The 114,638-nt window shown below is 45.6% G+C and carries 115 protein-coding genes (2 of these 115 only partly in view); 56 read left to right on the top strand and 59 right to left on the bottom strand.

The genetic code is table 11. The features are described from left to right. Positions 1–268: the 5' end (the start) of a LysR family transcriptional regulator gene (locus tag ITG12_RS23365; RefSeq protein ID WP_061035321.1), read on the bottom strand. It extends 650 nt beyond the left edge of the window; only the first 268 of its 918 coding nucleotides appear in the window; the start codon lies at positions 266–268; its stop codon lies off the left edge, out of view. Positions 269–415: 147 nt separating this feature from the next. Between ITG12_RS23365 and ITG12_RS23360 the strand changes: the two genes are divergently transcribed. The 4 genes from ITG12_RS23360 (at position 416) to ITG12_RS23345 (ending at position 3,524) form a co-directional block, all read left to right on the top strand. Beyond that, complete coding sequence (locus tag ITG12_RS23360) at positions 416–1,312, top strand: alpha/beta hydrolase (protein WP_061035322.1); 897 nt, start codon at positions 416–418, stop codon at positions 1,310–1,312. 288 nt (positions 1,313–1,600) lie between these two features. Further along, complete coding sequence (locus tag ITG12_RS23355; protein ID WP_061035323.1) at positions 1,601–2,536, top strand: permease; 936 nt, start codon at positions 1,601–1,603, stop codon at positions 2,534–2,536. Between the two features lie 76 nt (positions 2,537–2,612). Further along, positions 2,613–3,005, top strand: coding sequence for a metalloregulator ArsR/SmtB family transcription factor (locus tag ITG12_RS23350; RefSeq protein WP_008221742.1), 393 nt, complete (start codon positions 2,613–2,615; stop codon positions 3,003–3,005). Positions 3,006–3,083: 78 nt separating this feature from the next. After that, positions 3,084–3,524 (top strand): pentapeptide repeat-containing protein, encoded by a 441-nt coding sequence (locus ITG12_RS23345; RefSeq protein WP_061035324.1) that lies wholly within the window; start codon positions 3,084–3,086, stop codon positions 3,522–3,524. Positions 3,525–3,581: 57 nt separating this feature from the next. Here the strand turns inward: ITG12_RS23345 and yidZ are convergent, their stop codons facing one another. Both yidZ and ITG12_RS23335 read right to left on the bottom strand, forming a co-directional pair. After that, positions 3,582–4,544: an HTH-type transcriptional regulator YidZ gene (gene yidZ / locus ITG12_RS23340; RefSeq protein WP_061035325.1), complete on the bottom strand. Its 963-nt coding sequence runs from the start codon at positions 4,542–4,544 to the stop codon at positions 3,582–3,584. Beyond that, a complete protein-coding gene (locus ITG12_RS23335; RefSeq protein ID WP_061035326.1) occupies positions 4,519–5,709 on the bottom strand; it encodes an MFS transporter in 1,191 nt (396 codons plus the stop codon). Before ITG12_RS23335 ends, yidZ begins: the two co-directional genes overlap by 26 nt. 132 nt (positions 5,710–5,841) lie before the next feature. Between ITG12_RS23335 and ITG12_RS23330 the strand changes: the two genes are divergently transcribed. Further along, positions 5,842–6,312 (top strand): GNAT family N-acetyltransferase, encoded by a 471-nt coding sequence (locus tag ITG12_RS23330; protein ID WP_042601960.1) that lies wholly within the window; start codon positions 5,842–5,844, stop codon positions 6,310–6,312. A 70-nt stretch (positions 6,313–6,382) separates the two neighbouring features. Here ITG12_RS23330 and eno read toward each other — a convergent pair whose 3' ends face one another. Continuing rightward, positions 6,383–7,666, bottom strand: coding sequence for a phosphopyruvate hydratase (gene eno / locus ITG12_RS23325; protein ID WP_038879500.1), 1,284 nt, complete (start codon positions 7,664–7,666; stop codon positions 6,383–6,385). 162 nt (positions 7,667–7,828) lie between these two features. Here eno and ITG12_RS23320 point away from each other — a divergent pair, with 162 nt between their 5' ends. Continuing rightward, entirely contained in the window at positions 7,829–8,287 is a 459-nt protein-coding gene (locus tag ITG12_RS23320) for a GNAT family N-acetyltransferase (RefSeq protein WP_061035327.1), read from the top strand. 33 nt (positions 8,288–8,320) lie between these two features. Here the strand turns inward: ITG12_RS23320 and ITG12_RS23315 are convergent, their stop codons facing one another. Next, positions 8,321–8,833 (bottom strand): DUF2799 domain-containing protein, encoded by a 513-nt coding sequence (locus tag ITG12_RS23315; protein ID WP_061035328.1) that lies wholly within the window; start codon positions 8,831–8,833, stop codon positions 8,321–8,323. A 260-nt stretch (positions 8,834–9,093) separates the two neighbouring features. Here ITG12_RS23315 and ITG12_RS23310 point away from each other — a divergent pair, with 260 nt between their 5' ends. The 5 genes from ITG12_RS23310 (at position 9,094) to ITG12_RS27745 (ending at position 13,208) form a co-directional block, all read left to right on the top strand. Continuing rightward, positions 9,094–9,804 carry a response regulator gene (locus tag ITG12_RS23310; protein WP_061035329.1) on the top strand — a complete coding sequence of 237 codons (711 nt, stop codon included), beginning with the start codon at positions 9,094–9,096 and terminating at the stop codon, positions 9,802–9,804. Further along, positions 9,804–11,246, top strand: coding sequence for a two-component system sensor histidine kinase CreC (gene creC, locus ITG12_RS23305; RefSeq protein ID WP_061035330.1), 1,443 nt, complete (start codon positions 9,804–9,806; stop codon positions 11,244–11,246). Before ITG12_RS23310 ends, creC begins: the two co-directional genes overlap by 1 nt. A gap of 75 nt (positions 11,247–11,321) precedes the next feature. After that, entirely contained in the window at positions 11,322–12,662 is a 1,341-nt protein-coding gene (gene creD / locus ITG12_RS23300) for a cell envelope integrity protein CreD (protein ID WP_061035331.1), read from the top strand. Next, a complete protein-coding gene (locus ITG12_RS23295; RefSeq protein WP_061035332.1) occupies positions 12,649–13,077 on the top strand; it encodes a DUF2809 domain-containing protein in 429 nt (142 codons plus the stop codon). The genes creD and ITG12_RS23295 overlap by 14 nt, the downstream gene beginning before the upstream one ends. Beyond that, positions 13,074–13,208 carry a hypothetical protein gene (locus ITG12_RS27745; protein ID WP_258071120.1) on the top strand — a complete coding sequence of 45 codons (135 nt, stop codon included), beginning with the start codon at positions 13,074–13,076 and terminating at the stop codon, positions 13,206–13,208. Before ITG12_RS23295 ends, ITG12_RS27745 begins: the two co-directional genes overlap by 4 nt. Positions 13,209–13,317: 109 nt before the next feature. On the opposite strand, the gene ITG12_RS23290 is transcribed toward ITG12_RS27745, so the two are convergent. Next, positions 13,318–13,992 (bottom strand): fructose-6-phosphate aldolase, encoded by a 675-nt coding sequence (locus tag ITG12_RS23290; RefSeq protein ID WP_061035452.1) that lies wholly within the window; start codon positions 13,990–13,992, stop codon positions 13,318–13,320. A gap of 258 nt (positions 13,993–14,250) precedes the next feature. Between ITG12_RS23290 and ITG12_RS23285 the strand changes: the two genes are divergently transcribed. The 5 genes from ITG12_RS23285 to ITG12_RS23265 all read left to right on the top strand — a co-directional run bounded on the left by ITG12_RS23285 (position 14,251) and on the right by ITG12_RS23265 (position 19,443). Then, positions 14,251–15,192, top strand: coding sequence for a glycyl-radical enzyme activating protein (locus ITG12_RS23285; protein ID WP_061035333.1), 942 nt, complete (start codon positions 14,251–14,253; stop codon positions 15,190–15,192). Between the two features lie 2 nt (positions 15,193–15,194). Then, complete coding sequence (locus ITG12_RS23280; RefSeq protein ID WP_061035334.1) at positions 15,195–17,618, top strand: formate C-acetyltransferase/glycerol dehydratase family glycyl radical enzyme; 2,424 nt, start codon at positions 15,195–15,197, stop codon at positions 17,616–17,618. A 238-nt stretch (positions 17,619–17,856) separates the two neighbouring features. Further along, positions 17,857–18,186, top strand: a complete 330-nt coding sequence (locus tag ITG12_RS23275) for a hypothetical protein (protein WP_061035335.1) — start codon at positions 17,857–17,859, stop codon at positions 18,184–18,186. A gap of 167 nt (positions 18,187–18,353) precedes the next feature. Next, positions 18,354–18,821: an Sbal_3080 family lipoprotein gene (locus ITG12_RS23270; RefSeq protein WP_039977538.1), complete on the top strand. Its 468-nt coding sequence runs from the start codon at positions 18,354–18,356 to the stop codon at positions 18,819–18,821. Between the two features lie 127 nt (positions 18,822–18,948). Then, on the top strand, positions 18,949–19,443 hold the full coding sequence (locus ITG12_RS23265) for a GNAT family N-acetyltransferase (protein ID WP_042601982.1): 495 nt from the start codon (positions 18,949–18,951) through the stop codon (positions 19,441–19,443). A gap of 75 nt (positions 19,444–19,518) precedes the next feature. Here the strand turns inward: ITG12_RS23265 and cydX are convergent, their stop codons facing one another. The 8 genes from cydX to ITG12_RS23225 form a co-directional block, all read right to left on the bottom strand. Next, complete coding sequence (gene cydX, locus ITG12_RS23260) at positions 19,519–19,626, bottom strand: cytochrome bd-I oxidase subunit CydX (protein WP_010453186.1); 108 nt, start codon at positions 19,624–19,626, stop codon at positions 19,519–19,521. A 10-nt stretch (positions 19,627–19,636) separates the two neighbouring features. Then, the gene (cydB, locus tag ITG12_RS23255; RefSeq protein WP_038869084.1) at positions 19,637–20,773 is read right to left on the bottom strand and encodes a cytochrome d ubiquinol oxidase subunit II; all 1,137 of its coding nucleotides are present in this window, start codon (positions 20,771–20,773) and stop codon (positions 19,637–19,639) included. A gap of 9 nt (positions 20,774–20,782) precedes the next feature. Continuing rightward, positions 20,783–22,378: a cytochrome ubiquinol oxidase subunit I gene (locus ITG12_RS23250; protein ID WP_045421717.1), complete on the bottom strand. Its 1,596-nt coding sequence runs from the start codon at positions 22,376–22,378 to the stop codon at positions 20,783–20,785. Positions 22,379–22,466: 88 nt separating this feature from the next. Continuing rightward, entirely contained in the window at positions 22,467–23,066 is a 600-nt protein-coding gene (locus ITG12_RS23245) for a DoxX family protein (RefSeq protein ID WP_005429408.1), read from the bottom strand. Then, positions 23,063–23,794, bottom strand: coding sequence for a putative DNA-binding domain-containing protein (locus ITG12_RS23240; RefSeq protein ID WP_104048726.1), 732 nt, complete (start codon positions 23,792–23,794; stop codon positions 23,063–23,065). The genes ITG12_RS23245 and ITG12_RS23240 overlap by 4 nt, the downstream gene beginning before the upstream one ends. Further along, a complete protein-coding gene (locus ITG12_RS23235; protein WP_248874213.1) occupies positions 23,787–24,653 on the bottom strand; it encodes a DUF692 domain-containing protein in 867 nt (288 codons plus the stop codon). The genes ITG12_RS23240 and ITG12_RS23235 overlap by 8 nt, the downstream gene beginning before the upstream one ends. Beyond that, positions 24,641–24,955: a hypothetical protein gene (locus ITG12_RS23230; protein ID WP_005436274.1), complete on the bottom strand. Its 315-nt coding sequence runs from the start codon at positions 24,953–24,955 to the stop codon at positions 24,641–24,643. The genes ITG12_RS23235 and ITG12_RS23230 overlap by 13 nt, the downstream gene beginning before the upstream one ends. Beyond that, positions 24,945–25,901, bottom strand: coding sequence for an MBL fold metallo-hydrolase (locus ITG12_RS23225; protein ID WP_248874211.1), 957 nt, complete (start codon positions 25,899–25,901; stop codon positions 24,945–24,947). Before ITG12_RS23225 ends, ITG12_RS23230 begins: the two co-directional genes overlap by 11 nt. 346 nt (positions 25,902–26,247) lie before the next feature. On the opposite strand from ITG12_RS23225, the gene ITG12_RS23220 reads away from it, so the two are divergent. The 6 genes from ITG12_RS23220 to ITG12_RS23195 all read left to right on the top strand — a co-directional run bounded on the left by ITG12_RS23220 (position 26,248) and on the right by ITG12_RS23195 (position 32,269). Further along, positions 26,248–27,048: a PhzF family phenazine biosynthesis protein gene (locus ITG12_RS23220; RefSeq protein ID WP_248874209.1), complete on the top strand. Its 801-nt coding sequence runs from the start codon at positions 26,248–26,250 to the stop codon at positions 27,046–27,048. A 4-nt stretch (positions 27,049–27,052) separates the two neighbouring features. Continuing rightward, positions 27,053–27,472 (top strand): VOC family protein, encoded by a 420-nt coding sequence (locus tag ITG12_RS23215; RefSeq protein WP_009706429.1) that lies wholly within the window; start codon positions 27,053–27,055, stop codon positions 27,470–27,472. A 237-nt stretch (positions 27,473–27,709) separates the two neighbouring features. Further along, positions 27,710–29,383 (top strand): LruC domain-containing protein, encoded by a 1,674-nt coding sequence (locus ITG12_RS23210; RefSeq protein ID WP_248874207.1) that lies wholly within the window; start codon positions 27,710–27,712, stop codon positions 29,381–29,383. 13 nt (positions 29,384–29,396) lie between these two features. Then, positions 29,397–29,855 carry a hypothetical protein gene (locus ITG12_RS23205; protein WP_248874205.1) on the top strand — a complete coding sequence of 153 codons (459 nt, stop codon included), beginning with the start codon at positions 29,397–29,399 and terminating at the stop codon, positions 29,853–29,855. 206 nt (positions 29,856–30,061) lie between these two features. Continuing rightward, positions 30,062–31,666, top strand: a complete 1,605-nt coding sequence (locus ITG12_RS23200; RefSeq protein WP_080774342.1) for an ABC-F family ATPase — start codon at positions 30,062–30,064, stop codon at positions 31,664–31,666. A 171-nt stretch (positions 31,667–31,837) separates the two neighbouring features. Next, positions 31,838–32,269 carry a VF530 family DNA-binding protein gene (locus ITG12_RS23195; protein WP_038869186.1) on the top strand — a complete coding sequence of 144 codons (432 nt, stop codon included), beginning with the start codon at positions 31,838–31,840 and terminating at the stop codon, positions 32,267–32,269. A 110-nt stretch (positions 32,270–32,379) separates the two neighbouring features. Here ITG12_RS23195 and ITG12_RS23190 read toward each other — a convergent pair whose 3' ends face one another. Beyond that, a complete protein-coding gene (locus tag ITG12_RS23190) occupies positions 32,380–33,330 on the bottom strand; it encodes a LysR family transcriptional regulator (RefSeq protein ID WP_248874203.1) in 951 nt (316 codons plus the stop codon). 149 nt (positions 33,331–33,479) lie between these two features. Here ITG12_RS23190 and ITG12_RS23185 point away from each other — a divergent pair, with 149 nt between their 5' ends. Both ITG12_RS23185 and ITG12_RS23180 read left to right on the top strand, forming a co-directional pair. Beyond that, positions 33,480–34,022 carry an NADPH-dependent FMN reductase gene (locus ITG12_RS23185; RefSeq protein WP_248874201.1) on the top strand — a complete coding sequence of 181 codons (543 nt, stop codon included), beginning with the start codon at positions 33,480–33,482 and terminating at the stop codon, positions 34,020–34,022. Positions 34,023–34,204: 182 nt separating this feature from the next. Continuing rightward, positions 34,205–34,990 (top strand): hypothetical protein, encoded by a 786-nt coding sequence (locus ITG12_RS23180; protein WP_248874199.1) that lies wholly within the window; start codon positions 34,205–34,207, stop codon positions 34,988–34,990. A gap of 86 nt (positions 34,991–35,076) precedes the next feature. Here the strand turns inward: ITG12_RS23180 and ITG12_RS23175 are convergent, their stop codons facing one another. Then, positions 35,077–35,952 carry a LysR family transcriptional regulator gene (locus tag ITG12_RS23175; RefSeq protein WP_248874197.1) on the bottom strand — a complete coding sequence of 292 codons (876 nt, stop codon included), beginning with the start codon at positions 35,950–35,952 and terminating at the stop codon, positions 35,077–35,079. Positions 35,953–36,050: 98 nt separating this feature from the next. Here ITG12_RS23175 and ITG12_RS23170 point away from each other — a divergent pair, with 98 nt between their 5' ends. Next, positions 36,051–36,221, top strand: a complete 171-nt coding sequence (locus tag ITG12_RS23170) for a hypothetical protein (protein WP_167391665.1) — start codon at positions 36,051–36,053, stop codon at positions 36,219–36,221. A gap of 76 nt (positions 36,222–36,297) precedes the next feature. Here the strand turns inward: ITG12_RS23170 and ITG12_RS23165 are convergent, their stop codons facing one another. The 3 genes from ITG12_RS23165 to ITG12_RS23155 all read right to left on the bottom strand — a co-directional run bounded on the left by ITG12_RS23165 (position 36,298) and on the right by ITG12_RS23155 (position 39,839). Then, on the bottom strand, positions 36,298–38,034 hold the full coding sequence (locus tag ITG12_RS23165; protein WP_248874195.1) for an ABC-F family ATP-binding cassette domain-containing protein: 1,737 nt from the start codon (positions 38,032–38,034) through the stop codon (positions 36,298–36,300). Positions 38,035–38,374: 340 nt separating this feature from the next. Continuing rightward, positions 38,375–38,806 (bottom strand): DUF2000 domain-containing protein, encoded by a 432-nt coding sequence (locus ITG12_RS23160; protein WP_038879557.1) that lies wholly within the window; start codon positions 38,804–38,806, stop codon positions 38,375–38,377. Between the two features lie 217 nt (positions 38,807–39,023). Continuing rightward, positions 39,024–39,839 carry an enoyl-CoA hydratase/isomerase family protein gene (locus ITG12_RS23155; RefSeq protein WP_248874192.1) on the bottom strand — a complete coding sequence of 272 codons (816 nt, stop codon included), beginning with the start codon at positions 39,837–39,839 and terminating at the stop codon, positions 39,024–39,026. A 189-nt stretch (positions 39,840–40,028) separates the two neighbouring features. On the opposite strand from ITG12_RS23155, the gene ITG12_RS23150 reads away from it, so the two are divergent. After that, positions 40,029–40,979, top strand: coding sequence for a LysR family transcriptional regulator (locus ITG12_RS23150; RefSeq protein WP_248874190.1), 951 nt, complete (start codon positions 40,029–40,031; stop codon positions 40,977–40,979). Positions 40,980–41,037: 58 nt separating this feature from the next. On the opposite strand, the gene ITG12_RS23145 is transcribed toward ITG12_RS23150, so the two are convergent. Both ITG12_RS23145 and ITG12_RS23140 read right to left on the bottom strand, forming a co-directional pair. Continuing rightward, positions 41,038–41,523 (bottom strand): hypothetical protein, encoded by a 486-nt coding sequence (locus tag ITG12_RS23145; protein WP_248874188.1) that lies wholly within the window; start codon positions 41,521–41,523, stop codon positions 41,038–41,040. A 257-nt stretch (positions 41,524–41,780) separates the two neighbouring features. Then, positions 41,781–42,326 (bottom strand): TetR/AcrR family transcriptional regulator, encoded by a 546-nt coding sequence (locus tag ITG12_RS23140; RefSeq protein WP_248874186.1) that lies wholly within the window; start codon positions 42,324–42,326, stop codon positions 41,781–41,783. Positions 42,327–42,472: 146 nt separating this feature from the next. On the opposite strand from ITG12_RS23140, the gene ITG12_RS23135 reads away from it, so the two are divergent. Continuing rightward, entirely contained in the window at positions 42,473–43,066 is a 594-nt protein-coding gene (locus tag ITG12_RS23135; protein WP_248874184.1) for a hypothetical protein, read from the top strand. A gap of 11 nt (positions 43,067–43,077) precedes the next feature. After that, positions 43,078–43,947, top strand: a complete 870-nt coding sequence (locus tag ITG12_RS23130; RefSeq protein ID WP_248874182.1) for an SDR family oxidoreductase — start codon at positions 43,078–43,080, stop codon at positions 43,945–43,947. A gap of 71 nt (positions 43,948–44,018) precedes the next feature. On the opposite strand, the gene ITG12_RS23125 is transcribed toward ITG12_RS23130, so the two are convergent. After that, a complete protein-coding gene (locus ITG12_RS23125) occupies positions 44,019–44,369 on the bottom strand; it encodes a rhodanese-like domain-containing protein (protein WP_038869124.1) in 351 nt (116 codons plus the stop codon). A gap of 108 nt (positions 44,370–44,477) precedes the next feature. After that, the gene (locus ITG12_RS23120) at positions 44,478–45,089 is read right to left on the bottom strand and encodes a LysE family translocator (protein ID WP_038869126.1); all 612 of its coding nucleotides are present in this window, start codon (positions 45,087–45,089) and stop codon (positions 44,478–44,480) included. A gap of 103 nt (positions 45,090–45,192) precedes the next feature. On the opposite strand from ITG12_RS23120, the gene ITG12_RS23115 reads away from it, so the two are divergent. Then, positions 45,193–46,059: a LysR family transcriptional regulator gene (locus ITG12_RS23115; RefSeq protein ID WP_248874180.1), complete on the top strand. Its 867-nt coding sequence runs from the start codon at positions 45,193–45,195 to the stop codon at positions 46,057–46,059. An 81-nt stretch (positions 46,060–46,140) separates the two neighbouring features. Further along, entirely contained in the window at positions 46,141–46,506 is a 366-nt protein-coding gene (locus ITG12_RS23110; RefSeq protein ID WP_248874179.1) for a VOC family protein, read from the top strand. 53 nt (positions 46,507–46,559) lie between these two features. Here the strand turns inward: ITG12_RS23110 and ITG12_RS23105 are convergent, their stop codons facing one another. From ITG12_RS23105 to ITG12_RS23045, 13 genes are all read right to left on the bottom strand, one after another. Next, the gene (locus ITG12_RS23105) at positions 46,560–47,063 is read right to left on the bottom strand and encodes an ankyrin repeat domain-containing protein (protein WP_050567178.1); all 504 of its coding nucleotides are present in this window, start codon (positions 47,061–47,063) and stop codon (positions 46,560–46,562) included. A 108-nt stretch (positions 47,064–47,171) separates the two neighbouring features. After that, a complete protein-coding gene (locus ITG12_RS23100; protein WP_038869131.1) occupies positions 47,172–47,351 on the bottom strand; it encodes a hypothetical protein in 180 nt (59 codons plus the stop codon). 129 nt (positions 47,352–47,480) lie between these two features. Continuing rightward, positions 47,481–47,882: a hypothetical protein gene (locus ITG12_RS23095; protein ID WP_248874177.1), complete on the bottom strand. Its 402-nt coding sequence runs from the start codon at positions 47,880–47,882 to the stop codon at positions 47,481–47,483. Between the two features lie 226 nt (positions 47,883–48,108). Further along, complete coding sequence (locus tag ITG12_RS23090) at positions 48,109–49,356, bottom strand: hypothetical protein (RefSeq protein ID WP_248874175.1); 1,248 nt, start codon at positions 49,354–49,356, stop codon at positions 48,109–48,111. Continuing rightward, positions 49,349–50,518 (bottom strand): hypothetical protein, encoded by a 1,170-nt coding sequence (locus ITG12_RS23085; RefSeq protein ID WP_248874173.1) that lies wholly within the window; start codon positions 50,516–50,518, stop codon positions 49,349–49,351. Before ITG12_RS23085 ends, ITG12_RS23090 begins: the two co-directional genes overlap by 8 nt. Before the next feature lie 363 nt (positions 50,519–50,881). Further along, positions 50,882–53,362 (bottom strand): GH92 family glycosyl hydrolase, encoded by a 2,481-nt coding sequence (locus ITG12_RS23080; protein ID WP_248874171.1) that lies wholly within the window; start codon positions 53,360–53,362, stop codon positions 50,882–50,884. Positions 53,363–53,451: 89 nt separating this feature from the next. After that, on the bottom strand, positions 53,452–55,908 hold the full coding sequence (locus ITG12_RS23075) for a GH92 family glycosyl hydrolase (protein ID WP_140155102.1): 2,457 nt from the start codon (positions 55,906–55,908) through the stop codon (positions 53,452–53,454). Positions 55,909–55,979: 71 nt separating this feature from the next. Continuing rightward, positions 55,980–58,685 carry a GH92 family glycosyl hydrolase gene (locus ITG12_RS23070; RefSeq protein WP_248874169.1) on the bottom strand — a complete coding sequence of 902 codons (2,706 nt, stop codon included), beginning with the start codon at positions 58,683–58,685 and terminating at the stop codon, positions 55,980–55,982. A gap of 47 nt (positions 58,686–58,732) precedes the next feature. Then, a complete protein-coding gene (locus tag ITG12_RS23065; protein ID WP_248874167.1) occupies positions 58,733–61,153 on the bottom strand; it encodes a GH92 family glycosyl hydrolase in 2,421 nt (806 codons plus the stop codon). Positions 61,154–61,286: 133 nt separating this feature from the next. After that, positions 61,287–64,118, bottom strand: a complete 2,832-nt coding sequence (locus tag ITG12_RS23060) for a GH92 family glycosyl hydrolase (RefSeq protein ID WP_248874165.1) — start codon at positions 64,116–64,118, stop codon at positions 61,287–61,289. A 121-nt stretch (positions 64,119–64,239) separates the two neighbouring features. Beyond that, a complete protein-coding gene (locus tag ITG12_RS23055; protein ID WP_017189627.1) occupies positions 64,240–65,640 on the bottom strand; it encodes a fructose-specific PTS transporter subunit EIIC in 1,401 nt (466 codons plus the stop codon). A gap of 11 nt (positions 65,641–65,651) precedes the next feature. Further along, complete coding sequence (locus tag ITG12_RS23050) at positions 65,652–66,092, bottom strand: PTS sugar transporter subunit IIA (RefSeq protein ID WP_248874163.1); 441 nt, start codon at positions 66,090–66,092, stop codon at positions 65,652–65,654. A 450-nt stretch (positions 66,093–66,542) separates the two neighbouring features. After that, positions 66,543–67,022, bottom strand: a complete 480-nt coding sequence (locus tag ITG12_RS23045; protein ID WP_248875078.1) for a peptide-methionine (S)-S-oxide reductase — start codon at positions 67,020–67,022, stop codon at positions 66,543–66,545. 158 nt (positions 67,023–67,180) lie between these two features. Between ITG12_RS23045 and ITG12_RS23040 the strand changes: the two genes are divergently transcribed. After that, on the top strand, positions 67,181–67,570 hold the full coding sequence (locus ITG12_RS23040) for a VOC family protein (RefSeq protein WP_248874161.1): 390 nt from the start codon (positions 67,181–67,183) through the stop codon (positions 67,568–67,570). A gap of 91 nt (positions 67,571–67,661) precedes the next feature. Beyond that, positions 67,662–68,402 (top strand): DNA-binding transcriptional regulator YciT, encoded by a 741-nt coding sequence (locus ITG12_RS23035; RefSeq protein WP_005436345.1) that lies wholly within the window; start codon positions 67,662–67,664, stop codon positions 68,400–68,402. Here ITG12_RS23035 and malI read toward each other — a convergent pair. Next, positions 68,399–69,421: a Mal regulon transcriptional regulator MalI gene (malI, locus tag ITG12_RS23030; RefSeq protein WP_005453001.1), complete on the bottom strand. Its 1,023-nt coding sequence runs from the start codon at positions 69,419–69,421 to the stop codon at positions 68,399–68,401. The genes ITG12_RS23035 and malI overlap by 4 nt on opposite strands. A gap of 237 nt (positions 69,422–69,658) precedes the next feature. Between malI and malX the strand changes: the two genes are divergently transcribed. The 3 genes from malX to manA all read left to right on the top strand — a co-directional run bounded on the left by malX (position 69,659) and on the right by manA (position 73,710). After that, on the top strand, positions 69,659–71,230 hold the full coding sequence (gene malX / locus ITG12_RS23025; protein WP_248874159.1) for a maltose/glucose-specific PTS transporter subunit IIBC: 1,572 nt from the start codon (positions 69,659–69,661) through the stop codon (positions 71,228–71,230). Positions 71,231–71,322: 92 nt separating this feature from the next. After that, the gene (locus ITG12_RS23020) at positions 71,323–72,501 is read left to right on the top strand and encodes a MalY/PatB family protein (RefSeq protein ID WP_248874157.1); all 1,179 of its coding nucleotides are present in this window, start codon (positions 71,323–71,325) and stop codon (positions 72,499–72,501) included. A 21-nt stretch (positions 72,502–72,522) separates the two neighbouring features. Then, entirely contained in the window at positions 72,523–73,710 is a 1,188-nt protein-coding gene (gene manA, locus ITG12_RS23015; protein WP_038879635.1) for a mannose-6-phosphate isomerase, class I, read from the top strand. 61 nt (positions 73,711–73,771) lie between these two features. Here the strand turns inward: manA and ITG12_RS23010 are convergent, their stop codons facing one another. The 3 genes from ITG12_RS23010 to ITG12_RS23000 form a co-directional block, all read right to left on the bottom strand. Beyond that, positions 73,772–74,674, bottom strand: coding sequence for a DMT family transporter (locus ITG12_RS23010; RefSeq protein WP_248874155.1), 903 nt, complete (start codon positions 74,672–74,674; stop codon positions 73,772–73,774). Positions 74,675–74,808: 134 nt separating this feature from the next. Continuing rightward, positions 74,809–75,612 (bottom strand): alpha/beta hydrolase-fold protein, encoded by an 804-nt coding sequence (locus ITG12_RS23005; RefSeq protein WP_063344417.1) that lies wholly within the window; start codon positions 75,610–75,612, stop codon positions 74,809–74,811. Positions 75,613–75,799: 187 nt separating this feature from the next. Next, entirely contained in the window at positions 75,800–76,156 is a 357-nt protein-coding gene (locus ITG12_RS23000; protein WP_063344418.1) for a VOC family protein, read from the bottom strand. A gap of 259 nt (positions 76,157–76,415) precedes the next feature. On the opposite strand from ITG12_RS23000, the gene ITG12_RS22995 reads away from it, so the two are divergent. The 3 genes from ITG12_RS22995 (at position 76,416) to sodC (ending at position 79,035) form a co-directional block, all read left to right on the top strand. Continuing rightward, the gene (locus ITG12_RS22995) at positions 76,416–77,930 is read left to right on the top strand and encodes a catalase (protein ID WP_063344419.1); all 1,515 of its coding nucleotides are present in this window, start codon (positions 76,416–76,418) and stop codon (positions 77,928–77,930) included. Between the two features lie 100 nt (positions 77,931–78,030). Beyond that, positions 78,031–78,495, top strand: coding sequence for an ankyrin repeat domain-containing protein (locus ITG12_RS22990; RefSeq protein WP_038869159.1), 465 nt, complete (start codon positions 78,031–78,033; stop codon positions 78,493–78,495). Between the two features lie 27 nt (positions 78,496–78,522). After that, complete coding sequence (sodC, locus tag ITG12_RS22985) at positions 78,523–79,035, top strand: superoxide dismutase family protein (RefSeq protein ID WP_038869160.1); 513 nt, start codon at positions 78,523–78,525, stop codon at positions 79,033–79,035. A 99-nt stretch (positions 79,036–79,134) separates the two neighbouring features. On the opposite strand, the gene ITG12_RS22980 is transcribed toward sodC, so the two are convergent. Together ITG12_RS22980 and ITG12_RS22975 are read right to left on the bottom strand one after the other, a co-directional pair. Then, positions 79,135–79,788 carry a nicotinamidase gene (locus tag ITG12_RS22980; RefSeq protein ID WP_063344420.1) on the bottom strand — a complete coding sequence of 218 codons (654 nt, stop codon included), beginning with the start codon at positions 79,786–79,788 and terminating at the stop codon, positions 79,135–79,137. A 32-nt stretch (positions 79,789–79,820) separates the two neighbouring features. Next, positions 79,821–80,546 carry an NUDIX domain-containing protein gene (locus tag ITG12_RS22975; protein ID WP_005436370.1) on the bottom strand — a complete coding sequence of 242 codons (726 nt, stop codon included), beginning with the start codon at positions 80,544–80,546 and terminating at the stop codon, positions 79,821–79,823. Positions 80,547–80,936: 390 nt separating this feature from the next. On the opposite strand from ITG12_RS22975, the gene pncB reads away from it, so the two are divergent. Further along, a complete protein-coding gene (pncB, locus tag ITG12_RS22970) occupies positions 80,937–82,247 on the top strand; it encodes a nicotinate phosphoribosyltransferase (RefSeq protein WP_038869162.1) in 1,311 nt (436 codons plus the stop codon). A gap of 31 nt (positions 82,248–82,278) precedes the next feature. Here pncB and ITG12_RS27815 read toward each other — a convergent pair whose 3' ends face one another. Then, positions 82,279–82,461, bottom strand: coding sequence for a hypothetical protein (locus tag ITG12_RS27815; RefSeq protein ID WP_038869163.1), 183 nt, complete (start codon positions 82,459–82,461; stop codon positions 82,279–82,281). 231 nt (positions 82,462–82,692) lie between these two features. Here ITG12_RS27815 and ITG12_RS22965 point away from each other — a divergent pair, with 231 nt between their 5' ends. From ITG12_RS22965 to ITG12_RS22955, 3 genes are all read left to right on the top strand, one after another. Continuing rightward, the gene (locus ITG12_RS22965) at positions 82,693–83,052 is read left to right on the top strand and encodes a hypothetical protein (protein WP_038869165.1); all 360 of its coding nucleotides are present in this window, start codon (positions 82,693–82,695) and stop codon (positions 83,050–83,052) included. 19 nt (positions 83,053–83,071) lie between these two features. Beyond that, positions 83,072–83,419 (top strand): GlpM family protein, encoded by a 348-nt coding sequence (locus ITG12_RS22960; protein ID WP_038869166.1) that lies wholly within the window; start codon positions 83,072–83,074, stop codon positions 83,417–83,419. A 220-nt stretch (positions 83,420–83,639) separates the two neighbouring features. Beyond that, positions 83,640–84,158: a glycine zipper 2TM domain-containing protein gene (locus ITG12_RS22955; RefSeq protein WP_038869168.1), complete on the top strand. Its 519-nt coding sequence runs from the start codon at positions 83,640–83,642 to the stop codon at positions 84,156–84,158. An 87-nt stretch (positions 84,159–84,245) separates the two neighbouring features. On the opposite strand, the gene ITG12_RS22950 is transcribed toward ITG12_RS22955, so the two are convergent. Next, positions 84,246–85,337, bottom strand: a complete 1,092-nt coding sequence (locus tag ITG12_RS22950) for a transporter substrate-binding domain-containing protein (protein WP_061035374.1) — start codon at positions 85,335–85,337, stop codon at positions 84,246–84,248. A gap of 327 nt (positions 85,338–85,664) precedes the next feature. Between ITG12_RS22950 and ITG12_RS22945 the strand changes: the two genes are divergently transcribed. The 3 genes from ITG12_RS22945 to ITG12_RS22935 all read left to right on the top strand — a co-directional run bounded on the left by ITG12_RS22945 (position 85,665) and on the right by ITG12_RS22935 (position 88,578). Continuing rightward, positions 85,665–87,347 carry a hypothetical protein gene (locus ITG12_RS22945; RefSeq protein WP_248874153.1) on the top strand — a complete coding sequence of 561 codons (1,683 nt, stop codon included), beginning with the start codon at positions 85,665–85,667 and terminating at the stop codon, positions 87,345–87,347. 108 nt (positions 87,348–87,455) lie between these two features. Next, positions 87,456–87,965 (top strand): helix-turn-helix domain-containing protein, encoded by a 510-nt coding sequence (locus ITG12_RS22940; RefSeq protein ID WP_038873058.1) that lies wholly within the window; start codon positions 87,456–87,458, stop codon positions 87,963–87,965. Positions 87,966–88,173: 208 nt separating this feature from the next. After that, on the top strand, positions 88,174–88,578 hold the full coding sequence (locus ITG12_RS22935) for a DDE-type integrase/transposase/recombinase (protein ID WP_248874151.1): 405 nt from the start codon (positions 88,174–88,176) through the stop codon (positions 88,576–88,578). 283 nt (positions 88,579–88,861) lie between these two features. Here ITG12_RS22935 and ITG12_RS22930 read toward each other — a convergent pair whose 3' ends face one another. Next, the gene (locus tag ITG12_RS22930; RefSeq protein WP_038876578.1) at positions 88,862–89,770 is read right to left on the bottom strand and encodes a DMT family transporter; all 909 of its coding nucleotides are present in this window, start codon (positions 89,768–89,770) and stop codon (positions 88,862–88,864) included. A 94-nt stretch (positions 89,771–89,864) separates the two neighbouring features. On the opposite strand from ITG12_RS22930, the gene ITG12_RS22925 reads away from it, so the two are divergent. Beyond that, positions 89,865–90,749: a LysR family transcriptional regulator gene (locus ITG12_RS22925; RefSeq protein ID WP_248874149.1), complete on the top strand. Its 885-nt coding sequence runs from the start codon at positions 89,865–89,867 to the stop codon at positions 90,747–90,749. A gap of 46 nt (positions 90,750–90,795) precedes the next feature. Here the strand turns inward: ITG12_RS22925 and ITG12_RS22920 are convergent, their stop codons facing one another. Next, positions 90,796–91,608 (bottom strand): 5'-methylthioadenosine/S-adenosylhomocysteine nucleosidase, encoded by an 813-nt coding sequence (locus ITG12_RS22920; protein WP_248874147.1) that lies wholly within the window; start codon positions 91,606–91,608, stop codon positions 90,796–90,798. Positions 91,609–91,800: 192 nt separating this feature from the next. After that, on the bottom strand, positions 91,801–92,310 hold the full coding sequence (locus tag ITG12_RS22915; RefSeq protein WP_248874145.1) for a copper resistance protein NlpE N-terminal domain-containing protein: 510 nt from the start codon (positions 92,308–92,310) through the stop codon (positions 91,801–91,803). A 198-nt stretch (positions 92,311–92,508) separates the two neighbouring features. Between ITG12_RS22915 and ITG12_RS22910 the strand changes: the two genes are divergently transcribed. Further along, positions 92,509–92,745, top strand: coding sequence for a hypothetical protein (locus ITG12_RS22910; RefSeq protein WP_104029782.1), 237 nt, complete (start codon positions 92,509–92,511; stop codon positions 92,743–92,745). Positions 92,746–92,821: 76 nt separating this feature from the next. Here the strand turns inward: ITG12_RS22910 and ITG12_RS22905 are convergent, their stop codons facing one another. The 3 genes from ITG12_RS22905 to ITG12_RS22895 all read right to left on the bottom strand — a co-directional run bounded on the left by ITG12_RS22905 (position 92,822) and on the right by ITG12_RS22895 (position 96,036). Then, positions 92,822–94,063 carry a glycine betaine/L-proline ABC transporter ATP-binding protein gene (locus tag ITG12_RS22905; RefSeq protein ID WP_248874143.1) on the bottom strand — a complete coding sequence of 414 codons (1,242 nt, stop codon included), beginning with the start codon at positions 94,061–94,063 and terminating at the stop codon, positions 92,822–92,824. Continuing rightward, positions 94,056–94,955 carry a proline/glycine betaine ABC transporter permease gene (locus ITG12_RS22900; RefSeq protein ID WP_038876590.1) on the bottom strand — a complete coding sequence of 300 codons (900 nt, stop codon included), beginning with the start codon at positions 94,953–94,955 and terminating at the stop codon, positions 94,056–94,058. Before ITG12_RS22900 ends, ITG12_RS22905 begins: the two co-directional genes overlap by 8 nt. 88 nt (positions 94,956–95,043) lie before the next feature. Further along, positions 95,044–96,036 carry an ABC transporter substrate-binding protein gene (locus ITG12_RS22895; RefSeq protein ID WP_038864971.1) on the bottom strand — a complete coding sequence of 331 codons (993 nt, stop codon included), beginning with the start codon at positions 96,034–96,036 and terminating at the stop codon, positions 95,044–95,046. Between the two features lie 341 nt (positions 96,037–96,377). On the opposite strand from ITG12_RS22895, the gene ITG12_RS22890 reads away from it, so the two are divergent. The 4 genes from ITG12_RS22890 (at position 96,378) to ITG12_RS22875 (ending at position 97,787) form a co-directional block, all read left to right on the top strand. Further along, positions 96,378–96,668, top strand: a complete 291-nt coding sequence (locus ITG12_RS22890; protein WP_038876592.1) for a DUF134 domain-containing protein — start codon at positions 96,378–96,380, stop codon at positions 96,666–96,668. Then, entirely contained in the window at positions 96,665–97,168 is a 504-nt protein-coding gene (locus ITG12_RS22885) for a NifB/NifX family molybdenum-iron cluster-binding protein (protein ID WP_038876594.1), read from the top strand. Before ITG12_RS22890 ends, ITG12_RS22885 begins: the two co-directional genes overlap by 4 nt. Beyond that, complete coding sequence (gene nqrM / locus ITG12_RS22880) at positions 97,168–97,371, top strand: (Na+)-NQR maturation NqrM (protein ID WP_038876596.1); 204 nt, start codon at positions 97,168–97,170, stop codon at positions 97,369–97,371. The genes ITG12_RS22885 and nqrM overlap by 1 nt, the downstream gene beginning before the upstream one ends. A gap of 221 nt (positions 97,372–97,592) precedes the next feature. After that, positions 97,593–97,787: a hypothetical protein gene (locus ITG12_RS22875; protein WP_038876598.1), complete on the top strand. Its 195-nt coding sequence runs from the start codon at positions 97,593–97,595 to the stop codon at positions 97,785–97,787. A 67-nt stretch (positions 97,788–97,854) separates the two neighbouring features. Here ITG12_RS22875 and fusA read toward each other — a convergent pair whose 3' ends face one another. The 4 genes from fusA to ITG12_RS22855 all read right to left on the bottom strand — a co-directional run bounded on the left by fusA (position 97,855) and on the right by ITG12_RS22855 (position 103,236). After that, entirely contained in the window at positions 97,855–99,873 is a 2,019-nt protein-coding gene (gene fusA, locus ITG12_RS22870; RefSeq protein ID WP_248874141.1) for an elongation factor G, read from the bottom strand. A 309-nt stretch (positions 99,874–100,182) separates the two neighbouring features. Next, positions 100,183–101,169, bottom strand: a complete 987-nt coding sequence (dgcA, locus tag ITG12_RS22865; RefSeq protein WP_248874139.1) for an N-acetyl-D-Glu racemase DgcA — start codon at positions 101,167–101,169, stop codon at positions 100,183–100,185. 26 nt (positions 101,170–101,195) lie between these two features. Further along, a complete protein-coding gene (dgcN, locus tag ITG12_RS22860) occupies positions 101,196–102,200 on the bottom strand; it encodes an N-acetyltransferase DgcN (protein ID WP_104039999.1) in 1,005 nt (334 codons plus the stop codon). A 151-nt stretch (positions 102,201–102,351) separates the two neighbouring features. Beyond that, a complete protein-coding gene (locus ITG12_RS22855; RefSeq protein WP_248874137.1) occupies positions 102,352–103,236 on the bottom strand; it encodes a LysR family transcriptional regulator in 885 nt (294 codons plus the stop codon). A 234-nt stretch (positions 103,237–103,470) separates the two neighbouring features. On the opposite strand from ITG12_RS22855, the gene soxR reads away from it, so the two are divergent. Then, entirely contained in the window at positions 103,471–103,908 is a 438-nt protein-coding gene (gene soxR, locus ITG12_RS22850; protein ID WP_038864987.1) for a redox-sensitive transcriptional activator SoxR, read from the top strand. A gap of 40 nt (positions 103,909–103,948) precedes the next feature. Here soxR and ITG12_RS22845 read toward each other — a convergent pair whose 3' ends face one another. Next, a complete protein-coding gene (locus tag ITG12_RS22845; RefSeq protein WP_038864988.1) occupies positions 103,949–104,797 on the bottom strand; it encodes a hypothetical protein in 849 nt (282 codons plus the stop codon). Between the two features lie 195 nt (positions 104,798–104,992). On the opposite strand from ITG12_RS22845, the gene ITG12_RS22840 reads away from it, so the two are divergent. After that, positions 104,993–105,466 carry an ASCH domain-containing protein gene (locus tag ITG12_RS22840; protein ID WP_248874135.1) on the top strand — a complete coding sequence of 158 codons (474 nt, stop codon included), beginning with the start codon at positions 104,993–104,995 and terminating at the stop codon, positions 105,464–105,466. A 53-nt stretch (positions 105,467–105,519) separates the two neighbouring features. On the opposite strand, the gene ITG12_RS22835 is transcribed toward ITG12_RS22840, so the two are convergent. The 3 genes from ITG12_RS22835 to ITG12_RS22825 form a co-directional block, all read right to left on the bottom strand. After that, on the bottom strand, positions 105,520–106,083 hold the full coding sequence (locus ITG12_RS22835) for a GNAT family protein (RefSeq protein ID WP_038876617.1): 564 nt from the start codon (positions 106,081–106,083) through the stop codon (positions 105,520–105,522). Positions 106,084–106,116: 33 nt separating this feature from the next. After that, positions 106,117–106,704, bottom strand: a complete 588-nt coding sequence (locus tag ITG12_RS22830) for a class I SAM-dependent methyltransferase (protein ID WP_054755512.1) — start codon at positions 106,702–106,704, stop codon at positions 106,117–106,119. An 88-nt stretch (positions 106,705–106,792) separates the two neighbouring features. Continuing rightward, positions 106,793–108,310 (bottom strand): phospholipase D family protein, encoded by a 1,518-nt coding sequence (locus ITG12_RS22825; RefSeq protein ID WP_248874134.1) that lies wholly within the window; start codon positions 108,308–108,310, stop codon positions 106,793–106,795. A 589-nt stretch (positions 108,311–108,899) separates the two neighbouring features. Between ITG12_RS22825 and ITG12_RS22820 the strand changes: the two genes are divergently transcribed. From ITG12_RS22820 to ITG12_RS22810, 3 genes are all read left to right on the top strand, one after another. Beyond that, entirely contained in the window at positions 108,900–110,057 is a 1,158-nt protein-coding gene (locus tag ITG12_RS22820) for an efflux RND transporter periplasmic adaptor subunit (RefSeq protein ID WP_248874132.1), read from the top strand. A 13-nt stretch (positions 110,058–110,070) separates the two neighbouring features. Beyond that, positions 110,071–113,229 carry an efflux RND transporter permease subunit gene (locus tag ITG12_RS22815; protein ID WP_038864995.1) on the top strand — a complete coding sequence of 1,053 codons (3,159 nt, stop codon included), beginning with the start codon at positions 110,071–110,073 and terminating at the stop codon, positions 113,227–113,229. 279 nt (positions 113,230–113,508) lie between these two features. Further along, on the top strand, positions 113,509–113,775 hold the full coding sequence (locus tag ITG12_RS22810; RefSeq protein ID WP_005429553.1) for a hypothetical protein: 267 nt from the start codon (positions 113,509–113,511) through the stop codon (positions 113,773–113,775). Positions 113,776–114,462: 687 nt separating this feature from the next. Here ITG12_RS22810 and ITG12_RS22805 read toward each other — a convergent pair. Beyond that, positions 114,463–114,638, bottom strand: the final stretch of a protein-coding gene (locus ITG12_RS22805) for an efflux RND transporter permease subunit (RefSeq protein ID WP_248874130.1). The gene runs 2,926 nt beyond the window's last position; 176 of the gene's 3,102 nt are visible here — the last part of the coding sequence; its start codon lies off the right edge, out of view; the stop codon is at positions 114,463–114,465.

Raw genomic sequence — 114,638 nt, 5'->3', positions numbered from 1 at the left:
TGGTGGCTTGCTGTGCCCATTCTGCGGCGGCATCCAGTTGTAGCATCGCTTCTTTGCATTTACGAAAGTAACCATCGCCAATCTCAGTAAGACGGAGCTGACGTGTGGTTCTATAGAGTAACTGAACACCTAGCGAGGACTCTAATTCACTCACGAGCTGACTTACGTTTGCCTTTGATGCGCCCATCGTTTCGGCTGCGGAGGTGAAGCTTCCACATTCCGCTACATAAATAAACGCTCGAATACCGCGCCAAGATAGATTGTTCATATAAACCTAACAGTGTTTTCATAATGGCTATATATATCCGAATAATAGCGCTCCTTATACTTGTTTAAAAGAGAGGAGCAGAGTGCAAATGTTTGTGAATGCTCGTCTTTATCATCTAAAAACCGTTAAACATAGAGAGTGAATCGAGTGACAGTAACAAGATATGAGGCTTCATTTTTCAGCAATGGCAACCGACTTGCAGCGGAAATTCATCGTCCATCCGTAGTGGAAAACCCTTTACCAGCGGTTTTGATTGCTGCGCCACAGGCGGGTGTGAAAGAGCAGACGGTAAGAATCTACGCCGAGAAAATTGCTGCCAAGGGATTTGTGGTATTAACGTTTGACCATGCCAGTTTTGGCGCGAGTGAAGGTTCGCCAAGATTTCATGAGAACCCATACAATAAAGCGGAAGATTGCCGCAACGGGGTGACATATTTACGTTCCTTAGCATACGTGAACAGTGAGCAAATCCATGGGTTAGGTGTTTGTTCTGGCGGTGGGTATTTAGCTCACGCCATTGCGACAGATCGACGCGTAAAATCACTTGCGACCGTGAGTGCTTACTTTGATCACCGAGGTTTTTACCACAACGTCATTGGTCGAGAGGGTTTGTTAGATTTACTGCTTAAAGGCAATGAAGCGAGAGAGCGTTATCTTGCTACTGGGCAGATTGATTTTCTACCTCACGCGCCAGCTGAAGACAGTGAGGAAATGCCACGTCTGTTTCGAGAATTCTACCAGTACTACATGACAGAGCGCGGAGCAAAAGGCTTATACGAGAGCAAGTTTTTGCTTTGGTCTTATGAGACGTTGGCTAACTTTTCAGCTTTGGATATTGCTGCAAACTTGACGCCGACACCACTACTGATGATTGTCGGTTCAGAAGCGGACTCTGCATACGAAAGCGAGCAAATGTTTGATGCAGCTTCGCAGCCTAAACAGCTGATTAGAATTGAAGGAGCGAATCACATCGCGCTGTATGATGAAGACGAATATGTTGATCAAGCTGTAGATAAGGTCATTCATTTTTTCGAACAACATTAACACTAGCAAATGAGCTCCTGCGTATTATCGAAAATATGAGAAACACTATGATACATGACAGCTAGTGTTTAAACCAAAACATGAACTGAGAAAAGGGACGAGAGAATCGTCCTTTTTTGTACCTGTAGGAACGACATCGTCAGTGGGAGAGAACCAAGCCAGAGTTTAATCGTGTTTGACTCCTCTCGGTCATTTTAAAAGCACTTGTAAATCTACGCGTGCATACTTGCACAATTGTGCATGTGTGTATATTATCCAGCCTCTTTTCATTTGCTAGAGATTCCAATTGTGGATGCTAAATTAGTTATTGCGTTAAATGAGTTCTTTTATGTGGCCAAAGGTCTGATCGTTATCATCGCTATTGTGTCGGTACTGACTGGCATCATGCGAGAGTATATCCCTCAAGATAAACTCCAAGCGACGCTGACCAAACACGATAAATGGGGAACCTTGTTGGGCGCATTGTTCGGGATGCTGACTCCATTTTGTAGCGCAGCTGTGGTTCCGGTGACCATGGCAATGGCGTCGATGGGCGCATCATTAGGTACTGTGATGAGCTTCATCATCTCGGCGCCACTGTGTAACTTCATCGTATTGGCGATGGTGTACGCCGCGTTCGGATTGAAGATCACCGTGGTGTACTTCTTAGTGACCTTTACCGCAGCGGTTCTTGGTGGTTACTTGATATCCAAATCACCTTGGAGAAACGAGATCAAACGTGGTGCTGAGCTTGAAGAAACCAAAGGCAAAGGCTGTTCAGGTTCGAGCAATACCAAAAACACAGGCAACACCTGTGGCGCGGCTCCTTCTTCAGCATCAAGAATGCGTAATGCAGTGGGCGGAGCTTGGGCTTTGTTCAAGCGAATCATCCCGTATGTATTATTGGGTGCGGCGATCAGTGGGTTCTCGGCAGCTTACTTACCAGCAGACTTAGTAGAGAAGTACGTAGGTGGTGATAGCTTCCAATCTATCGTGGTCGCTTCATTGATTGGTATCCCGCTTTACCTGCGTATCGAGATGGCAATTCCGCTGCTTAACGTGTTAATTGCTAAAGGAATGGGCTTAGGCGCGGCATTGGCGTTAATTATTGGCGGTACAGGTGCCAGTTTGCCTGAAATCGCGCTAGTATCTGCAGTTCTAAAAAGAAAAGCCGTAATCGCGTTTGTAGGAATCGTCTTAACGACAGCCATCATTGGTGGTGCTATCTTCCAATACGTTGTGTAAAATCGGTTACTCAGAAAAAAATAAAACTTCGCGCCGCTCATAAAGAGTGGCGCTACTCAGTTGGAAGGGTAAAACCATGATGGATGAAAAATACATTGATTCGCTAAAAGCCTTATCAGAACCCAATCGACTGCGATTGTTCTGGTTGTTCCTGCATGTGGATGAATGCATGGCAGTGGCTGAAGCAATGGACATCATTGGTGAAACTCAATACAACGTGTCTCGTAATCTTAAAATGCTCTACAAAGCTGGCCTGCTCAACCATGAGAAGAAAGGCAAGTGGGTGTTCTACACCTTAAAAGAGCAAACCGCTCCGCACTGCAAAGCCTTGGTCGATTCAGTAAGACACTTGCCTGAAGACGATTTCAAAGAAGTGGTTAAACGCTGCCTGATTCGTTTATCAATGCGAGTTGATGGCGAATGCGTTGTCGGCCCAGACAGCGAGATTTGGCACAGCAAGATTAGCTAGCTCTCACAAATAGAAGAGAGACACACAACAAAAGGATGCCCAATATAAGCGTCCCTGTTGAAAATGGTGGTGTGAACTATGAATACCTACACTCAGCAAGAGCTTGATTCTATTCTAGAGCAACACAAACTGTGGCTAGAAAGCCAAGGCGGCGAAAGAGCGAAATTACGTAATGCCGACCTAAGCCACTTAGCACTTCAAAACCTAGACCTGCGTTGTGCCAACCTAATCCGAGCCAACTTTAGTGGCGCCGATTTATCAGGCACAAACATGAATGAGGCTGACATCACCTACGCCAATTTCAGCCACGCGAATCTGAACAACGCGACGTTTCGCGATGCAGATTTACGAAACGCAGACATGAGCCACGCACAAATGCTAGACGTTGATTTGTATCGTGCGGATTTATTTCGCACAAACTTTGCTAACACAAACGTAAGTGATGATGCCTTTTATCAAGCCGCCTCACAAGGCACGCTTATCACGTTGAATAAGCCGAATGGTGCTCTCTGTGCTTAAAAATGTAGTCTTCACATAATCGGTGAACATTAAGTTGGTTAAGTGTTTGAATGGTATCTATTTATTTTCTGAACGATATAACACCTTAATAGTTTCCCTCAACCACACCAGTTTTGGGTTGTACGCATTACGTTTGTGCCAAATCATGGTGAACGGGATCAGCAGTTTATCTTGTTGAGTTTGTTCCAATGGAATGGGTAGGCACACCAAATCTGGATGCAGCTTCTTGGTATAACTCTCGCAGTATTGCGGTGCTGTGGTCAGCATATTGTGGTGTGGTTGCGCGGCCATAAATAGAGACTGTTCGAAGCTCGACATGGTTAAGCCAATGGAGCGCTGTAAGCCAAGTTCACTCAATACTTCATCCAGTGCCCACGTCTCACTCTTTTCCCAAACAATATTGATGTGTTGGTAACTCAAAAAGGTCTCAAGGTTCCATTCCTGCTCCAAAGCGGGGTGATCTTTGTGTAGGTACACCATAGGTAAATCTGAGAACAGCACTTCGAAATCAAGAAAGTAGGGAAGCAGGTCGAGTGACTCTTTTGAGCGGGGATGGCTCTCTCTGCCGGTAAAACCGATGTCTGCCTCTCCACGCACAATTGCGTCGAGTGAATCGTAATCCCAGTTACTGGTTTTGACTTTCGCATCTGGGTAGCGCTGGTGGATTGCAACAAGAAGATCATCAAGAATCGTCAGCACTAAAGGTGACTCAATGGTCAGATCAAAGCGCACGCCTTTGGGGGCTATATCGCTGCGCTTCTCTGCAATTTGGCTACCAATTTGTAGCCACTCCGCCAGATCTTGCTCCATGCTTTGTGCTAATGGAGTGGGTGCTAATCCTTTTGGTGTTTTCACAAACAGAGGATCATCAAACCAGTCACGAAGCTTATTGAGCGATTTACTTACCGTTGACGGCGTGACGTTCAATTTCTTCGATGCTTTGGAAACACTCTGCTCTTGCAGCAGCAATTGCAGAGTGAACAGCAGGTTGAGATCAAGACGGGCTAGTGATTTCTTCATAGTGGCTTTCATGAGCAGGCTTAGGAATAAATAGTATTAGAGCCAAGCTGATTGCGCCACCTATAGCTAACACAAACACCAGCATATTCAGCGCATTAACGCCGATGACCCCCATAAACCAGATGTAGAGGGCAGAGCAACACACTTGAGCGATGCCCAACAGTGAGCTTGCTACACCAGCACGCAGAGAGAAAGGGCTGAGCGCTTGACTCATGGCCACGCCAAAGCCAATCGAGAAGCCAGCGCAAATCAGCCCAAATCCGAATAAGTAAAATGGGATTCCCCATTGGTTTAGATGAGCAAAACCAATCACCATCGCTGCACTGACAAGCAAGGTTTGCGAAGTCAGCATCAGAGTACGTTGCTTAAAGTAAGACAAAGCCAATGGCGCAGAGAAAGAAGTGATCATACTGACTAATGCAGTGCCTGCCATGACAGAAGAATAGCCACCACGATCAAAACCAAGTTCGCCCATCACCAGCATTGGAGAGACATTCACGTAGGTAAGAATGGTGGTCACGCCGATGGCCGTAATGATGAGTCGGCTGATGAAAAAGCGCTCCGCGAACGTTTCTTGGGTAGAAGCTGAAGTGGTGTTTTGTTGTGGCAATGCACTAGGCTTTGATTCTTTCAGCACCAAGGTCGAAAGCAAACAAACCACCACACCCATGCCTGCCATTGTGGTGAATAGGCTTGGCCAAGGGAATTTGAGCATAATGAGATGGCCGACAACGGGGGCGATGACAGGAATGATGCAGGTAATGCCGTTTAGCATCGACAGCACCTTAGCGCGGCGTTTGTCATCCAATGTGTCGCGCAAAATAGCAAAAGCAACCACATAGCAAGAGCCAGCCCCAATACCTTGGGCAAAACGTGCGATTAAAAATGTATTGGATTGTTCTGCCATTCCGCCAAGTAATGATGCTGCAATAAAAATGGCTGCACCTACCATCGCCACCGGTTTACGCCCAACGGAGTCGGCGATTTTTCCTGCAAACAGCATGGTGGTTGCCATACCAGCAAGGTAAATAGAAAACGCGATGTGTAATTGTGATTCACTGGCGTTTAAATCCGCGGCAATTTGAGGCAACCCTACAAGATAAAGATCAATGGCGGTAGGATAGAGTAAAACAAGAGAGAAACTACAAAGCAGAAAACGAAACATGACAACCTCACTGACAGTTGATGAGGATAATAGTGTGCTAAACGTTTGCCTGCGAGTGGGAAATACGACAGCAGGTTTTTCCATTTACGACATACCCTGTATGAAATGGGTATAAAAACAGCAAGGATGATTATGATTACCATTGAAAAGTACACGCCATGCCGTCATGAGCAAACCCTTGAGCTGCAAGTCTTAGAGGATCAAGTCCAATACACAGTAGCGAACATTCCAGAGTTATTGGGAAGTCTTAAACCGACAGAGCTAGCGCATTTGATCTTATTGGATGATCAAGTGGTTGGCTTTTTTGTCTTCGATGCGGGATACAGTGAGAATTACGACTTCTGTCCGGAAAAGAGCTTAGGCGTGCGTTGGTTGTTGTTGGATCATCGTCATCAAGGTAAAGGCATTGCCAAGCGAGCCATCAGCCAGTTTGCTGATTACGCTAAATTGCGTTTTCCGAGCTTTGATTTTCTCTACTTGACGGTTAATTGCCGCAATGTACCGGCTTATCAGTGCTATTTGAAAGCAGGTTTTGAAGATACTAATGAGCTGTATCATGGTGGTCCGGTTGGGCCTCAGCACATCATGCGACAAGCCTTGTAATTAGTTTTCCAGACACTAAAAAGCCGCCCAGTTCTGCACTGGGCGGCTTTCTTTTAGATGTATTGAGAAATTAGCGAACGAAGGCTTTGCGACCAGCGAACACCGCCATTGAGCCTAACTCGTCTTCAATGCGCATTAGCTGATTGTATTTTTCGACACGTTCACCGCGACATGGCGCACCTGTTTTAAGGTGACCTGTGCGAAGTGCAACGGTCATATCGGCAATAAAGCTGTCTGTGGTTTCACCCGAACGGTGAGAAACAAACGCGCCCCATGCAGCGTGATGACACATTTGAATCGCTTCAATGGTCTCGGTTAGCGAGCCAATCTGATTCAGTTTGATCAATGCTGAGTTAGCAGCATTCATGTCGATCGCTTTTTGGATGTATTTGGTGTTAGTAACCAGAAGATCATCACCAACGATTTCGATCTTACCGCCAAGCTTCTCATTCAATAGCGGCCAGTTATCCCAGTCGTCTTCAGCAAGTCCATCTTCGAGAAGAACCACAGGGAAGTCTTCTACCAACTTCTCGTAGTATTCAATCATCTCTGCAGAGGTCAGTTCACGGTTCTCTGAGCGTAGCTTGTATTTACCATTCTCATAGAACTCACTAGAGGCTGGGTCCATACAGATACCGACATCGACTCCAGGTTTTAATCCAGCTCTCTCAATGCCTTTGACAATCAACTCTAATGGTTCGCGGTTGGACTTCACAGCTGGCGCAAAGCCACCTTCATCACCGACGCCAACCGAGTGATTAGACTCCAACAGAACTTGGCGCAATGCATGATACACCTCGCTACCCCATTGCACCGCTTGTCTAAAGTTCTCAGCACCGTATGGCGCAATCATGTATTCCTGAAAATCCGGACCTTGCCAGCGAGCATGCACACCGCCGTTGAGGATGTTCATACAAGGCACAGGTAATAGGTTAGCGCCCACACCGCCAAGATACTGATACAGAGGTACGTCAGCGGTTAGTGCGGCTGCGCGGGCAACGGCGAGGGAGACACCAAGAATGCCATTCGCGCCGAGACGGGATTTGTTTTCGGTGCCATCTAACTCGATCATAATGCGGTCAATTAACGCTTGATCGCGCGAGTCTAAACCAACAATGGCTTCAAGCACTTCGGTGTTGATCAGTTGAACGGCATTGAGCACACCTTTGCCACCAAAGCGGGTGTCGTCACCATCTCGCAGTTCAACCGCTTCTCGTGAACCAGTACTGGCACCCGAGGGCACCGATGCTCTTGCTGCAATGCCACAGCCGAGTGTGACTTCGACTTCCACAGTCGGATTTCCGCGTGAATCCAAAATTTCGCGCGCCAGAATATCCTCAATCAAGAAATCCATAGTATGTCCTCAATGATCAGTTAGGTGGGGAAATGACTTTAAGAGTGTAGACACAGATTTTTGATTACGATGACTCTTGATATCTTTGATGTTGAAGACAGTTGTTTATGTGGCTGTTTTCACATAAATTCCAGAAAGGCCATTGGTTATCAGGGAAGAGTCGTGAAGATAGAAATCGACAATTTAGAAAGAACAGCAGTCATCGCATTGCTAGAAGAACATTTGCAAGACATGTACGCCACGTCGCCACCAGAGAGTGTGCATGCGCTAGATTTGGATAAGCTCAAAGCACCAGAAGTGACATTTTGGACCGGATGGAAGGGTGAACAACTGCTTGGGTGTGCAGCGATTAAAGAGTTGGATGGCCAACACGCGGAGCTGAAATCCATGCGCACCACGCCAGCGGCAAGAAACCAAGGTGTGGCGTCTCAATTATTGATTCATGTGATTGAGCAAGCGAAGCAAAAAGGCTTGCAGCGCTTGAGTTTAGAAACGGGCTCGATGGAGTTTTTTAAACCTGCGCGCCTGTTGTATGAAAAGCATGGCTTTGTGTACTGCGAGCCGTTCGGGGATTACGAACTCGATCCAAACAGCCAATTCATGACCCTAGAACTGAGCTAGGGCCATGAATTTTAGAAGCTAAATCCAATCGATTTAGAAATTTAGATTCAAGTTGATGGTTGGCGACAAGAGGTCTGAACGCTCGTCAGCCAATCGCTTTCTCTTTTCTTTCAGGCGCTTGGCATTGTCTTTGTCTGGGTTGCCATCAAGTTGATTATCGATGACCGAGATTTCAGTATCGATCTCTTGGATGCGTTGCTGGCGTTGATATTCTTGATGACCTAACTGGTAGTTTTCAATGAATTCTTTGCTGTTGCACACGCCGTAATATTCTTTGCCTTCGATACCGACAGTGTAACCATTGTCTGGTGAGCAATACTGGATAGTGCCTTTATCAAAGCCTTCTTTCCATTTCGTTCGGTCTGGTGTCACACCCGCTTCACCACAGTCTTCGGTATAACTGTTAATAACGTTTGGATCGTTGCCGTCTCGGCCATCTTGATAACCTACCTTGTACCAGTTCGCCGTCTTGCACTCATCCGGAGACATGCTGGCGCAACCAGAGAGCAAAGTGAGTAAAGCTAGGGGGATTAGCGCTCTTTTCATCAGTTACTGTCCTTTAAACAAAATCGAATTGATAACTCGAGTGTAAAATGAACACTGTTCATATCAATGGTTGAAATCATTGTATTCACAATTGTAGTGACTCATCAGTGTGAGTGATAAGTTCACCACGCTGAATGAGAGGGTGTTTGATTAATATTATTCACGGATTTTGCCTTTGTGGTATCAATTCGATAGCCTTTGCGCCAAAGTAAGTGAACAAGATGTGTATCTAAACAAGTATCGTCAGTGAGGTTAGAACATTGAGCGACCAATCAACCGTCGTCATTATTGAGGATGAATCTTCCATTGCAGAGAACCTGATTCATGTATTAGAGATGGATGGCTACCACGCAGAGTGGTTTGCAACGGCAGGAGAGGGCTTAGCCTTTTTGCAGCATAACTCCGCAGCGTTACTTGTGTTAGACGTAGGCTTACCGGATGGTAATGGTTTTGAATTGTGCAAAACCATCCGCGAGTTTTCTGATATTCCCATTATCTTTCTCACCGCAAGAAACGATGAAATTGACCGCGTAGTGGGCTTGGAGATTGGCGCGGATGATTACGTGACTAAGCCATTTAGCCCGCGTGAAATGCTGGCGCGCATTAAACTTCGAATCAAAGCTAAAGCGCCAATGATGGAGCACAAACCAGAGCCTGTGGTTGTTCCAGAACAACCTCACTTGAGCCATGATTTGGTTGCGCAAAACTTCGACTATGGTGTGGGTGGGCAAATGCTTGGGCTGACCGCGGTCGAATTTAAGATCCTCGATAAACTGATTTCTGTTTCTTCCAATGTATTGAGTCGAGAGCAGCTCATGGTCGCTGCAGATATGGCGCCAGAGGCTGCATACGAGCGCAATATCGATACCCACATCAAAGCTATTCGCCATAAGTTGAAGCCGTTTGAGATGTCTGAACGCATCTGTACCAAACGTGGCTTTGGTTACTTTTACTGCATTAAAGGTGAATGATGAATCGCTGGCCGAAGATCCCGCTTGGACTCAGACTGTTTTTTCTCTACTTCATCTTAGTCGGAATGACGGCTTACATGGTGAGCAAAACGGTCGTCCAAGAACTTAAGCCAACCGTGCGTCAAACCACCGAAGAAACGCTGGTGGATATGGCGAACTTACTCGCGGTATTGGCGGAAGAAGACGTCGCGAACGACAAGTTGTCTGAGAGTCGCTTCTCCAAACTATTAACGGCTTATGGACAGCGAGAGCCTCAAGCGCGCATTTGGGAAATTGGCAAAAAAGCGATTAATCATCGAATTTACATCACCGACAAACAAGGCATTGTGATTGCGGATTCTTGGCAGCAAGACGTAGGCAAAGACTACTCGCAATGGAACGATGTTTATCTCACGTTGCGTGGTCAATACGGCGCGCGCAGTACCATCGAAGACCCGAAAGATCCACTCTCAACCGTTATGCACGTTGCTGCGCCCATTTATCACAAAGGCGAAATCATTGGCAGCGTGACGGTGGCAAAATCCAATCGCTCAGTACAACCCTTCATCGATCTTTCTAAACGCAATGTGTTGTTTTGGATGGTGTGGATGAGTGGGTTAGTGCTGCTAGCAGGGGCATTGTTTGCTTGGCGAATTCACTCGGCACTGAACAAGCTAGAAGACTATGCGACCAAAATGGGTGAAGGCGAAAAGGTTTCTAAGCCGACATTTCGTATCTTCTACGAGTACGGCACGCTAAGCGACGCATTGGAGAAAATGCGCAATCAGCTCGATGGTAAACAATATGTGGAAGAGTACGTACAGACGCTGACTCATGAGCTGAAAAGTCCGTTATCAGCGATTAAAGGCGCGAGTGAAATATTGCAAATGCCGTTGCCTAAAGAAAAGGTCACACGCTTTGCTGGCAACATTGAGCGAGAAAGCGATCGCATGCAGTCATTGATTGATAAGCTGCTAGAACTGGCTCGTCTTGAAAAGCGCCCCGAGCTAGAGCAAGTCGAAGCTATCTCGCTAAAACAAATGGTCAATGAAGTGGTTGAATCGGCGGATGCGCGTTTGAGTGCTAAGTCGGTCACTGCCAACATCCAAATTGATGACCATCTCTCCGTGCTTGGTGATGCCTTCTTACTGAAACAAGCCGTTTTTAACTTGATGGACAATGCGCTGGATTTTGTTGATTCAGAGGGATGCATTGAATGGAAAGCGGAGGTCACAAAAGAGAAGGTGTGCTTGTCGATTTTCAATTCAGGTCCTCACATTCCCGACTACGCGATGTCGCGTTTGACCGAACGCTTCTACTCCCTCGCTCGGGAAAATGGCGTTAAGAGCACTGGGCTCGGGCTGAATTTTGTTGAGCAAGTGATCAAGCTGCACAAAGGTCAGTTGCAAGTAGAAAACGTCGATTCTGGCGTGAGAGTTACCCTGATTTTACCAACTCCATAGAAACTCCACATTAGCTCCATTCGTTCTCCAAATTGCTGATTTAGATTACTCCCATCAGCAAATGGAGAATGAAACATGAAAAAGATCCTCAATAACCAACTCGGCACGAAGTTCGCCTTCGTGCTGTTTTTGTTTGTCTTACTGCAAATCCCGCTTTCAATGGTCACAGGGTTGATCTCAGAACGCTCATATCGCCAAGATGAAGTCAGAAACGACATCGCACGCAGCAGCAGCGGCGAGCAGCGCATCATTGGTCCATTCATCATGGTTAACTACACCGAAACCAGTTACCGAGATGACAAAGTACAGATTAAAGAGCGTCGTAAATTTCTTTTACCTAGCACTTTTGATATGAGCGCGAATCTGGACAGTTTTGAAAAGTACCGAGGCATTTACCGTGCGCGTTTATACAAAGCACAAGTAGCACTGAAAGGCACTTTTGATGCAGACGATCTCGCGGCGTTGCAGGGACTTGATATTGAAAATATGAGCCTAGTGGTTGGCATTGAAGACAGCCGTGGATTGATTCGTTTGGATGACATGACCATGGCGAGCTCTGATATCGAAGTCGCACCGGGAACAGGGTTAGACCAGTTGCCACAAGGCTTCCATAGTGATCTGACACTTGCAGACCTAAACCCAGCACAACCTTTGGCTTTCGATCTTAACTTCTTGCTGCAAGGGATGGGTCAGCTTCAAGTCACACCAATCGGCAGTCAAACAACGGTTGAACTCTCTTCAACTTGGGCACATCCGAGCTTTATTGGTGATTACTTACCGGTGTCATCAGAGGTATCTGAAGATGGATTTAATGCACAATGGGCGAGCAATAACTTCTCTACCAATATCGCGCAGCTGTTCCAAAGCTGTTTGTCATCGAATCACGCTTGTCACGAGCTTGAACAGCGACAAATGGGCGTAGATTTGATTGATCCTGTGGACCACTATCTGAAATCTCACCGAGCTGTGAACTATTCACTGTTGGTTATCACATTAGTATTCGCGAGTTTCTTCTTGCTGGAGCTGTTCCAAGCGCGTCCGGTTCACCCAGTGCAATACGGTTTTATTGGTCTGGCTTTAGCACTTTTCTATCTATTGCTGATTTCGATGAGTGAACACCTCGGCTTTAACTGGGCGTATGTGGTGTCAGCAGTCGCATCGACGGGGCTTTTAAGTGTGTACGTGAGCGGTATGTTGAGCAACACCAAACACGGCGCGATATTCGGAGCGTGTTTGCTCACTCTCTACGGATTACTGTTTGGCTTGCTACAAGCAGAAAGCTACGCATTGGTTATGGGGACATTGCTGTGTTTCGCGATTTTGAGCTTCACTATGGTTATTACACGCAACATCGACTGGTACGCACGAAATAAGAAAGCAGAAGAAAGTGCAAAGGCGAATCATGAAGATGTTTAAGCGAGCAATTCTCACTGGGCAGCCAAGCAATATGGTGGAAGAAACGTGCGCTATCCACCTGCGATTTTCGGTAAAAAATGGACTGAAAAGCTTGGTGTGTTTTATCGCATTGGTCGTTATTGCACTCTATGTTCGAGACAGCTTTATTCGTCCGACATTTGGTGATGTTCTCGTTGTGGTTTGGCTCTACTACTTTCTTGCAAGTATGTTCTCTATGCCCGTTAACTGGCTGGTTTCATTGGTGGTGTTGATTGCGTTTGCTGTTGAGTTAGGGCAACTGCTTCAGGTCGCAGCTTGGCTTGGTATCGAATCTTCATCGCCTCTGGCTGTAATTTTTGGCGCCACATTTGATTGGAAAGATCTGCTGGCTTACTGCATCGGAGGTCTACTGTGTTGTTGGATGGAAAAGAAATGAAAACCGAGATGAAAGCCATCGCGCTTCCAAACCGACTCCGCTATTCCAAACGAGGTATTCGTAAGAGGCTCAAAATCAGTTTACTCAAGCGCGTGTACCTTTGGTCACTGACCAATAGAGAGCTGCTGTAAACCTCACCTCTTTATATGAAATACAAAAGGGAATCTTAAACTCACCGGCGCACAGGGTGAGTTAAGATTCCCTCTATTGTTAACTAAGAAGTCTACCTGCTACTTTTAACTAGCTTTCAAATGAAAGTTTATCGCCGAACGTCTCTTTCCAGTCTTTATCGAACTGTTCAACCGCAGGTTTTACTGCTGGATGTGCGAACATTTGTGCTGCCACATCGGTTGGCAATGTAATGGCTTCGATGCCCAGTTTCATCACCTCCATCGCTTGTTGAGTGTTCTTGAAGCTGGCTGCCAAAATCTTCGCTGGTAGTTGGTTTTGATCGAGCAACAATTGAAGATCCGCGACCACTTCAACACCGTTGCCGTTCATCGCATCAATGCGGTTTACGTAAGGTGCTAGGTAGTCTGCACCGCACAGTGCCGCTAGGAAACCCTGTTGAGCTGAATAGATAGCGGTAGCAAGAACCTGAATTCCCTCTTTTTTCATTAGCTTAATTGCTGCTAAGCCGGTTTCTGTTGCTGGCACTTTTACCACCATGTCGTAAGGCAATTCATTCAATTGGCGTGTTTCTGCCACCATACCTTCGACGGTTGAACTCACGACTTGAGCGTGAAAGCGAGGTGCACCGCCAAGTGCTTCTTGCATGCCTGCTAGGGTTTCATTCAGTCCTTGTTTTGACTTCGCCAAAATGCTTGGGTTTGTCGTCACGCCTTTTAGCGGTAGGCACTGGTTAAAGCGTTTTACTTCTGCCACATCAGCAGTATCTAAATAAAGTTCAATCATGGTTTCTACCTTAAACAAAATCTTCGTTTTGATGATGGGATCACTATAGATCTGACAATCGAACGAGATCTTGATTTTGATCAATTGAAATTTCATTTGAAACTATAATAATTTCATTAAATGAAAGCTAAGTGAAACTTGTAAATGCTCAAATGAAGCTTTCAGTTCGAACAAAGAAAAGCCGTTCATAAGACTTAACCAGCACAAAAAGAAACGAATTAAGTAAAAGCGGTAGCACAGACCAAGAGGCAAGCAGAGATGTATTTCAATATTCAACGATTCTCTACCCATGATGGCGATGGCATTCGTTCCATTCTTTTTCTTAAAGGATGCAGCTTGTCTTGCCCTTGGTGTCAAAACCCAGAAAGCCGCAGCGAAAAGCATTCACTGTTGTTTGATCAGCGAAGCTGCATGGAAGATTGCCAGCTGTGCGTTTCTGCTTATCAAGCCACAACTCAATCTACAGCGGATAGTGAAACGGTGGGTGATGGTATTCAACGTATCGATAACCAGATCATCATTAATCGCAAAGCCATCAAAGAAGACCAACTGATCGCGCTGCGAGACGTCTGTCCTACGCAAGCACTGACCGTCTGCGGTGAAGAGGCGAAATCAGACATGCTGTTCGACACCTTAATGAAAGACAAACCTTTCTATGACCAAAGCCAAGGTGGCGTGACCTTCTCCGGTGGTGAGCCTCTCATGCAAGCGGATTTAGTGGCAGAACTCGCACAGCGTCTGCATGACAACCAAGTCTCTACCGCCATTGAGTCGTGCATGCATGTGCCGTGGAAGAACGTCGAAAAAGCCGCGCCGCATATTGATTGCTGGTTGGCGGATTTAAAACACACCGATGAAGAAAAGTTTCTTAGTTGGGCGAAAGGTTCACTAAAACGCATCAAAGACAATTTCCGAAAACTGGCACCTATCGCGAAACGCATTGTGATTCGCGTTCCCGTTGTGCCGGGGTTCAATGACACCATCGAAGAGTTGAAAGACATCATCGATTTTGCGGCTTCACTAGAAAGCTGCCAAGAACTTCACTTGCTGCCGTACCACACGCTCGGCATCAATAAATACCGTTTGCTCAATATGCCTTACGAGTGTTCTGACAAGCCATTAAACAAACCAGAACTGCTAGAAAGCGCCATGCAATACGCAAGCGAAAACACCCAACTTAACGTGATTGTCAGAGGTTAACTATGGACCTGAATTACCTTCCTGAGCGTATCAAAGCGCACAAATCGGCACTGGTAAATATCGTAACGCCACCTGTCTGTACCGAGCGTGCAGAGGCATACACTCGTGCTTATCAAGCAAACGAAGACAAACCTGTGATTGTCCAACGTGCGCTAGCACTGCAAGAGCATTTACGCACTCGTACGATTTGGATTAAACACGATGAGTTGATCGTCGGTAACCAAGCGAGCAAAGTGCGCGCTGCGCCTATTTTCCCAGAATACACTGTACGTTGGATTGAAGCGGAAATTGATGAGCTAGCCGACCGTCCTGGTGCAGGCTTTGCTGTCACTGAAGAAGATAAGCAAAACATCCACAGCATCACACCGTACTGGCGCGGTAAAACCGTTCAAGACCGTTGTTATGGCTTGTTTACTGATGAGCAGCAAGAAATCTTAGCCAGCACCATCATTAAAGCCGAAGGCAACATGACTTCGGGTGACGCGCACCTTGCGGTGGATAACGAGAAAATCTTGAAGCTAGGCATGAACGGCTTGTTAGAAGATGTTCGTCAGCACCGTGCTAACAATGATGTTTCGACCTTTGAAGGCTTGAAGAAAGAGCAGTTCTACAAATCGGTCGAAATTGTACTGCTTGCCATTCAAGACCACATGGTGAGCTACGCTGAATTGGCGGCAAAAATGGCGTTAGAAGAGACACGCCCGCTGCGCAAAGCTGAGTTAGAAAGCATTGCGGCAAACTGTCGTCATGTCGCGAGCCACACGCCAGAAAACTTTTGGCAAGCACTGCAATTAAGCTACTTCGTTCAGTTGATGCTACAAATCGAATCGAACGGTCACTCGGTTTCTTTTGGTCGTATGGACCAATTCCTCAACGAATTTTATGTTCGCGATATCGAAAACGGCACGATTGAGAAAGACTTCGCACTAGAGCTTTTACAAAGCTGCTGGTTGAAGCTACTTGAAGTAAACAAGATTCGCTCTGGCGCGCACTCGAAAGCCTCCGCAGGTTCTCCGTTGTATCAAAACGTGTGTATCGGCGGTCAGAAGTTGAATGAAAAGGGTGAGCCTGAAGACGCAGTGAATCCTCTTTCTTGGGCGATTCTGGAATCTTGTGGTCAGTTACGTTCGACGCAACCTAACTTGAGTGTGCGTTACCATGAAGGTTTAAACCAAGAGTTCTTAATGGGCTGTATTGAAGTGATTAAATGCGGCTTCGGTATGCCAGCGTTCAACAACGATGAGATTGTTATTCCTGAATTCATCAAGCTTGGTGTAGAGAAAGAAGACGCTTACAACTACGCATCTATCGGCTGTATCGAGACCGCAGTTCCGGGCAAATGGGGTTACCGTTGTACGGGCATGAGCTTCATTAACTTCGCCCGTATCTTGCTAGCTTCATTGAACGAAGGTGTGGATGCAACAACGGGTAAAGCTTTCTTGCCACACGATAAGTCATTAGCAAAAGGCAACTTTGAGAACTTTGAGCAAGTGACCGCTTCTTGGGCAGAGCAAATCCGCTACTACACCCGTAAATCGATTGAGATTGATACTGTAGTCGACAGCGTACTTGAACAGCAAGCTCAAGACATTTTCTGTTCAACGCTGGTGGATGACTGTTTGGCTCGCGGTAAAACCGTGAAAGAAGGTGGCGCGAAATACGATTGGGTATCTGGTTTGCAAGTCGGTATCGCGAACTTGGGTAACAGCCTAGCTGCCATCAAGCACCTTGTTTTCGATGACGCGCAGATTACTCAGCCTGAGCTAGCAAAAGCATTGGCAGAAGATTTCGATGGCATGGAGAACGAACAGTTTCGCCAACGTCTTATCAACTTTGCACCAAAATACGGTAACGATGATGACGCAGTAGACCAACTACTGGCAGACGCTTACCAAGTGTACATTGATGAGCTAGAGCAGTTCGTTAATACGCGTCATGGGCGTGGTCCAATTGGCGGCGGTTACTACGCAGGTACATCAAGTATCTCGGCAAACGTCCCATTTGGCGCTTCAACCATGGCAACGCCAGACGGTCGTAAAGCGAAAACGCCATTGGCAGAAGGTGCGAGCCCGTCATCTGGCTCAGACCGTTTAGGTCCAACAGCGGTATACAACTCGGTTGGTAAGATTCAAGCGAATAAGATCCTTGGTGGCGTGCTGCTTAACCAGAAGTTAAGCCCGGCAGCGGTTGAGTCTGAAGGGGATAAGCTCAAGCTTTCTATGTTGATTCGCACCTTCTTCAACCACCACAAAGGTTGGCACGTGCAGTACAACATCGTCTCTCGCGAGACCTTGTTAGCTGCGAAGAAGAACCCTGAACAATATCGTGACCTTGTTGTGCGAGTTGCAGGCTACTCGGCCTTCTTCACTGCACTATCACCAGATGCGCAAGACGACATCATCGCACGTACTGAGCACGAGCTGTAAGTACACCAGTTTGAGACGTTTATACGTCTTGGCAGAAGCGCCTAAGCATGCTGTGCGGAACTTAAAAGCTCGCGAGGCGCTTAAAGTGACATATTAGTAAACGCGTTAGAGCGTCACAAAGGCACCGATTGGTGCCTTTTTCTATTTGAGCTGTATCGTGTTTAGTTGCATAACTGATTGATTAATTGGGTGGTTTAAATAGGGTGGAAGAAAATTAAAAAGAAGGGTAGAAGAACGGATGTTTTTACTCATCGCAATACTTGCAGGGGTAGCGGCGTTAATTTGGTTTTATCGAGAAGGGCAAGTCATTGGCTTGAACCGGATCCTCGGCATACTTTATTTTATTACTTATGCTGTGGTGTATTTGTACGTTCCACCATTTCTCGAAATGGGGCATCAATACATTAGCAAAATCTACGAGCTGATCCCCATCGCCTGCCTTTACGGCATTTTGTACCCAGATCCTGAGGAAGCAACGACTGAACAGAAGGCGATAACCTTTTTTTCATGGTGTGGCTTGATCTTTATCAGCTGTTTCTTGTTGTATTTCAAAATGAATGTCTGGTGAGAAACTAAACACTAAGTGCAAGGAAGATAAATGATTTATGAATTATTTATCCTGTTGATTTTGTGAGAAGGATTATTGAGGTGTTGAATTAAAACTGCCAGAATCCAATATTCGATGCTGATTATTCATTTGGCGTCATTGGTTGTCATTTAAAAACAGAGAAAAATATGTTTAAAAAAGCACTCGTTCTGGCTCTTCCGGTTGTATTAGCAGGTTGTTCTGCTCCTAAATTCACTGCTGAGCCTATTGCACAGTCGAATCAAAGCAAAGAAATCACTATCGTAAAAGATGATGCGACAAGGGAAGTGTTCATGGATTCGTTGCAAGAATGGTGCTTAGACACAGCACGTAAATGTACTGTTGTAAGTGACGGTACAGCGCCTAAGACAGACGAACTGACGTTAACTTATGTTTCACGTTGGAGTTGGGATTTGAGAACGTTTATCGCTGATGCAAAAATTAACGCTTACAAGAATGATCAGAAAGTCGGCCACGTTGAATTTAAAGCGTCCAACAATGGTAATTTAGACAAATTTGGTGACGATACAAAGCGTATTGAATCGATGATTCAAATTCTATTTGGTGAGCAAACTATTAGTGACGCTCAGCAAAAAATTAAATCTGGCGAAATCTAAGCACACAGTTTAAAAATGTAAGAGCATCGATACTCTAGTAAAGCTCAAAAGTAATGTTTTTCTTTTGAGCTTTATTTTTTATGTCATTTAAGGCGCATATGAAATAAGCCTGAATAAGTGGAATGATATGGAAATAGCTAAAGCTAATCTCAGCCATTTTGAAGCGTTTGAGCAGTATGTTGAAAAGTGTGCTCAGGCGGGAATGGAAATGTACGTCGCCGCCCAACGCGACAGTGACGCGCTGCTGAAAAAACGAATTGGATACGCGAAAGGCGAAGGTTTGCCGGAAGGTTGGACGCCGTCTTCGACTTACTTTTGTATCAAGGAGGGGATGATACTTGGTTCGATTCGAGTTCGTAACGGTAATAACGACTACCTTGAAAATGTGATTGGGCACATTGGTTACGAAACCGCGCCAGATGCTCAAGGCAAAGGCATCGCCACATTTATGTTGAACTGGGTGAAAGCTGAGGTTCTTGAAGGCAGCGCAATCGTCACTTGTGACGTGAACAATATCGCATCAAGACGCGTGATCGAAAAAGCGGGTGGCGAGTTCCTCAATACGTTTTATTCAGAACAAGATCAATACGAAGTGCGCCGCTATCGATTGTCGGCAGAGTAAACTCATTGAGATGAACAAACGCCCTCGTGACTGAGGGCGTTTGTTATTGAGAATGTTCCATTCTGAAGTGAGAACCTAGAACTCTTCTTCTTCAAAGCGTCCTGTGTTCTCTAGCCATAAACCATTGATGACACCAAAGGCGCAGGCGAGTAACACGCCAAGTACCCAACACATGTACCACATACATGCCTCCTTAATAGAGCGATGAGCTGTTGCTGCGGATGTAGTTGTTATCCAAACGTCCGAACATTTTGTAGTAACACCATGCGGTGTAGCCCAGAATCACAGGTACAACGATGATGGCAACGATAGAGATAATGCCGAGCGTTTTTTCACTCGATGTGGCATCCCATAACGTTAAGCTGTGCGATGGGTTGATGCTTGATGGCATGATCATCGGGAATAACGTGACGCCTGCGGTTAAGATGATGCAAGCGATCGCAATACTCGACATAGTAAACGCCACCCCAGCGCGGCGAGAGACCGTTGCCCAAAAGCACACGAGTAAGCTCGTTACCGCAGTGAATGGAATCAACCAAAGTTGCGGCATTTCGCTGAAGTTATGCAATAAATCACCCGCAATGCTCACCACTTGTTTGTTGAGTGGGTTTGAAATGCCATCTTTAAGCATTGCGCCTATGATGATGTAACCCGATTGCGATGCCGCGAACAAACCGCCAAACATAAACAGCAACATGGTTGCCCCCGCGCCCCACAACGTGATGTTTTGTGCTCGAGTGCGTAGCTCATGTTTGGTTTTCATTTGAAGGAAAGCAGCACCTTGTGTCACCACCATGGTTAAGCTCACCAAGCCACACAGAATTGGGAATGGAGTTAGCAAGTCAAAGAATCCACCTTGATAATCGAGCATCAGCAAGTTGTTTAACTCGAACGGCACACCGACTAACAAGTTACCGAAGCCAACCCCAAAGATAATCGGTGGAATCACACCGCTGATGAACAAGGCGATATCACATGCGTTGCGCCATTGCGGATTATCGATTTTAGCTCGGTAATCCATACCGATAGGACGCAACCAAAGGGATGCGAGCACCAACAGCATGGCAATGTAGAAGCCGGAAAACGCTGCGGCGTATACCAAGGGCCATATCGCAAAGATGGCACCACCTGCGGTAATTAGCCAAACTTGGTTGCCGTCCCAGTGTGGCGCGATAGCGTTAAGCATTACGCGACGTTCGAGGTTCTTTTTCCCCATAACTGGGAGCAGCGCGGCCACCCCCATATCGAATCCGTCAGTGATGGTGAAACCAATCAACAGCACACCAACGATCGCCCAAGTAAATAGGCGTAGGTTTTCGTAATCAAACATAGTGCCTCCTTAGTGCTGATCAATCAGTTTGAATGTGTCGGATTGTTTGTCTTTTTCGTTGTTCTCTTCATGGTGATAGCGACCCGTTTTAAGCACGCTTGGTCCACGTTTGGCAAACTTCACCATCAAGAACATTTCTACAATCAAGAACGCTGTGTAGAGCACATAAATAAAGCCGAGCGAAATCCAAATGTCACTTGGTGCGAGGTTAGATACTGCCATATTGACTGGAAGCACCTCACCAATTGCCCATGGCTGACGTCCGTATTCGGCAACGAACCAACCTGCTTCACAAGCTATGAAAGGCAATGGAATCGCCCATAGTGCCGCTCTCAATAACCAAGGGCTCGAACCTAATTTTCTGCGGCAGACTTGGACGAAAGACAAACCGATAATGGCGAACATTAATACCCCACACGCCACCATGATTCGGAAGCTCCAGAACAGTGGTGCTACTTGAGGAATCGTGTCTTGCGCCGCTTGCTTGATTTGGCTTTCGGTCGCGTCGGTGACGTTATCGGTGTATTTCTTCAAGAGCAGACCGTAGCCGAGGTCTTTCTTCATCTCATCGAATTGAGCGATGTTTTCAGGGCTGTCGTTACCTGCGCGAAGTTCCTCTAGCATGCCGTAAGCTTGGATACCATCGCGGATACGATCTTCGTTCTGCGCCATCAGATCGCGTAAGCCCATCACTGGTTCATCCAGCGAGCGAGTTGCGATGAGCCCCATTAGGTATGGAATCTTAATGGCGTAGTCGGTTTCCATGGTTTCTTGGTTTGGTAAGCCAAATAGCGTGAATGAGGCGGGTGCTTCTTCCGTGTGCCATTCGGACTCAATTGCCGCGAGTTTTACCTGTTGCACGTCGCCAAGCTCGTAACCCGATTCATCACCCAGCATCAATGTCGACACAATCGCCGCCATACCAAATGCGGACGCCACCGCAAACGAACGGCGAGCGAAAGAGATATCTCGACCTTTGAGTAAGTAGTAAGCACTGATGCCCATCACAAACAAAGCACCTGTGGTGTAACCGGCAGCCACGGTATGAACAAACTTCACTTGCGTGACAGGGTTAAACACCACATCAGCAAAGTTGATCATCTCCATTCTCATGGTCTGGTAATTAAATTCTGCGCCGACTGGGTTTTGCATCCAGCCATTCGCCATCAAAATCCACAACCCAGAGAAGTTAGAACCTAGCGCTGTCAGCCAAGTGACCGACAAGTGCTGGCGTTTTGATAATCGATCCCAACCGAAGAAGAACATGCCGACTAAGGTGGATTCGAGGAAGAAGGCAATCAAGGCTTCGATGGCAAGCGGCGCCCCGAAAATATCGCCCACATAGTGAGAGTAATACGCCCAGTTGGTACCAAATTGAAACTCCATGGTAAGACCGGTCGCGACGCCCACGGCGAAGTTAATCCCGAATAACTTACCCCAGAACTTGGTCATGTCTTTGTAGATGGTTTTTCCCGTCATGACGTACAAAGACTCCATAACGGCCAGCAAGAAAGACAAACCTATGGTCAGTGGGACGAATATAAAGTGATAGAGTGCGGTACTAGCGAACTGAAACCGCGACAGATCAACGACATCTGCAAACATAAGGACTCCTTCCCGCTACCAGAGTAGCGGGTTAGATAAGGTTATTATTAGTCTGTTTAATTAAGCGTTAAAGCTTGATGCGCTTGAGTTACGCTTTTGCTGGTGTGCGAGAGAAAGGTTTTCTCAACCAGTAATCCAAGCTTACGTAGCGACCACCTCCGTAGAAGAACAGCACCAGCAACATCACAAAGTAGGTGGCTGCGAACTCCATACCGTTGTTGAGCATTACTGGGTCACCCAATTCGGTGATGTAGTTGTATCGACCTGGGAAGTTGGTTGCTAACCATTCAATAAAGCCGTTCAAACGCACCGTTGCTTCCATGCCGCCAGTGGCGATGGCATCCCAACCGTGTTTCCAGTGCACCATCGCGCTCGCAACACTCATCAAGAAAATCATCGGAATCGACATCACTCGGGTAAACAAACCCAAAGCGATACAAATACAGCCAAGTACTTCCGTACCTGCGGCAAGAAACGCTAACAACTCGGGAAATGGTAAGTTCAAACCACCATCTGCGGTGGACGCGCCAAACCACGCGACGGTGCCAGAGAAACCCAGCACCTTAGAGCGAGCGCCAACAAAAATGACCGGAATGAGGTAGAGACGAATCGCAAGTAACGCTAAGTAATCGTATCTTTTGCATTTCTCGACGAGACCGTCGAACCAATTGAGGGCTGACTTAATCATAATTTTTCTCCTGAAGGGCGGACGTTGACGAGTCCTAGTTCACTGAAGTGTTGAGCCCACTCCATGAAACTGAATCTGGCGAGTTGCTGAGCAATCATTTGTTGTAGTTGCGCCAGAGTCAGGTTTGGTTGCTGTTGTAATAGCTGAATCAATGCGACATCCACTTCTCTGAGCTTTTGCGATATCACATGATGCTGTGAGTTCCGAAACACGCCATAAAACACAGGGTGACGCCTGTCAGTTAAGAAGGTCACGGAGTCTTGATGCAGCAAGAAAGGCACTTCGACCAGCTTTAATGTTGGGTTGAGTTGCAGCACTTGATTCTCTTCGAATATCGGATTCGAGGGTGAATTGAATGCCGCGACTAAGGTGTCAATTTCTACATTGAACGCCACCCATTCATATTCCAATAACGCCTTCTGATCGGCAGAGATGGAGCTGGAATCTTGATGCGCTTTCTGCTGCAAAAACTGAACAAACTCGGTGGCAATATGATGAAACTCAGGCTCGGACGCGCCATGCATCACCACAAAGTCATCCACCATGCGTTCAAGTTGTTCATCAGCGAACTGCGAAGAAAATAGAGGGAACGTATTCGCAACGACACCCAAGATGTTGTCGCGGATAAATTCGCTATATCGACACAGCGCATGCTGATTCATAGGCGTGCGAATTAGAGCCGTTAGGGACTCGGTTTGCGCGCGCATTTTGCTCGGAGGATTAAGCATTGAGCACCTCCTTACACAACACTTCGAGTGTTTGACTGAAATCCAAGATCTCGCCATGAATGCTGCGAAGCTCTTCAGCCAGAACAAGCAACGACGGCACATTGTGGTCGCGCTCAAGCAGTAAAGGTTTGCTGCCATGCACCGAGTAGGTGTAACGAGCCAGATCAATCACTTCATCAGGCACTGGCTTTCCATGGGTATCGAGCAAGAAGTCATCACGCTCTTTCAAGTGACCCGCAATGTGGTAATAACGAATCGCGTCGCTTGGTAAAGTACTCAGCATGTCGTAAGGGCAGAAATGATGATTTCGGCTGTTGACGAACACATTGTTGATGTCGATAAGCAGCTCACATCCACTGCGGTCACTCACTTCAGAGATAAACTCGCCCTCTGGCATTTCATGTCCGTAATCGTGGTAGTAAGAGATATTCTCTAACGCCAATGGACGCTGAATAATGTCTTGCACGCGTTGAATGCGTTCGACCAAATACGGAATGTTCTCTTTATGTCGAGGGATCGGAAGCAGTTCATACAAATAGCCCTGATTGTCTCTAGAGAAACTCAGATGTTCGCTATAGATGTCGATATTAAATTCATCGAGAAAGCGTGCGACGTCTCGTACAAAAGACTCGTTTAACGGTTGGCAATCACCAATCGATAAGCTCAAGCCATGAGCGACAAGCGGATAATATTTCGCAATGTCTTGCAGCTGTTCACGTTTCAAGCCGCCAATATTCATCCAGTTTTCCGGTGCCAATTCGAGGAAATCGATATCTGGGTGCTCGGGCAACTGACACAGCAAATCAACGTGTTCGCTGCGCAGCCCAATCCCTTTTGATGTATCGGTTATTGTCCGCATACCCCACCTGTGATTTTGCTTTTGGTTAATTTGATGGTTTCAGCCGAAGGGTTAATGCCCTCGCCAGTCACGCCACATTTGCCGTCACGAGCGCGTACCAAACGGCCTTGCGGATCATCTTTTAACTCTTGTTTCTCAAAGCGTTTCTCTGTACCACATTTACCAGCCGCACACTTACCGCCATGTTGAGAGCTGGATTGAGCTTCAACGGGAGCCTCGGTGGGTGCATCGGCAAACGCCATGCCTGAGTTCAAAGTAATGACAGACGTCATCGCGATAGATAGAGCGAGTTTATTGTTCATGAGACATCTCCTTCGCTGCGCTCATTGGGTAGCTAGATAAGTCGTGACCAGCGATAACTTGACCGTGGTAGTACTCTTTAACGATCTTGATGGAAGCGGGTTTGAGTTTTAGGCCTAAGCCCATCCAGTGGTTAAGCACCAAGAGTTTTGGATTCACTTCTGCGGCGATCTTGCCGACAACCGATGGCTTAGCGTGCATAAATGACGAGACTTCGTCTGCTTCTTCGTGAATTGCCAATGGCATCAATAAAATGTCGGCACCTTTAGCGAAGTCGATGAAGTCAGGGTTACTGCCGTTTTGGTCGGCGGAAATCACCATTACGCCTTCGGCACTTTCGATTCGGAAAGCGAGACAAGGTACGTCACCGTGTGGGATGCCGAGAGCGTAAATGGTTAACCCATCTTGCTCGTACACCTTGGTGCCTTGGGAAGTTTTGTATGGCACATCAGTAATGGTGACTGGGAACAAGCCATCGCTGCCATCAAACAAACCGTTCAGATATGCGTACGCGCCTTCATCACCGTCGAAAAGCGCTTTCATGTAACCGGTTAAGCTAGGAAATGCAGAGCCTGCTTCAGGGCCTGCGATATCGAGGGGATCTTGACGGTCAAAGAAGTAACCACCTTTTAATAAGGCAGGAACGTCAGCGACGTGGTCAGTGTGAAAGTGGCTTAAACCAAGGAAGTCTAAGTCTTCCAGTTTGCCGCCCGCTTGACCAAAACGCAGATAAACACCGCCACCGGCATCGATCATCACGCGTGATTTTCCTTTCCACCAAACCAGTTCACCAGACGATGCACGAAGGTCATCAGAGATTGGTCCGCCGGAGCCGAGTAGCTGCAAAGTAAAATCTTTTTCGAGCGGTTCGACAGTTAATGCGTAACAGTTGGCTGCGCCTAAGAATAAACCTAGAGCCAGCACTAACGCTTTTAAAGGCTGTTTCATATTGAATACCTATGAGTTTGATTTTTCTTATTTATTTTCTTTGGGTGAGCATCCAAAGAAGTGTTGAAGAGGCAGGAAAAACGATTTGTTTTTGATGTCCGTCAAAGCACGGGAATAAGATATCCAATATGAATGGTTAATTATATCTAGTAATTTTAAAGTTTCGTTCAGGTAAATTGAACGTTATTGGTTTGAGCTGAACAAGCATCAGAATGTAAAAAGGCACCGCAAAGGGTGCCTTTTGTTTATGTTTTGCAAGAACAATCAGGGCATGCATTGTCGCTTTAGCATGAAACCGATAAGCTGTTTGGCATCTTGCCAAAATAGCAGTATTAGGAAGCGCATCATGGATCTCGATATTTACCAAGTGGACTCTTTCACCACCGAACCTTTCAAAGGAAACCCTGCTGGAGTCTGTCTCTCACAAGAACCGTTACCAGAAGCATTGATGTTCTCTATCGCTGAAGAAATGGCGGTATCAGAAACCGCTTTTCTCTGTTTGAAAGACATGCGACTGCGCTGGTTCACACCTAAAGTAGAAGTGGCGCTATGTGGTCATGGCACATTAGCGACAGCGCAAATCTTAAAAGAACAAGGATTAACAAAGGTTGGCAATACCATTGCCTTTCAAACTCTCTCTGGTGAGCTTCATGCAAAAGTAAACGAGTCGACAATTGAGCTCGATTTTCCTTCGACTCAGCTTGAAATGGATGTTGAACAAGACGCTGCGTTGTTAGCGGCGCTTGGATTGAAAGCGGAGCAAGTGGTTTCTTACGCTCAGTTTGACAGCAAAGGCTTTATTGAAGTCGACAGTGAACAAACCGTGTTGGAACTCGAGCCTAACTTTGACGCATTAAAAAATAATAAAGGGCGCGGCGTGGTGGTAACTGCTCAATCGAAATCCCCGGATCTCGACTTTATCTCGCGCTACTTCGCCCCTTGGGTGGGCGTGAACGAAGATCCTGTTACAGGCTCAGCCCACTGCGCACTGACTCAGTTTTGGTCGCAAAAACTCGTTCAAAATCAGTTCCGTGCCTATCAAGCCTCAGCCCGCGGTGGTCATTTACAAACCGAACTGCTTGAAAACGGACGAATTAAACTGATTGGCTCTGCAAAGACGGTAATTAGCGGAAAACTAAAGGTATAACGCGATGAAACAATCCATTATCCATATTGCTTTGGTCGTAAAAGATTACGATGAAGCGATTGATTTCTATGTGAATAAGCTGAAGTTTGAGCTGGTGGAAGATACTTACCAACCAGAGCAAGATAAGCGCTGGGTTGTGGTTTCTCCACCGGGTTCTAATGGTGTGACATTATTGCTAGCCAAAGCGTCTAAGCCAGAACAGCATGATTTTATCGGCAATCAAACTGGTGGACGTGTGTTCCTATTTTTAAACACCGATGACTTCTGGCGTGACTACAACCGAATGGTAGAGCAGGGCATTAAGTTTGTTCGCCCGCCTGCGGAGCAAGACTACGGCACAGTCGCAGTATTTGAAGATCTCTATGGCAACCTGTGGGACTTGTTAGAGATGAGCCCAAGCCACCCAATGGCTTCGCGTTCATAGATTCATACTAATTGATATTAACAGCGTCTTTCGGGGCGCTCTTTTTGTTTCAGATGTCCGCCTCTTGCATTTCTTTCTTCTTCTCCTATTTCGCTTCACTTTGCCTATCAGCTTCATTCTCAAAATGATAATGATAAAAACATCTAAATAAGATTTTGTTTTTTAATGGTTTAAACTCGGCACTATATTTGCGTTATCCCCCTTACAACCAACGATTCAGTTGACGAGGGGAATAATATGAAAACAAGGAAAATGTTCGTGCTAACGTGTTGTTGTGCATCTGCGTCAGCATACGCACTTACTACCAGTGATTTGACATATGAATCTGGCAGCGATAGCTCAAACTACTCGCTAAAAGGCAAGCCGAATAATATGTATTCTATTTCCGGGACATTGCCACAAGACACTCTCAGTAATGTTTATTCAATGCTGCCAGAGGGTACAGCCGTTAACAATGCCTTTATCGCACCAGAGCGTTACTCGAACATCGATATTGACGATGAACTCGATGGAGCCCCTTATGCGACCGCCTCAATTACTTTTCTGAATGAAGGGGCTGGTTATAGAAATGCATTGGGGTACTTCGTTTACGACACTGATAATCCACCGTCAAACAAAGACGAAGTTAACGCACATGTGATTGTATTCCCTAATGCTTCCAAGGCACCAGATGGTGAGATGGCTGAAGGTGATACGATTGACCTCAATGTGCAGTTGACAGCAGGTCAAACGCTGGCATTTTTCGTTATCCCAAATGGGTGGGGAGCCAGTACTTACAACAATATTTTGAATTTAGGTCCTTGGAACACGCCTTTCTATAGTTATTCGAACCTTAACCCTGAATCAACTGCGCTCTATCGTAGACATAATGTTGCGTTTATCGATACGCAAAACGAGTTTCTTGTGTTGGGGTTTGAGGATCTTCTTCGCCCCTACGGTGACAATGACTTTAACGACTTACTGTTTACCGTCGATGTTTCACCATTCTCCGCAGTAGACGGTGTAAACCCGGATGGAACGACGGATTCTAAATACGAAGTGCTGGTACAAGAAAACGACCCAGATGTTACCGTTACTTCTGTTTATCCAAGTTCTAATTCTTATGCGACCATGGCCTTTGAAGATCGCTGGCCATTAATGGGCGATTACGATTTTAACGATGTGGTGTGGCGCTACCGCGTGACTGAACTGTTGAATGGTCAACGTGAACTGAAAACCATCACCGTGGATTACACCTTACAGGCAATGGGAGCAGGGTTTTCAAACGGCTTTGCTGTAAAACTGCCGAATGTTGACCCGGCAAACGTTGCTTCTGTTACGCTCACGAAAAATGGGCAGGCGGTTGAACATACGGTCTTACAATCTGGTAGTGAAACGATTCTTGTGGTTTCAGAAAATCTACGAGCAGAGTTGGAATCGCTTGGCGTGCTCAGTGAGACTTGTACTTATTACCGAACGCAAAGCGGTTGTTTGAACCAACAAGCTGCTGAGCTCCTTGCATACCAACTTGTTGTTGAGTTAACCACTCCTGTGGAGAGAGATTTGGTTGGCTATCCACCTTATGACTCTTTCATTTTTGCGGCTGAAAATACCTACCATGGCGACTTTGTGGCGACATTCCCTGGTATGACATGGCAGACGCACTTTAAGTCGTTCTCCGGTACTGCTGAGATGAACAATGCAATATTCAATATGCATGATGACGATACGGGTGGTTCGGAATACTTCCTGACCGATAACAACATGCCTTGGGCGATCAACATTCGTGATGAGTGGGAACATCCTGTCGAACTTATGGATATCAGCCATGCTTATACCGGTTTTCCTGCGTGGGTATCGAGCAATGGTGAAACGGATACCAGTTGGTATAGCACGCCAGTAAGCGGAAAAACCATTTCAGTAGCGGAATAATAAGGAGCTTCACATGAAAATTTCAACAAAACTGCTGACCATCATGTTCGTTCCTGCGTTTACTGTCGCTTGTGGTGGTGGAGGCGGCGGCGGCGGCGGGTCTTCAACGCCTGCACCAACGCCCACTGTTGAAACCATCGATAACACTCAAGATATTGTGGCGGAACGTGATTTTTCATTTGATGTCGGAGAAACCATTACTATATCGATGAACTATCAAGGTTCTGCGGATGGTGCTTTACACCTTTACACCAAAGCGGCATTTACCACAGAAAACGGTGTGGTCGTGGCCGATCCAATGTCGCGCATCACCACCATTTATCCAACGCGAACCAGCGAAGTGGAGTTAGAGGTAAATGGTAACTGGAGCCAGTTGTATGCTCAGTGGGTACCCATGAGTGCGAATGAATCAGAGAAGAATTGGGTCGTATCATTAAATCAGTCCAACAATAATTACCACCTCGACTTTTAATAGTGACGAGTAGAAAAAACGAAAGCGCGGCAAATGTCGCGCTTTTTGTTTTTCGAAAAATTCGGCGCAATATGAATGTGACCTATATCACCTTATGAATGAATCATATAGAATGGCGGCCACATTCAATATGACCTTTTTTAACAGTATCTCGAAAGTAAATTAAGAGCTTGTTATTAAAAGAAATTTACTTCGAGGGCACTGCTATCATTAGTACAAACAACATCACCATGCAATTTGGTGCCGAGCCATTGTTCGAAAACATTTCCGCTAAATTTGGCAACGGTAACCGTTATGGCCTGATTGGCGCGAACGGTTGTGGCAAATCTACGTTCATGAAAATCCTGAGTGGCGCGCTCATGCCAAGTTCAGGCAACGTTTCTATTACTCCAGGATTAAAACTTGGCGTATTGAGCCAAGATCAGTTTGCGTTTGAACAATACAGCGTGATTGACGCCGTGATCATGGGTGATCGCAAATTGTGGGAAGTGAAACAAGAACGTGACCGCATCTACTCATTACCAGAAATGAGTGAAGAAGACGGCATGAAAGTCGCTGAGCTTGAAAGCGAGTTCGCAGAAATGGACGGCTATACAGCAGAAAGTCGTGCTGGCGATATTTTGCTGCAAGCAGGTATTGAAGAAGAGCTACATTTTGGTTTGATGCAACAAGTTGCTCCGGGCTGGAAACTGCGCGTGCTTTTGGCACAAGCCCTGTTTGCTAACCCGGATATTTTGTTGCTCGACGAACCAACCAACAACTTGGACATTCATACCATCAACTGGTTGGCAGAAGAGTTGAACCAACGTAAGTGTACGATGATCATCATCTCGCACGACCGTCACTTCCTAAACTCTGTGTGTACTCACATGGCAGATATCGATTACGGCGAATTGCGAATTTACCCTGGTAACTATGAATACTTCCTTGAGGCATCTGGTCTTCGTCGTGAACAGCTATTGGCTTCTAACGCGAAGAAAACCGCTGAAATCAACGAACTTCAAGATTTCGTAAACCGTTTTGGTGCGAACGCATCGAAGGCGAAACAAGCCAGTTCGCGCGCTAAAAAGATGGATAAAATCCAACTCGACGAAGTGAAAGCAAGTAGCCGTGTTAGCCCATCGATTGATTTCGGTGAGGGTAAAAAACTGCATCGTTTAGCCTTGGAACTGCAAGACCTTGGTCACTCGTTTGGTGATGAACTGTTGTTTGAAAAAGGCAACTTGTTACTTGAAGCGGGCACTCGCCTTGCGATCATCGGTGAAAACGGTGTGGGTAAAACGACCTTGCTGCGTTGCCTAGTGAACGAGTTAGAGCAAACTCAGGGCGTAGTAAAATGGTCTGAAAACGCTTCGATTGGTTACTGTCCACAGGACAGCAGTGCAGACTTCGATAATGATCTGACCATCTTTGAGTGGATCTCTCAGTGGCGTACCGTGAAGCACAATGACCTAATGGTGCGTGGCATTCTGGGTCGCTTGTTGTTTACCGCTGATGATGCCAACAAAAAAGCGAAAAACTGCTCGGGTGGTGAGAAGAACCGCCTTCTGTTTGGTAAACTAATGATGCAAGACATCAACGTTCTGGTGATGGATGAGCCAACCAACCACATGGATATGGAAGCGATTGAAGCGTTAAACAGCGCATTAAAAGACTACACTGGCACTTTGATTTTTGTCAGTCATGACCGTGAGTTCGTATCGTCATTGGCGACTTCAATCATTGATGTGAAGGACAAACAGTTGGTGAGTTTCCAAGGTACATTTGAAGAGTACATGGCACACCAACAAAAGGTGCTTAGCGCTGCGTAACCAAGTGCCAGCGTCGATCATTGCGAATACTTGGATGTAAAGTTCGTCTTTGAGACGAAGCAAACAACAGATTATTCGTAATAGTGATTTAATCTAAACCTAATAGAGGTAAGGTGGTGAGTACTACGCTCGCCACCCACAATTAAGGAGCCGTTCATGAGCCATGAATTTATGACCGACGAAGAACGTATTGAACTGCAGAAGAACAACCCTCTGCACGGTCTTAAATTAGAAGACATGTTGCAGCAGCTTGTTGACCATTACGGTTGGGAAATCCTCGACACAGCAATGCGTATGAACTGTTTCAACACTAAGCCAAGCATTGCGAGCAGTGTTAAATACCTGAAGAAAACAGAATGGGCTCGCGAGCGTGTAGAGAACTTTTACCTATACCGTTACAAGCGCATGCCAAAGGCATCTGAATACGAATACAATCTACCGCCACGTGCACGTACTTTCCGTCATGGATTAGAACCACGTGAACCAATGGAACTGACGGTTGAATCGATTCTAGCTTCACAAGCAAAGGCTGCGTCTGCGCACAAAGAGCGTTCGTCTAAACAGCGTACAGATCGCGCTCGTTTTAACAACCGCCGTCGATAAACTTTCAGTTCTCTTGTTCTGTAGTCATCAGGTACAAGAATGATTTTGATGAAAAGCCAAACTATTTAGTTTGGCTTTTTTATTGCTTTTTCTTTGGCTAAATATTTTGCTCAAGACCCTAGCTTGATAATCGAAGAGTACATCTGCTGCGGATCTGACTGACGGTTGAATCGCGCTTGGAAGCTCTCCACCACATAATCAATAAAGGCTCGTAATTTTTGCGATTGCTCTTTGTGGTAAGGGTAAACGATGTACAGCGCGTGCTTTTCCATCTGCCACTCAGGGGTAATCTCGACCAATTCACCTGAAGCTAACTGAGGCTCGACAAAGAAATCTGGTAGTAATGCGACACCGAGTCCGGCGCATGCCGCTTGGGTAAGCGCCAAACCACTGTTGACCATATAAACACAAGGCGGAATCGCAACATCTAAAATCTGATTGCCGTTATTAAAAGTCCAACGACGTGATGCCGATGACAGGCTGTAACTCAGTAGGCGATGATTTACCACATCACTAGGGGAGAGGAAGGGCGCAGATGCTTCCAAGTAATTAGGAGAGGCACAAAGCACACGCCGAATGTCTAACAGCTTTCTCGAACGTAAAGTTGAATTTCCAAGCTCTTCTCCACCACGAATGGTGATATCAACCCCTTGTTCAATCAAATCGAGGTGCTCGTCGCTCATGATTACCTCTATGGAAAGTTCTGGATGCAGCTTCATAAACTCGCAAATGATAGGGTTTAGTTCAATCAACCCTAATGACATCGGCATGCTGACTTTTAGCGTGCCCTTTAATGTGTGCGAAGACTCAATCACTGAACGATCGGCATTGTTGAGTGCATCGAGAACCTGACACACTTGCTGATAATAGAGCTGACCATTATCGGTAATGTGTAAATTGCGGGTAGTGCGGTTAATCAAAGGGCTTTTCAAATAGCTCTCTAATTCATTGATGTTCTTACTTATTGCGGCTTTTGAGAGGTTTAAATCTTCTGCAGCTGCGACGAAGCTGCCTAGCTCCACGACTCGACGAAATACGGTTAATGCTCTGATCTTATCCATGTAATTGCTACCTTGAACTTATTAATTGTTCACTATTGGTGAACTATATAGACACTATTATAGAGTTTATTCACTGTTTGGAGTTAATTAATATCACCTCATTCAATGAGTGCCCGCTGAGTAGGGGCAAGTGTAACTAGGATTCCACTATGAAAAAGATCGTCGCATTTACTGGTAGCAACAACATTCACTCAATCCACAGCCTATTGGTTCAAGCATTAGCAAACCAAGCTACCCAAACAGAAGTAAACACAATTGACCTAAACGACTTTGAATTGCCAATGTACGGTTTGGACGTTGAAGGTCAGGGCATCCCAGAAAACGCACACAAACTGCGTGCGACGTTAAACGAATACGATGCGATCATCATTGCATCACCAGAGCACAACGGCTCAATGCCAGCATTCCTGAAAAATGCGATCGATTGGCTATCACGCGTTGCGCCTCAAGGTACGTCTTTCTTTGGCGACACTAAGAAACCAGTTCTGCTAGTGAGCACATCTCCAGGTGCAAACGGCGGCGCGACAAATATCAAAACCATGGCTGAGTTGATGCCTTGGTGGGGCGGCGATGTAAAAGGCACTTACAGCTTGGGCGGTTTCTACGACAAGTTCCAAGAGGGTGAATTTGATACAGCGACCTCGGCGGAATTGAGTGAGCTAATGGCCTCTTTCGAACATGCTATTAATTAGTTTGATTATATTTCTATACAAACTATTAAATCACTAACCTAGTTGCTAGTAAATTTTTAATAACAACTAGGTCATTCCTTACAATTATTGCTTTTTAATTGCTAAATTAAATCTTACTGTAAATTTATAGTAAGTTGTGTTTTGTTGTCTGTGAATATAAAAATAATATAAAGGTTTATATTATGAGTACTATTAAATATCCCATATTATTGCTAAGTGTTTTTGCCTCTCTTCCTGCTGTCTCTCAAGAAAATAAAGATGAAAAACTGCAAGATATGTCTGATCCACTTGCGGTATATACACAAGCTGGTTTTGGCATCAGTGATAAAGGCATTAATATTAAAGTCGGCCAAGCCTATGATTCAAATAAGCCAAATACGCTTGCTATGAATGTTATTGAAGTGAAGGGGATCGGTGGTGACTTATTAGGTATAAGAGACAACGATGAACCACTCTACAAAAGTGTAGACGATAGTATTGACTCACTTCGTCTTCGTAACTTTCAATCTGACTTAACAACAGGTCGAGGCCGCCAAATTGATATCAATTATGACGTTGATAACGACAGACTTGACGCTTCTTACAGTTATGTTCAATCGCTTCCCAAGTTTGGCATAGTGCAGCTTTTTCCTCTAGGTGGTGTCGGCGTGACTGTCGCGAACGATTATAGCGGAGAAGATAATGGTTACGAAATTCCGGGCACGTTTATGGTGGTTGGCATGTACTCTAAAATCGACATCACAGATAAAATCTGGATTAATTATAACCCAATGTACATGCATACATTATCTGGTTCGAGTGAGTATAAAGATAATTATTATGCAGAAGAGAAGGATATTCTAACCCATGAGTTTACGCTCTCTTATCAATTAAATAAAAGATCGAATATTCGTTATTATGCAAACTGGAGTGAAAACGTTGATTTTAATGATAGTGATCATCGTATTGAATACAACTATCAATTTTAATTACTAGTTTTTATTGGTAACGATGTTAAAGTGATTATTGAAGTAAATATCTAGTTATGGATATTCTCTTTTTATCACTAATGTTGTTACTTGGGCTGTACGCTAGGATAGAAATCCAAACAACGCTCTGTAAGCCACTGCATAACAGGACCTGATTCTTTTGCTTTGCCTGTCACACGGTCAATTTGTAAAAGCCAATCTTTTTCTTCCCCTTGTAGCTTAAGGGGAACGATATCTAAGTGCTTTTGATACAGGTGGTCAGGTATCAAGCTCCAGTTATTATTCAGTTTAATCAACTCTACTAGGCTTTCTAAATCATTCACTTTGGTTAGTGAATTAGATAAGTTTGCGTTGTAGTGAGCAGGGTGGTCTTTTAATACGATTTGCCGATACGCCTTAAGCGCTTCAAAAGAAACGGATTCCTCAGCCAATATCGGGTGTGATTGATGTACAGCGATAGAAAACGGCACATAGCCAATCGAACCTAGAATCACGTTCTTAGGCTGTGTGCTGCCCCACAACATAAAACCGATATCCACTTCATTACTCGCGACAGCATCAGCAATGTCATTGTTTTTCAAGACATTGAGATTGAGCTCGGTGTGCGGAAATTGCTGATAAAACTCATCAATGACGCCAAAAAACTGCGGTGTTAGTAAAAGCGCATTAATTCCTATCGAGATCCTATCTTCTACTCCCACATTGAACGTTTGCAGCATATTTTGTATGTGTTGTGCATGCTCTAACAAGGAGGTGGCTTGAGCATGTAGTCGCTCGCCTTGTGCCGTTAAGGTAGGCAATCGAGAAGTACGATCAAAGATGGTCAGTCCTGTGTCGATTTCCAAGTTTGAAATCGTAGTACTGACCGCAGATTGTGCTTTACCAAGCTTTCTTGCCGCCGCAGAAAACGAACCACATTCCACGCACATGACTAACGTTTCAAGTTGTTGAAGGTTGAACATAACGATGTATCTAATTTTTAGATGGTAGCTAACTATATCTTATAAAAACTTTAGATGAAAATCGCTCCATTAATCGTTAAGTACAAGTAGAGAATAAGATGAGTAACCACCAATCTACGGAATTATCGGATACACAAAAGGAACTAGAAGCATTGCGTGAACGCTTGCGTCAAAACACTCAAACCATGCAAAGTTCGGCTAAGAAATCAGACGCTAACGAAATGATGTCTGGCGTGATTAAGACCGTAGCGACGTTCGAAAAAGACTAATAAGACCCTTCTTAGAAAATAGAAAATAGAAAATAGAAAATAGAAGAAAGGCACCAATTAATGGTGCCTTTTGTTTTTATAGCTGCGCCGTAATTTCCTCTATCTCTTGCTGCCATTGCTTTTGCATCGCTGGTTTTTGATGTTTGGGTTTTCGCCCTAAATCGGCTTCCAGCAAGCTTTCTAGCTCCAACAGTCTTTCCAGCATTTGCTCTTCGGATTGCGCATCAGACGCGGTGTTTGTTTCCATCGACATTACTTCATTGCAATGATGCGATATGGCTGATTTCGGTGCAGTATCAGTTACGCGTTGATAAACCTCTTCCGCGCTTAAATACTCCGTCAGTAAGCCATTTTCAATAAACCAGAATCGATTACAGCTTTGCTCTATCAGGCTTCGGTCGTGACTAACCAATAAGGCGGCACCTTCGAAGTTTTGCATAGTTTCAATCAACTCCTCTTTGCCTTCCATATCCAAATGGTTGGTCGGTTCATCTAAAAACAACATGTGATAACGAGCCAGAGTTAAGCCAACAAACAGCAGCCTCGCTCGCTCTCCACCACTTAGACTGACGACTTTCTGCTCGTGTCTTACGTACTCGAATCCTGCACCAATAAGCGAACGTTTTGCCTGTTCACTGCTTATGCTGGCAAACGACTGCAACGCATCTGTGATGGATTGATGATCGTCGAGTTGCCTTAGAGATTGATCGTAGTAACCCAAGCGACAGCGATCGTGAAAAGTCACACTCTCATGTTGGTTGCCTAGGTCGGTTTGGATGACTTCATACTGACGATAAAGCAGGTTCAACAACGTCGATTTACCGCAACCATTACTGCCTAGAACGGCAATTCGGTCGCCACTTTTCACGCGCATTTCTGCCATATCAAACAAGTGATAATCACTGTTTGGTGGCGTTACCGAGAAAGGCAAAACCTCAAGCAGTCGATTTGCTGGCATTGACTCACCTTGAAGTTGTAGCGCCCACGGTGTGCCTTCTGTCAGTTCGGTTTGTTCTTCCTCCAAACGTTCTTTGCGCGCAAACATCGTCTTGGCTTTTCGAGCAAGATCCTCGTTGTCGTAGATTTTGCCCCAAGTGGCTAAACGCTTGGCGCTTTTCTCGATTCGGTCGATCTCTTTCTGCTCGCTGGCATGGCGAAGTTGATCGGTTTCATCTTTCTCTCTCAATGCTTGTCTTGCTTGAGAACAAGGTAAAGAGAAATGATGCAGAGATCGATCTCGCATGACCCAAGTGGTGTTGGTGACGCGATCGAGTAAGGTTTGATCGTGAGATACCAATACGAATGAGCCTTTCCAGTTTGATAAGAATTGCTCTAACCAAAGGAGCGATGGCAAGTCCAAGTGGTTGCTTGGTTCATCCAGAAGCAGTAAGTCAGGTTGATGGATAATCGCACGAGCAAGCAGGAGTCGCATTTGCTGACCACCACTGCAATTTTCAACCGGCATGTGTCGTTCTGTGGTTGAAAATCCGAGTTCGTCCAATAAGAGTTCGGCGCGCCAAATCTCATCGTCTGATAAGGATTCTGCTAACGCGTCCAATACGGAATGTGTACTTAAAGACTTAGGTAAATGCTGCTCAACATAACGCATCAAACATGAACTGGCTTTGGCAACCGTGCCTTGGCTTGGTTCAAATTGACCGCTAAGCAGTTTGAGTAGGGAGCTTTTACCACAGCCGTTATGACCGATAAGACCAATTTTGTCGCCACGATGAATCGTAAACGTTAGATCTTTGAAGATTGGTGTTGCTGTGTGAGAAAGGGTTAGTGATTGTGCAGTTAAAAAAGTACTCATAGTGTTCTCAAGAATTTTGGGCGCAAGACGCCGTTGTCATAGCTGACAATAATTCTTCGAGCTTGAGGGAAAGTACTCGGGTGACGTGTTTTCGTCGAAAGGTAATTATTCGCTCAAGTCGAGATTATCGCAGCGCGAAATCTGAAACTCTTGAGCGGTCCTTCATGCCATAAAAACGTGGGTTGATTGAACACCACAAAGACATAAATTCCTCCTTAATTTCGTTGTAAGTGTTGCCACTTTTGGTTGATAGATGCGCTAGATTCTAACCCTAAAAGTGGCAATGTACAGATAGCTTGATGAAAAAATGATGAGAGGATCACCAATGTATCACGGGCTTTTAGCGATATAAGCTGAACTTCTTGGTCAATTCTCGAAGTGTTTCAGTCTCGCCGAACAAGCAAATACCCAAGTATTCTAACTCGGCTTCTGGTGTGTTTTTGGTGGTTTGCTGTTGTATTTCAGAGCCGCCTTCTACCATGGTGTGAGTAAAGTCGGAGAAGGGGATGCTTCTATCGAGTGCTTCTTGGCGAAGCTTTCTGATTTTGTTGGAGTTGTCCGCTCTCAAGACGATAAACGGATAGTGGGAGATATTTGGATGAAGACTACCATCAAGGTCGTGATAGTCGGTGTAGACTGCGTCGCCATCAGAAAGTTGATTCGCAAGGCTTACGCTCAAATGTCCTAATACGTTAACGGCGCGTCCCACTTCGACTTTTTTACTGATTACGGCAACAAATCGTTTTTGGTTTTCGTCGGGAAGTTGATTCATGGAGGACCTCGTTTCTCTAATGATCTGGCTATTGTTTAACTGCCTCCATTGTATTTCCTCGCACGCGCAATTTTGTTTCTAACATTGCTTTCGAAAAGTTAAATTTGCAATAAACGACCGATGTAATCGTTTTTCATGCAATAAGATTCCTCAGAGTTTGCAAATAGACAAGGCACCAACGGATTGTCGGTGCCTTAGGTCTATGGCGAACCAAGCTCTATTGTTTGTTTAGCTCTGCCGCGGTATCCACAAAGATGCCTTGGATGTCTTTCGCTTCACGTTCTGTTTGACCACCGTGTTTTAGGAACGCGTCGATGATCGCTGCGGTTTTTTGCTCTTTTGCGCGCTCTAAGAAGTAACGTAACTCTAGCTCTGCACCTGTGTCTTCGTCTTTGATAGAGGTTGCGATGATCTCTTTGTACATTACGATGTCACGCACTTCTAATTGGCTAATCACGCCCAATGTTGCCGCTAAGAACCCATCCAACTCTGCTTTAGGAACGAACTGAGTAATGATGTTTAACTGCTCCGCTTGTTGTGCCGTAAAGTCGTTACCAAGTAGCAGTGCTTGAAGCGCTTTGTTTTTACCCATGTGACGAGCGAACTGAACCGCGCCTTGACCACCCGTTGGGATGTTGACGTGGATCTCTGGCTGAGCAAATGCTGCGTTTTCAGTGCCGTAAGCCAAGTCACACGCCATCACAAACTCGTTACCGCCGCCACGAGCCACGCCATCAACCACAGCAACCGATACTTGTTTCATCGCTTTGATGTTGGCAATCATATGATTGAATTCAATTGATGCTGCCTGACCACCTTGTGTGCCGTTGATAACGTTCAAATCTAAATGCGCCAAGAAGAAAGACTCATGAAGCGATTTGAAGACCACTACTTTCGTATCGCGGTCATCTTTAAGTGATAGGACAAATTCGTTGATTTCATTAATCAAATCGATAGTCAGTACATTCACCGGTGGGTTGTTGATTTCAACAGTAGCGATGCCGTTTTGTTGTGTGATTGATAGAGTTTTCATAGCTGTTTCCTCAGCGTTAGTAAGATCAGCAGACCTCGGTAACGCGAATTTATTGGTTTGGTATTGCGGAGGTTTGTCTCTCTCCCGTTGTGTGCAGCTACTATAGATTTGTTATAAGATGAGAAAAATAAGCTAAATGGCATATAATTGGTGCCATAAAAGCAACAATGGTTTTTTAGGTAAGACGTTATGGATTTCTCTAGTCGTTTATTGCTGTTACTTGAAGTGGTCGAGCTTGGCTCGTTCACCAAGGTATCAGAACAGAAGAATGTGGATCGTTCGGTGATCTCAAAACAGATCAGCCGTTTGGAAGATGAGTTGGGTGTTCGATTGCTCAACCGAACTACGCGCTCCTTATCATTGACGGCTGCTGGGAATGAAATGGTCAACCAAGCCAAATCCCTTCGGTCACTTCTCAGTGATACTCACCGTTTGGCGCAGAATTTTCACGAAGAGCCTCGTGGTGTCTTGCGTATTACCAGCTCGACCATGTTCGGGCGTCAATATGTTCAAGATGCGATTTCGGTGTTTCAACAGCAATACCCAGATGTGGAATTTGAACTGCGCTTAGAAGATCGCATGGTTGATATGGTGCAAGAGGGTTTTGACATTGGCTTCCGAATTGGGCGACCTAAAAACTCAAGCTTGATTACCCGTAAGATTGCACGAAGTCGCCTGTTGATTGTTGCCGCCCCAGCGTTTTTAGAAAAACATGGTGAGGTGAACAGTCTTGAGAAGTTGGAATCTTTACCCGCCACTATTTACGCTGCCCCAGGTCTGTTATTCGATAAATTCGGCTATCAAGATGAGCAAGGTGAACAACAGCACTTTCAGCTTAATGTCGCTTATAAAGTGAATGATGTAGAAATGTTGGCAAGAAGCGCAGCAGGAGGAAATACGCTTGCTGTGGTGACCGCACAAATGGTTCAAGATGAGATCAAGCAAGGCAAGCTAGTGCCGATCATGACGCACTTGAACATTGATGATTTCGGTACCTTTTACGCCGTATATCCGCACCGAGATGCACCGATCAAAACCAAGTTATTTATCGACACACTCAAATCCATTGTGGGAGAAGAGACGCCCATTTGGGAAAAGAACATTCCAAATTTCGACAAGATGTATGGTCGAGAGAAGTAAGGCAAACGGCAGAGTGTTGCTGACTCTGCCGTTTGTTTAAAAACTTTTGTATGGCGATTTAGCCATTACGGCGAGATTTAATTGCTTGGCGTACTTTTTGGCGTTGTTCTTTGCTCAGAGAGCGAACTTTATCTCGAATGGGAACCATTGCGGCACCATTCCCCCATTTAACATCAGGCACTTCGATGATGTTACCGTCAGGCCCTTTTATTTGGACTGAGTTACGATTGCTACCTTCAACGTAACTAATTTGATACATGGCTTCGCCATTGATTTCACTGATGACAACATAGTTTTCAGCCACCACATCAACTTCCCATTTAACATTTGGGTTGTCACATTGAATGCAGATAGGGTTGTCCCAATCGTTGTCAACGATAGGTAGATCGTTATCTGGTGTTGGCATTATTCCCCATTCGCCATCAACAATAGGTAATTCATTATCTGGGATACTTGCTTCTGGTGCGTTTCCACCTGATGAGCCTGAAGATGAGCAACCCATTAGTAGGATGGAAGAGATAGCGATTGCGATATATTTTTTCATCAGTTTTTCCTATGGAACAAGATTTAAATGACCGTTCTCGCGCTAGTCTGATCCGTAAGTCTGTAGGAGAGCGTGACACTATTTGATGGGAAAAATGTATCGAAACAATAGATGTTTATCTAAGCACCTATTGTTATTCAAGTCATAACTGTGGGTTATTAATGTGTGTGGGGGGGGGGGCTGTTTTAGCTCGGGACTTAAGTGTTAAGCAAAGCACATGATAATCAAAATACATTATGCAACTTTTTACATGAGAGCTAGTTTAAGATACGCTCAACCTGCTCAATAACATGAGCATCTTCTAGCGCTTTACCCAACATCAATTGATGGTTCAGTAGCCCTAGCATAAGGGTATAAAGTGATTCTTTGTGTTGCGCTGAAACGTAGTTTTCTAGCATCGTCATGTACTTTTGATTCGCAAGTAACATGCAAGGATCGGTAGCTACGTTTTCTTGCCCAATCACATCAATGTAATCAGAGACAAGCTTCATCTCTTGGAAGAAACGCGGAGCCATTTGTTCGAAGATCAATACGAAGTTTTCGACTTGTTGCTCTGTACTCGCTTTACTTGAGTTTGGTCTGTCTGCTAGCACTTCTGCGTCAAAGTTGACGATGGCCTCTGTTGCGGCTTTGAACAGTTCATCCTTACTTTTGTAATAGTGATAAACCGCACTTTTGCTCATTCCTAACTGTTCGCACAATTGCCTCATACCAATGTTTTTGTAACCGAACTCAAGGAACACTTCGGTTGCTTTTAAGGCAATTTCTCTACGTCTGCTTTCATGATCGACGATCTTCGGCATGGTTTTATTCTCAGCTTTTGTTACCGCAATGCCTCGCAGTATAACACAAGATCTTTTATTTAGACCAAGTGGACAAAAAAGATCTTTACCTAGCTTTCAAAGCGTATTAATTTAAAAAGACCAAGTGGTCTAAATAAGGTTTTAGTATGAAAATTGATTGGAGTGTTCCTCAAGCAAGAGCGGGTTTCTGGGGTGGAATTGATAAGCTGATTGGTCCGGGCGCAACGAAAGCAGAAAAGAATTTACAGTTGTATGTCCCTTTTGCTGCTGGTTCTGTCGTGGTGATTTATGCGTACTTTGCACAACTGGGTTGGACTACTACTCAATATGTTATCGCGGGTTTGCTCACAGTGGATATTATCGGCGGCATTATTACCAATGCGACTTCTACGGCAAAGCGCTGGTTTCATCGTGAAGGACAAGGTTTTAAGCAGCACATGAGCTTTATTCTGACTCATTTCGTGCAGCTTTCTCTCTACAGTTGGGCGTTCTTGAATTTCGATATCATGTGGATTGTTGTGATCGGTGGTTACATGGTTCTTGCATGTAGCCTAGTCATGAGAACACCGTTGTATTTACAACGTCCTGTGGCGCTAACTCTGTATTCTCTTAGTGTGATTATTTCGATTTATTGGGCACAAGCACCACAAGGTTTGGAATGGTTTTTACCGCTGTTCTACCTAAAGTTATTGGTGAGCCACGTATTGCGTGAAGAGCCATACCGACCAGAGCAAGAATAGGACGTCATGTTATGAAAACGCACCCTCGAATTTTAATTGCGGGCTCAACGGGGTACTTGGGTTCGAACATTGTTGAGCTATTTCTCTCTGAGCACATTGATTTTAAAGCCATTGCGAGAAACAAAACCAAATTACTCGCAATGGGTGTGGAAGAGTCACAAGTGATAGAGGCGCAGGTTACTCATCCCGATGAGCGTAAAGGTGTTTGCGACGGTGTCGATGTTGTTATCTCATGTTTGGGCATTACTCGCCAACAAGACGGATTAGGTTATTTGGATGTCGACTACCAAGCAAATTTGAACTTGCTTGAAGAAGCAGAGCGAGCAGGTGTCGGTAAATTCATCTACATCTCTGCATTTAATGCTCAGAAATGTCCTCAAGTTCGTCTTTTAGAGGCGAAAGAACGCTTTGCGAATCGGCTTCTGCAATCAACAAAACTAACCCCTTGTGTGATTCGCCCGAATGGCTTTTTCTCTGATATCACCGAGGTGTACAACATGGCGAAATCCGGTCGAGTGTTTACTTTTGGCGATGGTGAAAACTTGCTTAATCCCATTCACGGAAAAGACTTGGCGAGGTTTTGTGTAGAAGCGATTGAACGAAATGACACAGAACTCGATGTCGGTGGTCCAGATGTTTTGTCAGTCAATGATATTGCTCGGCTTGCGTTCAAATCTCAAAACAAAGTGGAGAAAAATACGCACCTACCGGACTTCCTGCGCAGAGCTGGGTTATCGATAGTACGTCACTTGCCAGAGAAATGGGGTGGTCCTGCTGAGTTCTTCCTGACCATGTTAGGCGGTGACAATATCGCGCCGATTTATGGTCACCATCGACTGGAAGACTACTTCGGCGAGCTGGCTTCAACCGATAACGAATAGATAGTGAAAAAACAAAAAGCACACGAGAGGTGTGCTTTCCGTTCAGTTGGCTAGGTAGGTGCAAAGTCGTATTACTTCGCTTGTTGCATCTCAACCAAGCCGCCCGCGTTATGTAGGTTGGTAAACCCTTGCGATTGTAGGTACTGATACGCTTGCCCTGAGCGATTACCACTGCGGCAGTAGAGCACGATTTGTGTGTCTTTATCGACATTAGCAAAGTGTTTATCTAACTCTGAAAGCGGAAAGTTCACCGCTTTGTCTAAGTGACCATCGGCAAACTCTTGTGGCGTGCGCACATCGACAATCATTGCGCCTTGATCAATCCATTGCCAACCCTGCTCTGCTCGTTCAGAAGCCAATACCGATGGTGCGGAGAAAGCTAAGCTCAAACAAGTGAATACAATCGGAAGTAGTTTTTTCATTGAGTTCTTTTCCTCAAGGTCAATTGCCCTTAATCGTTCTGATGAAGATTATACGTGCGATTATCAAACTTCGATGTGGCATCGGTCGAAATGTCGTAACTCAGCGTGTTATGACTTTAATCCTAACATTGCACCAAACAACAATAACCCAGCGCCACAAGCTTGGTTCAACCTATGTTTCACGCGCAGTAATAAGCTCTGTAATCGCGGTGAGGTAAACAAGATGGCGACCATAGAAAACCACATCCCGTGTAGCGCAATCATGTAGACACCGTAACCTAAAGCTAGGTGCTGTGATGCTGCATTCGGATCGATGACTTGGCTAAAGATACTCAAGAAGAACAACATGGTTTTTGGGTTAAGCACATTGCACAAAAAGCCTTGGAAAAAGAACTGCCAAATGGAGATGCTTTGTTGTGTTTCCCCCTCTATCTTCTGCTGAGAGTCAGCCCCAAAAATCCCTTTTAATCCTAGATAGATCAGATAAGCCGCACCGAGGTAGCGAATCAAACTGAACAACCATTCGTTCTGTGAGATTAAGTAACTGATACCAAGCAATGAATAGGTAATGTGCACCGAAATCGCAAGACTAATGCCCACGGCACTCCAAATTCCCGCTTGTCTGCCATTGTTGAGGCTATTTCTAAGAACCAATACAAAATCAGCTCCGGGACTGATAACGATGAGTATGCCTAATAAGGCAAGGCTGAAAAGCTCCATGGTGTTTCCTGTTTCTTCGTTGTTATGAATGGGGCAATTGTAGGTCGAGAGTTCGGAGACTATAATCGAAACAAATTCCGCTAAGTGTGAGAAAAAGTCACAGATGAGGCATCTTAAATCCTTCCATGTTTTCCATGTCGCGGCATCGTCTGCGAGTTTTAGTGAAGCAGCAAACAAGCTCAATATTACGCATGGCGCAGTGAGTAAGCAGATCAAAGTGTTGGAAACCTATCTGGCTCAACCTCTGTTCTACAAACAGGGGCGTAATATGCTGCTCACTAAAGAGGGTGAGATGCTGAAAAGCTACACCGAGCAAGCATTCCAAGCGCTGGAAACTGGAGTGAACAAGCTGGTGCAGGAGAAGCATCAATACCTTGAAGTCTCTTGTGAGCCAACGTTAACCATGCGTTGGTTGATGCCAAGGCTTTCCGCGTTTAATGATGGTTGTGACGCAGATGTTCGTCTTTCGACTGCGGGAGGACCTGTAACGCTTGGCTCGACGGGGCTTGCTATGGCAATTCGTCGAGATGACTTTGAACCTTTGTATCACTACCCAAAAACCAAGTTAGTGGAAGAGTGGGTAGGTCCGGTGTTTTCACCCGACTACTGGCAGCAAGTAAAAAGCGATTTGGACTCAGTGAAGCTATTGCACAGCCAAACCAGACCTGAAGCTTGGCACGAATGGGTGCAGCGCTCTGGTGAAGTGTCGATGAATGGCAAAGCAGAACAGTCTTTTGCACACTTCTATTTCTGCATTCAAGCTGCAGTCGACGGCTTAGGCGCGGCGATGGGCTCTTATCCTCTGGTGATGGACGATCTCAAACGCGGCAACCTTGTTGCGCCATTTGGTTTTGTGCCGTCAGGGCATGACTATGTCTTATTGACTCAAGACAAAGCACGCTCTGAACTGGAACAAAAATTTGTGCTTTGGCTGCAAACCCAAATGGCGGAGTGTGTGCCTTGCGCCTAAGAAATACAGAGAGATCCTAGTCAGAGCGCGTTGAGTTACCTAGAGTGGTTAAATACGTGCTACACAATGGAAACTTAGGGAATGGAAAACCTCAATATTGTTGAAATTAAATCTTTTGTTCCTGCGAAAGATTACGAGCTATCAAAGCGCTTTTATCAGGCGTTGGGTTTTGAGATGCCTTCGGATTTTGGTGGTGTGGCGTACTTCTTCAAGGGCAGTTGCTCATTCTTGTTGCAAGATTTTTATGAGCCAAAACACTGCAATAATTTCATGATGCATTTGCTGGTGGAAGATGTTGCTAACTGGCATGAACATGTTTCGAATGTCGATCTGGCGTCATTCGGAGCCGAGGTGACAGAACTGGTTGATCAACCTTGGAAGATGCGAGAATTCTGTTTGCACGATCCTAGTGGCGTGCTGTGGCGAATTGGTCAGAATATCGATTAATTTCAACTATATAAAAACAACAAAGGGAGCGAGAGGCTCCCTGTGTTTTTGCTCTAGTGCAATAGCGCGTACATAGCGCCGCGATTGGCGGTCGGGTTCTCGGTGTAAATCCAATCTAAAAACTCAGTGGCGTTCTTTCCTACCTTAGGGCAATAAAGATCTTTGTTTGCCCCTTGCTGCATTAGCCATTTAAACGCCTCGAAATCATCATGAATGATGGCGGAGTGTAGAGGCGGACTGTTACTTTCGTTCAGCCAATTTACGTCAAATCCATGTGCGATTAAGGTGTTTGCCATACGAAAGCGGCTATGACTGTCACCACTTAGAATCGACGAAATACCATATTGATACTCGACTAAGCTTAGTAAATCTTGCGAAACGCCAAACGTCTCAAAATAGAATAAGCAATCTTCGCTATCAAACACCGGAATATCATTTCCTAATGCGCACAGCATCATTCGTTCTTCGGTGAGGGAATGCTTCAAAAACAGTGCGAATGAAGTAGTGATAAACGATAGGGTAAAGATTGTGGTTCTAATTGTTGTATTGATGTCCATATCTACCTGTATTCAAAAAATAAAAAGCCGCAAGCGCACCTGACGCTTGTTGGCATTAGGTAAACTTGGAAACGGTTTAATTGTGGAAATAAGGTGTCATTACGCGGTTTACGCAGCCATGGTTTGGCGTTCTTCTTCTAGCAACCAGCCGTACCACCAACTCATGAATTCGAGCGAGACAATCGGGTATGGGTTCTCCTCGAAAGGCGTGTTGTGAAGGTAGGCATTACGTCCTTCCGTGACGACTTCATCCACTAGTGGAAGTCCGCCATCGTCATAGTCTTTCATGATAGTTCGTCCTTTTTATCATTCGGAAAACTATACATTACAGAGTTCTCTAACCTGCAATACGGCATTGTACAAAGAACCAAAATTGAAAATGCTATTATCAATAAAAAAGCATTTTTAATCAGATGCTTATAATGGTTTACTTGTTAGTGAATGATGGTTTATGAAGTCAACTAAGTGAGTAACTTGGCTTGGTTCGATGAATCGAGATCCAATTTTGATTTCGTGGCGGCACAGTGTGAAATTGTGCAAAAAGCGATAAATGCTTTGCCACTGCTGTATTCGAGCCAAGCTGAGGTGAGACGCGTAACTAGGTTGTAGCCATTCGGTGTAGCGTTGCCAGAAGCGCGAGTTCCAATCTGGATCCGTGGGGAAAAGGGAGTGAATAGCGGCATCATCGAGCTCGCCTTTTTTGGTCAATAAACCCAAGCCGATTTGCCACTTGCCCAGTGTATTTTCAATATTCACTCGTCGCCATGTTTCATCCCACCAACTCATGTTTTGTTTACCGCTGTTGTTAGTGTCGTACACGTTGTGTGATCTTACGTGGCAGTAGTACATATGTGTGCTTCCACTGATTACCGTTGGTGTAAATCCGGTAATCGCAGCGCCGCGAACAAAGCTTTTGGCGGCTAGATGAGCACGTCAGAAATTAAAGCATACAGTGTTGGTTGAGGGGCTTATAGCACTTTTCTTACTGTGGTTCGACTTGTGAAAAATCCCCGAACATCGAGGATTTTAAAATAAAAGAATCAGCTTATGATGCTGCGGCCGCTTGTGTTAAGCTGTCAGAATAGAGCATGAACAAGTAGACAACCCATACTCCCACGCCGACTAATATTCCTATGTTAATTCTATTCAATAGCTTTTTCGCAGCTTTAACCTTGTCTTGAATCTCAATGAAAACACCATCAAGTGAATTGCTACTGTTTTCCATATTGTTCTCGTTGGTTGTAGATTCAGCAATGATAGAAAGAGCTTTCTTCGCACTCGTTTCGCAATCATTAATAGCAACGATCTTGTGTCTTAGATTCAGAACCACAAGAAAAACAGCTAAAAGCATCGCAGCAACAATCAGTACCGCTGACATTGGATTCCAGCTACGAAGCAGGCTTGTTCCAAGAATAACTACAGGGATTGATAGAGCCTTCGCCTGATTATCGTGAATGATCGCATTTATTTTTTCAAAATACTCAATTTTAGCGGTCTCGATTTCTCGTGTGAACTTGTCAATGGAGTATTTGGAAGTGTAAAACTCATAGCCTATATCAAAGTTTTCAATGAAGTCAGTAGGCTTCATTATAACAGACAATAGGCCATTCTTGTCGCCAAGCTTAATTCTACCTTTGAGTGTTTTCAGTAAAGCAGATCTACAAACCAGTTTCTTCTCAACAGTGTAAGCATCGTCCCGCTTTTTAAAGCCTAGTTCCTTAGCTGGAAATTCTGTTAGCTCATCAAAGTTTAGCTTTGTGTCTTTAGAACTAATCACAAACTCATGTGATTTGATCTTCTTTTGTTCCTCAATTTCTTCGATAAGAAAAAAACAAACCTCATTATAGTTGGAGCTATAGATATAGTTCCTCGTTAGTGATTTGAACAAATTCAGCCAGCTTTGCAAAGATTCAAATCTTTTCGCTATTTCGGCATGAGAGTCACCTGGCGTAGCAAAGAAGAAATCTCTGTGTTTTGCTTTAAGCTCGCCTTTGATGGCGAGCTTAAAGTAATCATTGAACATTGCCTGATAGTTTTGATAAATATGATTAACACCATCAGTAGCCACTACTAGAGTAGTGATGTACTCATCGTCTTTATGTTTCTCCATATCATCATCCATGATTAAGGATCGACCGTCACCTATATCTCTTAGGGCGTCGATCGTCCCTGCGATTCTATCATCACAGTTAGACAAAAATTGGAAAACCAAATAGCGACCATCTATTTCGGCTTTTTGGCCTGAAACCTGCTGAAGCTGGTTCAGATGTTTCAAAATAGTGCTGTTATTCATTCTCTAATATCGAGTTAATCTTCTGTATTTCTCTTGGATCTTCGATAGTTGTTGTAAATGTCACTTCACCGGTGTCAGAGTTAAACTTGAATTGAAAGTCATCTGGGTCGGTAAACTTACCTATCGATCTCTTTTCCAAAATTAGTTTCGCAAAGCCTACATCGAGGTTAACGTAAACCAATTCCTTTATTATATTGGTCTTTAGTTCAAACTCATCATTTATTTCGTATGCCCCCTCGTTTGCAAAGGTCTCGAACGTGCCGCGAAGTTCTGCATTTTCATCTGGAATGCATCCGTCAACGATTGCAGAGATTTGCGCTAACGTGACAACTTGCCCTTTGTGGCCCTCTGAGAAGGTGTATACACTGCTGTTGATTTGGTCACGAATTTTTCTCGTACCAAATTCTTCTTTGTTTTCCTTCCAGAAATCAACCAATGCTTTCTCTACATTTGCACTGCTTGCTTTGTTTGTTATTAGTGCTTCCGCAAACAATGCCTCTTTGAAGTACTCGCGAACGTCGCCCCCGCCACTGATAAAAGTAAGGAAGTTATCGACTTCGTCTTCTTCCTGTCCTTCTTGTGTTTCTTGGGTATTGAATCGTATTAGGTCAACTTGACACCCTTGGACAAATTGTTTCAGATCAATGACATCTGTCTCAGCAATTTGGAAGTCTTCAGTGAACTTGAGTGCACCAGTATTTTTGACCATAAGAACAGAGAAATGTTCTTTGACAATCTCAAGTTCTTCATCAGGATTCTGCACTTCTTCTGTACCGTCTTCTTGTACGATAACTACTGGATCTTGTCTAACTCTAAAATGAACAAAAACTATTACTGCGCCTTGTTCTAATCTGGAATTTTTCAGGTGTGGAGCTAACTTCTTTTCGGCGAACGTAGAATGAAAATCTTCAAATGTAAGATCTCCCTTTATATAGCTACCTAATAGAGAAGGGAATTCATGGTTGCTAGGATTACTTTTGAAAGTTGAGTATTCTTTTCCGCCCTGATCGATTTTGAGGTTTGATTTCTGAACAAACTTTTTAACGTTATCGGAACTTGTATCCCAAGCAGAGCCTGCCTCTAATGCCCAAACACGCTCCTCTGTTTTTGCGTCGACACTAGGGGTACCGTTGTAGGCGATAGCACTCACTACTTCAATCATTCGCTTTGACCTGTATTACAAAAAATATGATGTACGGCATTATAATGATTGAGGTCAATATGTAATGCTTTGCTATGAGCTTAATGCAATATTTGATGTGCGTGTAGCATCTTGAAGATTAAGCAAACATACTCATAAACTAATTTGAAACAAATGTTTTATTGTTTTTTGACGATAGAATCACAATTGCCTTTTTGCTTCTTTATTCGAGCCGAAGATGATGTTTATACCGAGGCGAACTCGTTGCTCTGCTTGGGTTTCAAAACTAAAAAGCTAGATGTGTGCCCGGTAATTAAGATCTGTGGTTGAACAAAAGGCCAGCTCTCGCGAACTGACCTTTGAAGAGGGAAGAGTGGTAGAGACTTATTGAAGCGCTTTCATCGCTTCAGATTGCTCGCCCGTCATCACGAAGTGCAACTCACCACCCGGTTTGAACTCGGAATGGTCGAAGAAGAAATCGTTATCCAAAGCTTTGCCATTGATGGTGACGGACTTGATGTACATGTTGTCATCGGCGTTGTTTTCTGTGGTGATGGTGAACGTGCCGCCTTTCACCGGAATCACGGCTTTGTCGAATAGCGGACGGCCCACAGTGTAGATAGGTTCTGCCGCGTTCACTTGGTAGAAGCCTAATGCAGACATCACATACCAAGCGGACATTGCGCCCACGTCTTCGTTACCAATGACGCCTTCTGGCGCAGCGAAATACATGTCATCCAGAATGTGGTCGACGACTTGTTGTGTCTTCCATGGTTCTGCGGTCCAGTTGAATAGGTAAGGAATGTGGTGCGAAGGCTCGTTACCAAACGCAACTTGACCAATCAAACCAGACATATCCGGAGTTTCTGTGCCTTGGCTTTCTGCTGTGAAGGTTGCTTCTAGGTTCTTCTGGAACTCAGCATCGCCACCCATGATGGTTTTTAAGCCTGCGATGTCATGCGGTACAAACCAAGTCCACTGCCATGCGTTACCTTCGGTGTAGTTGCCTGTCTCGTGTTCTGTACCGTATGGGTCGAATGGTGTCATGAAGGTTTCATCAATCATCACTGGACGCATAAAGCCCGTCACGCCATGTTCTGCGTATTCCGTTGGGTTGTAATCGAAGTACTTCTTGTAGCCTTTTGAGCGTTCAAGGTATTGCTCTTCCGCTTGAGTATCATCGGCTGCTTTGGCAATTTGTGCGATAGCCCAATCGTAGAACGCGTTTTCTAGACCGTAAGAAACAGACTCAACCGTGTAGTCTTCAAAGACTGGCTCACCATCGACACGTTGGATGGCAGGCGTGAAGCCGTTTTTCTCAATGTAATCGATGTGCTTGGTTAAAGTGCGATCCAATACGCCCTGATCCCAATCGGCTTGCAATGCAGGGTAGTTCTCGTACGTCGAAGAGTCGATCGCGGCTTTCAGCGCCAGCTCTTTCTCTTGCTGAGTAAACTCTTCTGGGAACTTAGTGATCGCATCCGCAATCACTGCTACCGCTGGGTAGCCAACCATGGTGCCTGTTTCGTCACCTAAGTGCTCCCACTTCGGCAGCAAGCCGCTTTCAGTGTACTTCTGAACTAGATTCTTTGCGTATTGCACCGCGCGAGTTGGCTCTGTGATGGTTTTTAGTGGGTGTAACGCGCGTTGGGTATCCCATAGAGAGTAAACCGAGAAGTTTGGCTGTTCTTCTGTTGCTTGACCGTAAGCGATGGAGTATTCCCCTTCGCCTTCACGAATTGAGCCTTTGCCCATGCCACGGAATCGACCATCCACGTCTTGATGCACCATAGGCGCAATCTTGGTGTGGTAAAGCGCAGTGTAGAAGATCTCTTTTTGATCTTCCGTGCCCCCTTCAATTGAGAAGTTGAGCGCTTTTGCCCATTTCTCACGTGCGTTGTTGCGCGCAGTATCGAAAGAGACATTTGCTTCTGCATCGTAGTTGTTTTCTGCGCCTTGTGGGTCAACCGCAGATAACGCCACTTGCGCATTCAACTCTTGTGAGCCTTCATCTTCAAATTCGATGTAGGCAGTGACGTCCGCTTTGACACGCTTAACTGGATTACCTTGGTCATCGTAAATCAATTCGGAAACGTGCTCTGCCGTTAGGCCGTCAACAGGCTTACCATTGGCAAGGATGTAGACGTCTTTGATCTTCTTATCGAAAGTCGCATAGAAGAAGATTTTTTGGTTTTTCGCCCAACCAGAGAAGTGTGCTGCATCGCGCTCGCCCGTGATGGTATGACCGTCTTCGCTCACCGTTAGTTTGTTACGCAAAGAGGTTGAACCCCAGTCACTGTTGAGGATGGAGTTGAGGTCAATCTTCAAACGTTGTGGTTGGCCTTGCGGATAGGTGTAACGATGGAAGCCGACACGTTCAGAAGCTGTAAGCTCAGCTTTGATACCGTTCTCAGCAATCTTCACAGAGTAGTAACCTGCTTCTGCCACTTCTGAGGTTTTGTCCATCTTGACCGAAATCGCTTCGCGGTAGTCGTCGCTGTCTTCGATGTATTTAGCTTTATCTTCGGTAAACGGCAGGAACAGAATGTCACCTAAACCGCCCATGCCCGTGCCAGAAAGGTGAGTGTGGGAGAAGCCAAATAGAGTCTTTTTATCGAAGTGGTAACCTGATGAAGAGTGCCAGCCGATCAGCTCGGTATCTGGAGAAAGTTGCACCATGCCTTCTGGCACAACAGGACCCGGGAAGGTGTGTCCGTTAAAGCCGGTACCAATGAATGGGTCGACGTATTTTAGGTTGGAAGTATCGACGCTTGGTGAGGTGTTATCGTCGTCATCGTTGCAGCCAGCCAAACCAATAACACTTGAAATCACAGCGGTGGCGATAGCGGTTTTCGTAAAGTTCATAATCTTGATTCCTTAGGCAGGAAGCGCGTCACTTCCTGCCACTGAGTTAATCTATCTGCTTATTCTTTAAACACGAATTACATAAAACGTTACTGAGCTTGAAGCGCTTCTTGCTTGTCACCCGTCATGACGAAGTGAAGCTCGCCGCCCGCTTTGATTTCGCTGTGTTTGAAGGTGAAGTTGGCATCCAGCGGTTTGCCGTTGATGGTTACAGACTTCACGTACTTGTTGTGTGGGCTGTTGTTGTCTGCGATGACTGTGAACTCGCCGCCTTCGACTGGAATGGTGATTTCATCAAACATAGGGCGACCGATGGTGTAGACCGGATCCGCAGGCGTCACTTGGTAGAAGCCCATTGCCGACATCAAGTACCAAGAGCTCATCTGACCCACGTCTTCGTTACCAATCAAGCCGGTTGGCTCGCTGGTGTACATCTCTGACATGATGCGGTCTAGGTACTCTTGCGCTTTCCATGGCTCATCCGTTAGCGCGTATAGGTAAGGAATGTGGTGCGATGGTTCGTTACCGTGCATGTACTGACCAATGTAACCCGTTAGGTCTGGTAGCTCTTCGCCTGTGTTTGAAGAACGTGCGTTGAATAGCTCGTCCAAGTCTTCACGGAAGGCTTTCTCTGGCGTGGTGTCTTTGCCTTGCGCCAAGTCTGCTTGGTAGATCTCTTGTTTCAGACGGTTGAAATCGTGCATTGGTTGGAACTTCCATTGCCACGCGTTCCCTTCGGTGTAGGCAAACTCGTCCACGTAGTAAGGGTCGAACGGTAGCAGTGGGCATTTCTCTTTCATCACGCCAGAGCCTTCTGGCCACTCAACCATTTCACACTCATCCAAACGCTCTTCATCAATTGGTTGGTTGAACTCCAAAGGCGGTTTGTTTGGTGATGAGCTCAGCGGGTGGTTTTTCGGACGTAAGAAGCCCGTCTCTGCATCCCAATGGTTAAGCCAGTTGTCGGCACGAGTCATAAACTCTTCTTGCAGTTTTACATCGCCAGCCATGCGCGCGATTTCTGCCATTGCCCAGTCGCCGTAAGCAAACTCAAGCGTGTAAGATGCACTGTTCCAATAGCCGTGATGAACAAAGCCATTTTCTTCGTACACTTTCACTTGCACAACGTTTGCTGCGCCGATGTTGTTGTCTTCCGTCCAATCTGGGAATTCAGATGCCTCGTGGTAACGCACCGTAAATTCAGCCGCTTCTTTGGCCAGTTGTGGGTCGATGTCTAAGCCTTTTGCCATCGCGTCAGCAATGATAGAAACCGCAGGGAAGCCGATCATGGTGCCCGTATAATGGCTGTGCAGTTCCCATTTCGGCAAGATGCCACCGTCTTCGTATTTACGAATCAGGTCGTTGGCAAACTCTTCGGCACGTTCTGGGTCGATGATGGTTTTCAGTGGATGCGCAGCGCGGAAAGTATCCCACATGGAGTACACAGAGTAGTTTGGTGTGTCGCCCGCGTCTTTTTGAATGCGAGTGCGCATCGCTGGGTATTGACCGTCGACATCTTGGAAAATCATTGGCGCGATAGAGGCGTGGTAAAGCGCGGTGTAGAAGATCTCTTTTTGATCTTCTGTGCCGCCAGATACCATCATGCGGCTAAGCTCTTGGTGCCATGCGTCGTTGGCTTGAGCGCGCGCAGTATCAAATGACACGTCTTTCGCTTCCGCTTCTAGGTTCTTCTCCGCCCCTTCTGTGCCTGTTGGTGACAAGCCTACTTGGATTTCTAGCGGTGTTGATGATGGTGCGAATTCTAGGTAAGCGATGGTTTTCACTGCGTCGATGTTGTCGTTGTTTACATCGATTTCCGTTTCTGTGCCGTCAACCAAAGCAATGGCTTTGACGATAGGTTGGTTGAAGGTGGCGTAGAAGTACACGTGTTGGTTGTTTGCCCAACCGTTCGAGCTACGTAAACCACGGATGGTGTAAGCGTCGATAAACTCCAAATCGCCCTTCATGGTGCGGTTGTTGAAGTGACCTTTGTTGAGGGTGTGGTCTAAATCGAACTTGATGTGTGGCGTCGTGCCTTCTTTGAAGGTGTAGCGGTGGAAACCAACACGTTGCGTGGTAGTTAGCTCGGCTTTGATTTCGCCTTTGTTCAGTTCAACCGCGTAGTAGCCTGCTTCTGCGGTTTCGTTGTCTTTATCGAAGGTGTTGAAAACGGCGTTTTCTTTCTTGGTGAAAGGCAGAACTAAGATATCACCAAGGTCGGTAATGCCTGTGCCAGAAAGGTGAGTGTGGGAGAAGCCATACACTGGGATTTCAGTCAGCTTACCGTGGTCGAAGTAACCTGCGGCAGAGCCCCAGCCTTCCATTTCGGTATCAGGAGATAGTTGTACCAAACCATAAGGCACAACCGCCCCTGGGAAGGTGTGACCGTCTGCACCTGTACCAATCAATGGATTGACGTATTGAGTTAGTGTGGTGTCGAGGGATGGAGTACCAGATTTGCTGTTGTCGTCGTCACTGTTACAACCAGCAAGGCCAAACATGGCAGCGAGTATAGCGGTAGAGATAAGGGTTCTTTTTAGTTTCATTTTTATGGTTCCACTGAAGTGAAGTTTTTAGGGGGCTAGATGCCCCCTTTCGTTATTTGGATGGGTATCGGCTACTGCGCTTTCATTGCTTCAGATTTGTCTGAAGTCATGACGAAATGCAGTTCACCACCGTCTTTCAAATCGCTGTGCGCGAAGCTGAAGTTGTCACTCAATTGTTTGCCGTTGATGGTCACCGACTTCACGTAGATGCTCTCTTGGCTGTTATTTTCTGAGGTGATGGTGAATTTACCGTCCGCGACTGGAATCACGGCTTTGTCGAACAGAGGACGACCGATGGTGTAACTCGCCTCGCCCGGTGTGACTTGGTAGAAGCCCAATGCAGACATCACATACCACGCCGACATCTGACCGACGTCTTCGTTACCGATCAGACCTTCATGGGTTGGGTGGTAGAACTCGTTCATCGCTTGGTCGATGATTTCTTGTGTCTTCCAAGGCTCTGCCGTCCAGTTGTATAGGTAAGGTACGTGGTGATCAGGCTCGTTACCCATCACGAACTGACCGATGTAGCCAGACATGTCGTGTGATTGGCTCGTATCAGCGTTGGAGTCTGCATTAAACAGCGCATTCAAGTTAGCGAGGAATGCCGCTTTGCCTTGTTCGGTTACGTCTTCAGGAAGAGAGAAGTCAGTACGATCGATATGCTCACCGCTCATCACGTTAGCCAGACCGTTCAAGTTGTGAGGTGCAAACCATGTCCATTGCCATGTGTTGCCTTCGGTGAAGTCTTCACCACGGTGCTCGGCGCGGTAAGGCCAGAACACGTCACTTTCGTTGAGTGCTTTGCGGTCTTTACAGGCGTTGTAGTCCATACCGCCTGGGATAGACAGCGCCATGTTCTCGTCCAAACATTCGGCTTTCAGGTTGTTTGCCCAAACTTTACTGCCACTGTTCATGTAAGCCGGACGCATAAAGCCCGTCGCACCCAATGCGTTGCCTTTGGTGTCTTGCAGTTTGCCGTATTGTTCTGGGTTGTAATCGAAGTAGTTCTTGAACGATTCTGAGCGTGCCATGTAACGGTCGTACTGTTGGTCGTTGCCAGCAAGTTTAGCGATCTGAGCGATACACCAGTCGTAGTAAGCGTTCTCAAGACCGTAAGACACCGATTCGTTCACGAGCTCGTCGTATTTATCGACTTTTAAGCCTTCTACGTAACCCGGTTTGTCACCAGAATCCGGCGCCCATTTGGTGTTAGCTGGAATAAAGCCGACGTCTTCTTGGTAGTCGTTATGACGTGTCATGACCGTGAAGCGTTTGTCACCGTTCCAAGCATCTTGGTAAGGCACCCAGCTTTCAGTTTTATCAAGGTTGAAGTTGACCGTTTCGTCAGCGGCTTTCAACGCCAAATCAAACTCAGCTGCTGTAAAGGCTTCTGGGTGTTTGACCATGATATCGGCAATAACCGAGACCGCAGGATGACCGACCATTTCACCGGTGTAATCCGAGTGCAGTTCCCATTTTGGCAGCACGCCGCCCGTTTTGTATTTGTTCAATAGATCGCGTGCGTGTTCAATCGCGCGATCTTTATCGATGATGGTTTTCAGTGGGTGCGCGGCGCGGAAGGTATCCCACATTGAGTATACTGAGTAGTTCACTAAGCCGTCTTCTGCTTGGTGCACTTTGCCATCCATGCCACGGTATTTGCCATCCACGTCTTGGTATAGGAATGGAGCAACAAACGTACGGTAGAGCGAGGTGTAGAACATGGTCTTGTCAGCTTTGTTGCCGCCTTCCAGTTCAAACTCGCCAAGGATGTTTTCCCAAGCCACGCGGTTTTGTTGTACGACGTTGTCGAAATCCCAGCCGTTGGTGTCTGCTTCTAGGTTTTTCAGTGCGCCGTCAACGCCAGTGCCAGAAATCGCTACCTTGACCACCAATGGCTCATTGCTCTTGCCAAAGTTCAAGTGCGTCAGGACATCGTTTGCGCGTTTTGCCAAACGTTCTGGGTCAGGTTCTGGTTCGCCCGGCATTGGTTTGTGCTCTGCGTAACCACGGTAATCTTCCAAGCCGACTTCGGTAGCGTCAGTTGGAGTCAGTTTGCTCTCAGAAGCCAGCTTGGTGTACAGATTCTCTTCAATGATTGGATCAGAGAATTCTGCCGCGAAGAACACGGTTTGCCATTGACCCCATTCGTTTGAGGTACGCGCGCCTACGACTGTGGTGTCGTTAACGCGCTTGTAGTAGATGCTGCGAGAATGGTTGCCGTATTGTTCTAACAGTTCGTGTTGCAGGTCGATACGTACTTTGCGGTCTTCACCCGGTTTGAAGGTGTAACGTTGGAACGCCACGCGGTCGGTTGCTGACAGCTCAGCTTTTACGCCAGTTTCTACAAGGTCAACCGAGTAGTAACCAACCTCTGCCACTTCCGAGCTTTTATCCATGGTCACGGCGTCAGTATTGAAACCTGTGTATGGCAAGAAAGCGAAGTCGTTTAGGTCGCCTTTACCTGCGCCAGAAATGTGGGTCATTGAGAAGCCAGAAAGCAGGCTGTGCACAGGATCGTATTCAACAGGTGAGCCTTTGCCATTCCAACCGTTTGGATCGAAGTTATCTGGTGAAGGTTGAATCATACCTTCTGGCATGACTGGAGATGGGTTGACGTTGCCAAGACCTTTAGTGCCGATCAAGGTATCAACGAATTCCAAAGTAGGGGTAGAGATAACCGGAGTTTCTGGATCAGAGTCGCTGCCACAACCAGCAAGACCAAGCATGGAGGTTAACACTGCGGTAGAGAGTAGGGTTCTTTTTAGTTTCATTGTTTTTATTCCACGAGAAAAGGGGACACGAGGTCCCCTCAAAATCATTATTCGCCTAGGTTGGCTTGCATTGCTTCAGACTTGTCAGCCGTCATCACGAAGTGCAGTTCGCCGCCTGCTTTGAATTCGCTGTGCTGGAAGGTGTTGTACACATCCAGAGGCTTACCGTTGATGGTCACTTCTTTGATGTACATGTTGTCTGGACCGTTGTTTTCAGCCGTTACCGTGAAGGTGCCAGAGCCAATGTCTACCGTCGCTTTGTCGAAGATTGGACGACCGATGCTGTAGGTTGGATCGGTTGGCGAGATTTGGTAGAAGCCCAGTGCTGACATCAAGTACCACGCTGACATTTGACCCACGTCTTCGTTACCGATGATGCCGTCTGGCGTCGGTTTGTAGAACTGGTCGTAAACTTGGTCTAGATATTCCTGCGCCTTGTAAGACTCTTCAGTACGGTTGTACAAATAGATGACGTGGTGCGAAGGCTCGTTACCGTGAATGTACTGACCAATGTAGCCTGTCATGTCTTGGTGCGCTTCACCGCCATTTGGATCGGCAGTAAATAGGTTGTTCAGTTTGTCGTTCAGACCTTGCGTGCCGCCCATGATTTCAGTCAGCTTGTCCAAGTCTTGCATGAACGCCCATTGCCACTGCCACGCGTTACCTTCTGTGTAGTAGAACGCGTCAGACTTGTGAGGGTCGAAGTCAGTTGAAGCGTATTTCAGTGCACATGGGTCGCCTTCTTTCAGTTCTGTTGGGACGAAGAAGCCCGTGCCGTCTGCGTTACCTGCTTTTGCATCCCAGTGTTTCAAAGAGTTGTAAGAACGAGCTTTGAACTCTTCATACGCGTCCATATCGCCAGCGGCTTTTGCCATCTCTGCGATCGTCCAATCGTAGAATGAGAATTCCAACGAGTACGACACTGAGTTCCAGTTCGGGTAACGAACACACTGTTCTTTCTCGTGGTAGTTCAACTGACCTGCCATGAGCGAACTTAGGATGTCGTCATGAATCTGTGGGTACTCATGCGGTGTGTAGCGAGCTGATTTCACTGACGCCGTGTAAGCCTGCTCTGCATCAATCAAGCCTTTGGTTACCGCATCGCCCAGAATCGCTGCTGATGGGTAGCCGATCATGGTGCCAGTCTCTGAGCCGTGACCTTCCCATTTCGGCAATAGACCAAACTCGTCGTTGGATTTACGAATCAAGTCTTTCACATATAGCGTTGCTTGGTCTGGGTCGATGATGGTCCACATTGGGTGAACGGCGCGGAACGTATCCCACGTTGAGTAAATTGAGTAGTTTGGTGTGTCGCCATCTTTCAGTGTGCGCACCGTGCCAAGCATATCCACGTATTGACCATCCACATCGTAAAACTCGATTGGTGCGATCATCATGTGGTACATGCCAGTGTAGAAGTTGGTTTTCTCTGCGTCTGTGCCGCCTTCTACTTTGATTTTCGCCAGCTTCTCAGCCCACGCGTATTCCGCGTCTTCTTTTACTTTTGCTAGGTCGAAACTTGGTGCTTCCGCTTCTAAGTTTTTCTGCGCACCTTGCCAGTTAACTGGAGAGATACCGACGCGGATTTCAATTGGCTCTTCGCCTGTGCCGAAGTTTAGGTAAGCCGTCAGATCATCGCCTGAGTAAACCGCACCATTACGCATTTCGCGCGTTGGTTCTAGGTCTTGTTCGCCCAACAGTGCTTTGGCGATTGGTTGGTTGAATTTCGCGTAGAAGAAGATGTCCTGACCTTGGTGATCTTGCCCTTGGAACCAGCCTGTTGAGGTTTTACGACCGCGAATGGTGTATTCGTCCACCACCTCTACTTTGTTCTTCAAAGACTTGCCGTTGTTGTTCATTAGGGTATGACCTAAATCGAACTTCACGTTGCGGTCCGCGCCATCAGCAAAGGTGTATTTGTGTAAACCAACGCGTTTGGTTGCGCTCAGTTCTACTTCGATTTGACCTTGGTTTAGCTTGGTTTTGTAGTAGCCTGCGCTTGCTTCTTCATTGGCTTTGTCGAAAGAGTTCAGTTGTGTGTTCGCCATGTCTGCGTATGGCAGAACCAAGATGTCGCCTAAGTCCGTTGCGCCTGTACCTGAAAGGTGAGTATGGGAGAAGCCGTACAGCGGAACGTCAGTGTTAACTACTTCGCCAGTTTCGTAGTTGGATGAATCCCAGTAGCCAGATGCCGAGTGCCAAGGGTTAAGTCCTGATTCGTGATCAGTGTTAGAACCGATGAAAGTATCTGGAGACAGTTGAACCATACCTGCCGGTACCGTCGCGCCCGGGAACGTATGACCAGAAGCTGCTGTGCCGATCATAGGATCGACGTATTTCAACACCGCAAGATCAACAATTGGATCGCCTGGCAGTGAAGAGGAAGAATCGTTGTCGCTGTTACAGCCAGCCAAGCCACCCGTCAGACCAACCAGGATAGCCAAAGAGATAAGATTACGTTTAAACATGTGCATACCGTTTTGTCGTTATTCGTATATAAAAAGTGTTTATAAGAGACTGTTTATAAAGGACTGCTTATAAAATTTGCTTGTAGGGGTAGCCGGGAGATGCGCTCCCCCGGCTGAGTTGTCACTATTGGGATTAACGAGAACCTGCTGGCATCTCGTCTTCATGCAAGAACTCACCGATGCCTTGTGCTGGTGGAAGATCTTGCTCTAGAGAGCCCCAACGTTGATTTGGTTTGTCGCCCATCACGAACTCCAACTCACCGCCGTACATGATTTCGTCATGAGTCAGGTAAGTGCGGTTGAAGTCTTTGCCGTTGTAACGAGCCGATTGAATGAAGATGTTTTCGCGGCTAACGTTCTTCGCGGTCACCGTGAACTTCTGGTTGTTGCCGACATCGATAGACGCGCTTTCAAACAGCGGAGTACCAATTTCGTAGATGCCAGAAGAAGCGTTCACTGGGTAGAAGCCAAGTGCACGGAACACGAACCACGCAGAGAGCGTACCGAAGTCGTCGTTACCACAAATGCCGTCAGCGGTGTTCTTGTAGCAAATGTTGGTTGCTGCGGCGATGGCTGCCTGACCTTTCCAAGGTTGACCTACGTAGTTGTACAAGTACGGTACGTGGATATCTGGTTCGTTACCTTGCACATGCTGACCAACGTTACCTGTGTTGAACACTGGGAATTGGTTGTCGCCTGCGTTGCGGTCTGGGTAGGTTGACCAGTATTCATCCAAGCGCGCTGCGAACAAGTCACCGCGTTCTGCTTCAGGGTTTTGTGTCTTGTCGAAGCGTGTCATCAGGTCAATCAAGCCATGAATGTCGTGCTGAACACTGAACGAGTATTGCCAGCCATTCGATTCAGAGAATGCCCAGTTAAACATGTCTGGACGCCAGTCTTTACCAACCGCGCGACCAGTGATTGGGTCTACCCAACCTGCATCGATAAACTCGCCATCGTAGTCACGGGCTTTGAACCAACCTTGGTATTGCTTACCGCCGAAGTCGAATTGTGCTTGCCAGTTTTTAGAACGGTTAGCGAACTCGGTGTAGCGTGGATCTTCTTCACCGAACACTTCTTTGATCGATTGTGCGATTGCCCAGTCGTTCATTGAGTATTCAAGCGAGTAAGATGCTGTCCAAGAGTCTTTAAATGGTGAGTGACCGCCGTAAGAATCTGGTGGAGTGTCGTGCAATTTCGCTGGCACGTAACCTTGTTCTTCGTACTCTTTGATCCATGCTACGCCTTGGCTCGTTGCGGCGCGTGCGTCTGTGATCATCGCTTCAACTAAACGTTCTTTAACGTCTTTGCGCTCCGCTTCTGTGAAGCCAAGGTCGATCATGCGTTTTTCTAGTGAGCCTTTCGACAACACATCGTGAATCACAGGCGTTGAGTGCATGCCCATCATCATGCCGGTTTCGTTGCCTTTGAATGTCCACTCAGGCAGACGACCTTTGCGCACGTTGCCTTTGTCATCCACCCATTCTTCTTCGGCGTAAGACAGCATAGACAGCACCACGTCTGCTAAGCGGTCTGGCTCAAGAATCGAAGACAACGGTTGAACTGCGCGGTAGGTATCCCACAAAGAGAAAGTGTCGTAGCGCGTGAAGTCTGCTTTGCCATCTTTGTTGGCATCGGCAGTGCGGATCGACTCTTTCAGCGTATCAATCTTATCGCCCCAAGGTGTGTTGCCATCAGGGTATGCGTTACGACCTTGGTGAACTTGGCGGTAGCGACCATCTAAGTCAGAGTGAATGGTTTGACCTAGGTACGAGTGGTACATCGCGGTGTAGAACGTCTGTTTGTAATCTTCGTCGCCAGAGACTTGGATCTTGCCGAGTTCGTCTTCCCATTTCTTCGTTGCCGCTTCACGTACTTGGTCGAAGTTCATGCCCGCAACTTCAGTCATGTTAAGAGAAGCACCAGACTTGCCATTCTCGCCAATCTCAACGTTTGATAGCGCCAATTTCGCTTCAACCGTTAAGCCGTCTTTTGATGTGTCGAATTCAACGTAAGCGCGCGCGTATTGGTACTTGCCGCGTGTTTCGTTACCGATTTCCGTAATGCCTTCTGGCACGTCCATGTAACGACCTTGCTCTTTATCGTAGTAAGCAAAGCGAACGTTTTTGATTGGTTGGTCGAATTCCATCACGAAGAATTCTTTTTGGCTTGGTGCCCAACCATCAGAGAAACGGTGACCTTCTAGACGGTTATTGTCTTTGTCCCATTTCAAGTAAGAATCAGAGGTGTAGTCCCAGTTAATTTTGAAGCCAGTGTTCACGATGATTTCTGACTTCTCATCACGAGGGAAGGTGTAGCGGTGCACACCAACGCGATCCGACGCCGTCAACTCAGCTTTGATGTCGTAATCCAATAGATCGACTTTGTAGTAGCCCGCTGTCGCTTGCTCGTCACGATGTTGGAAGCGAGACGCTTCTAGGTTTAGTGTTGCCGAACCTTCATCAATCATGTAGTCCGAACGTGAGTTGATTGGCATGACTAGAATGTCGTTCAAGTCGCCAGCACCAGCTCCGGAAAGGTGGGTATGAGAGAAACCGGAAGTACGTGCGTCGTGGTAGTAGTAGCCTGAAATGTATTCCCAGCCGTTAGAACCGTTGTTTGGAGAAAGCTGCACCATGCCGTGTGGTGTGGTTGCACCAGGGTAGGTGTTGCCTAGGTTACCTGTACCGATGAATGGGTTGACGTAGCGTGTTACGTCCATATCGGCGAAATCTACCGGGATGTGAACGCCCATGTCGATTTCAGGTGTTTCTGGGTTTGGCTTGTCATCACAGTCGCCATCGCCAACTGGAGGACATACTGGCTTGCCGCCGTCAGGAATATCCGGCAGTGCAGGGTTGGTGTCACCGCCTTCATAAATGTTAGTTGTGTCGTCGTTACAGCCAGTCAGACCGACTAGACCACTGAGAACTGCGCAAGCGAGTAGGGAAGGTTTGAATTTCATTTTTAAAGCCTTGTAAATTGTAGGGTTATATAATTAAAAAAATCAGGTGTATTACTAAAACTTAAAAACTTGAAATAGAGCCCTTTGGGGGAAAGGGCTCTTAGGGGGAGGAGCTTAAGGTTTAAGCTTTCACAAGAGTCGCTGCGTTACGCATCGCTTCTTTCGTTGAACACTCAACAACGTTTGCTTTTGCAAAGCGGTGAGCGTCTTTTACTTGGATATCATGAGCTAGAATAACCAGCTTCGCGTTTGCTACATCTAGGTCAGTGATGCGGTTCTGGATACCGTTTTGACCTTGAGTTTCTACTTTGATTTTCAGACCCGCTGCCGCACCTGCTTTCTCTAGTGCTTTCGCTGCCATGAATGTGTGTGCTACGCCAGATGGGCAACATGTTACTGCTACGATGTCGTACTCGCCTTCGCCTGCTGCTGGAGCCGCTTGAGCTTGTGCAGGTGCTACTTCTGCGATTTCGTCTTCTGCTTCTTCTTCAGCAACAGGTTTCCAGAAGCCAACGATAACTGCTGTTGTTAGTGAGCCTAGTGCGATACCCACAACGTACATTGGGATGTTGCTTGATACAGGTGCTGTGATTAGACCGCCCCATGGTGCGTGTAGTAGTACGTCTGTTAGGAAGCCGAACACACAGCCAACGATACCACCAGCAACGATTGAAGGAAGAACGCGTACAGGGTCGTTTGCTGCGAATGGGATAGCACCTTCAGAGATACCGATAGAACCCATGATTGCTGCTGCTTTACCTGCTTCTTGCTCTTGCTTAGTGAACTTCTTCTTGAATAGGAATGTTGCTAGTGCCATACCTAGAGGAGGCGTACAGATTGCGATACCAACACCACCCATTAGCCATGGTTGAGTATCAACTTGAGTTTGAGCGAATAGCGTTGCTACTTTGTTGATTGGACCGCCCATATCGAATGCAGTCATACCACCAAGAATCGTACCTAGAACCACTTTAGAAGCGCCAGCCATAGAAGCTAGGAATTCGTTCATAGAAGCCATGAAGATCTTGATTGGCTCACCGATACCCCATAGAACGATACCTGCAGAGATAAGCGTACCTAGTAGAGGGTAGATGAAGTAGGCGCCCAACGCAGTCATGTTAGCAGAAAGAGGGATCTTCTTAAGTTGGAATACCACACCACCTGCGATGAAACCCGCTACGATACAACCAAGGAAGCCGCCGCCCATGTCAGCCATGATGCCAGAAGAGATCATCGCTGGTGCTAGTGCTGGTTTGTCTGCAATTGAGTAACCAATGAAGCCACCAAGAATAATTGGGAACAGCACCAGACCTTTAATACCGATATTAGAAATATCAGCCAATAAACCGTCCGCAGGAACCGCACCTTTACCTGATGCCATTACCGCTAGCGCCAGTAGTACACCACCCGCAACGATAAATGGAAGCATGTGAGAAGTACCGAATAAAAGGTGACCTTTCATGGTACTTAGGATTTTTTTGAAATCGCTATTATTACTAGCTTGAGCTGTGATTGTACTCATAATTTCACGCCTTATGAATTAATTAAAATATTTAGTATTTGGTTTTCGTCTTTTGCGTTATGAATATCTCCAATAAACTCTTCGCTAAATTTACCGAATAATTCTTGAAGAACATAAATATGGTGGTCGGCACCGTTATCTGGTGAGGCAATCATGAAGAATACGGTCGGTTTGACTCCCTCTTCGTCGCCATACTCGATGCCTTCGCGCTTTACGCCAACAGCGATTGCAGGCTCTGTAACCGCTTTGCTTTTTGCGTGTGGGTAAGCGATGCCGTCCATTGAAGTAACGCTTAATGCTTCACGTGCTTCGATGTCGGTTAAAAAAGCCTCTTTGCTGCTGATTCGATTATTTTCGAATAGCATTTGCGCTAGCTCTTCAAAGACTTCTTTTTTATTATTTTCTTGAAGGTTGCCTTTAATTAAATTGACGTTTGTTAGTTCTGTAATCATTTTTTGACTCATTGGTACTGAAGTAATGAGGCAAATTTAATTAATGTTACGGTTTTCTGAAATAGTAAAAAAAATCCAATAACTATATTTTTGTATCACTGAGAGCTAAGTGTGATAGAAGTCATTAATATCAATGAGCTAGAAGGGAATTAGTATTGTGACTTATATTCCATTTATTTTGAAATTAATAATGAAGCTTGAAAATAAACGAGAAGGGAATCAAATATGGTTCAATTTTGCTATAAAAAAGAGGCTTTGTGCTAAAGCTCCTCCAATAACCTTTTTTTAAGGTAATTTTCTGTCTCTTTGAGAAAAGAAATAAAGCGCTTAGGATAGCTGATAGTGAACCCAGCTAGTTCCTCCCCTTGATACACATTGGCGAATGTAAGCTCCTAATTTGAAGCCAAGGGGAGGTTAGGAGAGGTTGGTACGCTGGATTTAGCTTATCCATTAAGACGGATTTTTGTACTTGTGCAGCAAATCTAACGGGATATGGCAGTAGTCATTGGGAAAGCGCGTGAGTCGGTCTTGGTGCTCATCATCACTTGGCACATAGTTCATGAGTGGCAGCAATTCTACGGCGATTTTATCGGCATCCGGTCTTGCTGCGATAAACGCTTTAGCGATGGCTAGGTGTTGTTCGTTTTGGCTGTAGACACCAGTACGGTACTTTTCACCTACGTCTTCACCTTGCTTGTTTACACTGTGCGGGTCGATGATCTCAAACAGATACTCCATTAAAGTTTCAACCGAAACCTGCTCAGGGTCGAACTGGGTTTTCACGCATTCGGCGTAGCCATCGTATTCGGTTTGAGTGTTGTCCGTGGTGCCATTTGCTCGTCCTGCTTCGGTGCTGATTACGCCAGGAAGGTGGCGCATAAATTCTTGAACGCCCCAAAGGCAGCCGCCTGCGAAGTAAATTTCTTCCATCATTCTGTCCTGAAAAACTTTGCGCCATTATGGGCATCACTTCCACTCAAACACAACTCCAACCATAAAACAGGAACAACTCAGAAGTGATTTGCTCTCTTTTTTGTGCTGCGTTTCCTCGTTAGATTGAACGCAGTTAAGAGCTAGGGGGAATCCTAATGAAAATTGAACATATCGCGATTTGGACTGAACGTTTGGAAGAGTTAAAAGCCTTCTATGAGAAATACTTTAACGCGGTGTCTAACGACAAATACCACAACCCAACTAAACAGTTTTCATCTTACTTTCTTTCGTTTGAAAGTGGTGCACGATTGGAGTTGATGTCGATGGAAGGTGTGACCGCTTGTGAAAAATCTCATGCAATGCAGGTAACGGGGTTGGTACACTTTGCTTTCGCTCTAGGATCACAGAAGGCAGTGGATCAATTAACCAAAACCTTAGTAGATGATGGCTACCAATGGATCGACGGTCCGAGACAAACAGGTGACGGTTACTATGAAAGCTGCGTGTTAGATCCAGATGGCAACCGTCTTGAGCTTACGGTGTAACGCGACTTAGCTTATTTCTATCGTTCACAGGTTGCTTTCATATGAAAGTGTTCGGGCGTATACTGCAAGCTCATCTATAAGGAGCGAGCCTGTGAACTCAAGACAAAATGAAATCCTGCAATTGGTTAATGACCGCAAACGCGTTCAAGTGACGGAGCTTTCTGACATCATTGGCGTGTCGGGCGTGACCATCAGGCAGGATTTGAACTTCCTTGAGCAACAAGGCTACTTAAAGCGTGTACACGGCGCTGCGACGGCGCTGCAAAGTGACGATATTGATACGCGACTCGAAGTGCGCTTCGACATCAAACAAGCGTTAGCCAACAAAGCGGCAGATTTGGTATCACCAAACGAAACCGTGTTAATCGAAGGCGGCAGTGCTAATGCGCTCTTGGCTCGCACATTGGCTGAACGTGGTGACGTCACCATCATTACTCCATCAGCGTACATCGCCCACCTCATCCGTAACACCTCAGCTAACATCATCTTGCTTGGTGGTGTGTATCAGCATCAAGGCGAGAGCTTGGTTGGACCGTTAACCAAGCTGTGTATTGAGAACATTCATTTCAGCACGGCTTTCTTGGGTATTGATGGCTTCCATCAAGATACTGGCTTTACTAGCCGAGACATGATGCGTGCAGAAATCGCCGAAACCATCATTGCGAAAAAGCGTCGTAACATCGTGCTGACGGACTCAAGTAAGTTTGGGCAAATCTACCCATCTTCGATTGGTAAAACGAGTGAAATCTCGGTGTTGTTAACCGACGAAGCCGCTCCGAAAAGCGACCTCGAACAATTGAGAAAGCAAGGTGTGGAGGTGGTGTTGGGTTAAGCCGACTCACGAACAATGAGTTTGGGAGGCAGGATCAAGCTGTAAGGCTCGCTGTCTTCTTGCTTGAGTTGATTGATCAATCGTTTTGCCGCTTGTCTTCCCATCTCTCGTGCATTGGAATTTACGAAGGTGAGCGGTGGTTCAATTAACTCTGCTTCTTCAACGTCATCAAAACCAATCACCGACACTTGCTCGCCGATAAACTGATCTTTACCGATGGAACGTCCTGCTCGATGTATGCCATAAACCGCGCCTAGTGCCGTCGAGGAATGGTGACAAAGAACTGCAGTAATCTGTGGATGTTCCAACAACAACTGCTGCACAGTTTGAGCGGCAGACGCTTGGCTTTTTTCACACTCGACCACCCACTCTGGTTTGAAAGGCAAACCAAACTGCATCAGAGTTGAACAATACCCACCAATACGCTCGGCACGACACAAAGAACTGCTCGCGCCGCCGACATAAGCGATTCTGCGATGCCCTTGCTTAACCAGATGCTCCGTTGCCAACTTGGCAGCGTACATGTTGTCTGGTCCCACGTAGTCGATTTGCTTATCCACCGAAGCGCGTGAAATGCACACCATTGGCAGATTGTGCTGCTTGAGGTTTTCGACGTTGAACTGCTGGCTTTCACCAATCGGGCAAAAGGCAATACCACCGACACCTTGGCGTGCCATGGTTAATACACACTTCTCAAACTTTTCTTGGCTATCCCCACTTTGAGCCAGAAACAGCATGTAACCTTGCTGCTCGATTTCTTCACTCAATCCTGCTGCGACTTCTGCGTAATAGGGATCACTGATGTCTTTGAGGATCAATCCAATGATTTCGCTGGAATTGGATCGTAGGTTGGCAGCGGCACGGTTACGGATATAGCCGAGCTCTTCTACCGCAGCGTTGACCTTTTCTATTGTGTCTGGAGAGATCCGCCCTTTATTCCCCAACACCATAGAGACGGTGGTAACTGACACGCCAGCATGTTTAGCGACTTCTGTAATGGTCACTTTTTTTGACGACATAGATTCACTTTATGGATTAGAAAAACGTTTTATCATCAAACTGTAACCCTATTAGGTTGATTTTAAAAGCCCTACACAGTTTGTGGAAAAAGATATCTAACTCGATCACAGAATTTTTGGTAAAACGTTTTATCAAAATTTTTAGCAGCGTATATTGAGTGCATAAAAACAACACTTCATGCGCACATAATGTGATGTGTATGAGCCCTACAAGTTCTCAATTTCCGGAGACAAACTATGTCTAAAAGCAATAAATCGACCATGTGGGAGTTCTTGCAAAGCCTCGGCAAGACCTTCATGTTGCCAGTCGCGCTGCTGGCATTCTCAGGTATTCTCCTTGGTGTCGGCAGCTCGTTTTCTAGCGCCGCTATCAAAGAAGCCATCCCATTTTTAGACAACACCCCTCTGCAATACCTGTTTATGTGGATGACCAAAATCGGTCTTGTCGCATTCATCTATTTGCCTGTGATGTTCGCCGTTGCTATCCCGCTTGGATTAGCGCGTGAAGAAAAAGGCGTGGCAGGTTTCGCGGGTTTCGTTGGTTATGCTGCGTTTAACCTTGCGATCAACTTCTTCCTAACCGTCGCTGGTGTATTAGACAGTGAAGCGGAACGTGCCGCCTACGGTGTGAAAAGCATCATCGGGATTGAATCGATCGATACTGGTATCCTTGGCGCGGTGATCGTTGGTGTAATTGTTGCGAAACTTCACCAGCGTTTTTACACCTTCAAAATGCCAGATGCACTAGCGTTCTTTGGTGGCGCTCGTTTTGTTCCAATCATTTCTGCATTGGTGCTGGGCGTTGTCGGTGTGTTTATCCCATTCGTATGGCCTTACTTTGCTGCGGGCATCAATGGTATCGGTCATGTGATTGAAGGCGCGGGCGATTTCGGTCCAATGCTGTTTGGTACAGGCGAACGTTTATTGCTGCCAATCGGTCTTCACCATATCTTGGTTGCGCTTATTCGATTCACTGAAGCGGGCGGTACTATGGATGTGTGTGGTCAAACTGTGTCTGGCGCACTAAACATCTTCTACTCTGAATTGTCTTGTCCTGACACAACGGCATTTACACCGGAAGTCACGGCATTCTTGTCTCAAGGTAAAATGCCAACCTTCCTAGGCGGTCTGCCGGGTGCGGCTCTTGCGATGTACCACTGTGCTCGCCCTGAGAACCGCTCAAAAATCAAAGCACTGCTTATCTCTGGCGTCGTAGCTTGTGTGGTAGGCGGTATCACTGAGCCGCTTGAATTCTTGTTCCTATTTGTTGCGCCAGTGCTTTACTTCGTCCATGCGATTCTGACAGGTCTGGGCTTTATGGTGATGGGCTTGCTTGATGTCACCATCGGTAACACAGACGGCAACCTGATTGACTTCTTGGTGTTCGGTATCCTGCAAGGCACGGCAACGAAATGGTACTTAGTGCCGCTGGTGGCGGGTGTTTGGTTTGTGGTTTATTACTCAGTGTTTAAGTTTGCGATCACTAAGTTCAACCTAAAAACACCAGGTCGTGAAGTCGATACGGCGGAAGTGGACAAAGAGCTTGAAGCGGCATTCATCAACGAATCTGGCAAAGGTGCCGCAGTATTGGTAGCTCTTGGTGGCAAAGAGAACATCACAGCTTTGGATAACTGCATCACTCGTCTTCGCTTGTCTGTTAACGATATGAGTTTGGTCGACGACGCAAAGTTGAAAGCCAACGGTGCGCTGGGTGTAGTGAAGCTTGATGAGCACAACCTGCAAGTCGTGATTGGCACGCAAGTTCACCTAGTGAAGAATGAAATGCAAGCCATCATGTCTGCTAGCTAATCATTGCTTTGATAGATGCTCCCCCTCGGCACAATCTCCATCCTCCCCCCCAATGAGATTGTGACGAGGGACCTTAATATTGGAATATTCGTATGACTCAGAATTTCGACTTTGATACACCGATTGATCGCACTGGCACTTACTGCACGCAGTGGGACTACGTTCAGGATAGATTTGGTAAAGCGGGTCTACTCCCGTTTACCATTTCAGATATGGATTTTGCTGCGCCAGAGCCTGTAATGAATGTGCTTAAACAACGTTTAGAGCATCCGGTATTAGGTTATAGCCGCTGGAATCATGAGGATTTTAAGTCCGCGATTCGCTACTGGTATCAAACTCGCTTTGACTGCGAAATCGATACTCAGCAAGTGGTGTACGGACCTTCGGTTATCTACATTGTGTCAAAGTTGATTGAGCAATGGAGTCAGCCGGGGCAGGGCGTGGTGTTCCATACGCCAGCTTATGATGCGTTCGACAAAATGATTGAAGGGCAAGACCGTACGTGCGTTCGCAGTCCGCTCATCAAACAGCAGGGTCGATTTGAAATTGACTGGCAAGATCTGGAAACCAAACTCGCTGACCAGAATAACACAGTGCTGTTGTTGTGCAGCCCTCACAACCCAACAGGGCGAGTGTGGAGCCAAAGCGAATTGGAAAAGATGGCGGAGCTTTGTAACCAATACCAAGTCAAAGTTATTTCTGATGAGATCCACATGGATGTGTGCTTTAAGCGTCACGTCCCTTACGTGGGGTTTGGTTGTTCACAAGATTGGGCTGTCGTCACATCGGCGTCTAAATCATTCAATATTCCAGCCTTGAATGGTGCGTATGCGTTGATCGCGGATTCACCAACTCGCGAACGTTATCTGCATAAACTCAAAGAGGTGGATGGTCTTTCATCGCCTTCTATCATGGGCGTGCTTGGTACGATGGCGGCTTATCGTCACGGAGAACCTTGGTTAAAGGCGCTTAACGAGTATGTATTGGCTAACCATCAATACGTGAAAGAAGCTCTGGAAAGCGCCTTTCCTGAAGTGAGTTACCTTGTCCCAGACGCGACCTATTTAGCATGGATTGACTTATCTGTTTTGAATCTCGATATGACACTGCTTAATCAGGCGTTAATTGAACAATTCAATGTCGCCATCATGTCTGGAGATGTTTATGGCGACTCTGGTAAAGGCTATCTCAGACTCAATCTGGGTTGCCCAAGAAGCAAAGTCGAGCAGGGCGTTTCAGCCTTGATTCAAGCGATCAAATTGCAGTGTTAAAACACCGTGGGAGAGTGTGAGATGTCACTGTTCAAGTTAGATAACGTGATTCAAAACTACGCTTGGGGAAGCAAAGAGTCGATTTCTAAACTGTTTGGCATCGACAATGCAAACCATCAACCTCAAGCTGAAATTTGGATGGGAGCGCACCCTAATGGTTGCTCGCGCCTTGCAACAACCGGTGAGTTATTATCTGATGTGATTGCGAGAGACAAAGCAAGCATGTTTGGTGATTACACCATGATGCGTTTCGGGGAACTTCCTTATCTATTCAAAGTGCTTGCGGCGGATTCTCCGCTATCGATTCAAGTTCATCCTAGCAAGCGTAAAGCTGAGCTTGGTTTTGCACGAGAGAATGAACAAGGTATCCCACTTGATGCTCCTAATCGCAACTACAAAGACGCTAATCACAAGCCAGAGTTGGTCTACGCGCTGACTTTCTACAAGGCCATGAATGGCTTTCGTCCGATAGAACAAATACTGATGCTGTTCCGCCAATTCGGTATTCGCAGTTTAGATGGTGAGGTGACCGCGTTAGCCGAACACCCAAATCAAGATGGGTTGAAAGGTTTCTTCACGGCGATAATGACGTTGAACGAAGCTCATAAAATTCAAGCCTTGGCAGAACTGGACGCAGCGTTAGAGCGTGGTCCAAAGACGGCATTGGAAAGGGAAGTGCTCGGTTATGTGGCGGAGTTTCAAAAGCATTACCCGCAAGACATAGGATTGCTGTCTCCGTTGATGTTGAACACGATAGAGCTTGCGCCTGGGGAAGCGATGTTCCTCCATGCCGAAACGCCTCATGCGTATGTTCAAGGCACAGCGCTGGAAATAATGGCGAATTCAGACAACGTCCTCAGAGCTGGTTTAACGCCCAAATACATTGATGTGGATGAGCTTATCGCCAATACAGCATTTCACACCACGCAACCGGAACTGATTAAGCTGTCGCCAATTCACAAAGAGGACAAGTTGAGCTATCCAATTCCGGTAGACGATTTTGGGTTTGATATTCTCTCTTCCGATGAAGAATACAAGCAACAGTTTGTGCGTGGTGCTGAGATTGTTTTTTGTGTTGAAGGCGAAGTTGAGGTCATGACATCAGAAACAAGTCTGACTCTTAAAGCCGGAGAATCCGCGTTTATCACTAACGACTGTAAGTTCTACCAATATCAAGGGAATGGTACGTTGGCGAGGGCGTATAACTAGTCATTTCGTTGTTGATATTAATAGGCCGCTTGAACAGCGGCCTTATTCGATTTTGTGACGACTAAAAACGTCTATGCAACTTCTCTTTTCGTTTCGCCAACATTGCGGCAGGAGAGAAGCCTGTCACCAACATTGTCCCATTAAGCACCAAAATGGTCCCTATGATGGTGTTGAAACCGACAGGTTCACCCAGAATCAAGTAACCCCATAGAATGCCAAAAACGGGCACAAGGAAAGTGACGGTGAGAGCCGAAGCTGGGCCAATTTCAGAAACTAGGCGGAAGTAAAGCAAATAAGCCAAACCTGTACAAACCACACCGAGAGCAACCACAGAGCTCCACTCTATACTGGTTGGTTCTGCACGCATTGGTAAAAATGGCAGTAGCGGAAGTACCCAAATAACTGCTGCCCACATACTGCCGTGTGCGTTGTCAAAAGCTGGGACTTGTGGTGCATTTTTAGTGTAGTTGGTTGCAATCCCATAGCTGAAAGAAGCCATTAAGCTTGCCCCAATAGGGAGGGTAGCCTCACTGCCGATGATTGAAGAATCCAAACCGACAAGTACAGCGACACCGCCAATACCAATCATCATACCTAGAATGGCTTTTGCCGTTAAAGGGCTGCGATACCAAACAAGACCAATTAATGCGCCCCATATCGGTGCGGTTGAGTTGAGAATGGCTAAGGTCGACGCATTAAGTGTTTGAGCAGCGTAAGCAAAAAGCAGAAAGGGCACGGCGCTATTAAATAAGCCAATAATGAAAAAGTGCTTAATATGTTTTGTGAAGGCAAGTTTCTTTTTGAGATAGAAAGCTATCAAGAGCAATGCTATTGCCGCAAATGCAACACGAAACTCGATTAAGTAAGCCGGTCCGAACGTATTAGCAGCGACTCGCATAAACAGAAACGAGCCACCCCAAATAGCAGCGAGACAAAGTAAGCGAAAAAAACTGGCTGCAGTCATGATACATCCTTGGTCGAGGTCTAGCGCCCCATTGATTAATTGTTGCGCTAACAGTGGATTAAACCAAGGATGAGATCAACCAGAAATGCAACGCCAGTTCCGAATCTGCCTACCACTGACTTATTTTGATGGTCTTAAATTTCTTCTTTTGGAAACAAGATTGGGAGGCTGTCCCTGTAGGTGTGATACCACATTTTTCCATGATCTAAATTTTTATACTCGATAAGAGTCGGTAAATTGAAACCCATGTAGTTCTTGGTTTGTATATGTTTATAGAAAGCCTCAACGGAGGGGTGATTTCCTATGTGTGTTGAGCTGAATATAGCGGTGACTTCTAACCATGGCGAAGCCTCGTAACGTTCCTCTTCCAAAGGATAGATGGTGTCTTCAATACGCCAGAACGAACCGTCGGCGATAATAAAATTCTTGAAAAACTGGCTCCCAATATCTTCTGATACCATGATATGTGCTGTTTTTGCGCCTCCAAATGAATGTCCAGCCAGTGTGCGTTCATTTGGATCGATATCGTATTCGGCTTCGACAACTGGGATGAGTTCTTGGGTTAAGAAAAGGTAGAAGTCATCGACCCCTGGTGGCAAATAATCAATATTTCTGCGTCCAGGAGGACCTTCATGAATGGCGATTAGAATGACATCGAGTTCGGCATTGGCGATAAGGTTACCAAACCCCTGACCCGTCCCATTACCGTCGGAAACGTAGATAACGGGCAAAGATGTTGTGCGCTCTTCATAGTTTTCTGGCAAGTAGATGTCGTAGGGATAGCTGACGCCAGTGATATTAGAAATGATATTGTCTTGTACTTTTTCCGCAGGAACATACGCGGAGTTGTTGTCTACAGAGGAGCCGTCCCCCCCTCCGCATGCCGATAACACAAGGCCCAAAGAAAGGGCGATGAACCAACGCTTCAAAACTTCCATGTTTTACCTTTGCTTTTGATTTAAAGAACAAAAACAACTGTATAATATTTGAGCAATCAAAAAGCCCCGCGTTATCAACAAATGAAAAGGCGGGGGGAGCGGGTTTGTAACTCTTCGAGTCAATTATCGAATGCGGTGGTACGTTATTGTTTTACCTATCATTAATTACTCTTTTACTTGTCATTAATTAATGCTTTTCAGACCAGACCGCGAACTCGTTGCCACTTGGTTCGGCAAAATGGAAACGACAACCTCCCGGGAACTCGAAGATAGGGCGGATGATTTGCCCCCCGAACTGTTCGACTTTGGCTAACGTGGTGTGAATATCTGAGCTATAGAACACCAATAGTGCTGCCCCATTTGTTGTTTGGCTCACTTGCTCTGCTGCATAAAAGCCACCGTCCAAGCCTTGACCTGAAAAGGCGCTGTATTCTGGCCCATAATCAACGAAGCGCCACCCAAAGGTTTGCTCGAAAAACTGTTTAGTCGCATTGATGTCTCGCGTGCCAAACTCAACGTAATTTAACTTTTCATGTTGGTGCATTCTGGTGTCCTTTTCATCGCTGTGCTTTTCTGTCAGTGTATTAACTCTTCCGTCGAGTTTCTCAGCCCGAGTCTAGGTTTTATTAATCAAACTGATAAAACCTCAAAAATTTCATTGGTTATCCCTATTAAATCTATCGTTATTTCCCATTAAACAAATGTAATCATTGAAGATATATTCTTAGTGGGCAGAAAAGAGCTTTTGAGTATCCATTGACCACTCGACTGGTCAAATGGTTAGCACGCATTGGAGAGCAACCATGCAGATGTCAAAAAGCTTTTTATTAATTACAGTTGGCTTAGCCAGCACATCTCTGCAGGCGCAAACCCTGACAAGAGACAACGGTGCACCAGTCGGTGACAACCAGAATTCAATCACAGCAGGTGAAAACGGCAGCGTATTACTGCAAGACGTTCACCTGATCCAAAAATTGCAGCGTTTTGCCAGAGAGCGTATTCCTGAGCGTGTTGTGCATGCTCGTGGTACAGGTGCTCATGGTGAGTTTGTTGCATCGGGTGATTTTAGTGACTTAACGGTTTCCGCTCCTTTTACTAACAAAGGAAAGGTAACCCCTGTTTTCGTTCGTTTTTCGACCGTTATTCACTCAAAAGGATCACCTGAGACACTTCGCGATCCTCGTGGTTTCGCCACTAAATTTTATACTGAACAGGGTAACTGGGATCTGGTAGGGAACAACCTGCCTGTGTTCTTCATCCGCGATTCAATTAAGTTTCCGGACATGGTGCACTCTCTAAAACCGTCTCCTGTTACCAACGTTCAGGATCCAAACCGATTCTTTGATTTCTTCAGTCATGAGCCGAGCGCGACCAACATGCTGACTTGGGTTTATAGCAACCTAGGTACGCCAGCAAGCTATCGCACGATGGACGGCTTTGGTGTGCACGCTTATAAGTGGATTAATAAGCAAGGCGATGTGAACTATGTGAAGTTCCAATGGAAGAGCAAACAAGGTATCGAAAGCCTGCGTCCTGATGAAGTAACCGCAATGCAGGGTAAGGACTTCAACCATTTAACCAATGATCTGTACAGAGAAATTGGGCGTGGTAACTACCCTAAATGGGATCTCTACGTGAAGGTGCTGTCACCAGAAGCTCTGAGCAAACTGGATTACAACGGGTTGGATGCGACCAAAGTATGGCTGAATGTACCGGATCAAAAAGTCGGCACTATGACGTTGAACCGCCTACCAGAAAATTTCTTTTTAGACACTGAACAGTCGGCATTTGCGCCTTCGAATTTGATTCCTGGTATCGAGCCATCGGAAGACCGTTTGCTACAAGGCCGTTTGTTCGCTTATGCAGATACACAGCTGTACCGCGTGGGTGTGAACTTGTTCCAACTGCCAGTAAACCGTCCTTTAGCATCAGTGAACAACCATAACCAAGATGGATTGAGCAACAACGCGAAGCAAGGCAATGGTGATGTGAACTACGAACCAAGCCGTAAATTGGCGCTGGCAGAAGACACGCAATTTAAAGCGGTTGAAACCAAGCTGGTTGGCACTGTTCAACAGAGAGCAATCAGCAATCCTCGCAACTTCTACCAAGCGGGTGTGTTGTTCCGCAGCATGAGCGAGCAAGGCCAGAGTGATTTGATTGCTAACTTAGCGGGTGACCTGAACAAGGTGATAGATAAAGACGTTAAGGAAACCATGGTGAGCTATTTCTATCGCGCAGATAAAGAGTACGGTACGCGTCTGGCTGAAGCGACAGATACCAATCTTAAGCAAGTGAAAAACAAAGCGATGATGTAAGCAATAAGTTTTGACCTGCGGGAGATTTATCTGCTCTTTTCTGCCCGAAAATCAGGGCTCCCGTGGGTCATTCTCAAATTCTGTTAGTGAGGGTGAGTAAATGAAAACCGTGTTTTTGCTCAGTGCCGTTTTGTTCTCTTTAAGCTTCTCGCTGAGCTTATTAGCTGCCGAAGACGAACTAGAAGAGGAATACCAATCTTTGGTTGAACTGTTCTTTGACGCAGCGCGAATTGGCAATAACGAAGTGGTCGATACATTTGTTTCTCAAGGCTTCCCAATCGACCAACGTAACACTCAAAGTTATACCGCATTGATGGTGGCAGCGTATCAAGGACATCGAGAAACCGTTCGCTTGCTGCTCGATTCTGGCGCTAACGCCTGCCTGCAAGATAAACGTGGTAACACTGCATTAATGGGAGCACTCATCAAGCGTGAAATTGGCATAGCGAAAGACCTCTATCAAGCGGACTGTTCACCAGAGCTGCGCAATAAAGCAGGGTTAAATTTGAAAGAGTTTGCCGAAATCTATGGTCAATCCAATGTGTTGAAATCACTTCAACACTGATAAATAACAATAAATAGGACCCACAGTATGAATAAAACAACATGGCTTGCTGCACTTACGCTTCTCTCTTTCCCAACTTTTGCCGAGACAATAAGCGTAGAAATGATTGACCTTGGCTTTGGTCAATCCACCGGAACTGTGATGATCAGCGACAGTGATTACGGCACCGTTTTTACGCCGAAACTACAGGGTTTACCTGTTGGTACACATGGCTTCCACTTACACGCTAACGGCTCGTGTGACAGCATTACCAAAGAAGGTAAAACGATACTTGGCGGTGCTGCCGGAGGGCATTATGACCCAGAAAAAACAGGTAAGCATGGCTTCCCTTGGACGGACGACAATCACCTTGGCGATTTACCAGCGCTTTACGTGAATGCTCATGGTGTGGCGGATCAGCCAGTATTGGCACCACGAGTAAAACTTGATGACGTAAAAGGTCGTGCTTTGATGGTTCATGCGGGTGGCGATAATCATTCTGACCATCCGGCGAAACTTGGCGGCGGCGGTGCTCGCATTGTGTGTGGTGTGATTAAGTAATCCCCTTCTTAGATGCCACAAACAAAAAACGGTCCAGATAAGTTGGACCGTTTTCTTTTTAAGCAAAAGCTGATGGGCTTAGGTTCAAACCGACGCAAATTACGCGAAATTCTCGACGATGATGTCATCTGCATTGCTAACAAATACTGCACCTTTCTCTTCCATCTCTGCAATCACTGCATCGATAGTATCTGGAAATACTGCGCGGCTAGAGGCTAGGTTCACAATCACTTTGAAACCTAAATCGAGCGCTTGAGTGACGGACTTCTTCACACAAAAATCAAGCGCTAAGCCGCCGACAACCACCGTATCGATGTGGTTGAACTTGAGGAACTCATTCGCACCTGTAGTTTTGGTATCAGCCACGTCGTGGAAAAAGATGCCATAAGGGTGTGCGTCTGGGTCCATGCCTTTGTTGACTTGGAAATCGTATTCTAGAACAGGAGGTAGGCCGTCCAGCAGTTCAACGCCTGTAGTACCAAGCACGCAGTGGCGGTTCCACTTAATGTCCACATTAGGTAGGCCGACAGGTTCAAGCATATTCGCTGGCGTTTCTGCATCCCAAGCTGCTTTTGGTGGGTGCAAATCACGGCTAACGAGCTTTAAGCGACCTTTAGTGTGGTTCTTTAATAGCTCAGGAACAATGTCTAATGCGCCAGTGACGGGCAGCTCGTCAGGACAAAGTTCGGTGAAGCCTTTTTCAGGATCCACGTCGATCACTGCGGTAGTTTGGTAGTTAACTCGAACGGTCATGGCAGACTCCTTGTCTGTCTTTTGTGCTTGCGTTAACCACGCAAACAGTTTTGGAAAAAGGTCACTTCGTCGCTTGCTAGGGTGTACACCATGGCTGGCTTACCGCCTTTACCTTTATTGGTGGAAGCGACTTTGTTGGTTGGCTTGAGTACACCTGAATCAATCAAGCGGCGTTTGATCGTCATGCGACTGATGTCGATACCGAACTCTTGATAGGCGGCAATGATGTCGGCAACCAGAAACTCTTTATCAAGTGCGAACAACAGGACCGAGGTGTATTCGATAGAGGCACGCAGCTTCTGCCATGCCTTTTCAATCATCTTTTGGTGATCAAAAGCGAGGGTTTCTTCGCCATCAAGGATTGCTTGCAGCGGGAACCACTTCAAATGACATTCTGGTACACCAGCGTTGTCGATTTGTTCTTTGTTATTGCGGTCTACTAAGGCATAGTGGGTGATGTTCAGGCTCCAATCTTCAGGGTCACGCTTTGGGTCGCCATCGACAAAAGCTTCGCTAAAGTGGCGAGGGTAGGTGTGAATTTTTTCACGGCAGATTCTACGTCGCGCTGCTTCGAAGTTTTCGTCTGCTGCTCGTCCACCTTCGTGCGTCATGTCTTTATCAAACACAAATCCACCAGGCAAAGCCCACACACCGTGGTAGGGGCGTTCTGGATTTGAGCGTTTAATCAGCAACACTTCCAATCCTTTATCGGCACAGCCAGATAGTCTGAATGGAATGATGTCGACAGTTACGATCATGATTGGGTCCTGAGATTGATTTGTAAGTAATCTAGCGCATAACAAGTAGTCAATCAATGGGTAAGTAACCGATTGTTAGAAACGTACATGCATTTTCTTAGTGGTGGCGTTTAAGCATGAATGTGCGTATATGTTCAGGTTGTCCACAATAGCTGTTGGATTATTGCGCGTAAAAACCTTATAAAAAAGAGTGGTTAGTAACAAAAGTTGACAAACTAATAGTGGGTGTTTATTGTTTACGCAATTTAGTTAGTAACAACAAGTTATATACCCAAGTTTGCCTTGTTGAGAACTTCCCACCAACTTTGTTGGGAAAACAATAAGATGCGGTTTGCACCGTGCTGAGGGAATTTGGGTATAAACGAAAAAGGGCGTGTAGAAGGGCTCCGAATGACCACCAATTTATTTTCGTCTCGCATCATTCAAAGTGCGTTAGATTTTGACGTATACAAAGTGAATATGATGAGTGCTGTTGCAACGCTTTATCCAGATGCGATGGTGTCCTACAAATTCATTGTTCGCAGTGAAGAAGACCTGTCTGAACTACTGCCAGATGTGAAAGCGGAAGTTCTAAAACTGCAAGACATCACTTTCTCGGCAGAAGAAATCGAGTACATGAAAGGCGTCGCGCCTTATCTTAGCTCTGAGTTTGTTGACGCTCTGCATGCATTTCGTTTTAACCCTCAACGTGACGTTTCTTTCAATACTAAAACCATGGCTGATGGCACAAGCCAATTACGCATCACCATCAATGGTCTTTGGAAAGAAACCATTCTCTACGAAACCATCATCATGAGTATTGTGTCCGAAGTGCGCAGCCGTGCACGTTGGGCAGACATTCCAGTCGAGCAATTCCAATCTGTTCTTAAAGAGAAAGTTAGTCATCTAAAATCTGAACTAACACGCCGCAATATCACTAACTTTAAGTTTGCGGATATGTCGACGCGTCGTCGTTTCTCGTTTCAAGCACAGCGATCAATGCTGCAGTATCTGAGCGAAGAGTTGCCTGACAGCCTAACTGGAACCAGTAACTACCATTTGGCGAAAGAGCTTGCTCTCACGCCAATCGGTACGGTGGCACACGAATGGTTTATGGGACATCAAGCGCTGGTGAATGTTCGTGATTCACAAAAGGTAGCATTGCAGCGTTGGCAAAAGATGTTTAATGGCGCGTTAGGCATTGCTTTAACAGACACCATTGGTATTGATGCGTTCTTAAAAGACTTCGATGAAGAGCTAAGTAATGCTTACGCTGGTGTTCGTCATGACAGTGGCTGCCCTTACACATGGGGCGAGAAGATGATTGAGCATTACCAATCGCTTGGCATCGATCCTATGACCAAAACCTTGGTGTTTACAGACGGCTTGAACTTTGACCAAGCATTGGATATTTGTGAGCACTTCCAAGGTCGAGTACAAATCAGCTTTGGTATTGGTACGTTTTTGGCCAACGATATGGGCGAGTACGTGAACGCACAAAGTGTTGCGTACAAACCTCTGTCTATCGTTATTAAAATGGTGTCATGCAACGGCTCACCTGTTGCGAAAATCAGCGATGAGCCAGAGAAAGCGATGTGCGAAGATATCTTCTTTCTGATGAATTTGAAGCGTCGTTTTGAGCAACCGCTCGATCTTGATGAGTGCCGTGTTTTGATTGATCGCCTCGAAGACGAAGGCGATAACTACCTTATCGACGCTTAAGCTATCGATGAATAAGGGTGATGTTTTGTCATCACTCTTTCTCTGTGGCGCAACTTTCGTTGTATTTTATTTCGCATAGTGCGCCACATTTCATGCGATAGGGAAGACGCTTACTTCCTGTGTTCGCACGTATCCTCTTTACAATAAGCCCTTCTAGATTGGCACTTTTCAGGTGCTTTTCGCGCACTTTTTTCCAGTAGTCATCAAAAGCCATACGTCACCTTTACTATCGCTGTCATTATTTTTATAAATATGCAGCCATTTTATGCAACACAACGCGGTTTCTGATGTCAGAAAAATCCTAAAAATCGTTAGGTAAAAGGCGAATTGTTGTAACGCTCTCGTTTCTTGATTTTTACCTTCTATGGTTTCGATAAATTAATATCGGCAAACCTAACAGGCGATTTGGTTATAGTACAAGCAAAGGTCAAGTCAGGAATGAACGATGAATTTGGTTGTGCATCTACAGAAAAAAGCGATCAACAAACACGGCTATGAGTGGGCAACGCGCCAAGCTTGGAAGTGTGGAATAAAAGCGAATCTTGTGAAACGAGTGATCGGGATCTTCAAAGGTCAGATTGTTTGTGTTGTTGAAGGCTGTCGTGCAGAGCTTACTACGCCAATCAATAACCCACTACATGAAGAAGAGAAACAAGGGCGTTACGTGTTTGTTGGCGGCATTTTTTGGGAGCCGAACAATATGATTGCACCAGGATTTCCTGATTTTATGTTTATGCATTTGCGAACGCTCAGCCATCGTCATAAATACCTGACGGATGATGAATTGTTCTTGAGTTTAGCGTAGTCACTTTATTAACCTATTAATGACCAGTCTATTTTTAAAATCGATACTCGGAGCTTGCGCTGTGTTGATCATTGCCATGCTCTCTAAATCAAAAAGCTTCTATATTGCTGGTTTGGTGCCTTTGTTTCCGACCTTCGCATTGATTGCGCATTTTATTGTGGGCAGTGATCGAGATATGGAAGCACTTCGCCAAACGGCATTGTTTGGCATTTATTCTTTGATTCCTTACGCCGCTTATTTGATTTCGGTATTTTACTTCAGCTATCGTTTGAGCCTTATTGGCACACTCACCGCCGCAACTCTGGTCTGGATACTTTTTGCAACCATGCTGTTAGCATTTTGGACTCGCTGGATGGTGCCTGCCTAAAGTTTGCTCAACTTAGCGTTGTATTTAACGCAATATTCATTGTTCAAACTGATGTGATCTCGCTCCAATTGACCTTTCTCTGAGTTTTCTCTAACACAGTCTTTATAAAACGCCGTATTTTAACCTGCTAATGACCGGATGTTTGTTTTCACCTGATGTGAATTTTTCTTCTAGATTTACTATACCGCCAAGCAAAGATAACCATACTGGGAAGTAAACCATGAATATGAAATCTATCGCAATCGCAACTGCGGTTGTAGCCGTTCTCGCAGGCTGTAAAGACAAGACACCACCAGCACCAACAGAAGCAAACATCACGCTGGTTGAAGCAGTGACGGAAACGGTGAAGAACCCGCATCAAGTATGTAAAGATGTAGTCGTAACTCACAAAGTTGAACCAACAGACAACAACAAGATACTTGGTACTGTCGGCGGAGCAGCAGCAGGTGCAGCCTTAGGTAACCAAATTGGTGGTGGTTCTGGTAAAGTGATTGCAACTGCAGCCGGTACTGTTGCAGGTGCAATGACAGGTCGTAAGATTCAAGACAATGTGCAGAAAGGTGATGTAGTCACGTCAACTGAAAAGCAATGTCACACTGAATACACCACTTCTGAGAAAGTAGTAGGTTACGATGTCACTTACGAAGTTGCTGGCGCGCCAACAACCGTTCGTATGCAAAGCAAGCCAGCAGGTAAGACATTCCCAATTCAAGATGGCAAAGTAGTACTACCGCAATAATTGCCGACTTAGTTGAACCTAAAAGCCCTTTAGATTAAAGGGCTTTTTCTTATTTCAATGAAAATTAAGATTCATGGCAACTCGACATTACTTATCGGCAAAGTAATCGACTAACGTTTTGCGCCATTTCCGTGATTCACGAATTTGCAGAAGCGCACGGTTAATTTCTTCTTCATACGTGTTGTTTTCTGTAATGATGAAGCCATAGTTCTGCTTTTCTAACTGGTAAGGTAGCACCTCTAAATTATCAAATTGCCCTGATATTCTGCCATTACCAATCATGTATTTGAGTACGACATCATCGGCAACGATGGCCTCGACTTCACCATTCTCTAGTGCAGCAAGCAATGTGGGCATATCTTGGTATGTTTTATGACGAAGCCCGAAACTCGTCAAAAGCAGAGAGGAAGTGGTGGCATTCTTTGCACCAACCTCAACGTTGGCAAGGTCGTTAATCCCTTTTATCTGTGAAGCGCCTTGGCTGAGAGTGAGCTTACTGGCTAATACCGCGGTAATACTCGCGATGAAAAGCATACTGAACACTCCAATAAACACGGTAACTATTCGTCCGGTTAAACTCTTAAATTCGAAGTAGTTAAACGGCCCGCGAGTGATGAAGAGTAAGCCGAGAATAAAGCTTTCTATCCAGCGGCCTGAGCGACTTTTCATTGAGTAGAGCTTCTCATTATTCCCTTTCTCTAATGCATAGAAGAAGGCACCAATAACACCAGCAATAAGAACAATGACACCAATGATGAGCCATAACGCAGGGTTTAAAAATATGGATTGTAGGGTATGAAAATACCCCTGATTTTTTACTGCTATGGCGAGGTGGGTTTCATAAAAAGAATGCGAGAAATCAGCGAAAAGTTCACGCTCTGGTGTGATGGATATACAGGAGACACCAATGTCTATTTGCTCAGCTTCAATGGCATTGAGCAGATCATCTAACGGGTGATGCTCGAAGGAAAACTCCACATTCATCTCCTTCGCAATCAATTCCCACAGCTCAACACTTAAACCATTCAGTTGAGTATCGACTGAGCCGATCACAAAGGGTGGGCATGGATAGGTCCCAACTTTTAATTGAGCTGCATGAGAAAAAGTACTGAATAAAACAAAGAAACAAAGTGTTGAAGTGACTAGGTATCGAAGTGTCGTTTGGAAACCATTTTGCATGCACAGGCCCTCAAAGGAGAGGCAGTGAATGAATTGTATCCACGGCGATGAGTCACCCTAGAATGCAAACATGATCAGAAGTTAATGGAAACGATGACGAATTCAGCACTGCCCTAGTTTTTATTTACTGTTTTAACTATAGCAGTTGATGCTAACAACGACTTTCACCAGTGACTGACATGCAAGCACTTACATTGCTCACTTACAAAAACGCCATTACTGAAGGTTTCTTAAGCGCGTGTAAGCGAACGTAAGAATCAGAAGAAAGTGCAGTTTTTTTGTTTATCATGCTCCTCAATATTGAACGGTGTTTTATTGGAGAAAGGAATGAAAAAACGAGTATTGGCCATGAGCATTGCCTTGGCGGTGTCTGGTTGTGGTTCAGAAGGGAAAGATGGAAGCGCTAAGGAATCTAACACATTTACGTCCCAGTGTGGTGACCAACTGTCAGCTCAAGAGTCTGGCTTGTCATTTGTGGTGAAAGGAGACATCGCAGAATTGCAAGGGGTGATTTGTCAGGGCTCCCCAAAGGCGTTCGAGCAAATGATGGCGAAACACAGTAACGTGAAGCAGCTTAAGTTCATTAGTATTGATGGTTCCGTTGATGATGAATCAAACCTGGAACTGGCTTACCAAGTTCGTGCTAAACAGCTGGATTCCCATATTGCGAGCAGTGGGCAGATTGCCTCTGGCGGTACAGATTTATTTTTGGCTGGTGTAAATCGAACAATTGAAAGCGGTGCAACGATTGGCGTTCATTCATGGGCAACCGAAGACCAAGTCGCAACGGATTTCCCTGTCGGTCACAAGTATCATCAACCTTACATTGATTACTACAAGAAGATCGGTTTGCCAGACCCTGAAGGTTTCTACTACTTCACGATTAATGCAGCGTCGGCACAAAACATACACAATATGTCTGAGCAAGAGATAACCAAATACGGCCTAGGTAAACTTGTCTCCCCTGAAGGCGAAACGTCTTTGACCAGTGAGGTTGATAGTAAGCTTTTCGAGCAACTTAATGCTTCTGTGAATGCACTGAAATTCCAATCCCTTTGGGGCGGTTACGGGAACTACTTATCAGGTACGCCAGCTTACTTTCTACGCTTGGATGAAAAAAGCAGCACGCCAGTCACTGCCTATTTGGTCAATCCTTCCAAAGTCCCAGAGGAAGCGCAAAAGTTAGGCGTCAATGAAAGTGGTGCTCTGAATATCTATCAATACGAAAACAATATGCACGTCTTTCATGACGTAATAAACAAAGGTAATGGGGCGTATGAAAGGCAATATACGTTTAACGGAGCGAAGTACTATCTCCAAGTGTATAAGCCCTCAGAGACCTTCGTAAAAGGTGAGCATCAACGCAACACCATTGCATTAGCTGTGCATGAGATGTTTCATGATTATCAACTGGAGCACTTTAGCGACCCTGCCAATTACTTCAACGAGCTCAACGGTTACCCTGTGAATGTAGAGCAGATTACTTACAAGCTAGCGGTACTGGATCTGTTTAAATCTTTGCCTAAAACAATGACCCAAGACGAAGCGAAAACCATGCTCAAGCAATACATCGCTTTGACTCAGGAGCAAATCAATATTGATACCAGTAGTAAGCGTTATGCGAAGAATATGGGACTTGGCCAAGAGTTGTTTGAAGGCAGTGCTTGGTATGTTGAAGTGATGGCATTGAGAAATGCGCTACCGAATTTTTCCGAGCTCAAGTTCGTTGATAGCTACGCGTTTACGACTCAGTATCAAAATCGTGAAAGTGTGGAGTCTCAGTTTGGCTGGGGGTACTTCTATCCAAGTGGTGCAGCCGCTATTTATACCTTGAAGACGGCAGGCTATGACATCCTTCAATTGGAAAAAGGAGTGACACCCTTTGAGGCTGCAAAACAGGTGGTTGGTACGTTTGATGTTACTGACACCTTGAACCAAATTAAGCAGAGCGCTGACTTTAAAGCGCTACAGCAAAAAGCGGTAACCATTAACGCCATCAAAAACCAGTAAGTTGATAACTAGCGAGAGGCAAGATTTGTCTGTCTCGTCCTAAAGTAAAAAAGCCGAGCGATTGAACTGACCCCCAATAGTTGGACACTAATTATTGGGGGTCTTTTTATGTCCAAATATAGCCGCGAGCTAAAATGTGTCATTGCTAAACAATGCTTAAATGGTACGTCATCTAGTTATTTAGAAAAGCAATATTCAGTTTCTTCGAGACAGATTCGGTATTGGGCCCAAGTTTTTGCTATCCATGGTGCAGCTTCATTTTTACCAACTAAACATGCTGTTTCTGCTCAAACAAAGCTAAAAGCATTAAATTTAATGTGGACGAATGACTGGTCTCTCTCGCACACTAGCGCAGTATTTAACCTCTCGTCCCCTGGGATACTTTCTGTCTGGCTCAAAAGATTTAACGAGCTCGGTATCAAAGGGCTCAAAATTCGCCAGAAAGGAAGACCTTCAATGAAACAGCAGCCTCAACGTACCACTAAACCAGATAATGAAATGACACTTGAGGAGCTAAGAGAGGAGTTGATCTACTTACGAACTGAGAATGCTGTTCTAAAAAAGTTGGAAGAGTTGGAGCAAGAAAAGAACCGTCGAACAAAGAAAAAGCGGTCATAGCTCTAACTCTTAAAGGTAAGTACCCACTGAAGCACCTGCTGCAAACTCTGCAACTGGCGAAAAGTGTCTTTTATTATCAGGCTCAAGCGAGCAAGCGTACTGATAGTTACGAAAGTGAACTGCGGTTGATAAAGTCAATTTATCATGAGCATAAGGGGGCGATACGGCTACCGCCGTATTCACTTGGAACTAAAAAAAGCGAGGCTTCATGTTGAATCACAAGACGGTTCAAAGGCTTATGGCTCAGCTAAACCTTAAATCAACGGTCAGGATTAAAAAGTACCGTTCATATCGAGGTGAGTCTGGAAGAACGGCTCCCAACATACTTGAAAGAGATTTTAGTGCGTCCCAGCCAGATGAAAAGTGGGTAACTGACGTTACGGAGTTCAAAGTCAAAGAGCAGAAAGTGTACTTGTCTCCGGTTGTCGACTTGTTTACTCAAGAGGTGGTTGCTTATAGAGTAGCTAAAAATGCCTGTTTGCCGCTTGTCATTGATATGTTGACGGAAGCGATATCAAAGCTTAGACCGAACTCAAAGCCAATTATACATAGCGATCAAGGTTGGCAATATCGGCATCGACAATATCAGCAAAAATCGAAGAGAGTGGGTTAATACAAAGTATGTCGAGAAGAGGTAACTGCTTGGATAATGCTGTTGCAGAAAACTTTTTGCTTTACTTAAAACAGAGATGTATCACAACCAGAGCTTTGAAGATGCAGATACTCTGATAGAGCAAATTAAAGAATACATCGAGTACTACAATACCAAACGTATAAAGGTGAAGCTAAAAGGCCTGACTCCGATAGAGTATCGAACTCAGGCCTTGAAAGCCGCTTAACAGAAATGTCCAACTTTACGGGGTCACTTCAGATGAATGCTCGGCTTTTTAGTCCATTTACGCCGCAGGTGCTTGATGGTGATTTTGTTCTTCCAATTGTTTTTCGGCTTGCGCTTGTTTTTGTTTTCTACGCTCGCGTTTGGATAGCCAAATCAAAGGAACGACAATCATCACTGTGCCAATCGCCATAAAGATATCCGGTACTTCACCAAACCAGATTAAACCAACGAAGACAGCGCCAATTAAACCACTGTATTCGGCACTGGCAATTTTGTTGCTATCAATAGAGCGGTAAGCCAGTACACAAGTTGCCGCATAAATCATAATGAATAAGCTAGATCCTGTCGCGACTGGGAATGAACTCCAATCCCATGCTTCCCCTTCGATAAACACAAGCAGCAGAGATACTGGAATACCCGCGAGGTTGGTCATAAGTAGCGTGTGGACGACGGATTGATTTTTTGGCAGCTTACGGATCAATAAGTTGTTGATGGCTAGTGTTATCGCGACCGCTAATGCTGATAATGCCGCCCAATCAATTTGGTCAGGACGAATAATTACAAGCACGCCAGCAAAGCCCATGACGGCAGCTGCGATAGATTGAGCAGAGAGCTTCTCACCAAAAAAGAATGCGGCAAGTGGCAACATGATAAGTGGAGCTGCATAGAAGATCGCATTGGCGGTTGCGAGCGGCATTGAAGAGATCGCAAAAACCATAAAAATAGCACCCGTCAACCACACGTGAGCACGCACAGCATGCCATTTAAAGCCTTCCATTAGAGGGGTTTGTTTAGTGAATAAATACACGGGCAATAACATCATCACAGCGGACAATTGTCGGTAAAATACGAACTGAAAAACCGGCACCTCGTTACCGACGCTTTTGATCAAAGCGTCTGAGAGCACCGCAATTAGGTTACCAACAATTAATAGCAGCATGGCTGCACCGACAGATGTGACTTTCACGTTATTCCTCTCCTCATTCTTTGCCAAAGAGTAGGGGATGTCATAGGATGAAGTGAAATGATATTTATTAGTTTAAGTATGAGATTTTTAGATAATGAAACTGCCACCTTTAAGAGCGGTACACTGTTTTGAATCGGTCGCGCGCAATCTAAGCTTTTCACTCGCTGCAGAGGAGCTTAACGTGACTCAAAGTGCGGTAAGCCATCAAATACGTTTGCTCGAAGATTATCTCGGTGAAGCTTTGTTTATTCGTCAAGGACGCAAACTGTCACTCTCGGAAACGGGAGCTCGTTATCTTGAAGACATCAGCCCCGCCATCAGTTCGATCGCAATGGCTAGTCAGAAGGTGAGAGAGGGTGATAAGGGCAGTTTAAGGTTGGCGATATACAGTTCGCTAGCGGTGAAATGGTTGATACCACGTCTGGCGGATTTTAAGCGGTTACACCCCGATATCGACCTTACCTTGAATATGGTTGCGGGTGACCCTGAACAAACGGACAGTGTCGGAGACTGTTTCATTACGGTTCAAAAACCGAAGCGTAATTACATGGCGATACGTTTGTATGATGAGACTTTGTACCCAGTTTGTAGTTTGAATCTTTGGAAGGAGATTCAAGACCAGCCGTTGCCGGATGCGCTTTGGAACTATCCGATTCTTTCTACTGACTCCATCTATCGTGAGCGTGGTAAAGATTGGGCAGAGTGGTGCAGCGTGGGTGGTTATGAGCTTCCAAAGAACATCGACATGCAGCACTTCAGCCACATGTTGCTGGCTATCGAAGCCGCTCGTTACGATCAGGGCATTACGTTTGCCAATGACTTCATGTTGAATGAACGGGATAAGGCTCAAGATTTGGTTTATATCCCTTCGCACGGTTTGGAGACGGGAGATAGCTTTTACTTTGTGCACAAAAAGAGCCGAGCCCGTCAGACCGAAATTATAAAACTGACAAACTGGCTCAAGCAGCAGTGCCTATAAATAGGAAAGGGAGGCGTTGTGTCTCCCTTTGCGATTCAAAAAGCGACTATTGCTTTTTGAACAGCGCTTTAATCACATCAATCGTGTATAGCTGACAATCGACAGCGGTTTGCGGGTCAAAGTCTTGTTTGTGCTGGTCAGTATTCGACAAGATGCGAATCCCAACGAAAGGCACTTGGTAAGCTTGAGCAACTAAAGCCGCTGATGAGGTTTCCATCTCTTCAACAGATGTACCGTACGTTTCATGGAACCAGTTGATGCGGTCTACTTCGCGGTTCCACTCGTCCGCTGAACCAATCAAGCCTTTTACAACTTTGCCTTTTTTGTATTCTTCAGACAAAGAAAGAGCAGTTTCAACCAATGCCGGATCCGCTTTGAACTGTTTATGTTCAACAAACTCACCATCTTCACGTAAACGCATGGTTACGTCGAAGTTCTGCCACTTCGTTGGGTCGATGCCTTTGCCTTTTTCAGTAAATTCAGACTTGTATGAACCCATGTTGAAGCTTGCTTCACCGACAACAATATCACCACGGTAAAGCTTAGGGTCATGACCGCCAGATGTGCCTTGGTTGATGATGTATTTAGGATTGAAGTGTTCAATCGCAATCGTGGTAGAAGCGGCTGCGTTCGCTAAGCCAACTTCGGTACGAGATACCACGACTGGGTAGCCGTCGATTTCACCTTGCCAGAAAGTCCAAGAACCAACGGTGGTTTCTTTTGCGTCATCTAGGGCTTCTACAAGCGTGCTGGTTTCAATATCCATTGCACCTTGAACTAGGATTGGTTGAGTTTGAGCGAAAACAGAGAATGAAAGCACGGCAGGAACCAGTGCGGCGAAACGTTTAAGAATTTGCATACGACATACTTACAAAAGGAAAAGATGGCGCAATCTATCAATAGCAAACGTTTGCGTCAATTGATGAATTTGTTAATTTTCTTAATGGATGACTTTTTTTGATTTTCATTCTAAATAACGAGAAATAAAAAATCCGAGCGGGGAAGCTCGGATTTATGTTCTATCAGGACTAAATTGAATGATGAATTAGCGCTAAGGCATTTTGCTTAGGTTGTAGAATGACGCTAGCTCGCCTGTTGCTTTTTCGCCATTCATATCCAGTTTCATTAGCATGTTTTCACCAACGAAATACTGGTTTGGACCTGACTCGTCGACCAAAGTAATGGTATTGCCAGATTCGTTCCAAGTGAACTTACCTTCAGATTTGATTGGGTCGCCTTCTTTACCCTCATACAGCTCTACCAATGAGTAAGTGCCGTCTTCATTCAGTGTTAGCGTTGTGTCGATTCCTGCACAATCTGCACATGGAAGCTTGCCTTTGTATATGCCGTTCCAATCCAGTGCATTTTGCGCATTGTGGCCAGAATCGACAAACGTATCAGTCGTGATCACTTGCTCTTCTTCAATAGGAGTTGCATCAACCGTACTTTCAACTTCTGTCGCCTGAGGAACGTCAACTGTGGTTGTCTCTGCTGGTTTCTCGTCCTGACAGCCGGCTAAAATAAATACGGCACTGGTGAGTGCTAATAGTGTCTTTTTCATTTTATTCCTCTTTTAATCAACAAGTTGATATACCGAAATGATCTCGAAGCATGTATGCTGAGGTCACTTGGGTATATGGTCTTAATAATAGACTCGTTTCCTACACCTGCGTCAGAAGAAAGCAAACCATTGATCTGCCTTTGTTAGAAAAACTCTTTAACGTCAGTGATTTGCAAATAGAAAGACAGGGAAGTAAAAATGGAAGAATTACTTATAGGAACTGCCCGAGTATTGGGTTCGCTTATTCGTTGGCTCATGTTTGAACTCATTTTAAATAGCGTTGTTTATCGTATTGGGTATGCGGGATTGTATATTCTGACGCTAGGTAAACGACCTCATCGACCAGTATCATCAGAGATGAAAGGGCGCGTTCTTCTGTTTGGTATTGTGTTGTGTCTGTTGGTTTTTGCCTTACTTATATGGTTGCACTCTTAATGAGAGCCAGTGGGTAACAAGACAGAGATAGCTAGAAAAATAGAAAAGGCTCATCAGATGATGAGCCTTTAACCTATTAGGACGCCTTATCCATTGGCGGAGGGGTTTTGACCTCCTTTGATGATGCTTCCTCTTCTGAAGCATCAATGAAGATCTCTGCTACGGCGCTGCGTTCTAGCTCACCTTGCAGGTTACCTTCGTCATCAACAACTGGGAGTGAGTAATCGCATGACATGGTATCAGGCAGAACTTGTTCAATAACCGTGTCTGGAGAGACAACAGGTACTTCCTCGTAAATCTCGTCATCCAACTCTTGCGCACCGTCAGTCTTCGCTGCGTCCAATAAGCTTTCTTTGGTGACAACACCTTGATAGCCTTCGTCGGTCACGTGGTAGGCATAATCTTGCTTCACACGCTTCATTTCGATGAGGGCTTCCTCGATAGTTGTTGCTGCAATGCGGTACGCTGGTGGCTGCATTACGGTTTCAACTGTGAGCGCGCGGGCACGGTTCACGTCTTTAACAAACGCCTCTACATACTCATCAGCAGGATGAAGCAGAATTTCGTCTGGAGAACCTTGCTGTACTAACTCGCCGTCCTTCAAGATCGCAATGCGATCGCCTAAACGAAGTGCTTCGTCCAAATCATGAGTAATGAAGATGATGGTTTTGTGCAGTTTCTCTTGCAGTTCGATAAGCTGATCTTGCATTTCACTTCGGATCAAAGGATCGAGAGCGGAGAAAGCTTCGTCCATCAATAGGATCTCTGCATCGGTTGCTAATGCGCGCGCTAGCCCCACGCGTTGTTGCTGACCACCAGAAAGCTGGGCTGGATATTGGTTCTCGTAGCCTTTTAAACCAACGGTTTCTAACCACTCGTTCGCTTTTGCAAGGCGCTCATCTTTCTTGAAGCCTTGAATTTCAAGGCCATAAGCAACGTTGCCTACGACAGTGCGGTGAGGAAGCAGGCCAAAGCGTTGAAATACCATCGACATTTTGTGACGACGAAATTCTTCCAACTCTTTTGGTGAAAGTTTCATCACATCGACACCTTCAACCAAAATCTGCCCCATCGTTGGGTCAATCAAGCGGTTGAAGTGGCGAATCATTGTCGATTTACCAGAGCCAGATAGACCCATGATGACAAAAATTTCGCCTTTCTTGATTTGTAGATTGATGTCTTTCAATCCGACCGTATGACCCGTATCAGCAAGTATTTGGTCTTTGCTTTGTCCCTGTTTCACACGATCAATGACGGTTTGTGGTTTCGGGCCGAAGATCTTATACAGGCCGCTGATTTCGATAAGAGGCTTAGTCATGTTTCAGATCTCCTAAATGCGCTTGAGTGCGTTTCGCGTAGGCTTGTGATGCACGGTCGAATAAAATTGCCAATGCCACAATGGCCAAGCCGTTTAACAAACCAAGTGTAAAATATTGGTTGGTAATCGACTTCAATACAGGCTGACCTAAGCCTTTTACGCCAATCATCGAAGCGATAACGACCATAGAAAGCGCCATCATAATAGTTTGGTTGATGCCCGCCATGATGGTTGGCATTGCCAGTGGGAGTTGAACTCCAACCAAGCGTTGTTTCTTGCTCGCGCCAAAAGCAGTGGCGGCTTCAAGCACTTCTTTGTCTACAAGCCGGATACCAAGGTTGGTAAGGCGAATGACAGGCGGTATCGCATAGATGACCACCGCAATTAATCCCGGAATTTTACCGATACCAAGCAGCATAACGACTGGAATCAGATAGACAAAAGCTGGCATGGTTTGCATTACGTCCAGCAGTGGTGTGACGACGGATTGCACTCGGTTAGAGCGGGCCATCGCAATACCAATGGGAATGCCAAGGGCAATGGCGAGCATAGTACACACAGTAATGATGCTGAGTGTTCGCATGGTGTCTTCCCACATGCCGAAATAGCCAATGAGCAAGAGAGAGCCAAAGCACGCGACACCAAGTTTCCAAGATCGACTTGCTGCATAAACTAATGCAGTGCATACGGCGAGAATGATCACCCAAGGGGTAGAGATTAGCAGTTTTTCGAACCATACGAGGAATGAGAGTAATGGGTCGAAGAAGGATTCAATAAGGTCGCCATATTCACGAGAAAAATCACGGTAGGCACCATCGAGCGTTTTACGGATGGCTCTAAGATCGGAGCGATCCATCTCTGGAAATTCGCTCAGCCAGTTCGAGTCAGACATGTTTACTTCCTTTTCTTACCGAGGCTCTATTGAGCCTCGGCATACAACAAATGCGGTATTCCTATACCGTTTACGAAACGTCTAAGTCTTACAGTGCGCCTTGCACTTTTTTAGCTACGTCTTGAGGAACCCATGCGGTCCAAATTTGTGGGTAGTTTTCTAGGAAATGGAACATAGTTTCTTCACCGTCAGCTTGATTGTCTTCCATCCAAGCCAATAGCTGGTTCATGTCCGCATTCGTAAAGCCACGCTTAGAGAAGTAGTTATAAGCCTCAGGAGAACGTGAAGCGAACTCTTCTGTAGTAATTGTATGAACAGGTGAAGGTGGGTACATGGTTGGTTTTGGTGCATCACATTCAGGTTGAGTTGTACAGTTCACAAACTCTTCTAAATCGACGCCGCTACCGAAATCGACTTTCACCATGTCGTATTTCCCTAACACAGCCGTCGGCGCCCAGTAGTAGCCAAACCACGCTTGTTCACGTTCGTAAGCTTTTGCGATAGAACCGGATAGGCCAGCGCTTGAACCTGGGTCGATAATGTCAAAACCGGCACTTGCAAGATCCATCGCTCTGTATAAGTTACCCGCACTGATTTGGCAGTTCCAGCCCGCAGGACAACTGTAGAAAGCAGACTTACTTTTATCTTCTGGGTGAGAGAACAGCTTAGCGTGCTTCTTCACACCTTCGATGGTTTTCATTTCAGGGTATTGTTTAACCAGATAAGCAGGAATCCAGAATCCTTCTTCACCGCCATCAACTAGAGCTTTGCCGGCATAACGAAGGCGCTTTTCTTCCACACCTTTATCTAACGCATCTTTGAGACTGTTACTCCAAAGCTCAGGAGCAACGTCTGGTTGGCCTTTTTCGATCATTGAGGTGCCGGTTGGCATGGTGTCGCCAGGGATAAGTTCGGCATCACAGCCGTAGCCGTGCTCAAGAATAAAACGGTCCACGTTAGCAATCAGTGTCGCAGAGTTCCAGTTCATGTCTGCGATGGTAACCGTTCCACACTCACTTGCGTTTGCGTTGGTCGCTGCTAGCGCACCAATCGCTAGTAGTAAGGGAGTTTTGTACGTCATATTGAGTTTCCTTTCTCTAAATAGCCTACTTAGGGTAACTAATTAATCATTAGTGTTCAAACTAATGTATTAGATGAATTGTAGTTTCAATTGTTAATTGGTGTGAATGTGTTCGTGAGAATTAGATGAAAATAGCCACATAAATTAAAGGTTTTTCTGATGTGAAGTGCGATGAATCGTATGGTGGTTTGTAATGCTGAGTGCTAATTTGTTAGATGTCTAAAGAATATTTCGCTTAAGCGTTGATTTTTGCAAACTAAGATATTGGCATATGCCAAAAACTGTAATTGGCATATGCCATAAACAGGCGTAATGTGAAGGCGTTATGTAGAGAGGTTGTCATGGCGAGACCAAAAATAGAAAGACGCATATGTGGACGTGCTGCACACCATTGTTTTAAACCCAATGGAGTTCCATTTTATGAACTCGAAAAAGTCGATATTTTGCCAGAAGAATTGGAAGCGTTGCGTTTGTCTGATTTTGAAGGATTAAGCCAACAGCAAGCGGCCGAGCAAATGGGCGTCTCTCGCCAAACCTTCGGAAATACGGTGAAAAGCGCACGTTTTAAAGTTGCGAAAAGCCTAGTTGAGGGTCATGCATTAGTTTTTCCTGACCAGGAGTCAAACTCATGATTTATGCCATTCCAAACGACGGCGAACGCGTCGCCAGCCATTTTGTCAAAGCACCGTATATTGCGATTTACTCAGATTCCGACGGTTTACTAAAGAACTTAGCAAACATCGCTTCTATGCCTCAAGCTGGCTGCAAAGCGAAGTCTCAGCTTATTCAATCCTTGCATGAGTACAAAGTCGACGCGGTCTTGGTTCGCAATATTGGTGAACGCGCTTTAGGCAAGTTACTAAGTAGTGGTAAGCAAGTGTTTAAGTTGTCTACTCGCAGTTCACTTGATGATGTTTTAGGAGTACCACGTTCACCTCTCACGGTTGCCACGCAGGGTCGACCTTCAACCAATCACGCCAAAAAAGACAGTTGTAGAGGTTGTAGCAGTAAAAGCAAAGAAGTGCCTTCGTTATTACTCAATCCCAAACCTCAATCAAAAAAAGCACTCATGGCGCTTCGTCCGGCTAAGCTTAAAGCATTGGTTTCTTCTTACGTGAAAGAGGTGAAGTAATGGTTTGGCTATTCACTTTTTTAGGTTTCCTAACCATCATTTTGTTGATGTCACTGGGCGTGATCTTTCACAACAAACGTATTCAAGGCAGTTGCGGTGGCTTGAATAACGTGGGTGTGGATAAGGTCTGTAACTGCGAAATTACATGTGCTGAGAGCGAACGCCGTTTATATCAAATCCAAGAACCACGCTCGAAACGCTAGCGCTTGGCTCAAAGTTCGACGGCTTTACGTCATTTTAGTTATGAGCGTCTAATCCATTCAATGTATTTGCTAGCTTGTGTGTTGTCCGTGCAAACCAGTATTGAGCGAATTATGGAAATGAAATTAATATTGTCTAGAAGATCAAATTTTCGCTGGTCGATTTTTGCGCATTTTTTGTTCGCATCTACGCTTTAAGTTCGTCTTAATAAAGGAGAACCAAAATGGCTGTAATGAAACAGGATATTCCAAATCGCGTGACGGTTTACCATGACAATGTCGATCAGGAAAAAGAGTTGAAAAACGCGATGTTGCCAGAGAAACCTCGCTACTTTAACGGTTCTCCAACTTATCAGGCCGAAAGTGTGGAAGCGTTCGAAAGCAAGCTCAGCCAGATAGGTTTGTCACTTGATAAGTAATTTGATTAGTAATGAGAACGCCCTCTAGATTGAGGGCGTTTTTGTTGAAACCAGTGCTAACTTAACTTTACTGCGTTGCTTCGTCGCACACTTGTTTTTGTATGGCTGGCGGCGCTGGTTCGTAATGGCTGAGCGTCATATTGAAACTGCCTTCACCCCCAGTTATTGAGCGCAATCGTCGAGCATAATCTTGCAGTTCGTTAACTGGAGATTTTGCTCTTAGCATGGTGAAGTTCGCATCGATAGGCTCAGTACCCTCAATCAAGCCTCGGTTCCCTGAAAGATCGCCAGACACATCACCGACATTCGATGTCGGAATATGCAGTTCCATTTGAACAATCGGTTCCAATACAATTGGTCCGGCATTATTGATGGCATCTAGAAAGGCTTTTTTACCGGCGACCACAAAGGCGATCTCTTTTGAATCAACCGAGTGGTATTTACCATCGTAAACAGTCACTTCGACATCTTTGATTGGGTTACCAGAAATCGCTCCTTCTTCAAGAGCTTGTACAATGCCTTTTTCTACAGCAGGGATAAGTGAGGTTGGAATCGTTCCGCCGACCACTTTATTCACGAACTTAAAGCCAGTTCCCCGTTCTAGGGGGCGCACTTTCAACTGCACTTCACCAAACTGACCAGCTCCGCCACTTTGTTTCTTATGACGGTAATGTCCTTCAGCAGGCTTAGTAATGGTTTCAAAATACTCGACACTTGGTTGGCTGGTCTCCACTTCCAGTTTGTAAACAGAAGACATTTTCTCTAATGCCACTTTGAGGTGGAATTCACCCTGTCCACTAATGATGGTTTCATTAGTACGTGCACGATGTTCGATTCGAAGAGAAGGGTCTTCACTGGCGATTTTATTCAGCACATCTCCAAGCTTTTGTTCGTCGCCACGCTTAACGGGTTTTAGGCACAGCGAGTACATTGAATCAGGGAAGTTGAGGGTTTTAAGTTGCACGCCATCTTCTTCATGAGAGTCATGAACAATGGAATCAAATTCCAGCTCATCCACTTTGGCGAGCACACAGAAATCGCCAGCAAGCGCCTTTGGGATCTCCGTTCTGTCTTTGCCTTGCAATTGGTAGAGATGACCGACTTTGAACGCTTTGTTGCTTTCGCCAATGTAGAGTTGGCTGCCCGCGTTGATTTCACCTTGGTAAACACGCAAGTAGGCGAGTTTGCCCATGTAAGGATCGACGCTGATCTTGTACACATGCGCTACGCTGTGCTCAAGTGCTTCACAGTTTACTTTGACCTTCTTGCCGTTTTTCTCCAACAGCGGTGGGTTACCTTCATTTGGCATCGGCATGATTTCTGCCAACGTTCTTAAGAGCAGTTCGACGCCTGCGCCCGTTTCAGAAGAAACAAAACAAATTGGGATCACGTGTCCGGTTCTCAATGCTTCTTCAAACGGATCATGCAGTTGTTCTGCTGTCAGTTCTGAGCCTTGTTCGAGATAGAGTTCCATTAAGGCTTCATCGACCTCAATAACCTGATCAATCAGAGTTTCGTGAGCATCTTCAACTCGTGAAAGCAAAGTGTCACGTTCTAATTCTGGCTCAAAATAACAGTCGACCACGGATTTGGCATCGGCTGAAGGTAAGTTGATTGGTAAACAGTTATCGCCAAAATGCTCAATGATGTTTTCCATCACGGCTTCAAGCTTATTACCGTGATTGTCTAGCTTGTTGATGATGATCATCTGGCATTTTTGTTGCTGTTTCGCGAAGGTAAATAAGCGATCAGCTGTTTGGTTGATGGGCATTTGAGGGTCGATGATCAACGCTGAAGTTTCCACGGCAGGGAATACGCTGAGCGTGCGTCCGAGTAATTCGTTCTGTCCCGGAGTGTCGATGAGATTAAGGCAATGTTTATTCCAACTTAGGGCGACTGGGGTGGCTTCGATACTGTGTTGATATTGGATGGATTGTTGGTCGAAATCGGTCACCGTATCGCCTTTTTCCACACAACCTAAATGGTTGGTAGCTTGGCAGGTGTAGAGCAGTTTTTCTATCAGTGTGGTTTTGCCGGTACCCGTTTGACCGACAAAGGCGATGTTGCGGATCTTATTGATAGGCATAGAGCCTCCTTGCAAATGACGTGCGAAACCGAGTGAGCCTTTAGCGGCCAATCAACGGTTCCAAAGCAAACCTGATATCAGGCACGAACTGCATTGGAGTAGGGCGGGTTTACCGCCTTTTCGTCTTCCATGTCATTTTTCGGATGACTCTATACATACAACCACCACCTTGCTGAAAAAGCGCATTAGAGGTTACTACGGTATTAGCATGCCGTAATAACCCCGTAATTTATGTGACTTATTTCATGCTGACGGTGATTGCTTTTTAATCTAGGTCATGAAATGGGTGATGGGGTGATCACTGATCCTTTACAGGACGATTTCACCTTCTCGATATACCAAAGCAGGCTCAACATCTTGACCCAGTAAAACCGGACCATCTAAGTCGACCACTTTCGATTGAACAGCGATAGGTAGTGCTGCTCGCATCGCCAATGAAGTGCCTAGCATGCAACCAGACATCAAGGTAAAGCCAAGGCGTTTCGCTTCTTCTGCAAGCAGTAGGGCTTCGGTTAGACCACCCGTCTTGTCGAGCTTGATGTTGACCATCTCGTATTTGCCTACCAATTCATGCAATTGTTGGAGCGTATGGCAACTTTCATCGGCACAAAGTGGAATAGGGTGCGAAATGTCTTTTAGCTTGTCATCGTCATTCGATGGCAAAGGTTGCTCAATCATTGCGATATTCAATGGCGCTAGCGCGGCAAAGGTGGCGTCTAAATCCAGTTCTTGCCATGCTTCGTTCGCATCCAGCACGATCATCGCATCGCCTGCCGCTTCACGAACTGCGCGAACACGCTCAATCACTTGTTCGCCATCGAGCTTCACTTTAAGTAGTTTTGCGCCTTGTTCGATATAACTACGGGCCTGGTTTGCCATTGCCTCTGGCGTGTTAATCGACACAGTCATCGCAGTGACAATCGATGCTGGCAGTTCAAATAAATCTTGAGTGTGTTGCTTGCCCGCTAGCTTAGCTTGTAAGTTCCACATCGCACAGTCGAGTGCATTACGTGCCGCACCACCAGGGAGAAGGGTTTGGAGCTTTTCTCTGAGGGAGACAATATTCGCATCACCTCCGGCAAACAAACCTTGCAGTTCATGGGCGGCTTGAAAAATGGCTTTGATCACCGATTCCACCGACTCGCCGTAACGGGGATAAGGCGTACATTCACCTTGGGCGCTGATGCCGTTCTGCTCTATGGTTACTCGCACCACGTGACATTCGGTTCGACTGCCACGGGAGATACGGAAAGGCGTCGCCATCGCAATGGTGACGGGCTCTACATGAATTTTCATCGCGTCTACAATCCTTAAATCGCAACTTAAATCGCAATAATGTGTTGAGCAATTTGCTCTACGCCAAAACGCACAGGATCGGTCACTGTTACTTGGTATTGCTTACTCCAGTCTTGGCAAAGCTGTGCGGCATCATCTTCACTGATTGCAGAAGTATTCAAGCAGATTCCGACAAGACGTGTGTCAGAGTTTGTTAAACGTGCAGCCTGTAAATTCGCTTCGATGGTTTGTTCAATCGTTGGCAACTTAGCATGAGGAAGGTTGCGAATGTGCGGGCGACCGATCTCGTGACACAATACCAAAGCGTCTGCTTGTGCGCCGTGAAGCAAGCCTAAACTCACGCCAGCAAAAGACGGATTGAATAGTGAACCTTGCCCTTCAATGATGTCCCATTCATGGTCTGTAAACTCAGGGCTAATGGCTTCCACCGCACCAGAGATAAAGTCCGCGACAACCGCATCAATCGAAATACCACTGCCCGCGACTAAGATGCCTGTTTGACCTGTGGCCTTGAACTCAGCTTTACAACCAGATTGCTGTAAGGCTTTCTCAATAGCGAGGGCTGAGAACATTTTGCCAACCGAGCAATCGGTGCCAACCGTTAGTAAGCGTTTACCTGAGCGCGTCTTACCATTGCCCACTTTCAGCGGTTCATCGTAATGGCGTACATCATGCAATTTAGTTAAACCACGTTGCTGTAAATCTTTTAAAGGCGCAAATTCGGAAAGTCGTTGATGCATGCCTGATGCGATTTCAAACCCCATTTCCGCTGCCTCTAGTAATGTCGCCTGCCATGATTCAGGAATAACACCACCAGGATTTGCTGTGCCAATCACCAAGGTTTTTGCACCTTGCTGCTGAGCTTGTTGCAGCGTCATATCTATTAAACCTAGGGAGACGGTTTCTGACGTAAGGCGAAGTTGCCCTAAGCAAATTTCAGGACGCCATTGATGAATGCCTCGCGCGGTTTTTGCGGCGAGTGGGTCGGTGACGTCGCCGAGAAATAGTAAGTAAGGTTGAGCGATTTGCATGATGGTTCCCTCTGTCATTCAATATGTTTTCAAACAATACGTTTTCAAGTAATGGCGTTTTCAAACAATGTAGCCAGTTTGAAGAGGGAGGCCGAATGCCTATTTGTTGTGCGCCTATAACTTGAAGTTATGGACAAAGGTAAGCACTAACTTACTGATTCACCTGATGCTTTACGGAATCGATAAATAGCTTGGTAGAAATAGACTGTGGGGTGTGCTCGGCAAATAAGATAGACACTGAAAACGACAATGTAGGAGAGAGTGAGCGCACGCTGACTGCTTCATCATGCTGATATTGTTTTGCGGTCCAAGGATCAACAATGGCGAAACCTGCGTGGTGTTTGACTAACTCTGCCGCCGCAGCGTAACTGCGCACCGTAATTGGATGTTGGTAGTGTTCGTCGCGAGCGGTTAAGGTTTGGTGCAGCAATAAACCAAGCGGGTCACGACTGTCCAAGCCGATGATTGGCAATTCGTGCTGAATCAAATCATCAAACGAAATGGTGTCGTTGTCCGAATTGAGCGTTTCTTTTGGTGCAATTAGAACAAGTTGTTGCTTAAGTAAAACCTCACTCAAAATCGCGGGAGGGGCTTCTTCGCCAAAGGCAATCGCCACATCCAATTCGTGCTTAAGCAAGCCTGAACATAGCTCATCACGGTTTGCCGTTAGTAGTTCAAACGAGATACTTTGTTGCTTGGAAAGAGTGGCAACGGTTGGAGCAAGCAATTGGGAAGCCAATACGGGGGGAGCTCCAACTCTCAAGTGTTGAGTGCCTTGTTTCACCTTATTGGTGAGCGAGCGAAATTGGCCGAGTTGCTGATAGACCTTCTCTGCTTCTGGTAACAGTGCTTTGGCTTCTTGCGTTGGCACTAAACGACCTTTGACGCGTTCGAATAAAGCAAAGCTAAGTTGTTGCTCCGAATGGGCAAGCACCCGAGTGACGTTTGGTTGAGAGACATGTAACAAACGTGCAGCGCCAGAGACTGTTCCGGTTTGCATGATGGCATAGAAGACTTCCAGTTGTCTTAAGTTCACTGCGCTTTCCTTTGCGTTTATTGAGCAAGATGAGAATCTCTAATTTACTTCATTAAGGATTGCATCTCTATATGGATGTGCGGTTCTGGTTTGTGAGAGGAAATCATATCGCACCAAACATCGTTGAAATGATTGTATTTTCTTCGTTTTTGTCTGCTTGAATATGTTAACGTGGTTTAACTTTGAACCTCAAGCATACTTGAGGTAAAGCGCTTTTAGAAAAAGGATGAAGAGATGGAAATCAGTGTTGGTGAAGTGGCAAAGCGTTCTGGCGTTAAGGTATCTGCATTGCACTTTTACGAGCAAAAGGGGTTAATTTCAAGTTGGCGGAATCAAGGAAATCAACGCCGTTATCATCGTAGTGTGCTACGTCGTGTAGCGGTCATTAAAGCCGCGCAGCAGGTGGGCTTGTCATTAGAAGAGATAAAGCAAGCACTTGAAGAATTACCTAAGCACCAAGCACCGAACAAAGTTCAATGGGAAACCATGGCAAGCCATTGGCATGAGCAGTTAGAGCAGAAAATTCAGAAACTCAAGGCATTGCAAAGTGACTTAGGTAGCTGTATTGGCTGTGGTTGTTTGTCATTAGAAACTTGTGCATTAAGAAACCCGGAAGACGTATTAGGGAAAGATCATGCAGGGTCGAATTTGACGCTAGATGAAGAAGGATGAACGCCTTCTCCACCTGCACACTTTAAGATTTGAATGTGGATTATTGTTCTGCGGCTGAGTACAGCAAGCGTTCGAATCGTTCATGGCCATGAAGAAGTTCAAGGTCTTGCTCTTCCGCTAGCAGATCTCGAATTGATGGGCTGGTGTCTATCGCACGTTCAAGATCTTCAATCGCTTGTTCTTCTATCCCTAAGCGAGAGTATGCACAAGCACGTTGATACAACGCTGGGCCGTTGGTGTCATCGACTTCAAGTACGCGGTTACAAAGGCTCAATGCCCAGTGGTACTCTTTGATTTCCATTGCTGCGTCTGCTTTGTATGTTAGTGCTTCTAAATCTCCAGGTCGAACTAGTAAGATCTCATCGTAAATATCGATACGCTGCTCAGGTGTTTGTGAGCTTTGTGCACGCAACCATAAATTGTGGATTTCGTTGATTTTCTCAATCTCTTTGTTGTTCTCACTGATGATACGCGTTTTGCGTTTTAAATCGCGTTCTAATTCTAGGAATTTTTTCTCATATTCTTGAGCAATTTTTTCGAGGCGTTTGTCCGCCATTTCTGTGGTGTTGTTCTTAAATTCGCGAAGAGATTGCCAACCAACAAAGGCGATCAAAGAAGCGACACCAGCAATGATGTAGAAGAAGTAAGTGACCGTTACGTTGGCGTAGTTCAACGATTTGTCCGCGACAGTCAGTTCACGATCGGTGATTTCGACGATCATTCGTCGCTCCAGATCTTGTTGTTCTTGACGCAGTGATTTCAGTTCATCGAGGATGTAGCGTTCCATCAATGGTCTGTCTAGCATCTCGGACTCTGAGTATTTTTCTTCTGATGCAAGAGTTGGGAAAGAGAGCAGAGCAGCGAAGAAGATGCCGATGATTAAGCGCATAGAACGTCCTTTTGCGTCGAGAATGGATGAATCTCTGAAACCATAGCAAATACAGACAAGGTTTAGCAAAAATCAGATGAAAAATGCTTGTTTTATAAAGTGTTCTGATGGGCTCATATCTTGTTCTTTTGATCATGAATGGATACTCTTTCCGGTTAGTAAAGCGATGGAAAAGCAGAACCAAGGAACAGAAGTATGGACGCCAAAGCACAAGCTTATCTTACCCATTATATGGAGACGCTCTCTGAACAAGCGCAAGCAGCGATTCCCTCAGTAAGCGCTGATTATTATTGTGCTGACGAGTACAACGCCAATACTTGTGCTGAGCTGGTTAGAATTGGCCAGAAAACGGCCTCTTGTAGTATGGAGCTCTGGTACAGCGAACACGGAGAGGTGATGCCTCAAGTCGGGCACTTACAAGTGGTGACCAATTGGGACGGCGAACCTGTTTGTATTATTCAAATTACAGACGTCAGTACCTGCCGATATTCGGACGTGAGTGAAGAATTTGCCCAAGCTGAAGGGGAAGGTGATCGCACGATAGCTTGGTGGCGAGAAGCGCACACTAAATTCTTTAAAGCGGAATGTGAGGAGCTTGGCATCGAGTGGCACGATCAACGTTTATTGGTGCTTGAGCGTTTTAGAGTGGTTTACCCTATATCCAAGTAACCCAATTAAAAAGGTTTGGCGCGTTGCCAAGCCTTTTCACTAAATATGATGATTTACGCCAATTGTTCTTGGCTATAGAGTTGTTGGAGCAGCGCTTGCCATTCTTCTCTTAATACGCCGTATTTGATGGAGTCGTAGTACTCGCCTTGGTAGTAACGTACTTTACGAATCCGGGCTTCCTGTTGCATGCCAAGCTTTTCTGCGCAACGCATCATTCTTGGGTTACCAGACCACGTTGTTAAACCAACTCGTGCTATGTCTTGGGTTTCGAATATATGGCTAATCCAAGGTACTAGCGCACAAAACCCCAACCCTTTGTCCCAAGAGTTTGAATCGTAAATGACGATGCCAGCTTCAAGCCAGCGAGTGCTCTCACATTCCCAATACCAACTCACTGAACCAACGGGCTTACCTTCGAACTCAATCAATAACATGTCTTCACCTTTCAGTAGGCGTTGAAAGGTGTGGTTACGAAAGCCTTCTAATGTCGGTGTTTGATAAGGGAAGTAAGGACCGTTGAATTGCGCCCAGCGTTCATCCTCAGTGATGAGCTTATAGAGCGCTTTGGCTTCTTCCGGAACGGCTCGTCTTAATGTGACGCCTTGGAAATGGTACATAACACTCCTTTTAGTACGAATAAGAGTAACGAATTAACGTTTGACCGCAGTGACGCTGAACATGTGCCAATGTTTTGCATTGCCGAGAGCAGTGCTGCCATCTTCATCCCGCTCATGGAAGTGGAGAATGTCATATCCTTCAAACAATGCTTCGACTTGCTCTCTGGTGAACGCACTGATGTCTGGATGCGTTTTGGCTTTGACCCAAGAGTCTTTCACGCCCAGTAAATCCCCACAAAAAACACCGCCGGAGACTAAGGCAGAGTCGATTCTTCGCCATACGCTTTCAAAGTGCTCACTAGGGCAAAAGAACAAACTCGCACTGGCAATGAACAAGCTGCATTGCGGGTAATCAAAGTCACTAAAGCAAGACTGCGATATGGAAAAGTTAGGATTGCCTTCGAAACGCGTCAAGCAAGTTTCCACCGCATCTTGATGAGTGTCAAACGCGTAAACGGTAAAGCCTTGATTGAGGAGGTAGTTGGAATCTCGACCGGTACCGCATCCTGCATCAATGGCGATTTTGTTGTCGAGCGTAAGCAGATTGGCGGCACGTTCTACGTTTGGTCGGTGAGGTTGGCTCGCAACCTTTTGGTAGTATTCGTTCCATGTTACTGACATTGAGATTCCTTTCTTATGTGTAAAAACGCTACTCAGTGCTGAATAGCGTTTTGATTTAGACTAGCTGACGTTATCTTTCGCTGGGAAGCTAAAGCTGATCCTCGATTGGCAGGATGCCCGAGAACCAAGCGCCCATTTTTCTCCACACACTGGCTTCTGGCTCTGAATCAAATTCTTCGCCTGTCGCTTGATCAATCCATGCGATATCACCATCTTTGATGATGAGTTGATAGGCATTTTCTTTCAACTGCTCTGGCAAAACGGTTTGTTGTTTTTGCACGTACTTTGGTTGCTCTATAACTACGCCCATCTCTGTATTGAGCTCAGCCGAACGCGGATCCCAGTTCATCGAACCTACAAACAAGGTTTTCCCATCGATCATCATGGCTTTGGCGTGCAGACTCGCTCGGCTGCTACCGGTTAAGCTCCATTTACTTTTAATTTTCGCACTGGCTTTTACTTCCCAAAGTTTAATGCCCGCTTTGACCAAATCTTCTCGGTACTTGGCGTACCAACCGTGCACAGCAAATACATCGTTTGATGCCAAGCTATTCGTCACGATGGTGATATCTATCCCGCGTTTTGCCGCATCAGTCAGAGCTTTTGTTCCGGATTCTGTCGGCACAAAGTAAGGGGAAATTAGAACAAAAGAATCTTCAACGTTCTCAAGGAGTTCACCTAAGTTTGCGACCAGTTGGCTTTCTTGAGTGGCAATCTTATCGGGTAAATCGAACCACACTTGGCCTTGTCCCCAATACAGTTTCAGTTTGCCTTGTTGGAGCTCCTCGTACAGGTCTAACTCTTTGAAGTTATAGGGACCGGTAGAAAACTTCTCTTCCAATTTGAGTTTTTTTACTTGCGCTTGAATCGCATCGTCTGCCACTTTTTCAGACTCAGGCACAATCCATTCCATTGGGATGGCATAGAGACTATTCCAATACAAATCGAATTGGTCAGCAGTTTGCGTCACGGCCTCGCCATATAGCATCAAATCGAAATCACCAAACTCGACATTGGACTCGAAAGAGAAGTATTCATTACCAATGTTTCTGCCGCCGACAATGGCAGACACACTATCGGAAATTAGAGCCTTGTTGTGCATGCGGCGATTGAGGCGATCAAAGTCACTTGCCAATGCAAATACACGCGCATCTCGATATTGGTGTGGGTTAAACAGTCGGATTTCGATGTTTGGGTGAGCGTTCAGCTCTGCCATTCCTGCATCGTTTCGCTTTTGCATGTCATCTAGAAGCAGGCGAACGCGTACACCACGTTTTGCTGCTTCATACAAACGCCACGTCATTAGTTGACTGGTCTCATCACTGCGGTAGATGTAGTACTGCAAATCTAGGCTTTTTTCGGCAGACTCAATCAGTGCGATTCGAGCTAATAGCGCATCGTTTCCCTGATTAAGAGGGTAAAAGCCAGTGTCTGAGTTCGGGTCTTTGTCGTAGCTTTCAAAAAATTCTGCCAAAGATGAGTCATTTTGATAACCGAACTGAAAGCTGGATGATTTCTCACTTGGATCTCTTGGCTGAATTGAGGAGCAAGCCGAGACAAGTACAAGCATTGAACCGAGTAAGGCTTTAGAGAGAGAACGTAGCAATGCACACTTCCTTGTTAATACACAACGTAACTCTTTGATTATATATCAAGCTTTAAATCTGGGTAATGCGAGTGATTGTAGCCAAGTCGCAGATTTCTCAATAAAGCAACCGAATCGGAATGACTCGATATGGCTTTTGGAAGGCATATTATTCGGGCGGACAATATCATGTTTTTTACTTATGTTTTACTTAGAAATGGTCAATATCACTAATATCTGGTGGTAATTACCAATACTGCACTGAGAAAAATTACCGTTTCAGCTTAACTTATTGATATTTAAAGGGTAAACGTTTGGCATGACGATTGCGTATAAACAGTGAGCGTGAGAGGTCGTAACTTGCGGAGATGGTTAAGTTTTTGTTAATTTTATTAACTTGCCATGGATAGTTCTTTTGTGATTGATAATCGCGAAACACAGCGGAAGCACGGCGCTCTTATAAAGTTGTCTATTTCAGATGCAAACACTCACTGTTTGTCCGCGGGGAGTAGGAGATTGGGTTATCGAACGTTTCGTTTGTTAATTCATCTCTAAGGCTAAGGCCTGACGGGGATGAACAGGAGAATACAAAAATAAAAAAGGATTTTTGATGTTAGCAAAACCAGTATTACGTTGGCTTTTACCCTTCGTCGTAGTTGGTGGCTCTTATGCGGGTTATGCCGCGATTGCCGCTACTGCGCCCGAAAAAGAGTCAATCAAAGACACCATTACTGAACCCACAGTACAAACCTCTTCACTTTTTCCTACCGATCATAAAGTTGTTATCACCAGTCACGGTGAAATGCGTCCATTCGAAAAAACGCACTTAGCAGCGCAAGTTAGCGGCGAAGTGATCAGTTGGCACCCAAATTTTGTGACGGGTGGAATCGTAAAGCGTGGTGAAGTGTTATTCACGATTGAAAGTGATAACTATGAAGCGGCTGTTCTACAAGCAGAAGCGGGCTTGGCAAGTGCACGTGCTGCGTTGATCGAGGAACAAGCCAAAGCGGAAGTCGCAAAACGCCAAGCGAAAAAGTTAAGCAACAAACAAGTCACAGACCTTTACCTACGTAAGCCCCATGTCTTGAGTGCTCAGGCGCAAGTCAAGTCTGCTCAAGCTGCGTTGAAGCGAGCTAACCGCGACCTAGAAAACTGTAAAGTGATTGCGCCATACGATGCACTTGTTGTTGAGCGTGATATCGGTGTGGGGCAGTTTGTCTCTTCCGGCTCTCGCGTTGCAACCTTGAACAATATCGAAGTGGCGGAGATCCACGTTCCTATCGCTGGTTTTGACAGTGCATTCCTTCCTGAATCTTTGAAAGAGCTACGTGCGACTGTAACCCAGCAAGGCATTCTATCGACCACTCGTGAAGGTAAAGTGGTTCGCGATCTCGGCATGATCGACAGCGCGACGCGCATGATCAATATGGTGATTCAAGTTCGTGACCCATATGGTCTAGACAATAATCAGCCACCGATTAAGTTTGGTTCATACGTTGAAGTGAGCTTTACCGGTAAAGAGCTCAAGCACATTTATCGTCTCCCTCAGGAGTTAGTAAAGAACCGCACCGTTTGGGTCGTGAATGGCGAAAACGAACTGCAACCGAGAACCGTCAATGTACTTCGTGCAGAAGGTGAGTTCCTACTTGTGGGGGAAGGTCTTGAGCAATCAGACAAGTTGGTTCTGACGTTACCTGAGTACCCGCAAAAAGGCATGGCTGTCCAAGTCGCAAAAAAGAATGACGACTCCGAAACCGTCGTACAGTAAGTAGGAGTCAATCATGGAAGAGAATCAACAAAAGGGCATCATTGCCTATTTTGCGAACAACTCTGTCGCCGCGAACCTAATGATGGTGTTTATCATCGTAATGGGTATCGTGAGCTTCATGTTCATTCAACGACAAATGTTCCCGAACGTTGAAGTTAACTACATCAACATTCGAGCAGCTTATCCTGGTGCCTCTCCGCAAGAGATTGAAGAGAGTATCTTGGTTAAAGTCGAAGAATCGATCAAAGACGTCACTGGCATCAAAAAGACAGTGGCACGAGCTTCTCGAGGCAGCGCTTATGTATCGATAGAAGTGGATGTGAATGCCGACATCAAACGTGTATTGGACGATGTAAAGCAACGGGTAGACACCTTATCCAATTTGCCGGCAGGCATGGAACCCATCAACGTTTATCAGGTGGAATGGCGACAAGAGGTAATAGAAATGGGCTTGGTGGGCGATAGACCACTAGAAGAGCTCAAACCTATCGCTAAACAAGTCGAAGACGAATTACTGCAACTGAAAAATGTCATGCTGGTGGATCTTAATGCACCAGAAGAAGAGATTGCTATCGAAGTTGATCCGCTGATTCTTCGTAAATATGACTTAACATTAAGTGATGTGAGCAACGCGATTCGTCGTTACTCAGCGAACTTTTCTGCAGGTGAAGTAAAAACCAACGCAGGCATGATCGCAGTACGTATTGAGAACCAATACTACCGTGGTGATGAGTTCCGCAATATTCCAGTTAAGCTTGGCGCAAACGGTGCAAAAGTTCTGCTACAAGATATCGCAACGATTAAAGATGGCTTTACTGAAGAAGATCGTTACTTCGAATACTCGGGGCAAAACGCGATCTACATGGCGGTTCAAGCCACGCGTGATCAAAACATCATCCCAGTTGCTGAATCCGTTCGTAACTACATCGAAGCAAAGAACAAAACCTTACCTGATGACATTCAACTGAAAGTTCTCGTTGATATGACCTACTACCTAAATGGTCGTCTCGACATGATGCTGAAAAACCTTCTTCAAGGTGCCGCGTTGGTTGCCATCATGCTCTCGGTATTCCTTCGTTTCCGCTTAGCAATGTGGGTGATGTTGGGGCTACCAGTGTGTTTTTTAGGCGCAGTAATGATGATGCCAATGCTGGGTATCACCGTGAACATTGTGTCTTTGTTTGCCTTTATCATGGTGCTCGGAATCGTGGTGGATGACGCCATCGTAACCGGGGAAAGTGCCTACAGTGAGATCGAAGAGAAGGGCGGTGGTGTTGAGAACGTTGTGACGGGTGTTAAGCGTGTCGCGACTCCGGCAACCTTTGGTGTGTTAACCACGATAGCGGTGTTTGCCCCATTCCTACTCTCAAGTGGGATTGATAGTGCCTTCTTCTACGGCATTGCGGGTGTGGTGATCCTGTGTCTAATCTTTAGCTTGATTGAATCAAAGCTGATCCTTCCAGCTCACTTAGCACACACTAACTTTACACCAATCAAAGCGGGCGGTTGGCGTGATAATTTCAACAAGCGCTTCTTCGGCTTTGTTAATGGTCCTTACCGAAGCTTCGTTAAGGTTTGTACTCATTGGCGTTGGACCGTGTTTGCCTTTTTCTGTGGTCTGTTGTTGATTAGTGCTGCTTTAGTTAGCTCGAACTACGTGCGTGTGATTCCAAGCCCTAAAGTACCAACGGATTATCCGGCGATTACGATTGAGATGAATGACACGGTATCGAGCGAGCAAACCATCAATGCGTTAAAAACCATTGAAGGCGTGATGCAGAAAATCGAAAACCAGATCATTGATGAGCATGGTCAGGGGATGATTCGTGATGTGCTTTCTTATAACCGAAGTCGTACTGAAGGTCGTATTCTTGTACCGCTTGTGGATGAAGAACTGCGTCCATTCAATACCTTTGAACTTGCACGTCGCTGGCGTGAGGCAATGCCAGTTATTCCGGGCATGAAGAGCTTTAAGATCCGTGAGCAAAGTGCAGGTGGCGGTGACCGCGACGAGTTTGGTTACTTGCTGTTTGGCTCGGATATCAATGAGCTAAACGAAGCAGGTCGCTATTTGATTGGTCGCCTCCAGCAAGAAGAAGGTCTGTACGATATCTCGTCGTCTATCGATTCCGGTAGTAAAGAGGTACTGTTATCACTTGCCCCTGTTGCTTATGATTTGGGTTTGGATCTCACCATGATCGCAGAGCAAGTCGGTGGCAGTTTCTACGGTGGTGAAGCGCAGCGCATTATTCGTGATGGCGAAGAAATTAAGGTTATGGTGCGTTACCCGCAATTGACGCGTGAAGCCTTCTCATCACTGCGTTACGCTGTGATTACCACACCAGCAGGCAAGAAGGTCATGCTTGGTGATGTGGTGAAGATCAACGAGCAACCGGGTGTGAGTACCATTCGACGTGAAGGCGGTTATCAAACCGTTTATGTCTATGGCTCTATAGATGAAGAGTTGGTTGAACCTCAAGAAGTCGTGAAAGTCATCGACGACAACATCTTACCGGACATGAAGCAAGCCTTCCCAAGCGTGAAAACGGAATTGGGTGGTGACATCGAAGAGCAAGCTGCGCAGCGTAACGAGCAAATCATGTTCTTCATTGCAGGCATGATCATCGTATACATCTTGCTGGCTGTGCCGCTTAAGAGCTACACCCAACCGCTTATTGTCATGTCGGTGATTCCGTTTAGCTTAACGGGGGCGATTTGGGGACACTTCTGGCTAGATATGGACATCAGCATGATGTCGACATTTGGTTTAATCGCGGCAGCGGGTGTGGTTATCAACGATTCTTTGGTGATGACAGATTACGTGAACCAAGTGCGAGAAAAAGGCATGAGCATTAAGCAAGCGGTTGTTGAAGCTGGCTGTGCACGTTTTCGAGCGATCACGCTGACGTCTATTACCACCTTCGCTGGTGTACTTCCTATCATGTTTGAAACCAGTTTGCAGGCGCGTTTTGTTATCCCAATGGCGGTCGCGCTTGGTTTTGCTGTTCTGTTTGCAACTGTCCTTACCTTGATTCTGGTACCTTGTTTGTACCTGATGCTAGAGGATATTAAAAACATCTTCCGCATTATTAAACGATTCTTTGGTCGCTTGATAGGTAAGTTCAAATCACAGTCATCAAACACTGTCGGCAACGAAAGCACGCAAAGCTAGTTTCACCTAAAGCGGAAATCTAAGCAGCCTTCGGGCTGCTTTTTTGTGCCTTAAGCGAACTGAAATGGACTATCTATACTATAAGTTGAGTGAATGGTTAAATGCTCATAAATATCTTTGGTTAATTTAACACTGTGTGTGTGAAATTCGCCATTGAGCAGATGGTGGAAAAATAAACTCTTGTTTAAGTTGTTGATATTAAAGGTTTAAAAAGTTGGCATCCTATGTGCAATGTATAGAGTGCAACCCAATGAACTGCTAATCCCTAAGGAGCTTATTATGCAAAGCGTATTTCTATCTACTCTAGGTCTTATTGCTGTAATGTCATCACCAATCGCTGCTGCTAACACTCTAGACAAAGAAGAGTGGAGTGCGGATTTACGTCAAGAATTTACAACAATGAAGCATGAGGCGGTTGCGGACATCCAACAAATGAACATGGACGCTATTGATGAACGCGATGAACGCATTGTTAAACACATCAAAGAACAACAAGCTCAACTGGTAAAGATCAAATGCCAGAAGACAGAGGCAACCAAGTCATAACCTCTGACGACAAAGATTCCGTGTTAGTCACAAGGACGAGTGATTAACCAGAGTGCATCCGATACAAGCACGACGTTAGTGAGCAGTCAGCGTCAACCTTGTTGCTCTATTTGCCAACCTATTAATGGGTTGGCTTTTTTATGCCTGTTGATTGAGGAGGGGGCGCTAAAACTGGGAATTGAGTAGGAGAAATACGGCAGATAGAAAAAAGCCCGCGAAGAATACCTTCACGGGCGAAAAAAGGGCACCAAATTGGGTGTCTATTCATTTTGGAGATGGTCGAACGTCCATATCATACTGACAATAGGCTTGGTGAGAGGCTTACCACCAGTGCGACCAACGAGGCTAAAGTTAACATTGTTGTAATCATTGTTAAAATGTTAATTCTTCAATCAATGATTTCATTATCGTTAGTTCAAATTGTGAATGTGTTGTCTGTGTGTATTTATACTGTGCTAAATGTCGTTTTTGATAATAAAACTTATCATAAATCCTATAGTGATCATTGGGGTTGGTTATATAAAACTCGACATACTGCATTCTCAATTGTTCATATTTGCACTTAATGCCACATAATAACCCTGTATTTGTTGCGTGTTTGTGTTGTTTTTAACGCTTTTCACTGAAAACAAAAAGAGCGACCTAAGCCGCTCTTGTTCATTTTGATAAATTTACTTATCAGTCGTTTTAGATCTCTTCGTGTTTATGGACTAGGCCGAAGTCAGCTAAAATGGCATATGCGGCAGGGATCATAAATAACACCAGCAGAGTGGATGCGAAAATACCAAACACGATGGAGATAACCAGTGGTTGGATAACCTGTGCTTGCAGGCTGGTTTCAGTCAGTAACGGAAGCAAACCTG

The sequence above is a fragment of the Vibrio sp. ED002 genome, from assembly GCF_023277445.1.
Classification (GTDB): Bacteria; Pseudomonadota; Gammaproteobacteria; order Enterobacterales; family Vibrionaceae; genus Vibrio; species Vibrio jasicida.
This window is presented reverse-complemented; position numbering and strand designations above follow the sequence as displayed.

Bases quoted from the DNA above. Each gene is read 5' to 3' on its own strand.
- ITG12_RS22900 (WP_038876590.1), bottom strand. From the start codon at position 94,955: ATGTCTGACTCGAACTGGCTGAGCGAATTTCCAGAGATGGATCGCTCC.
- ITG12_RS23080 (WP_248874171.1), bottom strand. From the start codon at position 53,362: ATGAACTTTACGAAAACCGCTATCGCCACCGCTGTGATTTCAAGTGTT.
- ITG12_RS23045 (WP_248875078.1), bottom strand. From the start codon at position 67,022: ATGGAAGAAATTTACTTCGCAGGCGGCTGCCTTTGGGGCGTTCAAGAA.
- creD (WP_061035331.1), top strand. From the start codon at position 11,322: ATGAAAAAGATCCTCAATAACCAACTCGGCACGAAGTTCGCCTTCGTG.
- ITG12_RS23150 (WP_248874190.1), top strand. From the start codon at position 40,029: ATGGATTTCTCTAGTCGTTTATTGCTGTTACTTGAAGTGGTCGAGCTT.
- ITG12_RS22950 (WP_061035374.1), bottom strand. From the start codon at position 85,337: ATGCAAAATGGTTTCCAAACGACACTTCGATACCTAGTCACTTCAACA.
- ITG12_RS23185 (WP_248874201.1), top strand. From the start codon at position 33,480: ATGAAAAAGATCGTCGCATTTACTGGTAGCAACAACATTCACTCAATC.
- ITG12_RS23055 (WP_017189627.1), bottom strand. From the start codon at position 65,640: ATGAGTACAATCACAGCTCAAGCTAGTAATAATAGCGATTTCAAAAAA.
- ITG12_RS22980 (WP_063344420.1), bottom strand. From the start codon at position 79,788: ATGACCGTTCGAGTTAACTACCAAACTACCGCAGTGATCGACGTGGAT.
- ITG12_RS23010 (WP_248874155.1), bottom strand. From the start codon at position 74,674: ATGACTGCAGCCAGTTTTTTTCGCTTACTTTGTCTCGCTGCTATTTGG.
- ITG12_RS23220 (WP_248874209.1), top strand. From the start codon at position 26,248: ATGGATCTCGATATTTACCAAGTGGACTCTTTCACCACCGAACCTTTC.
- ITG12_RS23065 (WP_248874167.1), bottom strand. From the start codon at position 61,153: ATGTTTAAACGTAATCTTATCTCTTTGGCTATCCTGGTTGGTCTGACG.
- ITG12_RS23020 (WP_248874157.1), top strand. From the start codon at position 71,323: ATGACTCAGAATTTCGACTTTGATACACCGATTGATCGCACTGGCACT.
- dgcA (WP_248874139.1), bottom strand. From the start codon at position 101,169: ATGAAAATTCATGTAGAGCCCGTCACCATTGCGATGGCGACGCCTTTC.
- ITG12_RS23315 (WP_061035328.1), bottom strand. From the start codon at position 8,833: ATGAAAAGAGCGCTAATCCCCCTAGCTTTACTCACTTTGCTCTCTGGT.
- ITG12_RS23230 (WP_005436274.1), bottom strand. From the start codon at position 24,955: ATGAACAATAAACTCGCTCTATCTATCGCGATGACGTCTGTCATTACT.
- ITG12_RS23275 (WP_061035335.1), top strand. From the start codon at position 17,857: ATGTTTTTACTCATCGCAATACTTGCAGGGGTAGCGGCGTTAATTTGG.
- ITG12_RS22960 (WP_038869166.1), top strand. From the start codon at position 83,072: ATGACCAGTCTATTTTTAAAATCGATACTCGGAGCTTGCGCTGTGTTG.
- ITG12_RS23225 (WP_248874211.1), bottom strand. From the start codon at position 25,901: ATGAAACAGCCTTTAAAAGCGTTAGTGCTGGCTCTAGGTTTATTCTTA.
- ITG12_RS22945 (WP_248874153.1), top strand. From the start codon at position 85,665: ATGAAAAAACGAGTATTGGCCATGAGCATTGCCTTGGCGGTGTCTGGT.
- ITG12_RS23235 (WP_248874213.1), bottom strand. From the start codon at position 24,653: ATGCGGACAATAACCGATACATCAAAAGGGATTGGGCTGCGCAGCGAA.
- ITG12_RS22810 (WP_005429553.1), top strand. From the start codon at position 113,509: ATGCAAAGCGTATTTCTATCTACTCTAGGTCTTATTGCTGTAATGTCA.
- ITG12_RS22895 (WP_038864971.1), bottom strand. From the start codon at position 96,036: ATGACGTACAAAACTCCCTTACTACTAGCGATTGGTGCGCTAGCAGCG.
- ITG12_RS22955 (WP_038869168.1), top strand. From the start codon at position 83,640: ATGAATATGAAATCTATCGCAATCGCAACTGCGGTTGTAGCCGTTCTC.
- manA (WP_038879635.1), top strand. From the start codon at position 72,523: ATGTCACTGTTCAAGTTAGATAACGTGATTCAAAACTACGCTTGGGGA.
- ITG12_RS22885 (WP_038876594.1), top strand. From the start codon at position 96,665: ATGATTTATGCCATTCCAAACGACGGCGAACGCGTCGCCAGCCATTTT.
- ITG12_RS23170 (WP_167391665.1), top strand. From the start codon at position 36,051: ATGAGTAACCACCAATCTACGGAATTATCGGATACACAAAAGGAACTA.
- ITG12_RS22965 (WP_038869165.1), top strand. From the start codon at position 82,693: ATGAATTTGGTTGTGCATCTACAGAAAAAAGCGATCAACAAACACGGC.
- ITG12_RS22990 (WP_038869159.1), top strand. From the start codon at position 78,031: ATGAAAACCGTGTTTTTGCTCAGTGCCGTTTTGTTCTCTTTAAGCTTC.
- soxR (WP_038864987.1), top strand. From the start codon at position 103,471: ATGGAAATCAGTGTTGGTGAAGTGGCAAAGCGTTCTGGCGTTAAGGTA.
- ITG12_RS22830 (WP_054755512.1), bottom strand. From the start codon at position 106,704: ATGTCAGTAACATGGAACGAATACTACCAAAAGGTTGCGAGCCAACCT.
- ITG12_RS23060 (WP_248874165.1), bottom strand. From the start codon at position 64,118: ATGAAATTCAAACCTTCCCTACTCGCTTGCGCAGTTCTCAGTGGTCTA.
- ITG12_RS23350 (WP_008221742.1), top strand. From the start codon at position 2,613: ATGATGGATGAAAAATACATTGATTCGCTAAAAGCCTTATCAGAACCC.
- ITG12_RS27815 (WP_038869163.1), bottom strand. From the start codon at position 82,461: ATGGCTTTTGATGACTACTGGAAAAAAGTGCGCGAAAAGCACCTGAAA.
- ITG12_RS23085 (WP_248874173.1), bottom strand. From the start codon at position 50,518: ATGATTGAAGTAGTGAGTGCTATCGCCTACAACGGTACCCCTAGTGTC.
- ITG12_RS23210 (WP_248874207.1), top strand. From the start codon at position 27,710: ATGAAAACAAGGAAAATGTTCGTGCTAACGTGTTGTTGTGCATCTGCG.
- ITG12_RS23115 (WP_248874180.1), top strand. From the start codon at position 45,193: ATGAGGCATCTTAAATCCTTCCATGTTTTCCATGTCGCGGCATCGTCT.
- ITG12_RS23190 (WP_248874203.1), bottom strand. From the start codon at position 33,330: ATGGATAAGATCAGAGCATTAACCGTATTTCGTCGAGTCGTGGAGCTA.
- ITG12_RS22905 (WP_248874143.1), bottom strand. From the start codon at position 94,063: ATGACTAAGCCTCTTATCGAAATCAGCGGCCTGTATAAGATCTTCGGC.
- cydX (WP_010453186.1), bottom strand. From the start codon at position 19,626: ATGTGGTACATGTGTTGGGTACTTGGCGTGTTACTCGCCTGCGCCTTT.
- ITG12_RS23130 (WP_248874182.1), top strand. From the start codon at position 43,078: ATGAAAACGCACCCTCGAATTTTAATTGCGGGCTCAACGGGGTACTTG.
- ITG12_RS23110 (WP_248874179.1), top strand. From the start codon at position 46,141: ATGGAAAACCTCAATATTGTTGAAATTAAATCTTTTGTTCCTGCGAAA.
- ITG12_RS23040 (WP_248874161.1), top strand. From the start codon at position 67,181: ATGAAAATTGAACATATCGCGATTTGGACTGAACGTTTGGAAGAGTTA.
- cydB (WP_038869084.1), bottom strand. From the start codon at position 20,773: ATGTTTGATTACGAAAACCTACGCCTATTTACTTGGGCGATCGTTGGT.
- ITG12_RS22820 (WP_248874132.1), top strand. From the start codon at position 108,900: ATGTTAGCAAAACCAGTATTACGTTGGCTTTTACCCTTCGTCGTAGTT.
- ITG12_RS23195 (WP_038869186.1), top strand. From the start codon at position 31,838: ATGACCGACGAAGAACGTATTGAACTGCAGAAGAACAACCCTCTGCAC.
- ITG12_RS22925 (WP_248874149.1), top strand. From the start codon at position 89,865: ATGAAACTGCCACCTTTAAGAGCGGTACACTGTTTTGAATCGGTCGCG.
- fusA (WP_248874141.1), bottom strand. From the start codon at position 99,873: ATGCCTATCAATAAGATCCGCAACATCGCCTTTGTCGGTCAAACGGGT.
- eno (WP_038879500.1), bottom strand. From the start codon at position 7,666: ATGGATTTCTTGATTGAGGATATTCTGGCGCGCGAAATTTTGGATTCA.
- ITG12_RS23335 (WP_061035326.1), bottom strand. From the start codon at position 5,709: ATGTTTCGTTTTCTGCTTTGTAGTTTCTCTCTTGTTTTACTCTATCCT.
- ITG12_RS22915 (WP_248874145.1), bottom strand. From the start codon at position 92,310: ATGAAAAAGACACTATTAGCACTCACCAGTGCCGTATTTATTTTAGCC.
- ITG12_RS23000 (WP_063344418.1), bottom strand. From the start codon at position 76,156: ATGCACCAACATGAAAAGTTAAATTACGTTGAGTTTGGCACGCGAGAC.
- ITG12_RS23295 (WP_061035332.1), top strand. From the start codon at position 12,649: ATGAAGATGTTTAAGCGAGCAATTCTCACTGGGCAGCCAAGCAATATG.
- ITG12_RS22840 (WP_248874135.1), top strand. From the start codon at position 104,993: ATGGACGCCAAAGCACAAGCTTATCTTACCCATTATATGGAGACGCTC.
- malX (WP_248874159.1), top strand. From the start codon at position 69,659: ATGTCTAAAAGCAATAAATCGACCATGTGGGAGTTCTTGCAAAGCCTC.
- ITG12_RS22920 (WP_248874147.1), bottom strand. From the start codon at position 91,608: ATGCAAATTCTTAAACGTTTCGCCGCACTGGTTCCTGCCGTGCTTTCA.
- ITG12_RS23155 (WP_248874192.1), bottom strand. From the start codon at position 39,839: ATGAAAACTCTATCAATCACACAACAAAACGGCATCGCTACTGTTGAA.
- ITG12_RS22935 (WP_248874151.1), top strand. From the start codon at position 88,174: ATGTTGAATCACAAGACGGTTCAAAGGCTTATGGCTCAGCTAAACCTT.
- ITG12_RS23135 (WP_248874184.1), top strand. From the start codon at position 42,473: ATGAAAATTGATTGGAGTGTTCCTCAAGCAAGAGCGGGTTTCTGGGGT.
- ITG12_RS22940 (WP_038873058.1), top strand. From the start codon at position 87,456: ATGTCCAAATATAGCCGCGAGCTAAAATGTGTCATTGCTAAACAATGC.
- ITG12_RS23120 (WP_038869126.1), bottom strand. From the start codon at position 45,089: ATGGAGCTTTTCAGCCTTGCCTTATTAGGCATACTCATCGTTATCAGT.
- ITG12_RS23245 (WP_005429408.1), bottom strand. From the start codon at position 23,066: ATGATTAAGTCAGCCCTCAATTGGTTCGACGGTCTCGTCGAGAAATGC.
- ITG12_RS23160 (WP_038879557.1), bottom strand. From the start codon at position 38,806: ATGAATCAACTTCCCGACGAAAACCAAAAACGATTTGTTGCCGTAATC.
- ITG12_RS23050 (WP_248874163.1), bottom strand. From the start codon at position 66,092: ATGATTACAGAACTAACAAACGTCAATTTAATTAAAGGCAACCTTCAA.
- ITG12_RS22890 (WP_038876592.1), top strand. From the start codon at position 96,378: ATGGCGAGACCAAAAATAGAAAGACGCATATGTGGACGTGCTGCACAC.
- ITG12_RS23345 (WP_061035324.1), top strand. From the start codon at position 3,084: ATGAATACCTACACTCAGCAAGAGCTTGATTCTATTCTAGAGCAACAC.
- ITG12_RS23125 (WP_038869124.1), bottom strand. From the start codon at position 44,369: ATGAAAAAACTACTTCCGATTGTATTCACTTGTTTGAGCTTAGCTTTC.
- yidZ (WP_061035325.1), bottom strand. From the start codon at position 4,544: ATGAAGAAATCACTAGCCCGTCTTGATCTCAACCTGCTGTTCACTCTG.
- dgcN (WP_104039999.1), bottom strand. From the start codon at position 102,200: ATGCAAATCGCTCAACCTTACTTACTATTTCTCGGCGACGTCACCGAC.
- creC (WP_061035330.1), top strand. From the start codon at position 9,804: ATGAATCGCTGGCCGAAGATCCCGCTTGGACTCAGACTGTTTTTTCTC.
- ITG12_RS23090 (WP_248874175.1), bottom strand. From the start codon at position 49,356: ATGAATAACAGCACTATTTTGAAACATCTGAACCAGCTTCAGCAGGTT.
- ITG12_RS22975 (WP_005436370.1), bottom strand. From the start codon at position 80,546: ATGATCGTAACTGTCGACATCATTCCATTCAGACTATCTGGCTGTGCC.
- ITG12_RS23240 (WP_104048726.1), bottom strand. From the start codon at position 23,794: ATGCTTAATCCTCCGAGCAAAATGCGCGCGCAAACCGAGTCCCTAACG.
- ITG12_RS22835 (WP_038876617.1), bottom strand. From the start codon at position 106,083: ATGTACCATTTCCAAGGCGTCACATTAAGACGAGCCGTTCCGGAAGAA.
- ITG12_RS23290 (WP_061035452.1), bottom strand. From the start codon at position 13,992: ATGATTGAACTTTATTTAGATACTGCTGATGTGGCAGAAGTAAAACGC.
- ITG12_RS23075 (WP_140155102.1), bottom strand. From the start codon at position 55,908: ATGAAACTAAAAAGAACCCTTATCTCTACCGCTATACTCGCTGCCATG.
- ITG12_RS23100 (WP_038869131.1), bottom strand. From the start codon at position 47,351: ATGAAAGACTATGACGATGGCGGACTTCCACTAGTGGATGAAGTCGTC.
- pncB (WP_038869162.1), top strand. From the start codon at position 80,937: ATGACCACCAATTTATTTTCGTCTCGCATCATTCAAAGTGCGTTAGAT.
- ITG12_RS23145 (WP_248874188.1), bottom strand. From the start codon at position 41,523: ATGAAAAAATATATCGCAATCGCTATCTCTTCCATCCTACTAATGGGT.
- ITG12_RS23330 (WP_042601960.1), top strand. From the start codon at position 5,842: ATGATTACCATTGAAAAGTACACGCCATGCCGTCATGAGCAAACCCTT.
- ITG12_RS23280 (WP_061035334.1), top strand. From the start codon at position 15,195: ATGGACCTGAATTACCTTCCTGAGCGTATCAAAGCGCACAAATCGGCA.
- ITG12_RS23265 (WP_042601982.1), top strand. From the start codon at position 18,949: ATGGAAATAGCTAAAGCTAATCTCAGCCATTTTGAAGCGTTTGAGCAG.
- nqrM (WP_038876596.1), top strand. From the start codon at position 97,168: ATGGTTTGGCTATTCACTTTTTTAGGTTTCCTAACCATCATTTTGTTG.
- sodC (WP_038869160.1), top strand. From the start codon at position 78,523: ATGAATAAAACAACATGGCTTGCTGCACTTACGCTTCTCTCTTTCCCA.
- ITG12_RS23165 (WP_248874195.1), bottom strand. From the start codon at position 38,034: ATGAGTACTTTTTTAACTGCACAATCACTAACCCTTTCTCACACAGCA.
- ITG12_RS23180 (WP_248874199.1), top strand. From the start codon at position 34,205: ATGAGTACTATTAAATATCCCATATTATTGCTAAGTGTTTTTGCCTCT.
- ITG12_RS23250 (WP_045421717.1), bottom strand. From the start codon at position 22,378: ATGTTTGCAGATGTCGTTGATCTGTCGCGGTTTCAGTTCGCTAGTACC.
- ITG12_RS23215 (WP_009706429.1), top strand. From the start codon at position 27,053: ATGAAACAATCCATTATCCATATTGCTTTGGTCGTAAAAGATTACGAT.
- ITG12_RS23005 (WP_063344417.1), bottom strand. From the start codon at position 75,612: ATGGAAGTTTTGAAGCGTTGGTTCATCGCCCTTTCTTTGGGCCTTGTG.
- ITG12_RS23270 (WP_039977538.1), top strand. From the start codon at position 18,354: ATGTTTAAAAAAGCACTCGTTCTGGCTCTTCCGGTTGTATTAGCAGGT.
- ITG12_RS23285 (WP_061035333.1), top strand. From the start codon at position 14,251: ATGTATTTCAATATTCAACGATTCTCTACCCATGATGGCGATGGCATT.
- ITG12_RS27745 (WP_258071120.1), top strand. From the start codon at position 13,074: ATGAAAACCGAGATGAAAGCCATCGCGCTTCCAAACCGACTCCGCTAT.
- ITG12_RS22910 (WP_104029782.1), top strand. From the start codon at position 92,509: ATGGAAGAATTACTTATAGGAACTGCCCGAGTATTGGGTTCGCTTATT.
- ITG12_RS22995 (WP_063344419.1), top strand. From the start codon at position 76,416: ATGCAGATGTCAAAAAGCTTTTTATTAATTACAGTTGGCTTAGCCAGC.
- ITG12_RS22875 (WP_038876598.1), top strand. From the start codon at position 97,593: ATGGCTGTAATGAAACAGGATATTCCAAATCGCGTGACGGTTTACCAT.
- ITG12_RS23205 (WP_248874205.1), top strand. From the start codon at position 29,397: ATGAAAATTTCAACAAAACTGCTGACCATCATGTTCGTTCCTGCGTTT.
- malI (WP_005453001.1), bottom strand. From the start codon at position 69,421: ATGTCGTCAAAAAAAGTGACCATTACAGAAGTCGCTAAACATGCTGGC.
- ITG12_RS23175 (WP_248874197.1), bottom strand. From the start codon at position 35,952: ATGTTCAACCTTCAACAACTTGAAACGTTAGTCATGTGCGTGGAATGT.
- ITG12_RS23070 (WP_248874169.1), bottom strand. From the start codon at position 58,685: ATGAAACTAAAAAGAACCCTACTCTCTACCGCAGTGTTAACCTCCATG.
- ITG12_RS22845 (WP_038864988.1), bottom strand. From the start codon at position 104,797: ATGCGCTTAATCATCGGCATCTTCTTCGCTGCTCTGCTCTCTTTCCCA.
- ITG12_RS23105 (WP_050567178.1), bottom strand. From the start codon at position 47,063: ATGGACATCAATACAACAATTAGAACCACAATCTTTACCCTATCGTTT.
- ITG12_RS23140 (WP_248874186.1), bottom strand. From the start codon at position 42,326: ATGCCGAAGATCGTCGATCATGAAAGCAGACGTAGAGAAATTGCCTTA.
- ITG12_RS22815 (WP_038864995.1), top strand. From the start codon at position 110,071: ATGGAAGAGAATCAACAAAAGGGCATCATTGCCTATTTTGCGAACAAC.